94 protein-coding genes (1 of these 94 cut by a window edge) are annotated in these 113245 nt (G+C 73.6%); 37 read left to right on the forward strand and 57 right to left on the reverse strand.

The features are described 5' to 3' along the window. Positions 1 to 212: 212 nt before the first annotated feature. Together AB0D01_RS18050 and AB0D01_RS18055 are read left to right on the forward strand one after the other, a co-directional pair. Entirely contained in the window at positions 213 to 983 is a 771-nt protein-coding gene (locus AB0D01_RS18050; RefSeq protein WP_363056251.1) for an AfsR/SARP family transcriptional regulator, read from the forward strand. Between the two features lie 197 nt (positions 984 to 1180). Then, a complete protein-coding gene (locus tag AB0D01_RS18055; RefSeq protein WP_363056254.1) occupies positions 1181 to 1795 on the forward strand; it encodes a response regulator transcription factor in 615 nt (204 codons plus the stop codon). Here the strand turns inward: AB0D01_RS18055 and rfbA are convergent. After that, positions 1788 to 2690, reverse strand: a complete 903-nt coding sequence (rfbA, locus tag AB0D01_RS18060; RefSeq protein ID WP_363056256.1) for a glucose-1-phosphate thymidylyltransferase RfbA — start codon at positions 2688 to 2690, stop codon at positions 1788 to 1790. The two genes, AB0D01_RS18055 and rfbA, sit on opposite strands and share 8 nt — an antisense overlap. A gap of 193 nt (positions 2691 to 2883) precedes the next feature. On the opposite strand from rfbA, the gene AB0D01_RS18065 reads away from it, so the two are divergent. Beyond that, positions 2884 to 4020, forward strand: a complete 1137-nt coding sequence (locus AB0D01_RS18065; protein ID WP_363056258.1) for a nucleotide disphospho-sugar-binding domain-containing protein — start codon at positions 2884 to 2886, stop codon at positions 4018 to 4020. Positions 4021 to 4148: 128 nt separating this feature from the next. Here AB0D01_RS18065 and AB0D01_RS18070 read toward each other — a convergent pair whose 3' ends face one another. Further along, the gene (locus AB0D01_RS18070) at positions 4149 to 5741 is read right to left on the reverse strand and encodes an MFS transporter (protein ID WP_363056260.1); all 1593 of its coding nucleotides are present in this window, start codon (positions 5739 to 5741) and stop codon (positions 4149 to 4151) included. A gap of 202 nt (positions 5742 to 5943) precedes the next feature. Between AB0D01_RS18070 and AB0D01_RS18075 the strand changes: the two genes are divergently transcribed. The 3 genes from AB0D01_RS18075 to AB0D01_RS18085 all read left to right on the forward strand — a co-directional run bounded on the left by AB0D01_RS18075 (position 5944) and on the right by AB0D01_RS18085 (position 9204). Beyond that, complete coding sequence (locus AB0D01_RS18075) at positions 5944 to 6708, forward strand: PadR family transcriptional regulator (protein ID WP_363056262.1); 765 nt, start codon at positions 5944 to 5946, stop codon at positions 6706 to 6708. 147 nt (positions 6709 to 6855) lie between these two features. Then, the gene (locus AB0D01_RS18080) at positions 6856 to 8019 is read left to right on the forward strand and encodes a nucleotide disphospho-sugar-binding domain-containing protein (protein WP_363056264.1); all 1164 of its coding nucleotides are present in this window, start codon (positions 6856 to 6858) and stop codon (positions 8017 to 8019) included. Positions 8020 to 8022: 3 nt separating this feature from the next. Further along, positions 8023 to 9204, forward strand: coding sequence for a nucleotide disphospho-sugar-binding domain-containing protein (locus AB0D01_RS18085; RefSeq protein WP_363056267.1), 1182 nt, complete (start codon positions 8023 to 8025; stop codon positions 9202 to 9204). Positions 9205 to 9258: 54 nt separating this feature from the next. Here the strand turns inward: AB0D01_RS18085 and AB0D01_RS18090 are convergent, their stop codons facing one another. Next, positions 9259 to 12516, reverse strand: a complete 3258-nt coding sequence (locus AB0D01_RS18090; RefSeq protein WP_363056269.1) for a BTAD domain-containing putative transcriptional regulator — start codon at positions 12514 to 12516, stop codon at positions 9259 to 9261. A gap of 23 nt (positions 12517 to 12539) precedes the next feature. Then, complete coding sequence (gene rfbC / locus AB0D01_RS18095) at positions 12540 to 13145, reverse strand: dTDP-4-dehydrorhamnose 3,5-epimerase (RefSeq protein ID WP_363056271.1); 606 nt, start codon at positions 13143 to 13145, stop codon at positions 12540 to 12542. A 210-nt stretch (positions 13146 to 13355) separates the two neighbouring features. Here rfbC and AB0D01_RS18100 point away from each other — a divergent pair, with 210 nt between their 5' ends. Together AB0D01_RS18100 and AB0D01_RS18105 are read left to right on the forward strand one after the other, a co-directional pair. Next, on the forward strand, positions 13356 to 14336 hold the full coding sequence (locus AB0D01_RS18100; RefSeq protein ID WP_363056273.1) for an NAD(P)-dependent oxidoreductase: 981 nt from the start codon (positions 13356 to 13358) through the stop codon (positions 14334 to 14336). Between the two features lie 170 nt (positions 14337 to 14506). Beyond that, positions 14507 to 15724, forward strand: a complete 1218-nt coding sequence (locus AB0D01_RS18105; RefSeq protein WP_363056275.1) for a nucleotide disphospho-sugar-binding domain-containing protein — start codon at positions 14507 to 14509, stop codon at positions 15722 to 15724. A 60-nt stretch (positions 15725 to 15784) separates the two neighbouring features. Here AB0D01_RS18105 and AB0D01_RS18110 read toward each other — a convergent pair whose 3' ends face one another. The 3 genes from AB0D01_RS18110 to AB0D01_RS18120 are packed head-to-tail and all read right to left on the reverse strand — an operon-like array spanning position 15785 to position 19282. After that, positions 15785 to 16861 carry a methyltransferase gene (locus AB0D01_RS18110; protein ID WP_363056277.1) on the reverse strand — a complete coding sequence of 359 codons (1077 nt, stop codon included), beginning with the start codon at positions 16859 to 16861 and terminating at the stop codon, positions 15785 to 15787. Beyond that, the gene (locus AB0D01_RS18115) at positions 16854 to 18011 is read right to left on the reverse strand and encodes an acyl-CoA dehydrogenase family protein (RefSeq protein ID WP_363056279.1); all 1158 of its coding nucleotides are present in this window, start codon (positions 18009 to 18011) and stop codon (positions 16854 to 16856) included. The genes AB0D01_RS18110 and AB0D01_RS18115 overlap by 8 nt, the downstream gene beginning before the upstream one ends. Continuing rightward, positions 18008 to 19282 (reverse strand): nucleotide disphospho-sugar-binding domain-containing protein, encoded by a 1275-nt coding sequence (locus tag AB0D01_RS18120; protein ID WP_363056281.1) that lies wholly within the window; start codon positions 19280 to 19282, stop codon positions 18008 to 18010. Before AB0D01_RS18120 ends, AB0D01_RS18115 begins: the two co-directional genes overlap by 4 nt. A gap of 204 nt (positions 19283 to 19486) precedes the next feature. On the opposite strand from AB0D01_RS18120, the gene AB0D01_RS18125 reads away from it, so the two are divergent. Next, complete coding sequence (locus AB0D01_RS18125; RefSeq protein ID WP_363056283.1) at positions 19487 to 20248, forward strand: SDR family oxidoreductase; 762 nt, start codon at positions 19487 to 19489, stop codon at positions 20246 to 20248. Between the two features lie 35 nt (positions 20249 to 20283). Here the strand turns inward: AB0D01_RS18125 and AB0D01_RS18130 are convergent, their stop codons facing one another. Continuing rightward, positions 20284 to 21318 (reverse strand): ketoacyl-ACP synthase III family protein, encoded by a 1035-nt coding sequence (locus AB0D01_RS18130; RefSeq protein WP_363056285.1) that lies wholly within the window; start codon positions 21316 to 21318, stop codon positions 20284 to 20286. A 171-nt stretch (positions 21319 to 21489) separates the two neighbouring features. On the opposite strand from AB0D01_RS18130, the gene rfbH reads away from it, so the two are divergent. Beyond that, positions 21490 to 22797, forward strand: a complete 1308-nt coding sequence (gene rfbH, locus AB0D01_RS18135; protein WP_363056287.1) for a lipopolysaccharide biosynthesis protein RfbH — start codon at positions 21490 to 21492, stop codon at positions 22795 to 22797. A gap of 114 nt (positions 22798 to 22911) precedes the next feature. On the opposite strand, the gene asnB is transcribed toward rfbH, so the two are convergent. The 4 genes from asnB to AB0D01_RS18155 all read right to left on the reverse strand — a co-directional run bounded on the left by asnB (position 22912) and on the right by AB0D01_RS18155 (position 27679). Next, positions 22912 to 24771, reverse strand: a complete 1860-nt coding sequence (asnB, locus tag AB0D01_RS18140; protein ID WP_363056289.1) for an asparagine synthase (glutamine-hydrolyzing) — start codon at positions 24769 to 24771, stop codon at positions 22912 to 22914. 48 nt (positions 24772 to 24819) lie between these two features. Then, entirely contained in the window at positions 24820 to 25077 is a 258-nt protein-coding gene (locus AB0D01_RS18145; RefSeq protein WP_363056291.1) for an acyl carrier protein, read from the reverse strand. Positions 25078 to 25178: 101 nt separating this feature from the next. Beyond that, complete coding sequence (locus AB0D01_RS18150) at positions 25179 to 26402, reverse strand: ketosynthase chain-length factor (RefSeq protein ID WP_363056293.1); 1224 nt, start codon at positions 26400 to 26402, stop codon at positions 25179 to 25181. Continuing rightward, on the reverse strand, positions 26399 to 27679 hold the full coding sequence (locus tag AB0D01_RS18155) for a beta-ketoacyl-[acyl-carrier-protein] synthase family protein (protein WP_363056295.1): 1281 nt from the start codon (positions 27677 to 27679) through the stop codon (positions 26399 to 26401). Before AB0D01_RS18155 ends, AB0D01_RS18150 begins: the two co-directional genes overlap by 4 nt. A gap of 405 nt (positions 27680 to 28084) precedes the next feature. Here AB0D01_RS18155 and AB0D01_RS18160 point away from each other — a divergent pair, with 405 nt between their 5' ends. Continuing rightward, positions 28085 to 28795, forward strand: coding sequence for a hypothetical protein (locus AB0D01_RS18160; protein ID WP_363056297.1), 711 nt, complete (start codon positions 28085 to 28087; stop codon positions 28793 to 28795). 90 nt (positions 28796 to 28885) lie between these two features. Here the strand turns inward: AB0D01_RS18160 and AB0D01_RS18165 are convergent, their stop codons facing one another. The 4 genes from AB0D01_RS18165 to AB0D01_RS18180 all read right to left on the reverse strand — a co-directional run bounded on the left by AB0D01_RS18165 (position 28886) and on the right by AB0D01_RS18180 (position 30701). Continuing rightward, complete coding sequence (locus AB0D01_RS18165) at positions 28886 to 29419, reverse strand: stress protein (RefSeq protein WP_363056299.1); 534 nt, start codon at positions 29417 to 29419, stop codon at positions 28886 to 28888. An 84-nt stretch (positions 29420 to 29503) separates the two neighbouring features. Continuing rightward, entirely contained in the window at positions 29504 to 30028 is a 525-nt protein-coding gene (locus AB0D01_RS18170; RefSeq protein WP_363056301.1) for a stress protein, read from the reverse strand. 251 nt (positions 30029 to 30279) lie between these two features. Next, complete coding sequence (locus AB0D01_RS18175) at positions 30280 to 30474, reverse strand: hypothetical protein (RefSeq protein WP_363056303.1); 195 nt, start codon at positions 30472 to 30474, stop codon at positions 30280 to 30282. Between the two features lie 41 nt (positions 30475 to 30515). Then, entirely contained in the window at positions 30516 to 30701 is a 186-nt protein-coding gene (locus AB0D01_RS18180; protein ID WP_363056305.1) for a hypothetical protein, read from the reverse strand. 208 nt (positions 30702 to 30909) lie between these two features. On the opposite strand from AB0D01_RS18180, the gene AB0D01_RS18185 reads away from it, so the two are divergent. Further along, positions 30910 to 31911: a LuxR C-terminal-related transcriptional regulator gene (locus AB0D01_RS18185; RefSeq protein ID WP_363056307.1), complete on the forward strand. Its 1002-nt coding sequence runs from the start codon at positions 30910 to 30912 to the stop codon at positions 31909 to 31911. A gap of 25 nt (positions 31912 to 31936) precedes the next feature. On the opposite strand, the gene AB0D01_RS18190 is transcribed toward AB0D01_RS18185, so the two are convergent. Continuing rightward, positions 31937 to 35425: a BTAD domain-containing putative transcriptional regulator gene (locus AB0D01_RS18190; protein ID WP_363056309.1), complete on the reverse strand. Its 3489-nt coding sequence runs from the start codon at positions 35423 to 35425 to the stop codon at positions 31937 to 31939. A gap of 154 nt (positions 35426 to 35579) precedes the next feature. Here AB0D01_RS18190 and AB0D01_RS18195 point away from each other — a divergent pair, with 154 nt between their 5' ends. The 3 genes from AB0D01_RS18195 (at position 35580) to AB0D01_RS18205 (ending at position 38269) form a co-directional block, all read left to right on the forward strand. Continuing rightward, complete coding sequence (locus AB0D01_RS18195; RefSeq protein ID WP_363056311.1) at positions 35580 to 36329, forward strand: SDR family oxidoreductase; 750 nt, start codon at positions 35580 to 35582, stop codon at positions 36327 to 36329. Positions 36330 to 36519: 190 nt separating this feature from the next. After that, the gene (locus tag AB0D01_RS18200; protein ID WP_363056313.1) at positions 36520 to 37173 is read left to right on the forward strand and encodes an NAD(P)H oxidoreductase; all 654 of its coding nucleotides are present in this window, start codon (positions 36520 to 36522) and stop codon (positions 37171 to 37173) included. A 757-nt stretch (positions 37174 to 37930) separates the two neighbouring features. Continuing rightward, positions 37931 to 38269, forward strand: coding sequence for a DoxX family protein (locus tag AB0D01_RS18205; RefSeq protein ID WP_363056315.1), 339 nt, complete (start codon positions 37931 to 37933; stop codon positions 38267 to 38269). A gap of 111 nt (positions 38270 to 38380) precedes the next feature. Here AB0D01_RS18205 and AB0D01_RS18210 read toward each other — a convergent pair whose 3' ends face one another. The 3 genes from AB0D01_RS18210 to AB0D01_RS18220 all read right to left on the reverse strand — a co-directional run bounded on the left by AB0D01_RS18210 (position 38381) and on the right by AB0D01_RS18220 (position 42728). Then, the gene (locus AB0D01_RS18210) at positions 38381 to 39925 is read right to left on the reverse strand and encodes an MFS transporter (protein WP_363056317.1); all 1545 of its coding nucleotides are present in this window, start codon (positions 39923 to 39925) and stop codon (positions 38381 to 38383) included. 171 nt (positions 39926 to 40096) lie between these two features. Then, entirely contained in the window at positions 40097 to 41077 is a 981-nt protein-coding gene (locus tag AB0D01_RS18215) for a hypothetical protein (protein ID WP_363056319.1), read from the reverse strand. Between the two features lie 313 nt (positions 41078 to 41390). Beyond that, positions 41391 to 42728 carry an MFS transporter gene (locus AB0D01_RS18220; protein ID WP_363056321.1) on the reverse strand — a complete coding sequence of 446 codons (1338 nt, stop codon included), beginning with the start codon at positions 42726 to 42728 and terminating at the stop codon, positions 41391 to 41393. A 234-nt stretch (positions 42729 to 42962) separates the two neighbouring features. Here AB0D01_RS18220 and AB0D01_RS18225 point away from each other — a divergent pair, with 234 nt between their 5' ends. After that, a complete protein-coding gene (locus AB0D01_RS18225) occupies positions 42963 to 44375 on the forward strand; it encodes a cation:proton antiporter (protein ID WP_363056323.1) in 1413 nt (470 codons plus the stop codon). A 110-nt stretch (positions 44376 to 44485) separates the two neighbouring features. Here the strand turns inward: AB0D01_RS18225 and desII are convergent, their stop codons facing one another. From desII to AB0D01_RS18240, 3 genes are read right to left on the reverse strand one after another with little or no spacing between them, the layout of a single operon-like run. Further along, a complete protein-coding gene (gene desII, locus AB0D01_RS18230) occupies positions 44486 to 45994 on the reverse strand; it encodes a dTDP-4-amino-4,6-dideoxy-D-glucose ammonia-lyase (RefSeq protein ID WP_363056325.1) in 1509 nt (502 codons plus the stop codon). Then, positions 45991 to 47265, reverse strand: coding sequence for an aminotransferase class I/II-fold pyridoxal phosphate-dependent enzyme (locus AB0D01_RS18235; protein WP_363056327.1), 1275 nt, complete (start codon positions 47263 to 47265; stop codon positions 45991 to 45993). Before AB0D01_RS18235 ends, desII begins: the two co-directional genes overlap by 4 nt. After that, complete coding sequence (locus AB0D01_RS18240) at positions 47262 to 47978, reverse strand: class I SAM-dependent methyltransferase (protein ID WP_363056329.1); 717 nt, start codon at positions 47976 to 47978, stop codon at positions 47262 to 47264. The genes AB0D01_RS18235 and AB0D01_RS18240 overlap by 4 nt, the downstream gene beginning before the upstream one ends. 179 nt (positions 47979 to 48157) lie before the next feature. On the opposite strand from AB0D01_RS18240, the gene AB0D01_RS18245 reads away from it, so the two are divergent. The 3 genes from AB0D01_RS18245 to AB0D01_RS18255 all read left to right on the forward strand — a co-directional run bounded on the left by AB0D01_RS18245 (position 48158) and on the right by AB0D01_RS18255 (position 52105). Further along, on the forward strand, positions 48158 to 48709 hold the full coding sequence (locus AB0D01_RS18245; RefSeq protein ID WP_363056331.1) for a nuclear transport factor 2 family protein: 552 nt from the start codon (positions 48158 to 48160) through the stop codon (positions 48707 to 48709). A gap of 167 nt (positions 48710 to 48876) precedes the next feature. Beyond that, positions 48877 to 51252: a 5-histidylcysteine sulfoxide synthase gene (gene ovoA, locus AB0D01_RS18250; protein ID WP_363056333.1), complete on the forward strand. Its 2376-nt coding sequence runs from the start codon at positions 48877 to 48879 to the stop codon at positions 51250 to 51252. 121 nt (positions 51253 to 51373) lie between these two features. Continuing rightward, positions 51374 to 52105: a class I SAM-dependent methyltransferase gene (locus AB0D01_RS18255; protein ID WP_363056335.1), complete on the forward strand. Its 732-nt coding sequence runs from the start codon at positions 51374 to 51376 to the stop codon at positions 52103 to 52105. Positions 52106 to 52219: 114 nt separating this feature from the next. Here the strand turns inward: AB0D01_RS18255 and AB0D01_RS18260 are convergent, their stop codons facing one another. Continuing rightward, on the reverse strand, positions 52220 to 53308 hold the full coding sequence (locus AB0D01_RS18260) for a carboxymuconolactone decarboxylase family protein (RefSeq protein WP_363056337.1): 1089 nt from the start codon (positions 53306 to 53308) through the stop codon (positions 52220 to 52222). Between the two features lie 4 nt (positions 53309 to 53312). Beyond that, the gene (locus AB0D01_RS18265; RefSeq protein ID WP_363056339.1) at positions 53313 to 53693 is read right to left on the reverse strand and encodes a hypothetical protein; all 381 of its coding nucleotides are present in this window, start codon (positions 53691 to 53693) and stop codon (positions 53313 to 53315) included. 651 nt (positions 53694 to 54344) lie between these two features. Here AB0D01_RS18265 and AB0D01_RS18270 point away from each other — a divergent pair. Next, positions 54345 to 55184, forward strand: a complete 840-nt coding sequence (locus AB0D01_RS18270) for a 4'-phosphopantetheinyl transferase superfamily protein (RefSeq protein WP_363056341.1) — start codon at positions 54345 to 54347, stop codon at positions 55182 to 55184. Here AB0D01_RS18270 and AB0D01_RS18275 read toward each other — a convergent pair. Then, the gene (locus AB0D01_RS18275) at positions 55126 to 56091 is read right to left on the reverse strand and encodes a proline dehydrogenase family protein (protein ID WP_363056343.1); all 966 of its coding nucleotides are present in this window, start codon (positions 56089 to 56091) and stop codon (positions 55126 to 55128) included. The genes AB0D01_RS18270 and AB0D01_RS18275 overlap by 59 nt on opposite strands. A gap of 206 nt (positions 56092 to 56297) precedes the next feature. Beyond that, positions 56298 to 57539, reverse strand: a complete 1242-nt coding sequence (locus AB0D01_RS18280; protein WP_363056345.1) for a helix-turn-helix domain-containing protein — start codon at positions 57537 to 57539, stop codon at positions 56298 to 56300. 332 nt (positions 57540 to 57871) lie between these two features. Between AB0D01_RS18280 and AB0D01_RS18285 the strand changes: the two genes are divergently transcribed. The 6 genes from AB0D01_RS18285 to AB0D01_RS18310 all read left to right on the forward strand — a co-directional run bounded on the left by AB0D01_RS18285 (position 57872) and on the right by AB0D01_RS18310 (position 65339). Then, positions 57872 to 58924: a beta-ketoacyl synthase N-terminal-like domain-containing protein gene (locus tag AB0D01_RS18285; protein ID WP_363056347.1), complete on the forward strand. Its 1053-nt coding sequence runs from the start codon at positions 57872 to 57874 to the stop codon at positions 58922 to 58924. A 710-nt stretch (positions 58925 to 59634) separates the two neighbouring features. After that, on the forward strand, positions 59635 to 60396 hold the full coding sequence (locus AB0D01_RS18290) for an alpha/beta fold hydrolase (RefSeq protein WP_363056349.1): 762 nt from the start codon (positions 59635 to 59637) through the stop codon (positions 60394 to 60396). 11 nt (positions 60397 to 60407) lie between these two features. Then, positions 60408 to 60950: an alkylhydroperoxidase gene (locus tag AB0D01_RS18295; RefSeq protein WP_363056351.1), complete on the forward strand. Its 543-nt coding sequence runs from the start codon at positions 60408 to 60410 to the stop codon at positions 60948 to 60950. Beyond that, complete coding sequence (locus AB0D01_RS18300) at positions 60940 to 62088, forward strand: DegT/DnrJ/EryC1/StrS family aminotransferase (RefSeq protein WP_363056352.1); 1149 nt, start codon at positions 60940 to 60942, stop codon at positions 62086 to 62088. The genes AB0D01_RS18295 and AB0D01_RS18300 overlap by 11 nt, the downstream gene beginning before the upstream one ends. A gap of 162 nt (positions 62089 to 62250) precedes the next feature. Continuing rightward, on the forward strand, positions 62251 to 64176 hold the full coding sequence (locus tag AB0D01_RS18305) for a KedN5 family methylcobalamin-dependent radical SAM C-methyltransferase (RefSeq protein WP_363056354.1): 1926 nt from the start codon (positions 62251 to 62253) through the stop codon (positions 64174 to 64176). After that, positions 64173 to 65339 (forward strand): aminotransferase class V-fold PLP-dependent enzyme, encoded by a 1167-nt coding sequence (locus AB0D01_RS18310; protein ID WP_363056356.1) that lies wholly within the window; start codon positions 64173 to 64175, stop codon positions 65337 to 65339. Before AB0D01_RS18305 ends, AB0D01_RS18310 begins: the two co-directional genes overlap by 4 nt. Before the next feature lie 96 nt (positions 65340 to 65435). On the opposite strand, the gene AB0D01_RS18315 is transcribed toward AB0D01_RS18310, so the two are convergent. Beyond that, a complete protein-coding gene (locus AB0D01_RS18315) occupies positions 65436 to 67019 on the reverse strand; it encodes a GMC family oxidoreductase N-terminal domain-containing protein (RefSeq protein ID WP_363056358.1) in 1584 nt (527 codons plus the stop codon). A 203-nt stretch (positions 67020 to 67222) separates the two neighbouring features. On the opposite strand from AB0D01_RS18315, the gene AB0D01_RS18320 reads away from it, so the two are divergent. Continuing rightward, a complete protein-coding gene (locus AB0D01_RS18320) occupies positions 67223 to 67705 on the forward strand; it encodes an SgcJ/EcaC family oxidoreductase (protein WP_363056360.1) in 483 nt (160 codons plus the stop codon). Positions 67706 to 67814: 109 nt separating this feature from the next. Here AB0D01_RS18320 and AB0D01_RS18325 read toward each other — a convergent pair whose 3' ends face one another. From AB0D01_RS18325 to AB0D01_RS18360, 8 genes are all read right to left on the reverse strand, one after another. Continuing rightward, positions 67815 to 69425, reverse strand: coding sequence for an MFS transporter (locus tag AB0D01_RS18325; RefSeq protein ID WP_363056362.1), 1611 nt, complete (start codon positions 69423 to 69425; stop codon positions 67815 to 67817). A gap of 86 nt (positions 69426 to 69511) precedes the next feature. After that, on the reverse strand, positions 69512 to 70810 hold the full coding sequence (locus AB0D01_RS18330; protein WP_363056364.1) for an activator-dependent family glycosyltransferase: 1299 nt from the start codon (positions 70808 to 70810) through the stop codon (positions 69512 to 69514). Between the two features lie 321 nt (positions 70811 to 71131). Further along, positions 71132 to 71794 carry an alpha/beta hydrolase gene (locus tag AB0D01_RS18335; protein ID WP_363056366.1) on the reverse strand — a complete coding sequence of 221 codons (663 nt, stop codon included), beginning with the start codon at positions 71792 to 71794 and terminating at the stop codon, positions 71132 to 71134. Between the two features lie 31 nt (positions 71795 to 71825). After that, complete coding sequence (locus tag AB0D01_RS18340; RefSeq protein WP_363056368.1) at positions 71826 to 72572, reverse strand: DUF2306 domain-containing protein; 747 nt, start codon at positions 72570 to 72572, stop codon at positions 71826 to 71828. Between the two features lie 107 nt (positions 72573 to 72679). Beyond that, positions 72680 to 73738: a glucose-1-phosphate thymidylyltransferase gene (locus tag AB0D01_RS18345; protein ID WP_363056370.1), complete on the reverse strand. Its 1059-nt coding sequence runs from the start codon at positions 73736 to 73738 to the stop codon at positions 72680 to 72682. 28 nt (positions 73739 to 73766) lie between these two features. Next, a complete protein-coding gene (locus AB0D01_RS18350) occupies positions 73767 to 74231 on the reverse strand; it encodes an SgcJ/EcaC family oxidoreductase (protein ID WP_363056372.1) in 465 nt (154 codons plus the stop codon). Between the two features lie 49 nt (positions 74232 to 74280). After that, the gene (locus AB0D01_RS18355) at positions 74281 to 74727 is read right to left on the reverse strand and encodes an SgcJ/EcaC family oxidoreductase (RefSeq protein ID WP_363056374.1); all 447 of its coding nucleotides are present in this window, start codon (positions 74725 to 74727) and stop codon (positions 74281 to 74283) included. Positions 74728 to 74759: 32 nt separating this feature from the next. Then, positions 74760 to 76043, reverse strand: a complete 1284-nt coding sequence (locus AB0D01_RS18360) for a cytochrome P450 (protein ID WP_363056376.1) — start codon at positions 76041 to 76043, stop codon at positions 74760 to 74762. Positions 76044 to 76247: 204 nt separating this feature from the next. Between AB0D01_RS18360 and AB0D01_RS18365 the strand changes: the two genes are divergently transcribed. The 3 genes from AB0D01_RS18365 (at position 76248) to AB0D01_RS18375 (ending at position 79882) form a co-directional block, all read left to right on the forward strand. After that, positions 76248 to 77429, forward strand: a complete 1182-nt coding sequence (locus tag AB0D01_RS18365; protein WP_363056378.1) for an acyl-CoA dehydrogenase family protein — start codon at positions 76248 to 76250, stop codon at positions 77427 to 77429. A 126-nt stretch (positions 77430 to 77555) separates the two neighbouring features. Next, positions 77556 to 78905: a nucleotide sugar dehydrogenase gene (locus AB0D01_RS18370; RefSeq protein ID WP_363056380.1), complete on the forward strand. Its 1350-nt coding sequence runs from the start codon at positions 77556 to 77558 to the stop codon at positions 78903 to 78905. Further along, on the forward strand, positions 78905 to 79882 hold the full coding sequence (locus AB0D01_RS18375; protein WP_363056382.1) for an NAD-dependent epimerase/dehydratase family protein: 978 nt from the start codon (positions 78905 to 78907) through the stop codon (positions 79880 to 79882). The genes AB0D01_RS18370 and AB0D01_RS18375 overlap by 1 nt, the downstream gene beginning before the upstream one ends. A 53-nt stretch (positions 79883 to 79935) precedes the next feature. On the opposite strand, the gene AB0D01_RS18380 is transcribed toward AB0D01_RS18375, so the two are convergent. From AB0D01_RS18380 to AB0D01_RS18410, 7 genes are all read right to left on the reverse strand, one after another. Then, positions 79936 to 81393 (reverse strand): pyridoxal-dependent decarboxylase, encoded by a 1458-nt coding sequence (locus AB0D01_RS18380; RefSeq protein ID WP_363056384.1) that lies wholly within the window; start codon positions 81391 to 81393, stop codon positions 79936 to 79938. Between the two features lie 5 nt (positions 81394 to 81398). Beyond that, positions 81399 to 83219 carry a hypothetical protein gene (locus AB0D01_RS18385; RefSeq protein WP_363056386.1) on the reverse strand — a complete coding sequence of 607 codons (1821 nt, stop codon included), beginning with the start codon at positions 83217 to 83219 and terminating at the stop codon, positions 81399 to 81401. After that, positions 83216 to 83797 (reverse strand): prephenate dehydrogenase/arogenate dehydrogenase family protein, encoded by a 582-nt coding sequence (locus tag AB0D01_RS18390; protein WP_363056388.1) that lies wholly within the window; start codon positions 83795 to 83797, stop codon positions 83216 to 83218. The genes AB0D01_RS18385 and AB0D01_RS18390 overlap by 4 nt, the downstream gene beginning before the upstream one ends. Positions 83798 to 83804: 7 nt before the next feature. Further along, positions 83805 to 84608, reverse strand: coding sequence for a TIGR03084 family metal-binding protein (locus AB0D01_RS18395; protein WP_363056390.1), 804 nt, complete (start codon positions 84606 to 84608; stop codon positions 83805 to 83807). Between the two features lie 189 nt (positions 84609 to 84797). Further along, complete coding sequence (locus AB0D01_RS18400; RefSeq protein WP_363056392.1) at positions 84798 to 85256, reverse strand: acyl-CoA thioesterase; 459 nt, start codon at positions 85254 to 85256, stop codon at positions 84798 to 84800. A gap of 101 nt (positions 85257 to 85357) precedes the next feature. Continuing rightward, the gene (locus AB0D01_RS18405; protein WP_363056393.1) at positions 85358 to 87016 is read right to left on the reverse strand and encodes a GMC family oxidoreductase; all 1659 of its coding nucleotides are present in this window, start codon (positions 87014 to 87016) and stop codon (positions 85358 to 85360) included. Then, entirely contained in the window at positions 87013 to 87597 is a 585-nt protein-coding gene (locus AB0D01_RS18410; RefSeq protein ID WP_363056395.1) for a DUF5987 family protein, read from the reverse strand. Before AB0D01_RS18410 ends, AB0D01_RS18405 begins: the two co-directional genes overlap by 4 nt. 410 nt (positions 87598 to 88007) lie before the next feature. Between AB0D01_RS18410 and AB0D01_RS18415 the strand changes: the two genes are divergently transcribed. Next, entirely contained in the window at positions 88008 to 88994 is a 987-nt protein-coding gene (locus AB0D01_RS18415; RefSeq protein ID WP_363056397.1) for a ParB N-terminal domain-containing protein, read from the forward strand. Between the two features lie 25 nt (positions 88995 to 89019). Further along, positions 89020 to 89802, forward strand: a complete 783-nt coding sequence (locus AB0D01_RS18420; RefSeq protein WP_363056399.1) for an AraC family transcriptional regulator — start codon at positions 89020 to 89022, stop codon at positions 89800 to 89802. A 70-nt stretch (positions 89803 to 89872) separates the two neighbouring features. Here AB0D01_RS18420 and AB0D01_RS18425 read toward each other — a convergent pair whose 3' ends face one another. The 9 genes from AB0D01_RS18425 to AB0D01_RS18465 form a co-directional block, all read right to left on the reverse strand. Then, the gene (locus AB0D01_RS18425; protein WP_363056401.1) at positions 89873 to 91219 is read right to left on the reverse strand and encodes a cytochrome P450; all 1347 of its coding nucleotides are present in this window, start codon (positions 91217 to 91219) and stop codon (positions 89873 to 89875) included. After that, the gene (locus tag AB0D01_RS18430) at positions 91216 to 91785 is read right to left on the reverse strand and encodes a flavin reductase family protein (RefSeq protein WP_363056403.1); all 570 of its coding nucleotides are present in this window, start codon (positions 91783 to 91785) and stop codon (positions 91216 to 91218) included. Before AB0D01_RS18430 ends, AB0D01_RS18425 begins: the two co-directional genes overlap by 4 nt. Then, complete coding sequence (locus AB0D01_RS18435; RefSeq protein WP_363056405.1) at positions 91782 to 92354, reverse strand: acyl-CoA thioesterase; 573 nt, start codon at positions 92352 to 92354, stop codon at positions 91782 to 91784. The genes AB0D01_RS18430 and AB0D01_RS18435 overlap by 4 nt, the downstream gene beginning before the upstream one ends. Continuing rightward, positions 92351 to 98290, reverse strand: coding sequence for a type I polyketide synthase (locus tag AB0D01_RS18440; RefSeq protein ID WP_363056407.1), 5940 nt, complete (start codon positions 98288 to 98290; stop codon positions 92351 to 92353). The genes AB0D01_RS18435 and AB0D01_RS18440 overlap by 4 nt, the downstream gene beginning before the upstream one ends. Beyond that, the gene (locus AB0D01_RS18445) at positions 98287 to 99441 is read right to left on the reverse strand and encodes an enediyne biosynthesis protein (protein WP_363056409.1); all 1155 of its coding nucleotides are present in this window, start codon (positions 99439 to 99441) and stop codon (positions 98287 to 98289) included. Before AB0D01_RS18445 ends, AB0D01_RS18440 begins: the two co-directional genes overlap by 4 nt. After that, entirely contained in the window at positions 99438 to 101360 is a 1923-nt protein-coding gene (locus AB0D01_RS18450) for a CRTAC1 family protein (RefSeq protein ID WP_363056411.1), read from the reverse strand. Before AB0D01_RS18450 ends, AB0D01_RS18445 begins: the two co-directional genes overlap by 4 nt. Continuing rightward, entirely contained in the window at positions 101357 to 102343 is a 987-nt protein-coding gene (locus AB0D01_RS18455; protein WP_363056413.1) for a DUF1702 family protein, read from the reverse strand. Before AB0D01_RS18455 ends, AB0D01_RS18450 begins: the two co-directional genes overlap by 4 nt. 91 nt (positions 102344 to 102434) lie before the next feature. Next, on the reverse strand, positions 102435 to 103418 hold the full coding sequence (locus AB0D01_RS18460; protein ID WP_363056415.1) for a DUF1702 family protein: 984 nt from the start codon (positions 103416 to 103418) through the stop codon (positions 102435 to 102437). A gap of 173 nt (positions 103419 to 103591) precedes the next feature. Beyond that, positions 103592 to 104035 (reverse strand): helix-turn-helix domain-containing protein, encoded by a 444-nt coding sequence (locus tag AB0D01_RS18465; RefSeq protein WP_363056417.1) that lies wholly within the window; start codon positions 104033 to 104035, stop codon positions 103592 to 103594. Positions 104036 to 104180: 145 nt separating this feature from the next. Between AB0D01_RS18465 and AB0D01_RS18470 the strand changes: the two genes are divergently transcribed. Next, positions 104181 to 104744, forward strand: a complete 564-nt coding sequence (locus AB0D01_RS18470) for a hypothetical protein (protein WP_363056419.1) — start codon at positions 104181 to 104183, stop codon at positions 104742 to 104744. Further along, positions 104741 to 105262, forward strand: coding sequence for a hypothetical protein (locus AB0D01_RS18475; protein WP_363056421.1), 522 nt, complete (start codon positions 104741 to 104743; stop codon positions 105260 to 105262). Before AB0D01_RS18470 ends, AB0D01_RS18475 begins: the two co-directional genes overlap by 4 nt. A gap of 350 nt (positions 105263 to 105612) precedes the next feature. Here AB0D01_RS18475 and AB0D01_RS18480 read toward each other — a convergent pair whose 3' ends face one another. Continuing rightward, on the reverse strand, positions 105613 to 106809 hold the full coding sequence (locus AB0D01_RS18480; protein WP_363056423.1) for a transposase: 1197 nt from the start codon (positions 106807 to 106809) through the stop codon (positions 105613 to 105615). 307 nt (positions 106810 to 107116) lie between these two features. Between AB0D01_RS18480 and AB0D01_RS18485 the strand changes: the two genes are divergently transcribed. Next, a complete protein-coding gene (locus AB0D01_RS18485; protein WP_363056425.1) occupies positions 107117 to 107773 on the forward strand; it encodes a TetR/AcrR family transcriptional regulator in 657 nt (218 codons plus the stop codon). A gap of 69 nt (positions 107774 to 107842) precedes the next feature. On the opposite strand, the gene AB0D01_RS18490 is transcribed toward AB0D01_RS18485, so the two are convergent. Both AB0D01_RS18490 and AB0D01_RS18495 read right to left on the reverse strand, forming a co-directional pair. Then, on the reverse strand, positions 107843 to 108598 hold the full coding sequence (locus AB0D01_RS18490; protein WP_363056490.1) for a glucose 1-dehydrogenase: 756 nt from the start codon (positions 108596 to 108598) through the stop codon (positions 107843 to 107845). A 245-nt stretch (positions 108599 to 108843) separates the two neighbouring features. Continuing rightward, a complete protein-coding gene (locus AB0D01_RS18495) occupies positions 108844 to 109479 on the reverse strand; it encodes a ScbR family autoregulator-binding transcription factor (RefSeq protein WP_363056427.1) in 636 nt (211 codons plus the stop codon). A 110-nt stretch (positions 109480 to 109589) separates the two neighbouring features. On the opposite strand from AB0D01_RS18495, the gene AB0D01_RS18500 reads away from it, so the two are divergent. Beyond that, the gene (locus AB0D01_RS18500; RefSeq protein ID WP_363056429.1) at positions 109590 to 110528 is read left to right on the forward strand and encodes a ScbA/BarX family gamma-butyrolactone biosynthesis protein; all 939 of its coding nucleotides are present in this window, start codon (positions 109590 to 109592) and stop codon (positions 110526 to 110528) included. 47 nt (positions 110529 to 110575) lie between these two features. On the opposite strand, the gene AB0D01_RS18505 is transcribed toward AB0D01_RS18500, so the two are convergent. Together AB0D01_RS18505 and AB0D01_RS18510 are read right to left on the reverse strand one after the other, a co-directional pair. Further along, positions 110576 to 111655, reverse strand: coding sequence for a saccharopine dehydrogenase (locus tag AB0D01_RS18505; RefSeq protein ID WP_363056431.1), 1080 nt, complete (start codon positions 111653 to 111655; stop codon positions 110576 to 110578). Positions 111656 to 112023: 368 nt separating this feature from the next. Further along, on the reverse strand, positions 112024 to 112542 hold the full coding sequence (locus AB0D01_RS18510; protein WP_363056433.1) for a hypothetical protein: 519 nt from the start codon (positions 112540 to 112542) through the stop codon (positions 112024 to 112026). A 122-nt stretch (positions 112543 to 112664) separates the two neighbouring features. Here AB0D01_RS18510 and AB0D01_RS18515 point away from each other — a divergent pair, with 122 nt between their 5' ends. Further along, positions 112665 to 113245: the 5' portion of a TetR/AcrR family transcriptional regulator C-terminal domain-containing protein gene (locus AB0D01_RS18515; protein ID WP_363056435.1), read on the forward strand. 106 nt of this gene lie beyond the right edge of the window; 581 of the gene's 687 nt are visible here — the first part of the coding sequence; the start codon lies at positions 112665 to 112667; the stop codon falls past the right edge of the window.

Consider the following 113245-nt stretch of genomic DNA (forward strand, 5'->3'; position numbering starts at 1 on the left):
CCCGGGCCTGAACAGCACGAGCGAAACCTCCGACGACGAAGCTACATGCCTGAACCGAGTCCCGCTCACAGAGCTCGTTTACGGGACAGCCCTTAGGGTTTTGGCATTGCACGACGGAGTGGATCGGCTCGGGGGTCCGGCAAGAGGCCGGAAAATGCGCCGTCCCTCCCGGAAAGGACATCAGGAAAATGCGGTTCAATATCCTTGGCCCGATGGAAGTCCTGCACGAAGACGGACACCACACACCGACCGCACCCAAGGCTCGAAACACCCTGGCTTTGCTTCTTTCGCGAGCCAATCAAGTGGTGGAAATTCCGGCATTGATCGACGAATTGTGGATCGATCACCCGCCGCGGAGTGCGGTCACCACCGCACAGACTTACATCTACCAATTGCGGAAGATGTTCCAGACGGCGGTCGGAAGCGAAGCCGCCGGGAAAATGCTCGTCACCAAGGCTCCCGGATACAGCCTGCGCGTCGACGCCCTGGAGATCGACGTCCAGCTTTTCGAACAGCGGGCGGCCGAAGGCAAGAGGCTGCTGGCCGCGGGGCGCGCGGAGGAGGCCTCGCGGCGGCTGAGGGAGGCTCTGGCGCTGTGGCGCGGACCCGCTCTGGCAGACGTCAACGCAGGTAGGATCCTTGAAGCGCATGTCGTACAGCTGGAGGAGAGCCGGCTGGGGGCGCTTCAGCTGCGCGTCGAGGCGGACCTGCGGCTGCGCCGGTACCGGGAGCTCGTGCCCGAGCTGCGCTCGCTCGTCGCGACGCACCCGCTCAACGAATGGCTGCACGCCCAACTCATTACGTGCCTGAGATATTCCGGGCGCCGCGGAGAAGCACTCCAGGCCTACCAGGCACTTCGGCGCGTGCTCGACGACGAGCTGGGGCTGCGACCTTCGCTCCCCCTCCAGCGACTGGAGCAATACCTGTTGACGGATCCCGTACGGGAGGACGTGGCCCCGGTCACGCTGCCCGTTTCGGCCTGAAAACCAAACGAAGGGAAACCCTTTAGTAGCCCTTTGCCAGGGCCCCGTACCCCCCGGTTGCCTGCCGTCGATCTTGATGCTAGCGTCGAAGGCTGATTCAGCCTACATCTACACGGGGGAGACGGTAGATGAAATCGAGAGGCGATCTCGATCGACCAATGGTCGGAATAAAGCCGATCAGTGTATTCATCGCCGATGTGAACACGATTTTCCGTGAGGGCCTGCGCACGATCGTCGACCGCGACGAGGGGCTTTCGGTGGTCGGCCACAGCCCGAGCGGGACGGACGATCTCCTGGAGAGGGTCATCGCGGCGCGGCCGGATGTCGTCCTGTTGGGGCTCGACCACGTCACCGCGGACCACGTGGACCACGTCGCCGGCATCGTCCGGGCCGCACCGCACGCGGACACCATCGTCCTCGCCTGGTCGGTGGACGGCGGATTACTCCAGCGGCTGATGGCCTTGGGGGTGCGGGCGTACCTCCCCAAGGACGCACCGCACCGCTACCTTCTCTCGGCCATCTACATGAGCCGCTTCGACGTCAGCGGGCACGGGGAAAGTCGCATGGCCTTCCTCCAACCCCGGGGGGACAAGGCACACAGACCACCGACCAATGTGCTGTCCACCCGGGAGCGGGAAGTCGTCGAACTGGTCGGCAAGGCGATGACCAACGCCCAGATCGGCCGTCAGCTCAGCATCTCTGAAGGAACGGTGAAACGGCACCTGCACAACGTCTTCGTGAAACTGCAGGCGGTGTCCCGGCTGGACGCGGTCAACAAGGCCGTCGCCCTCTGCCTGATCATGATCAACTGACCGCCCCGGCGACGACGGGGGCCGGAGCCCAGGCGCGGGCCACCTCCATCACGTAGCGCCCGTAGTCCGAATTGGCCAGGCGCGCCCCGAGTCGGTGGCACGCGTCCGCGTCGATGAAGCCCATGCGCAGGGCGATCTCCTCCAGGCAGGCGATCCTGACGCGCTGTCGGCTCTCCATGATCCCGACGAACTGGCTCGCGGCCAGCAGCGCCTGCGGCGTGCCGGTGTCCAGCCAGGTGTAGCCGCGGCGCAGGTCGACGAGGCGGGCGCGGCCCTCGGCCAGGTAGGCGAGGTTCACATCGGTGATCTCCAGCTCGCCCCGCGGCGACGGGCGGACGTTCGCGGCGACGTCGACCACGTCGTTGCTGTAGAAGTACAGGCCGGTGACGGCCCGGTTCGACCGGGGCGTCACCGGCTTCTCCTCTATGGAGAGCAGCCGGCCGCTGCCGTCGACCTCGCCGACTCCGTAGCGCTCGGGGTCGCTGACCTGATAGCCGAACAGGACGCAGCCGTCGACGTCACGGGCGTTCTTCTGCAGCAGCGGCGAGAGGCCGGGGCCGTGGAAGACGTTGTCGCCGAGGACGAGGGCCACCGAGTCGTCGCCGATGTGGTCGGCACCGATGAGGAAGGCCTCGGCGAGACCCTTGGGCTCCGGCTGTTCGGCGTAGGTGAAGCGCACGCCCAACTCGGCTCCGTCGCCGAGCAGTCTGCGGAACTGCGGCAGGTCGGCGGGCGAGGAGATGATGAGGATGTCGGTGATGCCGGAGAGCATGAGCACCGAGATCGGGTAGTACACCGTCGGTTTGTCGTAGATCGGCATGAGCTGCTTGGACACCGCGAGCGTCGTGGGGTGGAGGCGGGTGCCGCTGCCTCCCGCGAGCACGATCCCTTTCACGTCCTGTGTTCTCCGTCCGTGGCCTGGGGCCCGTTCCCGGAAGGTGGGCGGCCCGGATCCGAGCACACCACCGGGGTTTCGCGGCGTTGTGGTGCCCCGATCCAGCCCGCGGCGGCCGGTTCGAGCCGTCGTCGAAGGTCCGTTGCGAGGGTGTGCCCCTTCCCCCCTTCGACGCGCGGCGACAGGAGAACCCATGCGCGTACTCGTCATGACCAGCCCCGTTCCGACCCATCTGACGCCCGTCGTGCCGCTCGCCTGGGCGCTGCTCGCGGCGGGCCACGAGGTGCTCGTGGCCGGCGGGCCCGAGGTGGAGGCGACCGCCCGGCGGGCCGGCCTGTCCGTCGCGGTCGTGGTGGCGACGCGGGAGGCCCCGGCGGATCCGCCGGGGCCCGGGCCGCTGCCGACGGCCGGTGACGACGGCCCGCCCTGGGCGAGGCTGGGGGCCGGGTGGCGCCGTAGGACGGCGCGGGTGCTGGGGCCCGCCGCGGCCGTGGCGAAGCGGTGGCGTCCGGACCTGATCGTGGCGGATCCGCTGGAGTTCGCGGCGCCGTTCGTCGCCGCCGAGTCGCAGGTCCCCTACGTCCACCATCGTTGGGGGGTGGACCGGTTCGGCGACGAGCGGTGGCGGCAGGCGGCGCACGCGCTGTCGTACCAGGCGGCGGAGCGGGGGCTCGGGCGGCTTCCGGGGCCGGCCCTGGTCCTCGACCCGTGTCCGCCCCGCCTCCAGGAGCCGGGGCTGAGCGCCGGCGGTGGGATCCGTTTCGGCGCGTACAACGGGAGCGGCGGGCTGCCCCGGCGGGGGCCGGATCGCGGCGCGCCCGTCTGCGTCACCTTCGGCACCCGGACGGTGGCCCTCGACGGGGCCGATCCGCTCCGGCGGGCGCTGTGGGCGCTCGACGGCGCCGGGCCGGTCGTGGTGGCCGCGGCAGGCGGGACGCGGGCGTTGCTCGGGGAGTTGCCGGCGGACGTGGAGCTGCTGGAGGAGGTGCCGTTGAACCTGATCCTCGGGCGCTGCCGGATGGTGGTGCACCACGGCGGTGGCGGCACGGCGCTCACGGCGGCCTCGTTCGGGCTGCCCCAGTTGGTGTTGCCGCAGGCTCCGTACCTGGTGGAGCACGGCGAACGACTGGCTGCCCGCGGGGCGGGCACGGTGCTGACGGGCGCGGACCAGGACGTGGCGGGGATCCGGGAGGCGGCCCGGCGGCTCTCGGCTTCGGCGTCGGCCGCGCGGGCGGCGCGGGAACTGGCGGCGGAGATGGCCACGATGACCGCGCCGGCCGGCTGGGTGGCGCCCCTGGAGGAACTGGCGGGGCACGGCCGGGGCCGATGAACGCGGACGGCCGGGCGGAGCGGCCCGTGCTCTCGCACGGGGCGCGCTCCGCCCGGCCTGGGATGCGGGACGACACCGTTCGGGGGTTGCCGGTGCCGGACCGCGGTCTGTGGGGCCCGGTGGGGCCGCTATTCCCGCCCCGGGGTGCCCTCCGAGGGCGGCGCCCCGGCGGGGGCGGTCTCGACCCAGCCGGGCTGGGCGCTGTCCATGTTCTCCTTGACGAGGAAGGACAGCGCGACCGCGACCAGCGAGACGGCCGCGGCGGTGAGGTAGAGGACGTGGTTGGCGGAGACGAAGGCGTCGACGACGCTCTCGCGCACCGCGGCCGGCAGGTGTTCGACGGAGCCGAGGTTGGCCACGTTGCCGTCGATCTGCGCCCGGACCTCCGGCGGCAGCCCGGACTCGAAGGACGCGTTGAGCAGGACGCCGAGCAGGGCGGTGCCCAGGGCCTGGCCCATGCGGCCGAGGAAGCGGACGGAGGTCGTGGCCACGCCCAGTTGGTGGGGGGCGACGGCGTTCTGCACGGCCAGGACCGAGACCTGCATCAGGCCGCCGAGCCCCGAGCCCAGGACGAAGAGGTCTACGGCGATCACCCACGGGGGTGTGTCCGCGCCGAGCAGTCCCAGCAGGACCAGGGCGGCGGTGCACAGCAGGTTGCCGAGGATCAGGACCATCCGGAAGCGGCCGGAGCGCGAGATCCACAGGCCCCCGGAGGTGGAGAACAGCACCAGTCCGGCGGCGAGGGGGACGGTGAACAGGGCGGAGCTGGTGGGGGTCTGGGACCGCGCGATCTGCATGTACGTGGCCAGGTAGACGGGCGCCGACATGACCGCGAGGCCGGTGACGATCTGGAGCGGGGTGACCGTGCGGTACACCGGGTTGCGGAACAGCGTCAGGGGCAGGATGGGGGCGGTCACCCGCAGCTCCCACCGGATGAAGAAGGCGATGACGAGGACCGCGCTCGCGCCCATCGCGAGGATCACCGGGGAGGTCCACTCGTAGCGCGTGCCGCCCCAGTCGGTGACCAGCAGGACCAGGCTCGCGCCGGCGGCGATCAGGACCGCGCCGAGGATGTCGACGGGTTCGCGGCGGCGGGTTCCGACGGGCAGGCGCAGCGCGTACAGCATGATCGCGAGGGCGGCGATGCCGAGGGGGACGTTGATGAAGAACAGCCAGCGCCAGCCGAGGTGTTCGCTGACGACGCCGCCGAGGAGCGGGCCGGCGACGCTGCCGCCTCCGATGATGGCACCGCCGAGCCCGGAGCGCCGGGCCCGGTCCTTGGGCGGTGAGATCATCGCGACGATCACCAGGGTGACGCCGACGAGGCCGCCGGCACCGAGGCCCTGGAGGGTGCGGTAGGCGATGAGCTCGGGCATGCTGCCGGCCGTGCCGCAGAGCATCGAGCCGACCAGGAACAGGCTGATGGCGGCGAGGAAGACCTTCTTGGGGCCGAAGATGTCGCTGAGCTTGCCGTACAGCGGCTGGGTGGCGGTGGACGCCAGCAGGTAGACCGTGAAGAGCCAGGGCAGCAGGCCGAGTCCGTCGCGGGGGGCGAGGTCCCTGGCGATGGTCCACGCGGCGCTGCCGACGATGGTCTGGTCGAGGCTGGCGAGCAGCAGGGTGCCCAGGGCGCTCACCGAGATCCACTTGATCATGTTCGGCGACATGGGTTTCGGCCCCTCGGGCGCGGGCTTCGCCGCGGTGGCGGTCGCTTCGCTCATTTCCGTGTGACTCCTGTCCGGTGGTCGCGGCACCGGTGGGGCCGCTCGTACGGAGTCACGTTGAGCGGTGGTGCTGAGCGCGACCTGTCAGCGACCTGAGCCCGCAGAACGTCGCCTTGTTCTCCGGAAGTTCTGGTTATAGCGTGATCATCACGAGCTTTGTTCTATAGAAGTTCTACAGAACTCAAGGGATGGAGACCCCATGTCCGAAGCAGAGATCCCGCCCACCGTCGAGCCGTTCTCCGTACGCGCCGTCCCGCCGGTTATCCCCCGGGCGGAAGCGGCACTGGCCCCCGCGACCGCGCCGGGCGAAGCGGCCCTCACCCCCTTCGCCGCCCAGGGCGAACCGGCCCGGGCCCCCTTCACCGCGCCGGGCGAAGCCGCTCTGGCCCCCTTCACCGCACCGGGTGAGCCGGGGTTCGCGCCCGCCGCCGCACGGCCGGGGGCGTCCACGGCCCTCCCCGCCTCCCGGCCCCCCGCGGAGGTGACGGCGCAGGGCCACCGGCCCGGTCGCGGGGACATCCGGACGGCGGCCCTGTCCCTGCTGTCCGAGACGGACCGACTGGGCGGATACCGGATCGTCCAGCTCATCGCCGAACGCAGCTCCGGCGTGTGGCAGCCCAGCGCCGGCGCCGTCTACCCCGCCCTGCGGGCGCTGGAGGCGGAGGCACTGGTCGAACAGGTCGAGGACGGCGCCCGCAAGGGCTACCGGCTCACCGACGCCGGCCGGGCGCACGCGGCCGAACACCGGACGGAGGCCGAGGCCCTGTGGCAGGGCGTGGCATCGGCCGTCGACCCGCGCGCGCAGGAGATCGACGTCCTGTGCGAGCAGGTGGTGGCCGCCGTACGGCTCGCCCTGCACGACGCCGACGACGAGCGCTACGCCGGCACCCGCCGGGTGCTGTCGGACGCGCGCCGCTCCCTGTACCGGATGCTCGCCGAGGAGCCGGACCACAGCCGCGGGTGACGACGCCGTGGCGGAGCCGGCACTGACGTGATCGGGGGCGGACCGCGCGGGCGGTCCGCCTCCAACGCGTTCCGAAGCGCTCTGGACGGGCCCCGCCCACCATGGGCGCCGCCAACGCCCCACGTCAGTCGGTCAGGGAGAGCCTCGATGCGCGTGCTGTTCATGAGTACCCCGGTGTCCACCCACTTCGCCCCTTCCATACCCTTGGGATGGGCGCTGCGGGCGGCGGGACACGAGGTGCTGGTCGCCGGGCAGCCGGACATCATCGGCACGGCCCACGGCGCGGGCCTCAACACAGCCGTGGTGGGCGAGTACTTCGACGCCCTGGAACCCCTGACCTCCGGGCTGCCCGACGGCAAGCGACCCATCGAGGTGGGCCACACCCGGGTCAAGGACGGCCACTGGGAGGCCGTCAACAAGATCTGGCTCATCCACTGCCGCTACATGGTCTCCCAGTACCTCGCCCTCGCCCGCGAGTGGAAGCCCGACCTGATCGTCGCCGACCCCCTGGAGTTCAGCTCCCTGATCGTCGGCGGCATGCTCGGCATCCCGACGGTCAACCGCCGGTGGGGCGTGGACCCCGCGGGCTTCCCCGGCCAGGAGATGGCCCGCCGCACCATGGGCACCATGCTCGGCCGGCTCGGCCTCGACGGACTGCCCGAGCCGGCGCTCGTCCTGGACCCCTGCCCGCCGAGCCTCCAGGTGCCGGAGGCGCCGCCGAGCCGGAGCATGCGCTACGTGCCGTTCAACGGCTCCGGATCGTTGCCGGACTGGGTCGACGACAAGCCCCGGGGCAGGCGCCGGGTGTGCGTGACCTTCGGCCGGCTCACCGCCGCGCTCAACGGGCTCCCGCTCATCCGCACGGTCGCCGAGGCCGCGGGCGCGCTGGAGGACGTGGAAACGGTCCTGACCCTGGAGCCCGAGTTCCACGCCGAGCTGGGCCCCGTGGCGGCAAACGTCCGGGTCGTCGAGCCGGCCCCGCTCAACCTGTTCCTCGACACCTGCGACGCCGTCGTCCACCACGGCGGTGCCGGATCCACCCTCACCACCGCCGCTTTCGGGCTGCCGCAGCTCGTCCTGCCCGGCATCACCGACACCTTCGTCGTCGCCGACCGCGTCGAGGCCGTCGGCGCGGGCCGCAAGCTGGACGAGGCCGACACGCAGAACGACCCGGCGCGGGTCCGCGACGCGCTGCGCGCCGTCCTCGACGACCCGGCCCTCGCCGAGGGGGCGGCCCGGCTGCGCGCGGAGATGGCCGGCACGCCGACGCCCGCGCAGCTGGTCCCCGTACTCGAAGAGCTGGTGGGCTGAGCCGTGCGGGTCCTGTTCACCTCCATCTCCGTGCCCAGCCACCTGCTGCCGATGGTCCCGCTCGCGGGCGCCCTGCGCGCGGCCGGTCACGAGGTGCTGCTGGCCGGGGCACCGGACCTGGTGCCGCACGCCGAGGCGGCCGGATTGGTCACCGCCCGCGTCGGCACCGAGGCCTTCGAGGCCGACCGGCGCCGCCGGATGGCGCAGGTGGCGCGGCAGCAGGCGGCGGCGCCCGGCGGGACCTGGCGCCCGACGTGGGAGCAACTCGCCGCCCGGTGGCGCGAGCGGGTCGACGCCGTCATCGACGACCTGATCGCGCTGGGGCGGTGGTGGCGGCCCGATCTGATCGTGGCCGACCCCCTGGAGTTCGGGGCCCGGGTGTTGGGCGGTGTCCTCGACGTCCCCGTCGTCGTGCACCGCTTCGGCCCCGAGACCCTTTCGACGGAGTCCGCCGCGCACGTACGCGAGGCCCTCGCCGGGGTGTGCGCCCGCGTCGACGCGCCGTCGGGGCTGCCCGAGCCGGCGCTGGTCCTCGATCCGTGCCCCCCGGGCCTGCAGTTCCCCTCCGCCTCGCCGGCGCTGCCCGTACGGCACGTCCCCTTCAACGGATCGGGCTCGGTGCCGGCGTGGGCCCGCGAGGGCTCCGGGGGGCGGCGGCGGGTGTGCGTCTCGCTCGGAAGCGTGCCGGGTGACCTCGGCGGCGAGGGCCTGCTGCGTTCGCTCGTGGCGGCGCTCTCGGACCGCGACGGCGTCGAACTCCTCGTCCCCCTCGACGCGAAGCTGCGCGGGACGATCGACGCACCGCCCGACTTCGTACGGGTGGTCGAGCCCGCGCCGTTGGGCCTGTTCCTCGACACCTGCGCCGCCGTCGTGCACCACGGGGGTTCGGGGACGGCGCTGACCGCGATCGGCCACGGGCTGCCGCAGCTGGTGCTCCCCCAGTTCAACCCGGCGCTGTCGATGTGCGCCGAGCGGGTGGCGGCCGTCGGGGCCGGGGTGCAGGTCCCCGCTGCCGAACAGGGCGACGCGGGGGCGATCGCCGAGGGTCTGCGGACCGTGCTGCAAGACCCGCGCCCGTGCGAGCGCGCCGAAGCCCTGCGTGCCGCGATGGCGAGCCAACCCACCCCGGCGGACCTGGTCCCCCGGCTGGAGTCGCTCGCCCTCACCGGGGCGCGGGCCGCGTAGCGCCGGCGCCGACCGGCGGACCGCCCGCTCCCGACGCCCCGCGCCCCGTGCCCGTCAGGGTGCGGGGCGCCCGGTCGTCTCGGCCCGCAGCAGCGCGACGGCGGCGCGGTGACCCGTACCGGTTCCCCTGCGGTACGCGGCGAGGCGCTCCTCACGCGGCAGCGCGGCCCGGACGGCCGCTGCGACGCGGGCCGAGTCCGGACCGGATGCCGCGTCGTGCGGGGTGCCGCGCAGGGCGTCCGCCGCGCCCAGGAAACGGGCCGCACGCAGCGGGCGCCCCCCGGCGGCCTCCATGTCGGCGAGGAGTTCGAGAAGTCGGGCGACGATGCCGGGCTCGGGGGTGGGCGGCAGTTGCCCGACCGCCTCGACGAACCGTTCGCGGGCCGTGTCGGGGTGTCCGTCGGCGAGCTCGACCGAGCCGAGGGAGGCCAGCAGCAGGGCGTGCACCTGGTCGATGCCCTGCCCCGTGGCCTCGAATTCGCCGCGTGCCCGCTCCAGCCACCCGCGGGCCCGGTCGGTGGCTCCGGCCCAGCGCGCGACGTCGCCCATGGCCTGGAGAGCCGGCACGCGCTGATCGCGCGCACCCAGTTCGTCGGCGAGTTCGAGGGCGGCGCGCAGCTCGTCCTGGGCCCGCGCCAGGTCCCCGTCGTAGGCCCGCTCGGTGGCCAGCCGCACCCTGAGCAGGGGCTGGTCCTCCCGGTCGCCGAGTTCGTCGATGAGCCGCAGGGCCTCTTCGAGCGCCCCGATGGCCGCTCGTCGTTCCCCGCGCGAACTCTGCGCCTCCGCGCCGGCGACGAGCACCTGCGCGGTGCCCCAGCGTTCGCCGATGCCCCGGAAGAGCTCCGCCGCGAGGTCGTAGTCCGCCGCTCCCCTGCGCGTCTCGCCGAGGGTCGTCTCGATCTGGCCCCGGTGCAGGTGGGCGAGGCCGCGCACCCAGGGGTCGGCGTCGCGGGAGCGGCGGCGGATCGACTCCAGCAGGAAGCCGTCGCCGCTGAGCATGTTCGCGATGGGTTCGAACAGGCCGAGCGCCGGGTGGGAGAACGGTTCACCGTCGCGCTCCATCCCGTCGAGCAGCGCCCTGACCTCGGCGATCCGCGCCCGGTAGCCCTCGGGGTCCGATCCCTCGCCGACGAGTCGGGGCAGGGCCGTGACCAGGGCGAGGGCCCGCGCGGCGGGCGGTACGGGCTTCTGGTCGAGGGACAGGGCGCGTTCGGCCCACTGGGCGGCCTCCTGGCGGAAGCCCCGCAGGAACCAGTACCAGCCCAGGGCGGCGACCAGCCGGGCCGCGATCGCGCTCTCGCCGTGTTCGGTGGCCCAGGCGAGCGCGGCCGTGAACTCGTCGTGCTCCAGGGTCAGTCGCCTCAGCCAGGTGAGCTGGTCGTGGCGGCGCAGCCGGGGTTCGGCGCGTTCGGCGAGGTCCAGGAAGTACCGGGCGTGCCGGCGCCGCGGGTGTTCGCCCCCGCCGCCCGCGTCCAGTTTGGCCAGCGCGAAGGCGCGTACCGTCTGGAGCATGTGGTAGCGGGACTCCCCGTCGCTTTCCGTGACGGTGAGGAAGGACTTGTCGACGAGTCCCGAGAGCAGCCCGAGGACCTCCTCGCGGCGCAACGGCCCGTCCTCGGATCCGGTGGCGCCGGCGGTGACGCGCTCGACCGCGTCGAGGAAGGCGCCGCTGCGGAACACGCAGAATCGGACGGCGAGTTCGCGTTCGTCGGCGCTGAGGAGCTCCCAGCTCCAGTCGACGACGGCGTGCAGGGTCTGTTGGCGCGGCAGCGCGGTGCGGCTGCCGGCGGTGAGCAGGGCGAAGCGGTCGTCGAGCCGCGCGCGGACCTGTTCGGGGGACATGGAGCGCAGCCGGGTCGCGGCGAGTTCGATGGCCAGGGGCAGGCCGTCGAGGGCGCGGCAGATGTCCAGGACGACGGCCACGTTCCCGGGGGTGACGCGGAAGGAGGGCCGGGCGGCCGTGGCCCTTTCGCTGAAGAGGCGTACGACGGGACTGCGGAGGGCGAGTTCGGCGGGGGTCACCGCCTCCGGTACGGGCAGCGGATCGACGTGGATCAGCCGCTCGCCGGTGATGCCGAGGGGTTCCCGGCTGGTCGCGAGGACCCGCAGCTGTGGGCAGTGGGCGAGCAGGTGGTCGACGAGCGCGGCGGCCGCGTCGACGACCTGCTCGCAGTTGTCGATGACGAGCAGGAGCCGCTTGTCGCGCAGGGCCCGGGTCAGTCGTTCCCGGGGGCCGGGGGTGTTGGCGGCCTGCGCGATCAGGCCGTCGGCGCGCAGGCCCAGCACGGAGACCAGGGCCCGGGGTACGTCGGCGGGGTCGGTGACGGAGGCGAGCTCGACCATCCACACGCCGTCGGGCAGGGCGTCGACCAGGCGGGCGCCGCACTCCGAGGCGAGCCGGGTCTTGCCGGCGCCCCCCGGGCCGACGAGGGTCACAAGGCGTGCCTCCTCCAGCAGCCGTTCGACCTCGGCCACCTCCCGCTCGCGTCCGACGAAGTGGGTGAGCTGGGCCCGCACGTTGGTCCGTGGGCGGGGCGCGGTACCGGCCGGCCCGCGGGCCGGTCGTGGTGCGGCCTCTCCGCGCAGGACGGCCATCTGGGCACGGGCCAGTTCGGGCCCGGGGTCGACGCCGAGCTCGTGTGCGAGGCGGCGGCGGGCGTCCTCGTAGGCGGCGAGGGCGTCGGCCCGGCGGCCGGCGGCGGACAGGGCGCGCACCAGTTGGGCTCGCGGTCGTTCGCGCAGCGGGTGCGCGGCGACGAGCGCCTCCAGCTCGGGGACGAGGTCGGCCCCGCCGCCCAGGGCGAGGTCGGCCCCGACGCGGTCCTCCACGGCGGCGAGCCGCAGTTCTTCCAGGCGGTCGCGTTGCGCGCGCACGAACCCGGCGTCATCGAGGTCCGCGAGGGCGGGCCCGCGCCACAGGGCGAGGGCGGCACGCAGAGCGTCGGCGGCGGCGGCGTCGTCGGTGCCGGCCAGGGCGCGGCCGCGGGTCACGAGCCCCTCGAAGCGGACGGCGTCCACGGATTCCGGTTCCAGGGCGAGGCGGTAGGCGCGCGGCCTTGATTCGACGAGGCCCGGGGGCAGGGTGCGGCGCAGGCGGGAGACGAGCACCTGGAGGGCGTTGACGGCCCCGGCGGGGCGTTCGTCCTCGTCCCACAGCTCCTCGACGATCCGCTCGCTGGGAACGGGCCGGCCTCCGGCCAGCGCGAGGAGGGCGACGAGCGCGCGCAGCCGGCTCCCGGGTACGGCGACGGGGGTGTCGTCCTCGGTGCGGACTTCGAGCTCACCCAGTATGTCGACGCGTACGGCACTCACCACCCGTCCATTGTGCCGGGCGTTCACCCGGCGGCGCGCAGTCGCTCCTCCATGGCCAGGCATTCCTCGTACGAGGGGAGCAGCCCGGCCGCGGCGGCCTCGGCGAGGGTCATGGCGGCGGCGTCCTTCTCGGACATCAGGGGCGTGCCGGTGAGTCCCCAGTCGATGCCGAGGGCCGGGTCGAGGGCGTTGATGTCGACCTGGCTGCCGGGGACGAACTCGGAGGTGCACAGGTAGCAGACGGTCGCGTCGTCGGTCAGGGCGAGGAAGCCGTGTCCGAGGCCTTCGGAGAGGTAGACGGCGGTGCCCGACTCGGCGTCCAGGCGCGTCGTGTCGTACCGGCCGAAGGTCGGGGACCCGAGGCGCGTGTCGACGACCACGTCGAGCACGGCGCCGCGCACGCAGGTGACCACCTTCGCCTGGCCCGGCGGGGTGAGGGTGCCGTGGATGCCGCGCAGGGTCCCGCGCCGCGAGCTGGAGAAGTTCACCTGCGCCACCTGGAAGGGGCGGCCGGTCGCCTCGATCACCTGGCTGTGCCGGTGCAGCTCGAAGAAGGTCCCACGGGGGTCGGAGTGCTGGTCCGGGGTGAGCCGCCAGGCGCGCGGCACCGCAAGTTCTGAGACGTCCATAGTGCGCGCACCGTAGGGCGCACGCTTCGATTCTCGTTCCAGGGGGCGTGGGGCGCGCGGCCGTGCGCGGCGCGGGCAGGGCGGTGCGAGGGCCTACCACCGAGCGTGGACGGAGGCTTGAAGCGGGGGCTGAACCATGTCGGCCGTGCCGCCGCCGGCCGCCGCTCGGCGGGCGGGCGGCGGCGTACTGACAGCGGGTGCGGAGGTCCCATGTTCGGCAGCGCCGAAGAGAAGTACGTCATCCCCGACGGCGGATCCACCAGGGTGGTCGTACTGGGCGGGACCGGGTTCGTCGGACGGCACGTGTGTGCCGCGTTCGTCGCGGAGGGCCGCGAGGTGGTCTCCGTGTCGCGGCGGGCCGAGCCCGCCGGTCCGGGGGTGCGCCCCCTCGCGCTCGACCTGTGCGCGGCGCAACCCGCCGCGTTGGCCCGGACCCTGACGGACGGCCGTCCGACGCTGGTGGTCAACGCCGCCGGGGCGGTGTGGGCCGCCTCCGAGCAGGCGATGGAAACGGCCAACACCGAGCTGGTGCGGCGGCTGGTCGACGGTCTGCGCCGGGCACGGCCGCGCGTGCGGCTGATCCACCTGGGTTCGGTCAACGAGTACGCGCCCACCCCGCGCGGCCTGCCGGTCGACGAGTCGGCTCCGACGCTCCCCACGACGGTGTACGGGCGCACCAAACTGCGCGGCACCGAACTGGTCCTGGACGCGGCTCGGCGCGGCGACCTGAACGCGCTCGTGCTGCGCATGGCGAACGTCGCGGGGCCGGGGTCGCCGCCCGCGAGCCTGTTGGGGCGGGTGGCGCACGAACTGCGCCTGGCGCGGGGCCGGGGCGGGACGGCGGAGATCAGGCTGGCGCCACTGCGCGCGGAGCGGGACTTCGTGGACGCCGCGGACGCGGTGGACGCGGTGACCGCGGCGGCCCGGTCCTCGGTCGGCGGGCGGGTGCTGAACATCGGCAGCGGGGAGGCGGTGTCCGTACGGGCCCTGGTCGACCTGCTGATCCGGGTCAGCGGGGTGCCCGCGCGGATCGTCGAGTCGCCGGCGCCCGCGGGTCCGTCCGCGGCGCGGCCCGAGTGGCTGGAGGTGGACATCCGCTCGGCCCGGGAGCTGTTGGGGTGGGCGCCGCGACGCCGACTGGCGGACGCGGTGGCCGACCTGTGGCGGGAGCCGGCGGACCCCGTCGCATGAGCCCGCACGGGCCGGCCCGTACCGGTGGGTTCCCCGTCGGCGGGCGCCGCCCGCACCGCACCGGGTTCACACCGATCGACGTTCCGCACCGACCGACGTTCCGCACCGAGTTCCGCACCGAGTTCCGCACCGACCGGTGCCCCGCACCGGACCGACACGAAAGAGGGCACATGCGCGTACTGTTCGCGACCTGGACGGGATCCTCCCACCTGTTCCCGATGGTTCCGCTCGCCTGGGCCGCCCGGGCGGCCGGGCACGAGGTCCGGGTGGCGGTGCCGCCGTCACACGCCGGGGCCGTGACCGGCGCCGGTCTCGCGGTGGTGCCGGTGGGCCGGGACGTGTCGCGCGAGGAGATGGCCCGGCGCACCGAGGGCCTCGGGGCCTGGCTCGGCGAGGGCACTCCCTGGCCCCGGGACTGGGCGCGTTCGCCGGAGACCCTGGGCGGCGACGTGCGGGGGGTGTACCGGATGCTGGCGGAGAAGCAGTTCGTGGTGGCGGACGCGATGGTCGACGACCTGCTCGCCTTCGCCCGGGTCTGGCGTCCCGACGTGATCGTCCACGACACCGTCTGTTACGCGGCGACGGTGGTCGGGGCCGTTCTGGGTGTCCCGGCCTTCAGCCACATGTTCGGCTCGCCGATGATCACCCGCAACGAGCTGGAGGACATGACGGGTGACCCGCTGCCGGGCTACAGCGCCCTGTTCGAGCGGTTCGGGGCCAGGCCCCCGCGAGGGCCGGCCGGGTGGATCGACCCGTGCCCGCCGGAGCTGCGCTGGCCGGCCCGGGTGGAGCGCACGGACGTGCGCTTCGTGCCGTACAACGGCGCCGGCGGGGTGGAACCCGACTGGCTGCACGCCCCCCGAGAGCGGCCCAGGGTCTGTCTGACCTGGGGGGTGACGGCGGCCGAGGTGCGGCCGGAGCGGATGCCGGAGGCCTTCGAGCGGTCGCTGAAGGTGTTGACGGCGCTGGACGTGGACGTGGTGCTGGCGGTGACGGCGGCCCACCGCGGACTGCTGGGCGATCTGCCGCCCCGGGTGCGGGTGGTGGAATCGGTGCCGTTCACCCAGCTGTTGCCGGCCTGCGACGCCCTGGTCCACCACGGCGGTACGGGGACGGGCCTGACCGCCGTGTCGGCCGGTGTGCCGCAGCTGATGTTCCCGCTGGCCCCGGTGCTCGCCGCGTTCGCGGAGCGGGTGGACGCGGCGGGCGCGGGCGTGATGCTCGACCCGAGGGAGAGCAGCGACGTGCCGCGCATCGAGGCGGCCCTGCACACCCTGCTCGACCGGCCGGGGCGGGCCCGCACCTCGGCGGTGCGCACCGCGATGAACGCGCTCCCGGCGCCCTCCGAGGTGCTGACGCTGCTGCGGGCGGCGGCCGACGCCCGCTGAACCGCGCGCGGCCCGGCCGTGTCCCGGTGGTGTCCGGGGCGGCCGGGCCGCGCCGCGTCGTCACACCGGGCGGCATTCCAGTACGGTCCACTCCCCCGCCGGCGGTTCGCCGACGAGGCGGAAGCCCGACGCCTCCAGCAGGGCGTGCCACTCGGCCAGGTTGCGTTCGCGGCCGCCCATCACGACCATCATGTCGAGGTCGAGGAGCTTCGCGGGGTCCCAGGCGTTCAGGGGTGCCACGACCTGTTCGAGGATCAGGACGCGCGCCGCGGTGTCGTCGCCGATGGCGGTGCGGATCCGGCGCAGGATGGTCCTCGCCTGCTCGTCGGGCCAGTCGTGCAGGACGGTCTTGAGGACGTACGTGTCACATCCGGTGGGGAGTTCGTCGGTGAGGAAGTCGCCGCCGACGGTCTCGGCCCGGTCGGCGACGCCCCGCTCCGCCAACAGCCTCCGCGCCTCGGCCGCGACGGGGGGCCGGTCGAAGAGGACGCCGGTGGCCTCGGGGTGGCGTTCGAGGAGCGAGGCGAGGAACCAGCCGCGTCCGCCGCCGATGTCGGCGATGCGCGCCGGACTCCCGAAGTCGTGGCGCTCCAGGTAGAGGGTGCCCAGTCGGCGGCTGATGCCGGTCATGGCCGCGTCGAAGGTGTCCCCGGCCTCCTTGTCGCGGGTCAGGTGGTCCCAGAACGACAGCCCGTGGACGTGGTCGAAGCCCGGCTGCCCGGTGCGGACGCTGTGGGCGAGACCTGTGAAGGCCCGGTTGAAGCGCTCCGAGCCGTCGAGGAGCACGGCGTCGCGCACGTTGTCGGGGAGGTCGGCTCGCAGTCCCTCGGCCAGTTCGGTCAGCGCGAAGACCTCCGGCTCCACCTCGGTGAACAGCCCGATCAGGGCCGCGAAGCGCAGCACCCGGTAGAGCCGGCCGGCGTCGCACCCCGCCCGCTCGGCGATCACGTCCACCGGGAGCGGTCCTTCGGCGAGCAGGCCGGCGACGTCGAGTTCGGCCAGGGTGTGGACGACGGCGGTGAAGCGCTGTCCGTTGGCCAGGAGCATCAGCTTCAGCCGTGGGGACAGGGGGCCGTCCGGGGTGACGAGGTCCAGCGGGGCCTGCACGGCGCCGGCCGCGGGAATCGGTTCAGGCATGGTGGTGCGCTCCGTCCATGAGGTGGGTGCTGTAGGTCGCGACGGTCGATCCGAACTGCAGGACGGCGTGTCCGGCGGCGCAGTGGACGTCCCGCCAGGCCCGCTGGACCGGGTCGGCCACGTGCTGGCCCCGGGCGCCGCCGGTGCGGAAGAGCAGGTCGACGGCGTCGGCGAGGAGTTCGGCCGCGTAGGCGAAGTCCCGGGGCGCCCTGGCGCGGGCCGTCGCGTCCGGCGTGCCCGCGTCGGCGACGGCCGCCGCCCGCTCCAGGAGGAGCTGCGCGGCGTCGATCCGCGCGCCGGCGCGGGTCAGGGCGTCCTGCACGACGGGGTTGGCGCGGGCCGCTCCTCCGGTGACCTCGGTCCTGTTCGCGGCGCGCTCCGCGCAGGCGCGCAGCGCGGAGCGGGCCGCGCCGAGTACGGGGGCGACGAAGGTGAGGCCGTTGACGGTCTTGAACGGGACCCGGTCCGGGCCCGCCCCGACGGCTCCGCGCATCAGGTCCGCCTGGGCACAGGTGCGGTGGTCGGGGACGGCCACGTCGTCGAGGGTGACGGAGTGGCTGCCGGTGCCGGCGAGACCGACGTTGTCCCAGGTGTCCCCGATCCGGTAGTGGTCTCGGGGGACCAGGAAGAAGCGGTACTCGCGTTCCGGGGTCAGGGCCCCGAGCAGGGTCCAGGCCGCGTGGTCCACTCCGCTGGCGAAGGGCCAGGTTCCGGAGAGCCGGTATCCGTCCCGGGTGCGACTGACCTGCCCGGAGGGGGCTATGGACGCGGCGAGCAGTTCGTCCGCGCCGGCCGCGCCGCCCCAGAGTTCCGCGAGCCCCCGCTCGGGCAGGTGGGAGACCATGCGGCCGACGATGGCGTACACGGCGGCGTTCCACGCGGTGGAGGCGCAGCTCTCGCCGATCTCGGCGACCGCGTGCAGGAGCGCGGTGTGGGAGCCGTCGGTGCCACCCCAGCGGGTGGGCACCAGGTGACGGGCGAAGCCGGCGTCCCGCAGGGCGTCGACGACGGGGTCGGGCAGCCGGCGGGCGGCTTCGGTGCGTCCGGCGTGTTCGGCCGCGACCGCGCCCAGGACAGTGGTGCGGGGCGCGTCGACGGGCCGGGTGTGCGGTGCGGTGCCGGACGTGGTGCCGGGTGCTTCGGTGTTCAACTCGCCACCTTCGCAAGCGGGCGCGGGCCCTGGGGCGGACGGGGGGTGCCGGAGGCGGCGAGGGCCTCCAGGTGGGGCAGGAGCGCGACCGGGTCGGGCAGGTCGAGCACGTCGGCGCGCAGCAGCGCCGCGGCCCGGGCGTGGGACTCGTCGTCGAGGAGGTCGCGCAGGGCCGCGCGCAGGCGCCCGGTCGCCCCCTCGGGATCGGCGGCCAGTTCTCCGCGTACGAGGTGGCGGGCCGCGCCGAGGCCCTCCAGGCGGTCGCCGGTCATCATCTGTTCGGGTCGCGGCGAGACGATCAGCTGCGGGGTGCCGGCGTGGAGGGCGGTCATCGTCGTTCCGCCGCCGCCCTGGTGGACGACGGCGGCGCAGGACGGCAGCAAGAGGTGCAGCGGGAGGGACTCGGCGACGCGGATCCGCTCGGGCAGGGCGCCGAGGGCCGCGCGTCCCTCCGTCGAGACGGCGAGGACGACCTCGACGTCGAGTCCGTCCACGGCTTCGAGGACCCGGTCGAGGACGTCGGGTGTGCCCGCCTTCCCGATGCGGCCGGAGGTGATCCCCCAGGTGACGCAGACCCGCGGCAGATCGGTGGGTTCGCGCAGCCAGTCCGGGGCGCCGCCGGGACCGTTGTAGGGGATGTAGCGGTGGGAGACGCGGGGTTCGGGCGAGGGCAGGCCCATCCGCGGCGGGCAGGGGTCCAGCCACAGGTCGGGCCCGGGTTTGGGGGGGACGCCGAAGCGCGCGAAGAGGTCCGTGAAGTCGGGCGCGAGTTCGCCGGTGAGCAGGTCCCGCTGGTGTCGCGGGAGCGCGATGGCGCCCCAGAGGGTGGCGACGGTCGGTACGCCGAGCACCGCTCCGGCCACCAGACCGGCGAAGGTGACGGCGTCGTGCACGACCAGGTCGGGACGCCAATCCCGGGCGAAGTCCACCACGCCGTCGACCATCGAGGCGGCCATGGCGGTCTGTTTGTGCCCGAGCGCGGCGTACATCCGGCGTTGGTCGACACTGAGCCGTTCGGGCCGGCCGTACCAGTCGGCGGGCCACCGTTCCTGACGGTGCCAGGACTTGAGCGCGGGCGCCGTGGACAGGCCCACGAGGTCGACGTCGTCCCTGACGACCACCGGGGTCAGTCCGGTGGCGGTCACGGCGTCGGCCAGGGAGGGGCCGACGGCGACGCGCACCTCGTGGCCGGCGGCCTGGAGGGCCCAGCCCAGCGGGACCATCGGGTACAGGTGCGACGGCCATGCCCACGTGGTGAGCAGTACTCGCAAGATCATCACCTCGAGAGGGGTCGGACGGTGTCGTCGGCGATGTTCCGGCCGCGGCTTCGACGCGGGGCCGAGGAGCCGTCGAAGCCCGCCCCCGGCCGACGGTCGGCGGGGCCCCGTCTTCGAAACGTCCTCGATCCCCGGTGGCGATGCTGCGCGCACACGCGCCGCGCCGCGGGGCGGGACGACACGGGAGGAACGGGCGCCATGGACATGGGACTGCGCGATCGGACAGTGCTGGTGACCGGCGGGAGCAGGGGGATCGGGCTCGCGGTGGCGAGGGCTTTCTCCGCCGAGGGGGCCCGGGTGGCGCTCACCTACCGCTCGGACGCGGCCGCGGCCGAGCGGGCCGCCGCGGAACTGGGCGCCGTCGAGGACCGGGCCTGCCACGTGCGCTACGCCCTGGACGAGCCCGGCTCGCCGGAGGCGGCGCTGGCACGGGTTCGGGAGCGGTGGGGCGGGATCGACGTGCTGGTGGCCAACGCCCTGGTGCGACCGCGCCGCCGGGGACCGGACGAGCGGTTCGAGGACCTGCCGCCCGAGGAGTGGGAGCCGCTGCTCCACGGCAACGTCGGCGGTACGGTGCGCACGGCCCAGTTGGCGCTGGCCGACATGCGCGAACGGGGTTGGGGCCGGGTGGTGTTCGTCTCCTCGCACGTGGCGGTGGACGGCAAGCCGCGTCAGGAGATCTACGGTGCCGCGAAGATGGCGCTGCACGGGCTGACCCGCAGCCTGGCCTGGGACGCGGGCTCCGACGGGGTCCTGGTGAACGTCGTCAGTCCCGGCCTGACGCTGACCGACGGGGTGCGAACGATGCTGCCCGAACGGGTCCGCACGGAGGAGCTCGCCCTGACGCCGACGGGCCGGCTCAGCCTGCCCGAGGAGGTGGCGAACGCGGTGCTCTTCCTGGGTTCGGCCGCCAACGGCAACGTCTCCGGCCAGGTCCTCACGGTGGCGGGCGGCCGGTAGGCCGGCGGGCGGCGGGCGGGCCGCCGCCCGTGAGGTCAAAGGGCGGGCGGCTCCAGGATCTCCACGACCGCCGCGGTGCAGGTGTACCCCGCGCCGCCGCCGAAGAGCAGCACCCGGTCGCCGGGGCGGGCCCGCTCGGTGCGGGTGAGGTGGGCCAGGCCGGCGAACTGGTCGCCCGCGCCGAGGTGGCCGGTGGTGCGCCCGTACGCCCAGGAGGTCCGCTCGTCGGGGACGCCCAGCAGGTCGTGGAGTTCGTGGCCGCTGCCGCGCCGCGAGACGGGTATGACGGCCCAGGCCAGGTCGTCGACGGAGGTGTCGGAGTCGTCCAGTACCCGGGTCTTGGCCGCGACGAGCAGGTCGATGTAGCGGTGGGCGAGGTCGGGGAAGCCGGCGGCCGTCGCACCGCGCACGGTGCGCTCCCCGAGGTCGGCCGTGGTCGAGGGCTCGACGGGGTGCGCCGTGAAGGGCTCGTCGCCGCGGGCGAGCACCTCCAGCGAGTTGTCGGCCGCCGTGGCGGTCGCCAGGACGCGGGCGAAGCCGCCCCGGGTGGACAGTACGAGGGCGGTGGCACCGTCGCCGTACATGGTGACGTCGACGCTGTTCCAGCGGTCGATGCGGGGCTCGGCGAAGCGGTCGGCGGTCGTCAGGAGGGCCGCGTGGCCGGCGCCGGCGCCGGCCGTCAGGTAGGAGGCGGCGAGTTCGACGGAGCCCATGCCGCCGTTGCAGCGCTGGGCGAGCCCGAAGGCGGGCACGTCGCGCCCGACGGCCTCGTGGGCGATGTGGCTGGCGGCGGGCCACAGGTCGATGCCCTGGAACCACAGCGAACTGTGCAGCACCAGCGCCACGTCGGCGGGGTCGGTGGCGCCCCGGGCCAGGGCCTCCCGGGCGGCGCGGACCGCCATCCGCGGGGGCGCGTCCTCCTCGTGCGGGGAGGCGACCGTGACGGATTCGATGCCGCGCAGCCGCCCCCGTTCGGCGGTCACGACGCCCGATGAGACGACGTCCTCGGTCGCGACCACGGGCGGCAGCCATGTGGCCACACCGGACACGAAGAGTTGTTCCCAGCGCATGGCGGATCTTCTCCCTTTCGGGGCAGGGGGTCGGGGACTGGTCCGCACCCTGCCGGCCGTGTTTGGAGCGTGCTTCGAGCACGGGACCCGGGGTGCCCTCTGATGCGGCTTGAAGCCGCATCGAAGCGCGTCGGTGAGGGTGGCACCCATCCTGACCTGGAGGTTGTGACCATGGCCGGCGAATCCAAGCGGCTCATTCTCGAATCCGTTGCGAAGTATCACCAGGAGGTCGCCGGGGAACGGGAGTTCGTCCCCGGGATCACTCCCGTCCTGCCGTCCGGGGCGGTGCTCACCGCGGAGGACCGGGTGGCCCTGGTCGAGGCGTCCCTGGACATGCGGATCGCGGCGGGACACAGCTCCCGCACGTTCGAGCGGAGGTTCGCCAAGACACTGGGCCTGCGCAAGGCCCACCTGACGAACTCGGGTTCGTCGGCGAACCTGCTGGCGCTGTCCTCGCTGACCTCCCCCCAGCTGGGCGACCGCCGCCTGAGGCCGGGCGACGAGGTCATCACCGTCGCCGCCGGCTTCCCCACCACCGTCAACCCGATCTACCAGAACGGCATGACACCGGTCTACGTCGACGTGGAGCTGGGCACCTACAACGCCTCCGCGGAGCGGGTGGCGGCGGCGATCGGGCCGAAGACCAAGGCCATCATGCTGGCCCACGCGCTCGGCAACCCGTACGAGGTCGCCGAGCTGGCCGCCCTCGCGGAGGAGCACGGGCTGTTCCTGATCGAGGACAACTGCGACGCGGTGGGCTCCCTCTACCGGGGCAAGCCGACGGGCACCTTCGGCGATCTCGCCACCACGAGCTTCTACCCGGCGCACCACATCACCACGGGTGAGGGCGGCTGCGTGCTGACCGACAACCTGATCCTCGCCCGGATCGTCGAGTCGATGCGGGACTGGGGCCGCGACTGCTGGTGCGAGCCGGGCGAGGACGACACCTGCCACAAGCGGTTCCTCTACCGGCTGGGCGACCTGCCGGAGAGCTACGACCACAAGTACACGTTCTCCCACGTCGGCTACAACCTGAAGGCCACCGACATCCAGGCGGCGCTGGGCCTGAGCCAGCTGGAGCGGCTGGAGGAGTTCGGCGCGGCGCGGCGCCGCAACTGGCAGCGGCTGCGCGACGGCCTGGAGGGCCTGCCGCAGTACCTCCTGCCCCGGGCCACCGCGGACAGCGACCCCAGCTGGTTCGGCTTCGCGATCACGCTGACCGACGGGGCGGGCTTCGACCGCTACGAACTGCTGCGCTTCCTCGGCGACCGCAACATCGGCACCCGGCTGCTGTTCGCCGGGAACCTGACCCGTCACCCCGGATACCTGGACCGCGACTACCGGGTGGTGGGCGACCTCGCCAACAGCGACGTCATCCTGGAGCGCACCTTCTGGGTGGGCGTGTACCCGGGCCTGACCACGGAGATGATCGACTACGTGGCGGCCTCCCTGAGGGAGTTCGCGGAGAAGCCCCGCTGATCGGGCCGGCCGGCGACCCCGCCGGGCGGCGTACGACTCCGGCCTCCGGGACCTTCATGGTCCCGGAGGCCGGAGTCGTCGGGGGTGGGACGGAGGGGGATCCGCCCCACCGGTTCAGATGTCGACGGTGACGTCGTAGGAGCGCAGCCAGGCGTCGAGCCACAGGGCCATCTCGATGCCGCCCCGGGAGTAGGAGCGGCTGACGTCGCCGGGCCGGCGGCCGAGGGTCCCGCGTACCCGTTCGAGGTCGAGGAAGGGTCGTACGGGCGCGTTCGGATCGGAGAGCAGGGTGTCGAGGCGCCCGCGCAGGGCCAGTTCGTAGCCGGGGTCCTGCGTCGCCGGATAGGGGGTCTTGACGCGCCGGACCACCGAGGCGGGCAGCAGGTCCGCGGTGGCGGCGCGCAGCAGGCTCTTCTCCCGCCCGTCGAAGGTCTTCATGGCCCAAGGGACGTTGAAGACGTACTCGACGAGCCGGTGGTCGCAGAACGGCACCCGGACCTCCAGGCCGACGGCCATGCTCATGCGGTCCTTGCGGTCCAGGAGGGTCTGGACGAAGCGGGTGAGGTTGAGGTGGGTGATCTCGCGCATGCGGCGTTCGCCGGCCTCCTCCCCCGCGAGGACCGGGACCTCGGCGAGGGCCTCGCGGTAGCGGCCGGCGCGGTAGCCGGGGATGTCCAGCTTGTCGAGCAGACCGCGGTCCAGCAGGCCGAGCCCGCCGAAGTAGCGGGCGGAGCCGGAGGTGAGCCAGGGGAAGGTGTCGGCGGCGATGGCGTTGGGGTTGCGGAACCACATGTAGCCGCCGAACAGCTCGTCGGCCGACTCGCCCGACAGCGCGACCGTCGAGCTCTGCCGGACGGCCCGGAACAGCAGGTACAGGGAGGGCCACATGTCCCCCCAGAAGGCCGGCGGCAGGTCCGTGGCCCGTAGTACGGCCTCCCGTACGCGCGGGTCGACGAGTTCGGCGCTGTCCAGCAGCACCTCCGTGTGCTCGGCACCGACGTGCCTGGCCACCTCGCGGGCGAAGGGGGTGTCCGCGGCCTCCCGTACGGCGTCGGGAGAGAAGCCCGCCGCCGGGTTGGCGAAGTCCACGGAGAAGGACCGCACCGGCCCCTCGCCGCGCTCGGCCATGGTCCGCGCGGCCAGGGCCGTCACCGCCGAGGAGTCCAGTCCGCCCGACAGCAGGGAGCACAGGGGGACGTCGGCGACCATCTGGCGCGAGACGATGTCCTCCAGCAGGCCGCGTACGGTGGCGATGGTGGTGGGCAGGTCGTCGGTGTGCTCGCGGGCCTCCAGCCGCCAGTAGCGGCGGCGGGTGACGCCCTGGCGGCGCACGCGCAGGAGCTGGCCGGGGCGGACCTCGCGCAGGCCCGTGAAGACCGCGTGCTCCGGGGTCTTCACCATGTCCAGTGCCTCGCACAGCCCTTCGGCGTCCACCCGGCGCGGGACGCCCGGGTGAGCGAAGAGGGCCTTGGGTTCCGAGCCGAAGACGACGCCGTGCGGGGTCTCGAACCAGTACAGGGGCTTGACGCCCATGCGGTCGCGCACCAGGAGGAGTTCCTCGGTGCGGGCGTCCCAGACGGCGAAGGCGTACATGCCGTTGAGGCGGTCGACGAGGCCCTCGCCCCACTCCAGGTAGGCGTGCAGGACGACTTCCGTGTCGCTGCGGGTGCGGAAGGCGTGGCCGCGCGAGATCAGCTCCGCGCGCAGTTCCCGGTGGTTGTAGACCTCGCCGCAGAAGGTCAGCGTGGCGACGGCGGATCCCCCCTCCGCGTACCGCATGGGCTGGACGCCGCCCTCCAGGTCGATGATGGACAGCCTTCGGTGTCCGAGCACGGCCCGGCGGGCGGCGAGGACACCCTCGGCGTCGGGCCCCCGGCAGGCGAGGGTGTCCGTCATCGCCCGGGCGACGGAGAGAGCGGAGGGGTCGGTGTCGAGGTCGCGCTCGTAGTCGACCCACCCGACGATTCCACACATCTGCTGTGAACCTTGCCTTCCCTGTCGCTGTTCGAATCGCCGTGACGGTCAGGCGGCCTGGGCGACGGCCTTGCCGACCTCGTCGAGGAGGCCCCGCGGGGTGGCGGTGACGCTGATCGCGTCGTCGGGCAGTTCGATGCCCAGTTCGCGTTCGATGGTGCGGACGGTGTTGAAGAGGGCGAGCGAGTCGTATCCGAGCGACTCGAAGTCGACGTCGAGGATGTCGCCCTCCAGGTTGATCTCCTCGTCCTCGCCGGCGCTCTCGCGCAGCGCGTCCACCAGTTCCTTGACGCCGAAGGCGCTCATGTCCACTCCTGTTTGTTCGTTGGTTGTCGTGTGCGTACGCCGTGCGTACGCCGTGTGTGCGTACGTGTGGGGGACGGTCGCGCGGGGGCGCGCTCGTCGGGTCAGCGCGCGTCCGCGCGGCTGACGACCATCGCGGAGTTGAAGCCCCCGTACCCCCGGGCCAGGACGAGCGCGTGGTCGAGCGGGGTCTCGCGGGCTTCGTCGAGGACCAGGTCGATGAGGTCCGCGTGGGCCGGGCGGGTGACGCCCACCGTGGGGGGGAGCACCCGGTCGCGCAGGGACAGCAGCGCCGTCGCCAGGTCGAGGGAGGCGCCTCCGGCGAGCAGCCGGCCCGTCATGCTCTTCGGGGCGGTGACGGGGACCCCGCGCGGGCCGAACACCTCCGCCAGGACCCGCGCCTCCACGCGGTCGAGTTCCGGTACTCCGCAGGCGTCGGCGAAGACCACGCCGACCTGGTCGGGGGTGACGTGCGCCTGGTCCAGCGCCGCCTCGACGGCGCGGCGCAGGCCGGGCGGTCGCCCGGATCCGGGCCTGGGGTCGAACGTGGAGGCGTGACCGGTGATCCGGCCGTAGCGCTTTTGCGCGCCGCGCCGGTCGGCGACCTCGGGGTCCTCGACGACGAGGAGGGCGCCGCCCTCGCCCGGTACGTATCCGGAGGCCTCGGTGTCGAAGGGCAGGTAGGCGCGCGTCGGGTCGTCGACGGTGGAGACGCGGCCCGAGCGGGACATGCACAGCCAGCCCCAGGGGCACAGGGCGCTGTCGACGCCGCCCGCCAACATCTGGGGGGTGCCCTGGTGGATGTGACGGCGGGCCTTGGCGACGGCGTCGAGGCCACCGGCCTGTTCGGTGACGAGGGCGGAGGCGGCGCCGCGCATGCCGTGCCGGATGGAGATCTGGCCGGTGTTGACGGGATAGAACCAGGCGAAGGCCTGGTAGGAGCTGACGTAGGCGCCGCCCTTGCTCCACAGCGCCTGCATCTCCCGCTGCCCGAACTCCATGCCGCCGCCCGAGGCGGCGGTGACCACGCCGACCGAGAAGTCCGGCATGGCGCGCGGGTCGAGGTCGGCGTCGGCCAACGCGTGTTCGGCTGCGACGAGCGCGAGGCGGGTCATGTGGTCGGTCTGGGGCAGGAGCCGACTCGGCAGGTGCTGCGCCGCGTCGAAGTCCTTGACCTCGCCGCCCACTCCCGAGCGATGGCCGTCGGTCTCGAAGCGGGTGATCGCGGCGATGCCGCTCTCGCCGCGCAGCGTCGCCTCCCAGTAGGGCTCGGTTCCCAGGCCGTTGGGCGCGACGATGCCCAGACCGGTCACGACGGGGGCGTTCATGCCGCCACCCGGTGGGGAGCGGTGAGCACGATCGCGCTCTGGAAGCCGCCGAAGCCGCTGGCCACGCTGAGGACGGCGTCGGACTTCCGCTCCCGGGCCGTCAGCGGTACGTAGTCCAGGTCGCATTCGGGGTCGGGCTCGTTCAGGTTGGCCGTCGGGGGGATGAGCCGGTGCTCGATCGCGAGGATGGAGGCGGCGACCTCCAGCGAGCAGATCGCCCCGAGGGAGTGCCCGATCATCGACTTGATGGAGCTGATGGGGGTCGTGTAGGCGTGGCGGCCGAGGCTGTGCTTGTAGGCCATGGTCTCGTGCAGGTCGTTCTGCTTCGTCGACGAGCCATGGGCGTTGACGTAGTCGATGTCCTGCGGGTTCAGGCGGGCGCGGTCGAGGGCGTTGGTGATGGCCTCGGACAGTTCCCGTCCGTCGGGGCGCAGCCCGGTCATGCTGAAGGCGTTGGCACGGGTGGCGTGTCCGGCGATCTCCGCGTAGACGTGGGCGCCGCGCCGCACGGCGTGCTCGTACTCCTCCAGGACGAGGATGGCCGAGCCCTCGCCGAGGGCGAAGCCGTTGCGGGTGCGGTCGAAGGGCCGCGAGGCGGTCGCCGGATCGTCGTTGCGCGGCGTCGTCGCCCGGATGGCGTCGAAGCAGGCGACGGTGATGGGCGAGATGGCCGCGTCGGAGGCGCCGCTGATCATGACGTCGGCGGAGCCCTCCGCGATCAGGTCGGCGGCGTGGCCCAGGACGTCGATCCCCGAGGTGCAGCCGGTCGACAGGACCCCGACGGGGCCTTCGGCCTCGGCGATCCAGGCGAGTTCGGCGGCCATGGAGGAGGGCGTGAAGTAGTCGTAGAGGTAGGGCGATCCGTGGGCCTCGTCGACCTGCCAGCCACGGCCCTCGTCGCTGACGACGGAGTACTCGTGGTCCAGGCTCTGGGTCATGCCGCAGGCGGTGCCGACCATGACGCCGGTGCGGTGCGGCTGCGCCGTGTCGAGGACCCCGCTGTCGGCGAGGGCCTCGCGCGCGGCGACCACCGCGAACTGCGTGGTGCGGTCCCAGGCCCGTATCTGACGCCGGCTGAGCCCCGAGGCGACGGGGTCGAAATCGCATTCCGCCGCGACGCGGGAGCGGAAGGCGCTCGCGTCGAACTGGGTGATCGTGCGCGTGGCGGTCCGGCCCTCGCTGAGCAGTTCCCAGAACTGCTTCGTCCCGATACCTCCGGGAGCGATCACACCGATCCCGGTCACCACGACGCGCCGGGCACCGTGTGGTCCTGGCATCGTTTCCCCTCTCCGCACCCGCTGTGCGACCCGCTTCGAATCCAGGGCGACAGTGTCGACCGGTGTCTTCAAGCCGGTTTGGAGGTGGGGCCGAGGCGGTCGTGCCCGGGACGGACTCGTGCCGCGTCCCGGGTCGGGGCATGCGAAAGGCCCCGATCTCCCTGAGGAGGCCGGGGCCTTCGATCGAGCGCTGGGCAGGCCTTGCACCTGCATCCCCCCACAGGAAGTGGGGTGCCTTTCCTTGGACCACCAACGCGTGGCCCGCTTCGTCGCTTGCGCGGGGCGGCGGGCTCAAGATCGACTATAGCACGGCTCGAACGTGGTCCCCAAGCCCGGCGGTGGGCTGCGCGGGGGCGCGTGTGACCATGGCCCCTTCGTGTTTCCGCACTTCACGGGGGATCCACCATGCGCGCCCGCACCACCTCCGCCGCGACCGCAGCGTGTTCCGCGCTCGTGGCGCTGCTCGTCCTGACCGGCTGCACCGGCGCGCCGGACGAGGGGCGGCCCGCCGCGTCCGCCGCGGCTCCCGCCGCCCCGGGCCCCGGGTCGGCCGGGGGCTTCGAGGGGCCGCGGCCGCAGGACCAGAACCTGTTGGCGTGGACGGGCGACCCGAACGACGCCGGGCACGTGACGGCCCAGTCGGCCGCGGGGGTGGGCGGACGGGTGACCCTGGTGCGGATCGTCCTGCGCGAGCGGATCACCTGGTCGAACATCTGGCTGGGCCTGGCCGGGATCGACCCGGCCGCGCAGCTGTCGAACTGCTACCTCGGGGTGTACGACGAGCGCGGGGTGCTGGTGGCCTCCACCGCGGACGTCTCGCCGATGCTGATGACGGACCCGATCGCGAAGCCGTTCCCGCTGGCGAAGCCCTTCACCGCCGAGCCCGGCACGTACTTCATCGCCCTGCTGCTGAACGGGAACTGGGCGACCAACGCCCTGACCCTGAAGTCCACCGGCGCCGGGATCTCCGTCAACGCCGGTCTGACGCCGCCGAAGCTGCGCTACAGCACCCTGCTGACGGGGCAGACCTCGCTGCCGGCCTCGGTGAACCTGGCGGAGCAGTCCACGTCGACCATCAACACCGGCTGGGCCAGCCAGTGGTACGCCGTCTCGTAGGCAACGCGCGGGGCCACGCACGGGGCCACGCGCGGCGGGCCCGCCTCGGGGAAGAGTCCGAAGCGGGCCCGGCCGGGATGCGCGCGGGGGTTACCAGGAGCGGTGGAACTTGACGTCGCCGCCGTTGCGGTCGAACCAGCCCATCATCCCCCAGTTGATCCAGCCGCCGTCGCCGCCGTTGTTGAAGGTGCCGGACTCGAAGATCCACAGGCCGTAGTGGACGTTGCCCCACTTGACGTTGGCGTAGACGCGGGTGCCCTGGAAGCGGTCGTCGTAGTTCTGGGACAGGTTGAACAGCATCACGTTGTGCCGGCCGCCGGCGGCGTTGAAGGCGGCCTCGACGGCCTGTTCGACGAACTTGCCGCGGTCGGAGGTCTTCACGCCGCGGACCGCGTCGGCGACCTTGCCGGCAACCCCGAGCTGGTCCATGGAGACGCTGACGACGGGGGTCTTCTCGTCGGCGGTGGCCCCGAGGTCACCGGCCCCGGCGGTGGTCGAGGCCGGCGTGGTGACGGCGTGGGCGGGGCGCTCCGCGGCCTGGGCGGGGGCGACGGCCCCCACGGTGACGGCGGCGGCGAGGGCGAGGCCCGCGAGTGCGGTGGTGCGGATCGACTTGGTGTTCATGACGGTGCTCCCGGTGCTCCGAAGAAGGGGAAGGGGAAGGGGAAGGGAAGGGGTGAAGGGGAGGGGATGGGGTCGCGGCGGGGGTCAGGAGAACTTGCGGAAGGTGACGTGGCCGCCGTCGCGGTCGAAGACCCCGCGGAAGGCCCAGTTGATCCAGCCGCCGTCGCCCTTGTTCCAGAACTGGCCGGAGTCGAAGACCAGGACGCGGTAGCGGCCGTGGATGCCGCTGACCTTGGCGTCGTAGACGATGTTGTGGAGCTCGCCGTAGTACTCGATCTGGTCGTTGATGACCATGACGTTGTAGCGCTGGCCGGACTCGTAGAAGGAGCCCTCCATCAGGCTCTTGACGTAGCCCGAGCGGTTCTGGCCGCGCTCGATGGCGTCGTTGACGATGTTGATGATCTTGTTCGTGATGTCGAGGGCCGCGGAGGCCACGTCGACCTTGGCGCCCATCGCGCCGACCTCGCCGGCCGGCTGGTGCGCCGCGGAGGAGGAGACGGGGACCGGCTGCGAGGGCGCGGCCTGGGCGGCGGACGCGGGGAGGGCGACCGCCGCGAGGGCGGCGGTGGTGGCGATCAGCAGGGCGGCGCGGTTGCGGAAGACGCTCATGGTCGTTTCTCCTTTTCGGGTGCACGGAAATTCGATCCCGGGGGTTTTCGGGCGCACGGGTCCCCGGAGTCGTTGTTTCGAGGAAGTTCACGGTGGAATGCGCGAGGATGCTCGCGCCGATGTCCGCAGATGTCTCCCCGGCGATTTCCGGGGTGTTCGCGGAGGATTACGGGGTAATTCCCCGGGGATTCACACGGGTAGTACGGGGCCGGCGGGCCGCGCGGACGGCGCCTCGGGCCGGCGCCCCGCCCTCACCAGGAGGTGACCAGGTGGTCGGCCAGGGCCTCCTCCGCGCGGGGGGCGACCGGCGCGGCGGCCGGCGCGGCCCCGCGCGGTCGGGCGGCGCGGGGGCGGCCGGTCGACAGCCGCCGTACGGCGAGGAACAGCAGGATCAGCAGGGCGGGCAGTGCCAGGGCCGCCGTGCGGCGGCGCCTCTGACTCCTCACGTCTCACCTCTCGTGTCGGGCGTCTCGCCCCGCCCGGTGGTTCAGCGGGGCGGTTCGCAGTCGGGGGTCTCGCAACCCCATTCGGTGTCACGGGTCCCGTCGACGGTGGTCGAGTGGGCCGGCGGGGCGGACCGGTCGGGGCCGGGAGCGGCGGAGGCCACATTGACCCCCAGGCCGAAGGTCGCGGCGGTGAAGACCACGGCGGTGATGACCTTGGACAGTTTCATCGAATTCTCCCGGCGCTCGTTTTCCCCTGGTTTCGCTTCGCTTTCGCGAGGCCTTCCGGGCGGTTTCTCTTCCTCCCCCCGGCTCTCCTCAAGCATCAGGCGGAACCTCGACCCCGGTCCAGCGGTCTTTCCTGCCAGTAAGGTGCATGTCCCCTTGATGAGGCGGGATGTTATGACCATATACGGGCAAAGAGACGCGGCCGGCCCCTTGGCGGACCTCGATATCCAGGCGTACCGCCATGTCCTGGAGCACGGCTCCACCTCGCCCGAAGCGCTCGCCCTCGCGCTCGGCGTCTCGACGGGCGAGGCCGAGACCGCCGTCGCCAACCTGCTGCGCGACCGGCTCCTCGCCCCGGTCCCGGGCAGCGACGGGCTCCTCACGGCCGTCAGCCCGCGCACCGCCGCCGCCGAGCTGGTGGGCGAGGAGGAGGACGCGCTGCGCCGCAGGTTGGCGGAACTCGACCGTACGCGGGCCCGGTTGACGGCCCTGAACCCGCTGTACGAGGCGGCCGGGCAGCGGCGCGGCGAGGTCGGCGGGATCGACGTCGTCGACTCCCGGGAGCGGGTGATGACCCTCATCTCCGACGCCGCCGGCCGCTGCGCCCACGAGTGCCTGACCGTCCAGCCGGGTGGAGGGCGTCCCGCCGGGCACCTGGAGCGGGCCCTGCCCCGCGACCTCGCCCTGATCTCCCGGGGGGTGCGGATGCGCACCCTCTACCAGCACACCGCCCGCTACAGCCCGCCCACGCAGGAGTACGCGGCGAAGGTGACGGCCGCCGGCGGGGAGATCCGTACGCTGGGCGAACTGTTCGGCAAGATGGTCATCTTCGACCGCGAGACGGCCTTCCTCCCCGTGTGGGACAACCCGCACGCCGGGGTGGTGCTGCGCGAGCCCTCGGCGGTCGCCTTCCTGTGCAGCGTCTTCAACACGGCGTGGAGCCTGGCCGAACCCTTCGCCACCTCCTACAGCAGCCTCACGGCCAACGCGCTGCGCACGACGATCGCCAAGATGCTGGCGGACGGCAGCAAGGACGAGGTCATCGCCCGCAAGCTCGGCATGTCCCTGCGGACGTGCCGCCGCCACATCTCCGAGATGATGGAGGAACTCGGCGCCACCAGCCGCTTCCAGGCCGGTTACCTGCTCTCCGCCTGCTCCCCCGCCGCGGCGCCGGTCGAACCGCCGCCGGCCCGGGCGGCGACGGGACCGTAGGGCGGCGGCGTACGGGTGGTGTCCGTCAGGCCGGGGTGACCAGGTCCGGGTAGGCGCTGTGGGCGGGGACGGCGGCGCCCCGGGCGAAGGCCCGCGCGAAGGCGTCCGGGCCGAGGGCGGCGCGGGCGCCGGCGGTGATCCGGTCGACGTCGGCGCGTTCCGCCGGGGGCAGGGGTGCTCCCGCGGAACGCCGGGCGGCGTCGGCGGCGCCGAGCAGGGCCGCCGCGCCGGCGGGGTCGCCGGCCAGGGCGCGGGCGCCGGAGAGTCCTTCGAGGGCCAGGGCCAGGGCGCGCGGGTCGCCGGTGGTACGGGCCATGGCGAGCCCCTCCTCCTGGAGGGCGAGGGCGGCTTCGGCGTCGCCGCGCAGTTCGGCGGCGTAGCCGAGTTCGGCCAGGACCAGGGCGTTGGCCCCGTCGAGGCCGACGGAGCGGTGCCAGTCGAGGACCCGCCGCATGTGGGCCTCGGCCTCGTCGAGGTCGCCGGCGCGACGGGCGCCCAGGCCCAGGCCCAGGACGGCGTTGATCTCCCCGGCCTGGAAGCCCTGTTCGGCGGCGAGCCTGCGGGAGCGTTCGTGCAGGTCGCGGGCGTCTTCGAGGTCGCCGGTGAGGAGGGCGCCGCGGCCCAGGCCCGACAGCAGGTCGGCGGCCTGGGTGGTCAGGCCGAGGCCCTCGGCGGTGTCGAGGCCCTCGCGGCGCAGCCGGGTGGCCCCGGGGTAGTCGCCGTGGATCTCGGCGAGCATCGCCAGGGGGTACACGGACCACAGGCGGGCGGCGCCGTCGCCGAGTTCCGCGAAGAGGGCGGCGCTGCGCTCGCCGTCGCGGGCGGCGCCGTCGAGGTCGCCGCCGAGGAGGCGCTGGGCGGAGCGGTCGGCGAGGGCGGCGGCCGTGCCCCAGTCGTCGTGGGCGGCGGCGAAGCCCTCCAGGGCGCGTTCGGTGAGTTCGCGGCCGGAGGAGAGGTCGCCGGTGCCGCACAGGGCGTGGCCCAGGAACCAGCGGGCGTGGGCGAGGTCGTGGGCGGTGCCGATGCCCTGGTCCTCGTAGGGGCGCAGGGAGCGGTGGATGCGTTCGGCGCGGTCGGCGCCCTCGCCGGCCATGATGGCGAAGCCGGTGCGCAGGACCTCGACGTGGGCGCGCAGGGCGGGTGTGGCGCCGCCCGGGGCGGCGAGGGCGGCCTCCAGGGAACGGCGTCCCTCGCCGAGCCGGCCGCGCAGGACCCAGTACCAGGACAGGGCGCGGACCAGGCGCAGGGCGGCGTCCGCGGGCGGCTCGGCGGGGGCTTCCTCGAACCCGGCGACGTCGACGGCGTCAACGGCGTTAACGCCGTTAACGCCGCCGGGGGTTGTCGGGGCGCCCGCGAGGGTGAGGGCGTGGGCGAGGGCGGCGCGCAGGTTGGCGGCCTCGGTGTCGAGGTGTTCCAGCCGGTCGCGCTGGCCGGCGGCGAGCAGGGCGGGTGCGGCGCGCTCGGCGAGGGCCAGGTGGTGGGCGAGGTGGCGGGAGCGGACGGTGCGTTCCTCGCCGGTCTCGGTGAGGCGTTCGGCGCAGTAGGCGGCCACCGATTCCAGCAGCCGGTAGCGGGGGCCGGCCGGGGTGGGCGTGAGGGCCAGCAGGGAGCGGTCCACGAGGCGGGCCAGCAGGTCGAGCACGTCCGCGGGGTCGAGGTCCTCGCCCGCGCACACCTCCTCGGCGGCCTCCAGGGTGCAGCCCTCGGCGTGTACGGCGAGGCGGCGCAGCACGGCCCGTTCGGGGGCGCCGAGCAGTTCCCAGCTCCAGTCGATGACGGCGCGCAGGGTCTGCTGGCGGGCGGGGGCGCCCCGGCGGCCGGAGTTCAGCAGGCGGAAGCGGTCGTCGAGGCGGTCCAGGACGCCGCGTACGCCGAGGGCGCGGACGCGGGTCGCGGCGAGTTCGAGGGCCAGGGGGATGCCGTCGAGGCGGGCGCAGATCGCCTCGACGCTCTCGCGGTTGTCGGCCTGGAGCGCGAAGCCGGGGGAGGTGGCGGCGGCGCGGGCGGTGAAGAGCTCGACGGCCGCCTGGAGTTCGAGGGTGGGGACCGTCCACAGGGTTTCGCCGGCGAGGGCGAGCGCTTCCTGGCTGGTGGTCAGCAGGCGCAGGCCGGGGGCGGTGCGCAGGAGGAGTTCGGCCAGTTCGGCGACCTCGTCGACGAGGTGCTCGCAGTTGTCGAGTACGAGGAGCAGTTCGCGGTCGCGCAGGGTGGCGGCCAGGCGTTGCCCGGCGGTGAGGCGGCGCTGTTCGGCGGGGAGCAGGCCCCACACGGCGTCGTCGCGGATGCCGAGGGCGCCGGCGACGGCCTCGGCGACCTCGGTGGTGCGGGAGCCGGGGGCGGCGGGGGCCGCCGCCGCGGGGCCGGCGGCGGGACGGTCGGTACCGGGACGGTCGGTGCCGTCGGGGTGGGGGCGGCGGGCGGGGCCGGCGCCGACGCCGGCGAGTTCGACGAGCCAGATGCCGTCGCGGAAGGCGTCGGGGTCGAGGCCGGCGGCCGTCTCGATGGCGAGGCGGGTCTTGCCGACGCCGCCGGGGCCGGTCAGGGTCACCAGGCGGCGGCCGGCGACGAGTTCGCGTACGGCCGCGACCGCCTGGTCGCGGCCCAGCAGCGGGGAGACGGCGGCGGGCAGGTTGGTGCGGGGCGCGGCGCCGGCGGGGTCCTCGGTCGGGGTCACGGGACCGGTGGCGGGGCCGGTGGCCGACGGGGAGGGCAGGGCGGGGGGCGCGGTGGGGGCCGGGGAGGCGGGCGGGGCGGGGTGCGGGGCGGAGAGCTCCGGGTCCTGGGTGAGGATGGCCCGCTGGAGTGCGGTCAGGGCGGGGCTGGGGTCGAGTCCGAGGTCCTCGGCGAGGCGGGCGCGCAGGTCCTCGTAGCCGGCGAGGGCCTCGCTCTGGCGGCCCGCGCGGTACAGGGCGCGCAGTTGGGCGGCGCGCAGGCGTTCGCGCAGGGGGTGGCGGGCGACGAGTTCGGCGAGTTCCCCGACGAGCTGGGCGTGTTCGCCCAGCTCGAGGCGGGCCTCGGCGTGTTCCTCGCGGACGACGAGCCGTTCCTCCTCCAGGCGGTTGGCGGCCGCGCGGGTGAAGGGGTCCTCCTCGAAGTCGGCGAAGGCCGGGCCGCGCCAGACGGCGAGGGCGTCGGCGAACAGGGAGGCGCGTACGGCCGGCCGCCCGGCGGCGCGGGCGCGGCCGGCGAGGGCGGCGAAGGCGGCGCTGTCGAGGGTGCCGTCGGGGGTGCGCAGGACGTAGCCGGGGGCCTGGGACTCGACGAGGTCGCGGGCGCCGGGCTCGGCTTCGTCGAGGGCGCGGCGCAGTTGGGAGACCTTCGCCTGGAGGGCGCGGGTGGGGTTGCCGGGAGGCTCCTCGCCCCACAGGTCGTCGATGAGGCGGTGGGTGGCGACGGGGCGTCCGGCGTCGACGAGGAGGGAGGCGAGGAGGGTCCGCACCTTCAGTTCGGGAACCCTGACGGGGGTTCCCTCGCTCGTCCACACCGCCAGCTGGCCCAGCACCCCGAATCGCATGCGGTCACCGTAACCCGGGCCCGAACAGGGCCGTAACAGAACCCGAACCGGATCCGAGCCGCCCGACCGCACTCTGAATCACGTCGGGGCCACAAGGGAGGCGACCGGCGAGGACGAAGCGACGAAGAGCACGAGAGCAAGAGGGAGCCCCGCCATGGGAAAGCTTGACGGCAAGACTGCGCTGGTGACCGGTTCGAGCCGCGGCATCGGCCGCGCGATCGCCCTGGCGCTGGCCGCCGAGGGCGCCCGGGTCGCCGTGCACTACGCCGGGAACGAGGCGGCGGCGAAGGAAACGGTGAACACGATCGAGGCGGCGGGCGGGCAGGCCTTCGCCATCCGCGCCGAACTGGGCGTGCCGGGTGACGCGGACGCCCTGTGGGCGGCGTTCGACGAGCACGCCGAAGGCCTGGACATCCTGGTCAACAACGCCGGCATCGCGGGCCCGGGCCTGATCCACGAAGTGTCGGAGGCCGACTACGACAAGGTCTTCGCGATCAACGCCAAGGCCCCCTTCTTCATCATCCAGAAGGGCCTGGACCGGCTGCGCGACGGCGGTCGCATCGTGAACGTCTCCTCGGGCGTCACCAAGGTGGCCTTCCCGGGGATGACCTCCTACGCGGCGAGCAAGGGCGCGGTCGAGGTGCTGACCCTGACGCTGGCGCAGACGCTGGGTTCGCGTCAGATCACGGTGAACGCGGTGTCCCCCGGCACGATCGAGACGGACATCCACCCGTGGATGGCCGACCCGGCCGCCAAGGCGCACGCCGCCGGGTTCTCGGTCTTCAACCGGGTCGGGCAGCCGGACGACGTGGCCGACGTGGTGGCCTTCCTGGCCTCGGACGACGCCCGCTGGGTCACCGGCCAGAACATCGACGTCTCCGGCGGCTCCGGGATGGGCGTCTGACGGCCCCCTGATCCGGTCGGGCCCGGGTACCGGCCGGGCCCGGCCGGGGTGTCCGGTCACCGCGAACCCCCGCGCCGGTGACCGGACACCCCTCCCGAACCACCGAACGAACCGAGCACAGACCCGAACACCGACCCGAACACAGACCCGAAGCCCGCACCCGCGTTCGCGCCCGATCGGAGGCCGTCCCGTGTCCAGGACCCTGCTCGTAGTGGCCCATCCCCGAGGCGACTCCCTGACCGCGCAGGTCGCGGAGCGCGCCCGCCGCCGGGCGGAGGCGGCGGGGAACTCCGTAGACCTGCTGGACCTGTACGCCGAGGGCTTCGACCCCCGGCTGACGCCGCCGGACGAACCCGACTGGCAGGACCGCGAGAAGCGCTACTCCCCCGAGGTGCACGCGCACATGCGGCGCATCGAGGAGGCCGACGACCTGGTGGTGGTCTTCCCGGTGTGGTGGTTCGCGCCGCCGGCGGTGGTCAAGGGCTGGATCGAACGGGTGTGGAACTACGGCTTCGCCTACGGGCGCAGCAAGCCGCGCCTGGCCGGGAAGCGGATGCTCTGGCTGGGCCTGGCGGGGCACGCGGAGGAGTTCTACGAGACCACCGGGCTCGGCAAGGCGTTGGAACTGCAACTGAGAGTGGGCGTCTCCGAGTTCTGCGGGGTCGGGGAGTCGGCGGTTCGGCTCCTGTACGGCACGGAGTTCTCGGGGATACCGGAGGCCTTGAGGCAGGCGCGGGCGCGGGAGGTGTTCGCTGCGGCCGACGGGATCCTGGCGGCGTTCGACGGTGTGGAGGCACCGGCGGAGCGGGCCGCGCGAGCGGCCCCGGCGGTGGTGCCGGCCTGAGAGACCCGCCCGAGGGGCGACGACGGAGGGAGAGCGTAGGGGCAGGAGAGCGAACGGCGCGAGGAGCGAGTGGGAGAGCGAGAGAAACGCAGTGATCCGAGACGGGTCCGGTGGCACGCCTGGAGGGGGGCGCGCCACCGGACCTTCGCCGTTTTCCGGTCGCGCGGTCCCGGTCGCGCGCGGGAGGTGTCGGAGGATCCCGCGCCGTACCGGGAGCTGTTCGCGCGGGTGCGTACGACCCTGCGGGAGGAGGGGGTGGGCCCGGCGATGGCCCGCTTCGCCGAGGGCCTGGGCGGCGGGGACGGGGACACGGGCTCGGGCGCGGGCGACGACGCCGCGGCGGGGCACGGGGCGAGCGCGCCGCCGCCCGAGGTGGCGGAGATGGCCCCGCGCATGTACGCGAACCTGCCGGTGTTCCTGGAACACGTGCTGGTCCCCTTCACCGCGAGCCGGCCGGACGTCGCCGCGCTGCGCGGGGCGCGCGGGCGGCTGGTGCTCGCCGCCGGGCGGGATTCGCGCGGGGTGGCTGCCCTGTACGGGCCGGCCGTCCGGCCGGCGGAGCTGACCGGGGCCGCGTTCGCGGAGTTCCCGGGCGGGCACGTGGCGTGCGCCGAGCGGCCCCGGGAGTTCACGGACCGGCTGCCGGCGGTGCCCGCCGGACAGTGGTTCCGGCGGGCCGTCACATCCGTGGGGTCCGGCGGGTCATGGGGGTGTCGAACGCGGTACGCCGCCCCGTCCACCCGCCGAGGAGCCCCCGATGTCCACCACCGCCACGATCGTCACCCTCGTCGCCGCCCTGATGGCCGCCTTCTCCGGGGTCTCGGTCCTGCGGCGGGCCGCGTTCGTCGTGGGTCCGCTGGCCGAGTACGGGGTGCCGAGGTCCTGGTGGAACCCGCTGGGCGCCGCCAAGATCGCCGGGGGCGTCGGGCTGCTCGCCGGATTCGCGGTGCCGGCCGTGGGCGTGGCCGCCGCGATCGGGCTGGTCGCCTACTTCGCCGGCGCCGTCGTCACCGTCCTGCGGGCACGCGCGTACGCCCACGTCGCCTTCCCGATGGTCTACGCCGCCCCGGCCGTCGCCGTCCTCGCGCTGCTCTGAGCGGACGCGCACGGCGCACGGCGCACGGCGCACGGCGCACGGCGCACGCGCCGAGGGGCCGCTCCTTCAGGAGCGGCCCCTCGGCGCGTCGGCCCGCGGGCGGTCGCCCGCCTACTCGCCGCCGCCGATCGGCGGGATGCGGCGCAGGAGCGTCGCCACCGCCACCGCCGTCAGGAGGGCGAGGCCCGCGCTGACCAGGGAGGCCGTGTGGAATCCGGAGGAGAAGGCGTCCCGGGCGGCGGTGAGCAGGTCGGCGCCGAGGGTGTCGGACAGCCGGCCGGCCGCGTCGGTGGCGCCGCCGATGGTGTCGCGGGCCGAGGCGAGGGCCTCGGCGGGGATGCCGGCCGGGGCGGTCGCGGCGACCTCGTCGCGGTAGACGGCCACCGCGACGCTGCCGGTGCCGGCGATGCCGAGGGCCAGGCCGAGGTCGTACGCCGTCTGGCCGGTGGCCGCGGCGGAGCCGGCCTTCTCCGCCGGGGCGGAGCCCACCGCGAGGGCGGTGCCGAGGACGCTGATCGGGGCGATGCCGAACATGACGAGCGTGAGGCCCAGGGAGACGGCCACGACCCCGTCGACGGTGGAGAGCCAGAAGCCGATCAGGGTGAAGGCCAGGCCGGCGAGGATCACGTACGCCGGACGGATCCGACGGGCGAGGACCGGGGTCAGCTGCGAGCCGAGGACCAGGCCGGCGGCTCCGGGCAGCAGCCACAGTCCGGCGGCGAGCGGGGTGAGGCCCTCGATGGCGAGCAGGTACTGCGGGACCAGGTACTCGATGCCGTTGAGGGCCATCATGCCGAGCAGCAGGGCCAGCAGGGCGCCGGTGAAGGCGCGGTGGGAGAACAGCCGCAGGTCGAGCAGCGGGGTGGCGAGCCGGTTCTGGCGGCGTACGAAGAGCAGGGCGAAGGCGGCGCCGACGGCGATGGCCGTCAGGTAGGAGCCTTCGAGGCCGTACTCGGCGAGCTTCTTGACCCCGTAGACGACGGGCAGGATCGCGAGGAGGAACAGTCCGGCGCTGGGCAGGTCGATCCGGCCGGCGGACGGGTCGCGGTACTCGGGGAGCAGCAGCGGCGCCAGGAGGACGACCGGGATCATGATCGGGACGCCGAGCAGGAAGACGGATCCCCACCAGAAGCTGTTGAGCAGGACGCCGCCGATGACGGGGCCGATGGCGATGCCGACGGAGAGGGCGGTGACCCACATGGCGATGGCGGTGGCCCGCTGGCGGGCGTCGGCGAACATGTGGGTGATCAGCGCGAGCGTCGACGGGAGGACCGCGGCGCCGGCGACGCCGAGCAGGGCCCGGGCGACGATGAGCGTGGTCGGGTTCGGGGCGTACGCGGCGAGCAGCGAGGCGGCGATGACTCCGACGGACCCGGCGAGCAGCAGTTTGCGGCGTCCGATCCGGTCCCCGAGCGTGCCCATGATGACGAGGAAGCCGGCCGTCATGAAGCCGTACATGTCGGTGGTCCAGAGCAGTTCGCTGCTGGAGGGGCGCAGGTCGGCGGTCAGGTACGGGGTGGCCAGCCAGAGCACGCCGAGGTCGGCGGTCATCAGGGTGACGGGCAGGAGCAGGACGGCGAGGCCCAGCCACTGGCGCGGGCCGGCGCGGGTGGGAAGTGCTGCGGAGGTGTCGGGGGCGGTGGTCGTCGAAGTCATGGGAACACGGTGCGGGGCGGCGTCTCGGATCCGGCTCGGATGCGGTTGCGGTGCTGTTCCGGTGCGGCTCCGGTGCGGCTCCGGTGGCGGATCGGCGCAGGTGGTGGGGGGTGCGGGCGTGCCGGGGCCGGTGTGCGGGCCCCGGCACGCGGATCGGGCGGCTCGGGCGACTCAGCCGGCCCAGGGGGCCAGCGGGTACCAGATGAGGTCGCGGCGGGCGAGCATCCGCACGTCCCAGTAAAGGATCATGAAGACGCCCGCGGCGACGAAGGCGGCGGCCATGAGCGCGGAGACCCGGCTGGGCCGGGCGGTGAGCAGGCGGTGGAGGCGGTCGCCGAAGAGGGCGGTGACCAGCAGGAAGAGCAACCCTACGAGGACGATGTTGCCGAGGGACTGGAAGGCGAAGGCGGCGGCCCCGTAGAGCACGTTGTGGCTCTCGGCGGCGTCGCGGAAGAGCTGTCGGAACAGGCCGAAGGGGCGGCCGAGGAGGAGGGCTCCGGTCATCGCGCCCATGAGGTACATGGGGGCGCCGGGGAAGCGCGCGGTGAGGCGGGCGAGGGGGTCGCGGACGAGTCCGGCGGCGGCGAGGCCGAGCCAGGTCATGGCCAGGCCCATGATCCCGTAGACCACCATGGCCTGGATGATCCGCGGGGAGAAGCCTCCGGCCGGGGAGGCCGTCTGGAACTGCGGCATGCCGGTGCCGACGACGGCGACGACCGCTCCGTAGAGGGCGGAGACCACGAGCGCGCCGACGGCGAGCCGGCCGAGGGGGCGCAGGGCTGCGACGGCGCGGCCCCGGCGGCCGGAGACCTGGCCGGCGAGCGGGGCGATGGCGCTGAAGACGGCGATGTTGCAGGCGGTGAAGGTGCCGGCCACCCCGGTGGCGAGGGCGAAGGCGATGCCGGCGAGGGCGCCGGTGAGCGGGGCGTCCTTGGCGGGGTGGCCGAGGAGGGCCTCGGAGACGTTGGCGCCGATGGTCTGGTCGACGAACTCGGCCGACCAGATGACGGTCAGGGCGAAGCCGACGAGCGCGCCGAGCCCGAGGACGAGGGCCCGGCGGCGCGGGGCGTGGCCGTTGAAGAAGAAGGAGGGGGCGCGGGTCGGGCGGTGCGAGCGGGGCGTTGCGGCGGAACGGGACGCGACCTCGGTCATGTGCTTCCTTCTCGGGAGGCGGTACGGGGACGTGCCTGCGGGAGGGCGTGCGGTGCCGTGCGAGGGGCCGGCCGTGACGGGCGCGTGAGCGGTGCGCGCGGTGTCACGGCCGGCGGGGCGCGGGGCCGGGCCGGCCCTCGGGGGTGGTGGCGGGTGCGCGGGCCGGCCCCCTCGGGGGCCGGTGGCGGACGCGGACGCCGGGGTGCTCGGGGAGCCCGTGCCCCGCGTGGACGCCGGTGTCCTCGCGGGGCGGGTGGCGTGCGCCGACGCCGGGCTGTTCGGGGGCCGGTGCCGTGCGCCGGGGCCGGTGCGCTCAGGGGCCGTTGGCGTGCGCGAGCGTGGACTTCCGGTCCGGGGCCGGTCCGGGGCGGTCGGCGTCGGCGGCGTCGGCATCGGCGCCGAAGCGGGCGGCGGAGGCGAGGGCGGCGGCCGGGAGCGCGAGGAGGACGGCGGCCATGGCGCCCGCGACGAACCAGCCCGAGGCGCCGCGTTCGGCGAGGTAGGTCGCGAGGGCCGGGGAGACGCCGCCGAGCACGGCGTTGGTGACGGCGTGCGGGAGGCCGATGCCGAGGACCCGGACCTCGGGCGGGAAGATGCCGGAGAGGATCGCGGGCAGGGTGGTGGTGGCGCAGACGAGGAAGAGGGCGCCGCTGCCGTAGGCCAGCAGCAGGCTCGGGAAGTCGCCGCTCATGGTGAGGTAGCCGTAGGAGCCGACGGCGGCGAAGAGCACGCTCGCGGCGGCCAGGAACCTGCGGGGGCCGACCTTGTCGGCCAGCAGTCCGATGGGCACGTTGGCCGCGATGACGAGGGCGGTGCCGCCGACCACCACCCAGAACATGGTGGAGGGCGAGGACAGGCGCGCGCCCATCGCCGGGACGACGCCGGTCCAGGTGCCGCCGATGGTGGCGATGCCCGCGACGAACAGGACCGAGACCAGGACCTGGCGGCGGTGGGCGCCGAGGACGCGGCGCAGCGAGCCGCGGGTGGGCAGGGTGCGGACCTCGCGGCGGAAGACGTCGGTCTCCGTCATCCGGGCGCGCATCACCATGAGGACGAGGCCGAAGACGGCGCCGAGGACGAACGGGACGCGCCAGCCCCAGGAGGCCATCGCCTCCGGGCCGAGGCCGCCGGTCAGTCCCGCGCCGAGGAGGGAGGCGAGGAGGACCCCGGAGGCGGTGGTGAGGGAGAAGAGGCTGCCGTAGAGGCAGGCGCGGCCGCGGGGGGCCTGTTCCATCAGGTAGGCGGCGGCGGTGGGCCATTCGCCGCCGGCCGATATGCCCTGCGCGATGCGGGCGAGGAGCAGCAGGAGCGGTGCGGCGAGGCCGATGGTGCCGTGGTCGGGGGTGACGGCGATGAGGAGGGAGCCGCCGGTCATGAGGCCGATGGCCAGCATCAGTGCGGGTCTTCGGCCGCGCCGGTCCGCGTACCGGGCCAGGAGCACGCCTCCGACGGGCCGGGCGAGGACGCCGATGCCGAGGACGGCGAAGGCGCCGAGGAGGGAGGTGAGCGGGTGGGAGGAGGGGAAGAAGCGGGGGGCGAAGAGGGGGGCGAAGAGGGCGTACGCGAGCCAGTCGAAGGACTCGACGAAATTGCCGACGACCGTGGCGGCGACCGCCCGACGGTGGGTGGGTGCGGGCGGACTCGAACTCATGGACTCTCCCGATCGGTTCCGGCCTCGGTGGCGAGGGGGGATCATCGTGGCGGGGCGGCCGGAGGGCGGCCAACTCCCAGCGTGCCCCTCCGCGCGGTGATCGACGCCGGCCTTTTCCGGCCGCACGGATCCGGCGACGGACCGCATTCCAGGAGAAGTCCCGGCGGCGGGCGGCGCCGACAATGGCGCCGGGGGGCTGGCTGGACCGGGAGGCCGATCGAATTGACGGTGATCATGTCCGCGGCGCCGATCGCGCCACTGTCCTCGCAGGCGTTGCTGTTGTTCCTGCTCCAGGCCGGGGCGTTGCTGGCGCTCGCGTCGGCCCTGGGCGCCCTGGCCGTGCGGTGGCGGATGCCGGCGCTGGTGGGCGAGCTGACGGCCGGCGTGCTGCTCGGTCCCTCCCTCCTGGGCTGGGTCGCGCCCGCGCTGTCGGACCGGCTCTTCCCCCGGGACGCCGCGCAGATGCACCTGCTCGACGCCGTGGGACTGTTGGGTGTGCTGTTCCTGGTCGCCCTCGCGGGAACGCACGTGGACCTGGGGCTGGTGAGACGTCAAGGGGGCACGGCCCTTCGCGTGAGCCTCGGCGGGCTGGTCGTGCCCCTGGCGGGCGGGATCGCCGTCGGGCTGCTGTTGCCGACGGGCCTCGCCGGTCCGGGCACCGATCCGATGGTCTTCGCCCTCTTCATGGGCGTCGCGATGTGCGTGAGCGCCATTCCGGTGATCGCCAAGACCCTCACGGACATGAACCTGATGCACCGCAAGGTGGGTCAGCTGACGATGGCCGCCGCGGTCTTCGACGACGTCTGCGGGTGGGTGATGCTCTCCCTGCTGTCCGCCATGGCCGTCTCGGGGATCCACGCGGGTGACGTGGCGCGGTCGGTGGCCGCGGTCGCCGTGGCGGGCGCGGCCGCGGTGTGGGTCGTGCGGCCGGCGGCGCGACAGGTCCTGCGCCGGGCCGGCGGCTCGGGGGCGGTGTTGTCCTGTCTGGTGGTGCTGATCCTCCTCTCGGCCGCCGGCAGTCAGGCGCTGGGGTTGGAGGCGATCGTCGGCGCGTTCGCCTGCGGGCTCGCGATCCGTTCGGTCGCCTCGGAGGCGGGCGAGGGCCTGGCGGCCCTCGACCCGCTGCGCCGCGTGCTGACGGGCGTGTTGGCGCCGTTGTTCTTCGCGACGGCGGGCCTGCGGATCGACCTGACGGCCCTGGCGGACGTGCGGCTGGCGCCCCTGGCCCTGCTGGTGCTGGTGATCGCCGTCGTCGGGAAGTTCGCGGGGGTGCTGCTGGGCGCGATGGCCGGCGGGGTCGGGCGTTGGGAGGGGCTGGCGCTCGGCGCCGCGCTCAACGCGCGCGGGGTCATCGAGGTGGTGATCGCCACCGCCGGACTGCGGATGGGGGTGCTCACCACGGCCTCCTACACGATGGTGGTGCTGGTGGCCGTGGTGACCTCGCTGATGGCGCCGCCGATGCTGCGCTGGACGATGCGCCGGGTGAGGACGACCGAGGAGGAGACCTCGCGGCTGGCGGCGTACCAGAGGCTGTGGGAGCCCCGGGGGGCGCCGTGCCCGGAGGAGTCCGGGGCGCGGCCGGAGCGGGTCGAGCACGGCGAGCACGGCAAGTACGTCGAGCGCGTCGAGCGCGTCGAGCGGACATGAACGCGGCGCCCCCGCCCCGGTGACGGGGTGGGGGCGCCGGCGGTTCGGATCGGGCGCGCGGGCCGACGGCGGTCGGCGGTCGGCGGTCGGCGGTCGGCGGTCGGCTGGGGTCAGCGCAGGAAGCCGCGGGCCTCGCCCCAGCCGGCGGCGAGGTCGGCCTCGGTCTGGTTGAGGCGGGCGGTGACCACCTGGTCGAAGCCGTCCAGGAAGTACTGGTCGCCGGGGGCCGGTTCGACGCGGGCGCCGCCGTTGACGAAGGTCTCGACGACCTGGGCGAGGGAGGTGTCCGGGCCCACCCGGCCCAGGACGTAGCGGGGGGCGCCGGCCAGGCCCGGGAAGCCCGATTCCCGGTACGGGTACACGTCGCCCAGCAGGTCGACCTGGACGGAGGCCTGCGGGTGCAGGGTGGGGCGCATGTCCTCGGGCATGACGCGGATGAGTTCGGCGTCGGCCCCGGCGCGCAGGCTGTGCAGCGCGTAGCCGTAGTCCACGTCGAGGGTGGGCACGCGGGCGGCGACGCGTTCCTCGAAGGCGCGCAGGGCGTCCTGGAGTTCGGTGCGCTCGGCGAGGGTGAGCTTGCCGTCGGGCCGGCCGCTGTAGTCCTCGCGGAGCTTCAGGAAGTCGACGGGGCGGCCGGGGGCGGCGGCGTCGAGTTCGGCGATGAAGTCGACGAGGTCGAGCAGCCGGTGGGCGCGGCCGGGCAGCACGATGTAGCTGAAGCCGAGGCGCATCGGGCTGTCGAGGGCGGCCCGCAGTTGCTGGAAGCGGGCCAGGTTGGCCCGTACGCGGGAGAAGGCGCCGCTCTTGCCGGTGGTGGCCCGGTACTCCTCGTCGTCCAGACCGTACAGGGAGGTGCGGATGGCGTGCAGGTCCCACAGGCCGGGCTGGCGCTGCCAGGTGCGGTCGGTGAGGGCGAACGCGTTGGTGTACAGGGTCAGGCGCAGGCCGCGGGCGGCGGCGCGGGCGACGAGGGTGCCGAGCCCCGGGTTGGTGAGGGGCTCCAGGCCGCCGGAGACGTACATGCGGTACGGGTCGTCGGTGGGCACCTCGTCGATGACGGAGGCGAACATCTCGTTGCCGGCGGCGATGCGGTCGCCCTCGTAGCGGGCGCCGGTGACGCGGACGCAGAAGTGGCAGCGGAACATGCAGGTCGGACCGGGGTAGAGGGCGACGATGTCGGGGACGGTGGGGCGGCCCGCGAGAACGGCGTCGAACACGCCCTTGGCCTCCAGGGGCAGGACGGTGTTGGACCAGTACTTGCCCGCGGGTCCGTCGGTGACGGCGCTGCGCAGGGCCGGTACGCGGGCGAACTCCGCGAGGAGGGCGGTGAAGGCCTCCCGGTCCACGCCCAGGCGCCGCCGGGCGGTCTCCAGGGGGGTGAAGGGGTGGTTCCCGTAGAGGCGGGCCAGCTCGACGAGGCGGCGGGGGGTGTCCGGGTGGGGCGGGGAGCCGGCCGGGCCGGTGGGGTCGGTGTACGGGTCGGGCGTGGACAGCAGGCGCCCGACGGCCTCGCGGGCGGCGCGGACGTCGGCGCCGGGGGCCGCGCAGCGCGCGACGGTGCGGGCCGCGGCGGCGTAGGCGGCGAGGGGGGCCGCGTCCCGGGCGGTGGTGGTGTTCATGCGGGACCCTTCCTGTCGGTGCGCCGGTGGCGGGCGGTCAGCTCGGCGCCGTGCGCCACGGCGAAGCGGATGGTCTCGCACAGCCGGCGGACGCTCTCCGGTCCCACTCCGGGGCCGGTGGGCAGGGAGATGGTCCTGGCGGCGAGGGCCTCGGTGTGCGGGAGGGCGTACGACTGGCGTGAGCGGTAGGGCTCCAGGAGGTGGCAGGGGGGCGAGCCGATGGGGGGCAGGACGAGGACGTTCTCGGCGCGCAGCAGTTCCATGAGCAGGTCGCGGTCGAGGCCGGTGGTCCGTTCGTCGACCTCCAGGACGGTGTACTGGTGGTTGTGGCGCTCGGCCGGGTCGGGGAGGGGCAGGGTGAGGCCGGGGACGGCGGCGAGTCCCTCCCGGTAGCCCTCCAGGCAGGCCCGGTTGGCCTCGACGTAGGAGGGGAGGGCGTCGAGGGAGGTCAGGCCCATCGCGGCGGCGGCCTCGCTCATCTTGGCGTTGGTGCCGCCGGCCGGGGAGACCTCGTCGAGGCCCTTGCCGAAGTTGGCCAGGGCGCGGACGCGGGCGGCCAGCGCGTCGTCGTCGGTGACGACCGCGCCGCCCTCGAAGGCGCCGACGACCTTGGTGGCGTGGAAGCTGAAGACCTCGGCGGATCCGGCTCCGCCGACGGGGCGGCCCTCACGGGTGCAGCCCAGGGCGTGGGCGGCGTCGAGGAACAGGTGCAGGCCGTGGTCGGCGGCGAGCTTCTCCAGGGCCGTGGTGTCGCAGGGCCGGCCCCACAGGTGGACGCCGACGACGGCGCTGGTGCGGGGGGTGACGGCGGCCCGGGCGCGGTCGGGGTCGATGAGTCCGGTGCGGGGGTCGACGTCGCAGAAGACGGGGGTCAGGCCGAGCCACTGGACGGCGTGCGCGGTGGCCGCGAAGGTCAGCGACGGCATGATCACCTCGCCGGTCAGGCCGGCGGCGCGGACCAGGAGTTGCAGGGCGCTGGTGGCGTTGCAGGTGGAGACGGCGTGTCGGGTGCCGGCGAGGTCGGCGACCCTGGCCTCGAACTCCAGGGAGAGGGGGCCGCCGTTGGACAACCACTGGTTGTCCAGGGCCCAGTCGAGGCGTTCGTGGAGGCGGCGGCGGTCGACGGGGTTGGGCCGGCCGACGGAGAGCGGCCGCAGGAAGGCGGCGCGGCCGCCGAACAGGGCGAGGTCGTCCACGGTGCGCTTGAGCCCCCCGCGCGGGGCGGGTCGGGCGGGCCCCGCGGTGGGCCCTGCGGTGTGCGCGGCGCTCACGCGCGGCGGCCGACGAACAGGCCGCGGCCGAGCGCGCCGCTTTCCGCGAGGTATTCCACGGTGCAGCCGGCGGAGCGGAACGCGGCCTCGTATTCGGCGCGGTCGAAAAGGCGGAGGGGGTAGTCGTCGGTGAAATGGTGGATTCCGGTGTCCGGGTCGGCGACGGCGAAATGGACGGTCACCCGGGTTTCCCGGCCGTTTCGGGTGGTGCGGGACAGGCGGGCGACGGCGCGGCCGGAATCGGTGATCGTGGCGCCGGCGACGTGGCCGTCGAGGAAGGTCTCGGGGAACCACCACGGCTCGATCACGATCACCCCGCCGGGTTCCAGGTGGGCCGCGAACCGCTCCAGGGTCGCCTCCAGCCCGGCCACCGAGTCGACGTGCCCGATGGAGCTGAACATGCAGGTCACGACGTCGAAGGTGCGGCCCAGGTCGAAGTCGCGCATGTCGCCCTGGTGGACGGGGACCTCGGGCAGCTTCTCGCGGGCCACCTCGACCATGCCGTCGGCCAGCTCGACGCCCTCCACGTGGGCGAAGAGGTCGCGGAAGGCGCGTAGGTGGGGTCCGGTGCCGCAGGCGACGTCGAGCAGGGAGGCGGCGTCGGGAAAGCGTTCGGTGACCAGTCGGCGGACTTCTTTCGCCTCGGCCGCGTAATCCTTGCCGGTGCCTTCGTAGAACGAGACGTAGATGTCAGCGAATTCTTTGCCGTACATGTATTCCCCAATGGCGTCGTTGTCCGTCTACTCTCGGGCCCCGGGGAAAAGCGGCGCAGCGCCCTGTCCCGTCCTCCCCGCATCCGACCGTCCCATCAGGCATCGCGGTGGGCATCTCCTGGATTGCCGAATCACCGGCACGGGGCGCGGACGATCGAACACCAACGGAGGGGAACGCCATGGGGAAGTACGCGACGGCGGCGAGGGTCAGGTCGATGGCGCTGGTCGCGGCGCTGTTGTGGGGGGTCTCGGCCCCGGCGCAGGCGAGCGGTCCGGCGGGCGGCGCGGCGGGTGCCTCCGGTGGGGCGGCCGCCGACGCGGCGGGGCGTCAGCGGGCGGGCTGCCGGGCGGCGTTCGAACGGGACTGGAGGAGCTACAACCGGGCCTTCGACGGCCGGGACGTGGGCCGGTTGATGGGCCACTACCTGCCGGACGCCTCGAAGGTCGACCCCGACGGCAGCTACCACCAGGGCCGTCCGGCGGTCGAGGGTCTCTTCCGCGAGCTGTTCGCGATGGAGTTCACCAGCGACTTCCGGGAGCTGCGCCGCACGGTCGTGGAGTGCAGGACGGCGCTGATGGTGGTGGACTCGACGCTGGTGTTCCCGCAGTGGGGGCACACCGAGCGGTTCACGTCGGTGCTGTCCTTCACCTACGAGCGCGGCCAGTGGAAGGTGATCGCCAACGTCAGCTCGCCGGCGGCGACACCGGCCGCGGCGCCCACGGCGGGCTGAGGCCGGGGCGGGGGGCGAGAGTCGGGGCGGGGGCCGGGGCGCAATCCTGAAGATGCCGGGCGGGTCCGCCAGGTGGCACGGTCTGGCGAGGGGGCCGGACAGGGCAAGGGCGTTCGGTGTTCCGCCGTCTTCGCATTGTTTCCGACCTGCGAGAAAGGCCAGCGCTCATGACGACCGTCGTTGCAGAGCAGTGGGAGATCAACGTCTCCAAGCATGGGGACGAGCGGCTGAGCGGGCCCCGCGGCCCGTGGTGGTTCACCGGCAGGCAGCCGGTGGCCCACGAGTGTCCGGGAGTCGAGGCCGACGGGCGCATCACCTCGCTGCCGCTGCCCGACCTCTCCTCCTGTGACCGCGCCTCGGTGCTGGACTACTTCGACAACTCGTGGGCGCTGACGGAATCGCTGTTCGCGGGGCTCCAGACGGCGGAGGCCTTCTACCGGCCCCCGGCCCACAACCTGCGCCACCCGATGATCTTCTACTACGGGCACCCGGCCACCCTCTACGTCAACAAGTTGCGCGTCGGAGGTCTCCTGGGCGAGGCCGTCGACGGGTACCTGGAGCAGGTCCTGGAGACCGGCGTCGACGAGATGTCGTGGGACGACCTGTCGAAGAACGAGATGCTGTGGCCCTCCGTCGCCGAGGTGCACGCCTACCGGGCGACGGTCTACCGGTTGGTCCGCGCGGTCATCGAGGCCACCGACTTCGCCCCCGACCTCGGTCGCCCGGTCACGATGCGGGACCCGGCCTGGGCCCTGTTCCTCGCCTTCGAGCACGAGCGGATCCACCTGGAGACCAGCTCCGTGCTCATCCGGGAGCTGCCGCTGCGGCTGGTGGCGGCGCACCCGTCCTGGCCGGCGCCCGCCCCCATGCGGCGTACGGGCGTCGCCGGCAAGCCCACCGCGCGGGCGGTGCCGGAGAACGCCATGGTGGCGATACCCGGTGGTCGGGCGCACCTGGGCAAGCCGGAGTCCTTCCCGTCGTTCGGCTGGGACAACGAGTACGGCGGCCGTGACGTCGACGTCGAGGCGTTCGAGACCTCGCGGTACATGATCAGCAACGGCGAGTACCACCGGTTCGTCACCGACGGCGGCTACCGCCGGCCCGAGCTGTGGTCGCGGGAGGGCTGGGACTGGCGGGCCTTCCGCAACGCCAAGTGGCCGCAGTTCTGGGTGCCGGACGGTCCCAGCGGGCTGCACGCCTACCGCCTGCGCACCACCTTCGACGAGATCGACATGCCGTGGGACTGGCCGGTGTGCGTCAACTACCACGAGGCGAAGGCGTTCTGCGCCTGGCGCGGCGCCCAGGACGGGCGCGACTACCGGCTGCCGACCGAGGCGGAGCACCGTCTGGTGTGCGACCTGCCGGCGGAGCCCGGCCCGGCCGACGACCCGGTGATGCGCGAGGACGGCGTCGCGCTGCGCGAGCGCGGGGTCAACCTGAACCTCGCGTGGGGCTCGGAGTCGCCCGTCGACCACTCCCCCGCCACCTCCCACGGGGTGCACGACGCGGCGGGCAACCTGTGGACGCTGGTCGAGGACACCCTGAACCCGTTGGAGGGCTTCGAGGTCCACCCGTACTACGAGGACTTCAGCACCCCCTGCTTCGACGGCCGGCACCACATGATCCTCGGCGGTGCCTTCATCAGCACCGGTGACGAGGCGAGCGTCTGGGCCCGCTTCCACTTCCGGCCGCACTTCCTCCAGCAGTGCGGCATCCGCCTGGTCGCCTCCGCGACGCCCGGGCGCGAGGAGGAGCCGGCGGCGACCGCGGCCGCCGAGGCGTCCTACGAGGGGCGGGACATGCTCGACCGCTACCTGCTGATGCACCTCGGCGACGCCGAGGAGACCCTGGGCCGGGCGGACCACCCGCTGGCGTCCGCGCACGGCTTCCCGCAGCGCCTGGCGGCCCTGGTGCTGCGCGAGGCCAAGCGTTCGGGCACGCCGCTGCGCCGGGTGCTGGACGTGGGCTGCGCGGTGGGCGGCACCTCCTTCGCCCTCGCCCAGGGCGGGGTGGCGGACGTGGTCGGCATCGACCTGAGCCGCAGTTTCGTCGAGGTCGCCACGGAGCTGGCGTCCGGTGCGGCCGTCTCGTACGAGCGGGTCGACCAGGGCGAGAACCGTACGCGCCTGCGGGCGCGGGCGCCCCGCCCGGCGGCCGGTTGCGCCGCTTCCTTCGAGGTCGCGGACGGGTGCGCGCTGCCCGCTTCGCTCGGCCGTTTCGACGCGGTGGTGGTGGCCAACGTCCTGGACCGGGTCCCGGACCCGGAGGCGCTGCTGCGGCAGTTCACCGAGTCCGACGCCTTCCTGGCCGCCGGCGGGCTGCTGCTCGTCGCCAGCCCGTGGACCTGGTCGGGCGACCACGCGGACCGGGAGCGCTGGCTGGGCGCCCGGCGCGGGGCGCCGACCAGCGAGGTGGAGGTGCGCCGGCTGCTCGGCTACGCCTTCGACCAGGTCGCGGAGTCGGACGAGCCGGCGGTCCTGCGCGACCACTCCCGCCACTTCGAGGTGCTCAACGCCGACGTCTCGGTGTGGCGCAAGCGCTGACGGCACACGGCACACGGCGCGCGGCGCACGGCCCGGGTGCCGCGCGCCGCGCGCCGCTCCCCCGGCGGGGCTCCCCCGCCGGGCGGGCGTCCCTCCCCTTCGATCCCCCTGGAGCGAGCACATGTACGAGCAGCCGGTCGCCGAGGTCTACGACGAGGTCTACCGGGGACGCGGCCGCGACTACGCGGGCGAGGCGAAGGAGGTGCGCGACCTGGTCCTGGAGCGGCACCCCACGGCCTCGTCGCTGTTGGACGTGGCCTGTGGGACGGGAGCGCACCTGACGGCGTTCCGGGACCTGTTCGGCGAGGTCGAGGGCGTGGAGCTGTCCGCCGGGATGCTGGAGGTGGCGCGCGGGCAGCTGCCCGGTGTCGCGGTGCACCAGGGGGACATGCGCACGTTCGCGCTGGGGCGCACCTTCTCCGTGGTGACCTGCATGTTCAGCTCCATCGGGCACGTGACCTCGGTGGCCGAGCTGGAGGCGACGCTCGGCCGCTTCGCGGCCCATCTGGAGCCCGGCGGGGTGATCGTGGTCGAGCCGTGGTGGTTCCCCGGCACCTTCCTGGACGGGTACGTGACGGGCGCGGTGGTGCGCGAGAGCGAGCGCACCGTGGCCCGGCTGTCGCACTCCGCCCGGGTGGGCGGGCGCTCGCGGGTGACGGTGCACTTCGTGGTGGCCGATCCGGTGGCGGGGCTCAGCCACTCCACGGAGGAGTACCTGGTGTCGCTGTTCGAACAGGCCGAGTACGAGGCGGCGTTCCGCGCGGCCGGCTGCCGGGTGGAGTACGTCGAGGGCGGACCGCACGGTCGGGGCTGGTTCGTGGGCGTCCGGGAGGGGGCCCCGGCCGGCGGCTGAGGCAGCGCCCGGTGGGGCACCCGTACGAGCGCCGGTGGGCCGGAGGACCGAAGTCCTCCGGCCCACCGGTGCGTTCGGCGGCGGGACGCGGGCCCGGGTCCGGGCCGCGCGGGGTCAGGCCGGGGCGGGCACGGCGAGCCGGCTGCCCTGGTGCACGGCGGTGGTCAGGGCCGCCCAGGAGGTCAGCTCGACCAGGGCCCGGTCGGTGGGGTGGTGGCGGCGGAACGCGGCGACGTCCGCCTCGGTGACCCGGTACGGGGCGAAGGCGGTCAGCAGCGCGAGGCGGGAGGCGGCCGCGGCGGCCGGATCGGGTGTGCCCGGGGTGCCGGTTCCGTCCCCGGGGGTCCCCTCGCCGGGGAGGGGGTCGAGCCAGGCGCGGTCCGGGCCGGGCGGGCTGCCGTCCCAGCCGGCGAGGCGGGCGCGCAGCCCGTCGCGTACGGGCGCGGGGACCCAGCGGGCCCCGTGCTCGGTCGCGGCCACCGCACGGGCGAGGGCCTGCGCCACCTCGGGGCGGCCGGCGGCCCAGTCCAGGCCCGGCACGGGCGGGGCGGGCGGCAGCAGGTCCAGGGACAGGCCCGGGGGCAGGGGGCCGGGGTCGTCGGCGTGCATGCCCCGGGCGACCGTGCGCATCAGGGGTTCGCGCAGGAAGCCGGGGGCCGCGTCGGGGACGGGCGAGTCGGCGAGGAAGACGCTGACCATGCGGTTGAGGTAGTGGAAGGTGACGGCCACCCCGGCCAGTTCGGGGGTCCGGGCGGCGGGGAAGGGCGGTGCCTGAGCGGCCGGACCGTCCCCGTCGTCGGCCCGGCCCGGCCCGGCCGACCGCGGGTCGGCGCCCGCCCAGGCGGACAGGGCGGCGCTCTCCCCGGGCGGCTGCCGGCGCAGCACGGAGGCCTTGGCCCGGTGCACCTCGACGCAGTAGGGGCAGGAGTTGGCCCGGGACACGGCGGTGGCCACGGTCTCCTTCTCGGCGCGGTCGGCCTCCACGTCGACGAGGAGCGTCTCGCGCAGCAGGAGCCAGCTCGCGGCGAGCGCGTCGGGGGCCGGCGAGTGCAGGGCGAGGGGCGGGGCGAGGACGCCGAAGTCCCGCCGGGCCTGGGCGTAGACGCGGGCCACGAGGCCGTTCGCCCGGCCGGGCGGGACGGCCTTGACGTGGCGGATGTCGCGCAGCGCGCCGCGCAGGACCGCCCGTACGAGGGGTCTCATCGATTCATCGGCCCTTTCGCCGTTCGGGGGTGGGTGGGGTGGCGCGCGCGGGTCGGGAGGGGCGGGCCGCCACGCGGCCGATGATCTCGTTCACCATCAGGCTGCTGGTGTGGAGCTGACGCGGGATCGGCTCGCTCTCGGCGGCACGGCGCAGGGCCCAGCGGTCGCGCTGGGCGGCGTACTGGTCCATGAGCAGGCGGACCAGCGCGGTGGCGGCGCCCTGGGCGGCCTCCGCGCTGTAGACGGGGGAGAAGGCGGATCCGAAGACGTCGACGGCCGGGGCGGTGCCGGCCGCGGGCGGTGGGGCGGGCGGTCCGGCCCCCTCGTGGTCGGGGCCCTGGGGATCCTCGTCTGTTCCCGGGGGTGGCTGCTGCGTGTCGCGCATGCTCTGACTCCCTCCGTGCGCCGGGCGTCGCTGTGAGTCCATGGTTGGGGCGCGCCGCCGCGGCCGGCGTCTTTCTGCGTGCGCAGCTGCGGCGGTCCTCGCGACGGGGGCACGCGGCGGGGGGCGCCGCCGTACGGGGCCCGGCGGTCGGCGTGGGGTCGGGTGCGCGGCGTCTTCCGGAGTGCTCGATCGGTCGGGTGGTCGGGCCACTTGGCCACGTCTCCTTGCGGCCCGCGGGGAGGGTCACTTTGATGCCCTCATGACTGGGAGACCGTTCACCGCGGAGTCCGTGTCCGAAGGCCGCCCCGACGCGTGCGCCGACCGGGCCGGGGCCCCGCGCCGCGCGGTGGCGCGGAACGCCTGACCGGGGCGCCCGGCCCAGGTCGCGCCCGCGTCGCGCCCCGTCCGGCCCGGGCCGGCCCGGACGGGGTCACCCTTCCAGGAGGAACCCGATGCCGATCAGTTCCGCACGTCGCGCGGACCGTCCCGCTCCCTCGCGTCCTTCCCCCTCGCGTCCTTCTCCCTCCCGCCCGACGGGCATCCGTCCCGCTCCCTGTCGGCCGGCGGCACCGCGTCCGGCGGGCCGGGGCCATGTCCCGCGCTGAGCGGGGGGCTCGACGGGGAGCGGCGTCGGGGCGTCCGCGCCGGCCGGTGCCCCTCGCACCGGGCCAGGCCGTCGGTCCGTTGGAGCGGCCGACGGGCGGCGCGCACGTGTGGTTGGCCGACGCCTCGCGCCCGCCGCGCGCGGACCACTCGCCGGCGCGGGTGCTGGACGCGCGGGAGCGCCGGCGGGCGGCCTCGCTGCACCGGTACGCCGACCGGCGGTGCTACATCGCCGCGCACGTGGCGCTGCGCGTGCTGCTCGGCGCGTACCTGGGGCTGGCGCCGGAGCGGGTGCGCCTGGTGCGCGAGCCGTGCCCGTGCTGCGGGGAACCGCACGGCCGGCCCGCGGTGGCGGGCGCCGGGCTGCACTTCTCCCTGTCGCACAGCGGAGACCTGGCGCTGTTGGCGTTCGCCGCCTCGCCGGTCGGGGTGGACGTGCAGGCCACGGGCAGTGGCGCGGAGGTCGCCGAGGAGGTGCGGGGGGTCCTGCACCCGCGCGAGGAGGCGGAGCTCGCGCGCTGTGACGCGGCCTCGCGGATGGACGCGTTCGCCCGGGCCTGGGTGCGCAAGGAGGCCTACCTCAAGGGGCTGGGCACCGGTCTGGCCCGTTCGACCGCGTTGGACTACCTCGGTACGGGTCCCGTTCCGGCGGCCGGGCCGACGGGTTGGCGGGTCGAGGACGTGATCGTCCCGGCGGGGTACGCGGCGGCGCTCGCGGTGCGGGAGCCGGCCGGCCCGGGGGCGGGCGGCCCCGGGGAGCGCGGCCCCGGGGCGGTGGCGGGCGGCCCCGGGGAGCGCGGCCCCGGGGCGGTGGCGGGGCGGACGGGGGTCAGTAGCCCGTCCCGGCGGGCTGCGCGCGCCGGGAGCCCAGGTCGGACAGGGCGGTGAGCACCATCGGCGGGTGTTCGGCGAGGCGGCGCAGCAGGTGGGGCAGCCAGTCGGTGCCGTAGGCGGCGTGGATGCGGCAGGGGCGGCCCGCCTCGCGGTGGTGGCGCAGCAGTTCCGGCCGGACGCCGTGCAGCATCTCGATCTCGGTGTCCCGTCCGACGAGGCCGGCGCGGACCGCCTCGGCGAGCAGGTCGGGGTCCTGCGTGGCCAGGCTGAGGCGCACGCCCCGGTCGACGAGGCGGCGGGCGAGGTCGAGGTAGCGGTCGTCCAGGGCGGGGCCCCGTCCGAGCGCCACCTCGGGGGGCTCGCGGAACTCTCCCTTGACCAGGCGGATCATCCGGCCGGGTCGGGCCACGCGTCGGATGTCCTCCTCGGTGCGGTGCAGGTGGGCCTGGAGGGTGAGGCCCAGGTTGGCGTACCGGTCGGCGAGTTGGCGGTGGACGCCGAGGACGGCGTCGACGGTGGGTGAGCGGTCCATGCCGAGGACGACCTCGCCGCCCCGTTCCTCGGCGGCGGCGAGGATGCGGGCGGCGCGGCGTACGGCGCCGGCGCGGGAGGTGGCCAGGCCGAGTCGGAAGAGGTCGACGCCGAGGCGTTCGGGAGCGGGTTGCCGGCCGAGGAGGGCGAGGTACTCCTCGGCGGTCCTCTCGCCGTGCGCGGCGCCGGCGCCGGCCTCCCCGACGAACTCGGCGGTGACGGCGTAGCCCTTGGCGCGCAGTACGGACAGGGCCTGGAGGAACTCCTCGCGGCCGGGGGCCAGTACGTAGCGCAGGGCGGCGGGGGCGAGGATCTCGCGCAGGGCCGAGCCCGGGTTGCCGGCCGCGGCGAGGCAGCGGGGGTCGGCGGCGAGCACGCGCAGGCCCTCGGCCGCCGCCTCGTACAGTGCGCGCTGGGAGAGCTCCTGCATCACGGCGGCACCTCGGCCTTCTCGTGTGTGACCCCGGGCGGACACGGTTCCGACCCTCAAGGCAATTCGTTGCCATAGCCTGGCAACATCTTGCCTCATACGTCATCGCGTTGGCAATGTCGACAACGTGAAACCGCCGCCCGCGGGGGCCTGTTCGGCTCCCCCGCGAACGGCGGTGGTGGACGGCGCTGCGGTGTCCGGGCCGCTCAGGCCCCCCGGGCCCCCGCCGGTCCGGTGGCGGCGCGCGCCCGGACCAGGGATTCGGCGGTGAGGCGCCAGATGTCGGCCGCGAGGTCGACGCTGCCGGCCTCCTGCGCCCGCGCGGCGAGGTCCTGAAGTCCCGTCAGGCCCTCCTCCTCGGCCCCCTCCAGCATGAGCAGCCGGCAGCCGAGGACCTCCACGCGCACCCGGTCCCGGTAGGTCATGCGCGACTCGGCGCGGCCCAGTCGGTCCAGCAGGGCCCTGGCGTCCAGGACCCGGCCCTCCAGGAAGGCCAGTTCGGCGCCGAGGGCCATGAGCTCCTGTTCGAGGGCGGGCGTGCCGGCGAAGGGCAGCCCGCTCTGGGCGGCCTCGACGTACTGCTGGGCCACGTCCGGCTCCGGCGGGAACTTCTGCAGGTGCAACCGGGCGGCGGCGACGCGCAGCCGCAACCACAGGGTCAGGTTCTCCCGGCCGCTGTAGCCCTGGAGGGCGCTTTCCAGGAGGTCCTGCGCGGCGGCGAACTCCCCCTGGCGGACCCGGACCGCGGCGGCGGTCCACATCGCCTCGGCCCACTGGGCGTCGGACTGGCCCTCGACCAGGGCGGTCAGCTCGTCGGCGTGGGCGCGGGCCTCGGGCAGCCGGCCCGCCTCGGCCTCGACCGACACGAGGACCAGCAGGGCCGTCGCCATGTCCTGGCGCGACAGCCCGCCGTCCCGGGCGAGCCGGTGGGCGGTGGCGGAGGCCTCGATGGCCGCGGTGATCTCGCCCGAGGCGCGCATGCACCGGGCGAGCTGGGTCAGGCCGCGCGCGCGCAGCTCGGTGAGCCCGGTCTCGTCGCCGAGGCCGACGAGTTCGTCGAGGTAGGCGCGCTCCCGGTCCAGTTCGCCGCGGCGGCGCTTCCACTGGGCCAGCAGCCACAGGCTCTGCCAGCGCAGCAGGGGATCCTGTTCCTGCGCGGACTTGAGGGCCTCGGCGAGCAGTTCGCCGGTCTCGTCGGAGTCGAGGGAGGCGGCGATGGTCAGGCTCTGGACCAGCGATCCCGCCCTGGACTCCTCGAATTCGGCCGGGCTGACGCCGAGCCGCTCGGCCAGGTAGGCCACGGCGCGCTCCGTCGGCTGCCGGGCCCCCGATTCCAGGCGGGACAGGTAGCCCGCCGACATGCCCTCCCCGGCCACGGCGGACTGCGCGAGGCCGCGCTCGGTCCGCAGTTGCCTGAGACGGCGCCCGAAGGCTGGCTGCTCCAACACGTGTTTGCCCTCAACGGTCTCGACGAACGGCTGGGATCGGCGTACCGGGGTGTTCAGAGTCTCACCATCTTGCCGCATCTGTGCCACAGGCTTCCACCCACATGTGCCAAAGGGTAGCGAAGCCCGTTGGATTCTGGCAAGGAATTCCCTCCGCCACTCCGCCTTCGAGCTGGCACGATCGGTCAGAACGGGCGTGCCTGGGTGGCGAGTTGACAGGCAGCATCCTTGGCAACTCATTGCCATGTCGGCTGCGGTTGTCCTACTTTTGCTTGACAGACCAGAGCCGGCGCCGCGGGACCGCCCGTCGCCGATGCCAACAGGAGGCGGCGTACATGACCCGCGACCGTTCCCAGGACATCGCCGTCACCGGCATGGCCGCCCGGTTGCCCGGCAGCGGCGACTTCCCCGTCCGCTGGCGGGCCCCGCACACGGCCGGCCCGCGCCACCGCCTGATGCTGGAGGCCGTGCGCCGGGCGCTGGGCGACACCGGCCCCGAACCGTACGCGGAGGCCGCCTCCACGGGGGTGTACGCGGCGGGGGCCGTCGGCCCCGGGCACGCGGCCCGACGGATCGCCCACCGGCTCGGACTGACCGGCCCCGTGCGGGACTTCCCCGCCGCCCACGGTTCGGCGCTGGTCACCGTACGGGCCGCGGTCGAGGCGCTGCGGGCCGGGGAGTGCGACCTGTGCGTGGTCGTCGCGGGGCACGGATCCGGCGGACGGGACGCCGGGCGGGGCGCGGCGGAGTCGGGGGCCGCCTGCCTGGTGCTGCGCCGGCTGGACGAGCTGCCGGCCCGCTCCCCGCGCCCGTACGGGCTGATCCTCGACGCGGCCGTGGCCCCGGGGGCGGACCGCGCCGGCGGGCCGGGCGCGGACACCGTCGGGCTGGCCCCGCTGGTCGACGCCCTGTTGCTGATGCGCGGGCCGGGGGCCGGGCGACCGGCGCCCGCGCGGGTGGGGGACGCCCGCGCCCACGTCGTCCTGGCCCCCGCGCCCCGGCCCTCGCACCACCGGGTCGACGGCGCGCCCTGGACGGCGGCCCGGCCGGTGGACCTCGCTCCGCTGCGCGCGGCGGCCCGCACCCGGGCCGAGGCCCGCGTACGGGAGCTGCCGCCGCAGGAGCCGGACGGGTGCGGGGTGCGCGCGTTCGTGGTCGGCGCCTGGTGCGAACTGCTGCGCCTGCAGGGCGGGCTCACCGACCACTCCGACTTCTTCGCGCGCGGCGGGGACTCCCTGCTCGTGACGCGGCTGGCCCGCCGGATCTCCCGCGAGTTCGGGGTGGAGGTGACGGCGCCCGAGCTGTCCCGCCGCAACCTCGGCGACCAGGTCGCGCTCGTACGGGCCCTGCGCGCCCGCCGTCCGGGACGGGTGGAGGGCGCCGCCTGACCCGGCCGCCGCCCCGCCGCCGGCCGTGACGCGCCCCTGACACCGGCTCACCTTGCCGGGGCCGCCCGCCTGGGGGCGCCTGCCCGGGGTCGCCCGCCCGGCCGCCCCCGACACCCGGCACGCCCCACCCGGCTCCCCCCGCTCCACCCGCCCGGTCGCGCCCCGCCGCGTCCGGGCTTCGCCATGCCCGCCGCGCCCACCGCGCCGCCGCACGACGGCCCGCACGGCCCGCCCGCCCGGTCGCGCCCGCCGCGTCCGGGCTTCGCCCGTGCCCCGCCGCGCCCACCGCGCCTGCCGTGGCCCCGCACGAACCGCACGGCGGCCCGCCGACCGCCCCCGACCGGCCGCGACCGGCGCCGCGGACCGCCCGACGGACCGCCCGACGCACCGCCCGACGGTCCGCCCGGCGGTCCGCCCGGCGGGCCGCCCGAGGGCCCGTCCGCACCTCCCGTACGCCCCTTCACGCGCCCGCGCGCAAGGCCGCTCCACCGCCGGTGCACCAAGTTGCCAAAGTCTGGCAATTCATTGCCAACCTCTGCCGGCTCCACTAGGTTCCTGGCCGTCGCGAACTCCGCGACTCCCGCCGAGTCCGACTCACCGAGGAGACGCCATGCGTACCGTCCTTCGCGTTGCCCGCCTCACCGCCGCCGCCGTCGCCCACGGGCCCGACGACATCGGCTGGCCCTGATCGGTCGGCGCCCACGCCCCCCATGAGATGGCTGGAGCGCACGACCCCCCGCCCCGGCGCGGGATGGCGGCTGGTCTGTTTCCCCCACGAAGGGGGTTCGGCCCGCCTCTTCGACACGTGGGGCGAGGGCCTCACCGGCACCGAGGTGTACGCGGTGCGCTATCCGGGGCGCGGACCCCGGTCGAACGAACCCTGCCCGACCGACGTGCACCGGCTGGCGGCCGAGATCGCCCGCGCCGTCGCGCCGCTGACGGACCGTCCGGTCGCCCTGTTCGGACACAGCCTCGGCGCCTGGGTGGCCTTCGAGACCGCCCGGCGGCTCCAGCGGGCCGGCACACCGGCGGGCCACCTGTTCGCCTCCGGGGCGCACGCCCCGCAGACCCGTACGGGACTCGGCGCGAGCCGTACCCAGCACGGACACGACGCCGTCGCCGCCGCCCTGGTGGAGATCGGCGGGCGTGACGGGGGCGGGCTCCTCGACCCGGCGCTGCGCCGGATGGTCATGCCGTACGTCACCGCGGACCACCGGATGCTGGACGGCTACGTGTACCGGCAGGGGCCGCCGCTCGACTGCCCGGTGACCACGGTGGTCGGGGTGGGCGATCCGCACGTCACCGCGCGGGACACCGCCTCCTGGGCCCTGTTGACCCGTCGCGGACACCGGGGGTATACCGTGCCGGGCGGCCGCCTCTACCTCAACGCGCACCCTCCGCTGCGGCTGTTCGCGACCCAGTCCGCGCCGACGCCCGTGCCCGCCGGCGCCGGCGCGCCGCACCGCTCCTGAAGGGAACCACCATGCCCCACATCTCCCTGGACAACGACCTGCCCGGCATCAGCGGCCTGCTCACCCAGCGACCGGACACCGCCGGGCCGCTCGGCGCCCTGGCCAACGCGCTGCTGCGGGTGTCGACGCCGTCGCTCGGCTGCGGCGACCGGGAGCTGATCGCCGCGTACGTCTCCGAGCTCAACGGCACCCGCTTCTGCTCCGACTCGCACCGCGCCTTCGCCGCCGCCCAACTGCCCGGCGGTCAGGAGCTCGTCAAGGCCGTGCTCGCCGACCCCGACACGGCCCCCATAGGCGCCAGGATCCGCGCGCTGCTGCGCATCGCCGCCGAGGTGCGGGGACAGGTGGGCCCGGTGAGCGACGCGGCGGTGGAGGCGGCCCGCGCCGAGGGGGCGAACGACGCCGACATCCACGACACCGTGTTGATCGCGGCCGCGTTCTGCATGTTCAACCGGTACGTCGACGGCCTGGCGACCAAGCTCCCCGACAGCGAGGGCTACTACTGCGAGTCGGCCCGCAGGATCGTCAGTCGGGGCTATCTCGGTGATCGCTGAGCCGGAACGGACCGCCGCGGGGGAGCCGCCGGTCCCCTTCCTGGACCTGCGGGCGCCCTACGCGGAACTGCGTGACGGCCTCGACGCGGCCTGGGCCCGGGTGTTGGGCTCGGGCCGCTTCGTCCTGGGGCCCGAGGTGGAGGCGTTCGAGGAGGAGTTCGCGGCCTGGTGCGGCGGCGCGCACTGCGTCTCGGTGGCCGACGGCGGCTCCGCGCTGGAGCTGGTCCTGCGCGGTCTGGGGATCGGGGCGGGCGACGAGGTCATCGTGCCGGCCCACACCTTCGTGGCGACCTGGCTCGCGGTTTCCGCCACCGGGGCCCGGCCGGTACCGGTCGAGGTCGACGCGCACACCTTCACCCTGGACGCCGACCGGGTCGCGGACGCCGTCACGTCCCGGACCCGGGCGGTCCTGCCGGTGCACCTCTACGGGCATCCGGCCGACCTGCGGGCCCTGCGCGCCCTCGCCCGGCGGTACGGGCTGGCCGTGGTGGAGGACGCGGCGCAGGCGCCCGGCGCCCTGGCGTACGGGAGCCGCGTGGGCTCGGGTGACTCGACGGCGGCCTTCAGCCTCTACCCGGGCAAGAACCTGGGGGCGGTCGGGGACGCGGGGGCGGTGGTCACCTCGGACGGGGACCTGGCCCGCCGGATCCGGCTGCTGCGCAACTACGGCAGCGAGGTGAAGTACCGGCACGAGGTCCGGGGCACCAACTCCCGCCTGGACGAGCTCCAGGCGGCCGTCCTGCGCGTGAAGCTGACCGTCCTCGACGAGTGGAACGCGCGCCGGGCGGCGGTGGCGCGGCGGTACCTGGACGCCTTCGAGGGGTTGTCCGGGGTGGAACCGCCCCGACCCGCCTCCTGGGCGGATCCGGTGTGGCACCTGTTCGTCGTGCGCTGCGCGCGGCGGGAGGAGGTGCGGCGGCTGCTGGCCGAGGCCGGGGTCGAGACGCTGATCCACTATCCGGTGCCGGTGCACCGTTCGGGCGCGTACGCCGACGCCGGCCTGCCGGTCGGCTCCTTCCCGCTGTCCGAGCGGCTGGCCGACGAGGTGCTGAGCCTGCCGATCGGGCCGCACCTGTCCGCGGGACAGGTCGACCACGTCGTCACCGCGCTTGAGAAAGCCTTTACCCGGACGGGCTGACGGGGAGGCGTTTGCGCATCCTCGAAGATGTTCCGCTCACCACGCCACGGCCACCCTTGAGCAATCGAACCGCTGCCGGAGAGCAGAATCAAGGGAGTCCTGACGATGCCGCGTGAGAAAGCCCTGGTTTACCTGGTTCAGCAGAGCGTCTGGGATTCTCCCATGGAATCCATGCCGCTCGCCATGGGGTACATGAAATCCACGGCCCTGGCCGATGAGCGGATAGCCAGGGAAGCCGAGATAAAGATCCTGAACTACCGGGGCGGAAAGACCCTCTCCAGCATGGCGAACGAAATGTTCCGGGACGGTGTTCCGGACGTGCTGGCGTTCTCCGTGCTCGGCTGGAACTTCCGGACCTTCGGCTCCCTGGCGGAGACGTTCAAGCAGCTCAACCCCGACGGCTGGGTGGTGATGGGCGGCACGCACGTGGCGCACCAGGGCAGCCGGGTGTTCCGGATGTTCCCGGAAGTCGACGTCGTGGTGAACGGCGAGGGCGAGTTCGTATTCCGGGACATCCTGTCCGCCCGGCTCGACGGGACCTCTCCGCGCGAACTCGGTTCGATCACCGGTCTGACCTATCAGAGTCCCGAGGGTCTTCCGGTGAAGAACGAGGATCGGGCGCGGATCGAGAACCTGGACGACATTCCGTCGCCCTTCCTGACCGGAGCCCTGGAGCTCACGGACGAGAAGGGCGATTTCCGCTATGACGTCGCCATCATGGAGACGAATCGCGGATGCCCCTACAAATGCGCCTTCTGCTACTGGGGCGGGGCGATCGGGCAGAAGGTCCGGGCGTTCTCCCGGGACCGGCTCCGCGAGGAACTGGAGCTGTTCGCCAAGCACCAGGTCCACACGATCGTCCTGTGCGACGCGAACTTCGGGCTGCTGCGCAGCGACGTCGACTTCATGGACGACCTGATCGAGCTGCGCGAGCAGTACGGCTTCCCGCGCGCGCTGGAGACCTCCTGGGCGAAGAACAAGTCCAAGTCGTTCTTCGAGATCGTCAGCAAGATGAAGAAGGCCGGCATGCGCAGCTCGTTCACGCTGGCGTTGCAGACCCTCGACGACAACACGCTGAACCTCATGAACCGCAAGAACATGAAGGTCAACGCGTGGGAGGACCTCGCCGAGTGGCTGGGCAAGGAGGGGCTCGACCTGTACGCGGAGCTGATCTGGGGAGCCCCGGGCGAGACGGTGGAGTCCTTCATGGAGGGCTACGACAAGCTCTCGCGCCGGGTGTCGCGCATCGCCTGCTACCCGATGCTGATGCTGCCCAACACCGACTACACGGAGCAGAAGTCCCGGTACGGGATCATCTCGGTGCGCGGTGACAACGACGACTTCGAGTACATGCTGGCGAACAACACCGTCACCTTCGCCCAGAACCAGCAGATGCAGCGGTTCCTGTATTGGGCGCGCGTGGTCGCCGAGATGTGCGTGCTGCGCTCGACGTGGGTGGGGCTGCGCGAGTTGGGCGGCATCACCCAGTCGGAGGCGCTGCGCAGCATCGGCTCCTACATCGAGGAGTCGGGCGACCCGGCGGCCGAGCCGCTGCGGGCCGCGATGGCGAGCGCGATCGGCGGTACGGGGGACATCGCCCAGGGCGTGACCCTCTTCTACACCGACGCGGACTCGCGCGAACTGCTGCTGCGCTGGTGGGCCTCGGAGATCCGGCCGAAGCTGCCCGCGGAGGTGGCCCCGGTGGTGGACGAGATCTTCCGCTTCGACCTGCTGACGCACCCCGTGTACCACGACCCGGACCTGCCGGTGCCGCCGGAGGACGCGCTGCCGGTGGTGTCCCTGCGGGGCGAGGGGTACCACGTGCGCGAGGACGTGAAGCTGGAGTACGACGTGCCGGCGATCGTCGCGGCGCTGCGCGCGGACCGGGAGGCCGACCTGCGTCCGTCGCCGACGTCCCTGGACCTGTACTACCGGACGGGTTCGCACAACGCGGTGACCTCGACCAACCACGAGGTGATCATCCACTACATGGGGATGTCGAAGGAGGAGGCGCTCGCCAACGCCGCGGCCCTGGACACCCCCGCCGCCACGTCGGAGCTGGTGAGCGACCACGGCGGGTGCTCGTGAGCGCGCCCGACGCGGGGCCGGGGTCGCTGGACCCGGCGGCGTTCCGGGAGCGCTTCCCGGTGCTGCGCCGGCTCACGCACCTGTCGTCGTGCAGTCTGGGGGCGCCCTCGACGGACGTCGAGGAGTCGCTGCGCGCCGTGTTCGGGGCGATGTACCGCACCGCGTCCCCGTGGCCGGAGTGGGAGGTGGAGATCGACGACGCGCGCGCTCGCCTCGCGGGTCTCCTCGGGGCGAAGCCGGCCGACGTGGCGGTGGTGCCCCACGCGACGCAGGGCGCGTACCTGGCGGTGTGCACGGCGGACCTGGTCCGCCGGCCGCGGCTGGTGGTGTCGGCGGAGGACTTCCCGACGATCGCGCACGTGGCCCTGGCGCAGCGCCGGTTGGGCGCCGAGGTGGTGTTCGTGCCGGCGGGCGAGCCGGAGGAGGTGGTGCGGGGGTACGCGGAGGCGATCGACGAGCGGACCTCGCTGGTGTTCCTGCCCTCGACCACGTTCCTGCGGGGGGTGCGGCTGCCGGTGGCGCGGATCGCGGCGCTGGCGCACGCGTCCGGCGCGCGGGTCTTCGTCGACGCCTACCAGTCGGTGGGGGTGGAGCCGGTGGACGTGGCCGCGTGGGACGTGGACTACCTGGTGACGGGCTCCCAGAAGTACATGCTGGGGGTGCCCGGGTTGGCGTTCCTGTACGTGCGCCCGGGGCTGGCCGACGAGCGGGAGCCGTTGCTGACCGGGTGGTTCGGGCGGGTGGACCCGGACGCCTTCGACCCGTACACCCTCGACTTCGCGGACGGGGCGCGGCGGCTGGAGACCGGCAACCACGCGGTGCCCGCCGCGTACGCGGCGGCGGCGGCGCTGCGGCTGCTGGAGCGGGCGGATCCGGCCCGTGTACGGCGGCACGTGGCGGGGTTGACGGCGCGGGCCGCCGCCCTGCTGACGGAGGCGGGCGAGACGCTGGCCGGTCCCTCGGACCCGCGGGACCGGGGCGCGCACCTGGCGTTGTGCGATCCGGATCCGCAGGCGTTGTCGGCGTGGCTGGTGTCGCGGGACGTGCGGATCGCCCCGCGCGGGGCCTTCGCGCGGATCTCGTTCCACCACTTCAACAACGAGGACGACGTGGACCTGGTGTGCGCGCAGATCCGCGCGTACCGCGAGCGCGGCGGACGCTGAGCGCGGCGGGCTTCGGCCGCGGGGCACGAGGAGGGCGGAACGCGAAGGGGGCGGGCCGGCGGTCGAACCGCCGGCCCGCCCCCTTCGTGTGTGGCCTCAGGCCGCGGCGGCGTCGGTCCGCGCGGTGTCGGCCGGGGCGCGCCGGCCCCGGATGAGGTCGGCGGCCTTCTCGGCGATGGCGATGGTGGGCGCGTTGGTGTTGCCGCGGACCACGTTCGGCATGACGGAGGCGTCGACCACGCGCAGTCCCTCGATGCCGAGGACCTTCAGCTCGGCGTCGACGACGGAGCCGATGGCGCAGGTGGAGGTGGGGTGGAAGATGGAGTGCGTGACCCGCAGGGCGTAGGCGCGCAGGTCGGCGTCGGAGGCCGAGGCGGGCGGCAGGTACGGGGTGGCGGTGTAGGGCCGCAGGGCCTTCTGGTCGGCGATGTCGAGGGCGATGCGCAGGGCGGCCACGGCCGTGTCGAGGTCGGCCTCGTCGGCGAAGTAGTTGTGCTGGATCCGCGGCTTGGCGGTGGGGTCCTCGGAGGCGAGGCCGACCGATCCGCGGCTGCGCGGGGTCAGCAGGGAGGGCCCGAAGGTGAAGGCGTGGGCGGTGGGCACGCCGAGGCCGCCGTCGGTGAACATGACGGGGGCGGCGAGGTATTCGACGTCGGGGGCGTCGAGGGAGGCGTCGGTGCGGACGAAGCCGCCGACCTCGGGGCCGTTGGAGGTGAGCGGTCCGCGGCCTTCGGAGAGGAAGCGCTGGAAGTTCTCGGGGGTGCCGGCGGCGAGCATGCTGATCGGGTGCTCGTGCGGGTAGACCAGCGGGATCAGGACGTGGTCCTGGAGGTTCTGGCCGACCAGCGGCTGGTCGAGGACGACCGGGATGCCGAGGGCGCCGAGCAGGGCGGCGGGGCCGATGCCGGAGAGCTGGAGGAGCTGCGGGGAGTTGTAGGTGCCCGCGGAGAGGACGACCTCGCGTTCGGCGCGCAGGGTGATCAGTTCGTCGAGGCGGTGGCCGACGACGCCGGTGGCGCGGCCGTCCTCGATGACGACCCGGTGCACCTGGAGGTTGGTCTCGACGGTGAGGTTGGGTCGGTCGAGGACCGGGTGGAGGAAGGCGGTCGCGGTGCTGGCGCGGCGGCCGTCGCGCTGGTTGAGCTGGAAGGCGCCGAAGCCCTCCTGGGAGGCCCCGTTGAAGTCGTCGTTGGCCGTGTACCCGGCCTCGACGGCCGCCTCGACGAAGGCGGTGGACATGGGGTTCTCGGCGCGGCCGTCGGAGACGGCGAGGGGTCCGCCGGTGGCGTGGTAGGCGTCGGCGCCGCGCTCGTTGTCCTCGGAGCGCTTGAAGTAGGGGAGCAGTTCCGCGTAGCTCCAGCCGGGCTGGTCCCAGGCGTCGTAGTCGGCGCGGTTGCCCCGGATGTAGATCTGGGTGTTGATGGAGCTGGTGCCGCCGAGCACGCGGCCGCGCGGGAGGTAGAGGCGGCGGCGGTTCAGGTGCGGTTCGTCATGCGTGTCGTAGTCCCAGTCGAGCCGGGTGCGGAACAGCTTCGCGAAGGCCGCGGGCACGTGGATCTGTTCGGCCGAGTCCACCGGGCCGGCTTCCACGAGGCACACCTTGACCTGCGGGTCCTCGCTGAGCCGGGCCGCGAGCACCGCGCCTGCCGAGCCGCCGCCGACGATGACGTAGTCGTACATGAACCCCTCCTCGGACGTTTGGCTCAAGAATCGCGCAGCGGGCTCGGGGCGGCTTCTCCTGGAGTGCCCAAACGGGTTGGTGTGAAAGGGAGTTGGCGGGTGCGGCAGAGCGCAATCGCGAAGACGTGCGGTGCCCCGGCGGGTGTGACGATGTGGCGTGGGGTTCGCCCGGAACCGACCCGCATACGACAAGGAGATCCAGCATGAGCGAGACCGCCACGTCCTGGGGCAACGCAGCCGAGCTTCTCGCCGCCGCCGGTGTGGAGGAGGACGTCGACTACTACCGCTCGTTCACGTCCCCCGACGAGAAGGCGGTGCTGTCGGTGGCCCAGCGGGTGCAGGCCGCCTGGGCGGCGAACGACGGCGACGTCTTCGCGGACTGCTTCTCCGAGAACGGCAGTCTGCTGATGCAGGACGACCAGCTGACGAGCCGCGAGGAGATCCGCTCCTACATGACGCAGGGGTTCCGGGGCATCTACAAGGGCGCCCACGTGACCGGCTACCCGCTGTCGCTGAAGTTCCTGTCCGACGGCGTGGCGCTGGCCGTCACCGAGGGCGGGATCGTCCTGGACGGGGAGACCGAGGTCGCCCCGCAGCGCCGGATCCGGGCCACCTGGGTCATCGTCCGTGAGGGCGAGGGCGACCTGCGGCTGTTCTCGCACCAGAGCAGCCCGATCAACGGCTGAGCACGACCGCGCCCGCGACCGGGGTCCGGCGACGCGAAGGGCCCCGTACGGTCGGTCCGGTGGACCGGGCGACCGTACGGGGCCCTTCGCGCGGCGTGCCGCCGGCCTGCTACGCGCCCGGCGCGGCCGGGGCCGGGGCGCCCTCGACCGGGGCGTCCGCGCCCTGCGGGGCGGCTTCGGCCGGGGTGTCCGCGGCGCGGGAGCGCAGCAGGCCCCAGGCGAGGGCGATCAGCACCACCATCGAGGCGGCGCTGGCGCCGGCGACGCTGTTGAGGCCGCTCGTGAAGGCCTCGCGGGCCGGGCCCAGGAGGGTGGCGGCGACCGACTCGGACAGGTCGACGGCTGCCGCCGAAGCCCCGGCGAGGGACTCGCGCGCCGCGTCGGCGGCCCCGGCGGGCAGCCCGGCCGGCAGGGTGTCGGCGGCCTCGGCGCGGTAGACGGCCGTGCCGACGCTGCCCAGCAGGGCGACCCCGAGGGCGACGCCCAGCTCGCTGCTGGTCTCCGAGGTCGAGGCGGCCGATCCCGCCTTCTCGGGCGGGGCCGCGCCGACGACCAGGTCGGTGCTGAGCGCCGCCATCGGACCGAGCCCGAAGAAGATCAGCGTGAAGCAGGCGATCACCGGCAGGGCGCCGGATCCGCTGCCCACCTGGGTCAGGAGCAGGCCGCCGACGGCCGAGAGGGCCGCGCCGGCCGCGATGACCTGGCCGGTGCCGATCCGCTGTGCCACCGCGGGCGCCAGCATCGCGCCGACGACGGTGCCCAGGGCCGAGGGCAGCATCCACGGGCCGGCGGCCAGGGGGGAGAGGCCGTCGACCATCTGGAGGTACTGGGTGACGAACAGGCCGACGCCGCCCAGGGTGGCGGTGCCGATCAGCATGACGGCCAGGGCCCCGCTGAAGGAGCGGCTGCGGAAGAGGCCGACGTCGAGCAGGGGCGTGGTGAGCCGGCGCTGCCGGGCCACGAACACGACCGCGCTCGCGATGCCGACGGCTCCCGCGGCGAGGGCGGTGGCCGAGACGCCGTGCGCGGCCACCTCCTTGAGGGCGTAGATGACGGGCAGGATGGCCGCCAGGGACAGCGCGACGCTGGCGAGGTCGAGCCGGCCGGGCTCCGGGTCGCGGTACTCGGGCAGCAGCCGGGGGCCCGCCACGAGCAGGATCACCATGACCGGTACGCCCAGCAGGAACACCGAGCCCCACCAGAAGTACTCCAGGAGCGCCCCGCCGATGACGGGGCCGACGGCGGTTCCGGCCATGAAGCAGCTCATCCAGATCGCGATGGCCATGCCGCGCTGCTTCTCGTCCTGGAACATGTTGCTGATCAGGGCCAGCGTCGAGGGGCCGAGGGTGGCGCCCGCGATGCCCAGCAGGGCGCGGGTGACGATGAGCATCTCGGCGCTGGTGGAGTACGCCGCCAGCACGGAGGCCACGCCGAAGGCGGCGGCGCCGATCAGCAGGAGGCGGCGGCGGCCGATGCGGTCGCCGAGGGTGCCCATGGTGATGAGGAACCCCGCGATCATGAACGCGTAGATGTCCATGATCCACAGCTGTTGGGTGCTGCTGGGGTCGAGGTCGGCGCTCAGGTGCGGCAGCGCCAGGTACAGCACGCCCAGGTCGAGGGCGAGCAGGGTGGTGGGCAGGGCGAGGACCGCCAGCCCGATCCACTCCCTCCGGGTGGCCCTGGGGGCCGGGGGGCCTCCGGTCTCGGGGGCTGTTTCCATGGTTTTCCTTCCCGGTGTACGTCACTTCGTCGCTTCGGACAGGGGCTTGGTCCGTGGGGGGCGTCCGGCCTCGGGGGCTCGCGACCTCAGGGGCGGGCGGCGCGGTGGCGCGCGGTCAGGCGCTCCAGCAGGGGGACGATCTCGTTCGGGCTCGGGGTGCCCAGGCGCTGGGTGCGCAGCCGGGCGGCGTTGGCGGCGAAGGAGGGGTCGTCGAGGACGCGCAGCAGTTGGGCGCGCAGGAGTTCGGCGGTGATCTGGTCGGAGTCCGCGACGTACAGGCCGGCGCCCTCGTCCTGGAGGCCGTTGGCGTGGGCCACGGGCGCCCACCACTTCTCGCTCCAGTACGTGCCGGGGACGATCAGCTGGGGGACGCCGTGCTCGACGGCGGTGATGAAGGTGCCGGGTCCGCCGTGGTGGACGATCGCCGAGCAGGTGGGCAGCAGGGTGGTGAGCGGGACGAAGTCCACCAGCCGGACGTTGTCGGGGATGGTGGTGCCCGCGTCGAGCTGGCGGCCCGAGAAGGTGGCGACGACCTCGGCGTCGATGTCGGCCACCGCTTCCAGGAGTTCGGCCGCCGAGGCCTCTATGCCGTGGGACTCGCGGTGGGAGAAGCCGAGGGTCAGGCACACGCGGCGTCGCTCGGGCGGGTCGTAGACCCAGTCGGGAGACTGCACGGGGCCGTTGAAGGCGACGGGGCGCACCGGGACGTGGTGGATGCCCTTGGGGTGGTGGATCCAGTCCGGGGAGGGGTCGATGGTCCACTGGCCGAGGACCATCTCTTCGTCGAACTCGTGGCCGTGGCGCTTGAGGATCGGCTCCAGCCAGGCCCGCATGGGGTCGTGGCGGTGGGCCAGTTCGGGGGCGGCGGCGGTGTGCAGCTGTCCGAGGGTGTCGACGCCCCACAGGAACCGGGCGTGCGCGGCGCCGCAGGCGCGGGCGGCGACGGGGCCGGCGAAGGACAGGGTGTTCCAGACGACCAGGTCGGGCCGCCAGCGGCGGGAGAAGGCGACGAGGTCGTCGAAGGTGGACTCGGGGGACAGCAGCGGGAAGAACTCGGTGGCCAGGGAGACGTACTCGGCGTACGGGTCGTCCCAGCCGTACTCGCTCTGCCGGGAGGTGGGGCGCAGAGTGCCCGGGGCGGCGCCCGCGGGCGCGCTCTCGACGGTGGGCCCGTCCTCGGGTTCGGCGTCGGCGAGGTCCTGTCCGAGGTGGCCGGCGGGTTCACCGACGGGCACGGGCATGAGGCCGAGGCCGGCGATGTCACCGGCGAGGTCGGGATGGCTCGCGACGCGCACCTCGTGCCCCGCGGTCTGCATCGACCAGGCCAGTGGGGCCAGGAGGTACAGCTGCGATTTGTTCAGGCAGGAGACGAACAGGACACGCATGGGAGTCCCTTCCGGTAGCGGGAACGACCTCGACCGGCCCGGACGGCCCGGCCCCCGGGGTGCCGGGGCGTGCCGACAGGAGCGCCGGCGTCGAGCGTCGCACCGGGGCGGCGGGTCGGGCATCTTCTGGATTGCCCGGTTTCCGCGGGCGGGCGACGGGCGCGGGCCGCGGCGGCGGGCGGTGGTGGCGGGCGGTGGTGGGCGGGGCTGCGGCGGCGGGCAGGGGCGGGCGGGCGGGAGCGGGGGCGGGAACGACGGTGGGGCCGTGCGCGTGTGCGCACGGCCCCACGGCCCGGGAGGCTCCCGGGGTGTCACATCCGGCTACACCTCGGCGGCGTAGGCCTCCAGCACGTCCGCGACCTCCTGCGGGCGGCTGAGCGGCAGGCAGTGGCCGCCGTCGATGGCGTCCGCCTCGATGCCGAGGCGGTCCTTGGCGACCTGGCGGCTCCACTCCTCGGGCATGAAGCGGTCGTCACGGCCGATCAGGACCCGGGAGGGGATGGACGGCCACGTCTCCAGCGGCCAGACCCGGTCCATCGGGGTCTGCTGCTGGATCCGCGCCCGGCGCAGGGCCTCGGCGGCCAGCTCCGGCGGGACGTCGTGGTAGAACTGCGCGTTCTCGTCCTCGCCTTCGGCGGGTTCGTAGACGAGGTCGTTGTGGCCGGTGTTCTGCCACCACTCGTTCGGGGTCTCGCCGGGTCGCGGGATCATCCCGGACACGAAGACGATGAGGTCGGCGCCCGTGCGCTCGGCCACGATGGGGGCGGTGAAGCCGCCCAGGGAGTGGCCCGCCACGACGAGGTCGGTGCGGTCGCCGACGGCCTCGACGACGGCGTCGGCGTACTCGCTGTAGGTCGCGCTCTCGTCCTCGCTGGGCAGGTCTACGGCGACCACGTCGTGGCCGCGCTCGCGCAGCGCGGCTTCCACCAGGTGCCAGCTCCAGGCGCCGTCTTCGGCTCCGTGGATCAACACGAAGGTCGTCATGTGAATTGGTCCTTCCGGTTGGTGCGTGTGCTCAGGCCCCGGCCGCCACCGCGACCGCCGCCCGGCGGGCGGAGGTACGGCGCAGCCACCAGTGTGCGGCCAGGAGGGTGACGATCCAGTTCGCCCAGAACCCGGCCAACTGGGCCAGTATGGGCAGGAGTTCGTAGTTGAAGTCGGGTATCAGCGCGGTTCCGTACCAGACCGCGTTGAAGAAGATCCGGCCCGTCACCACGCCCATGCACAGCGCGAAGCTGTAGATCATCAGTACCCGGTGGGTCTCGTAGCGGCGGGCGCGCGCCGCGCGGAACCCGCCGATGGTGACCACCAGCGACAGGGCCGCCCAGAGCGTGGTGCCCACCGCTCCGAGGCCGGTCAGCGTGCCGAAGGGCATGATCACCAGGGAGAGCGTCGCGGACGGCACCATGCCGCCGATGACGTACGCGCGCCCGCTCGCGCGGTGCACGGCCGGGTGCTCGCGGCGCAGCCACGGCCACATCTGGAGGCCCGCCGTCACGATGGCGACGGTCCCGAACACGATGTGCGCCACCAGGAAGGCGTAATGGCCGGCGAACCCCGGGTTGACGGGGATCAGCGACTCGGCCGGATCCAGGCCCAGGTAGCGCGGCCAGGTGTAGACGAGGAAGGCCGCGATCACCAGGGCCAGCGGCAGCGTCCAGGGCCGGCGCAGCCAGGAAACGGAGGACGCCGGGCCGGCGGTGGCGCCCACGGGGTCCGGCGCCTGTCTGTCGGTCACGTGGGCCGGATCGGTCTGAGTCATGGGCGCACACTCCTGCGCGGGCTGGGGAAGCGGAGGCTGAGTGCCGTATCTGCGACACGGTAGTGAGCGCGGCGGTCGCGCTCTTCTTCCAGATTGCTCAAGTCGGTTCAGGCGGCGATCTCGACGCGGGTGTGGTCGCCGACCACCAGGCGGTGGTGGGCTCCCGCGGGCCCGACGGTCGCCGAGCGGCCGATGATCGAGTCGTGCAGGCGGGGCACGTCGGCGACGGTCGCGCCGTCGAGGACGATGGAGTCGCCGACGTACGCCCCGCTGAGCACGCAGTCGCGGCCGACGGAGGTGTAGGGGCCGATCCGGCTGTGCTCGACGAGGGTCCCCGCGCCGATGACGGCCGGGCCGGTGATCCGGGAGGCGACGACCCGGGCTCCGGGACCCAGCACCACGGGGCCGTCGAGCACGCTGAGGCCGTCGACCGCGCCGTCGACGGCCGGCTCCAGGGCGCCCAGCAGACGACGGTTGCAGTCGAGGAGCGCGTCGGCGCTGCCGGTGTCCTGCCAGTAGCCGTCGTGCTCGCCGGCCGAGACCGGGGCGCCCTGGGCGACCATCCACTGGAGGGCGTCGGTGATCTCCAGTTCGCCGCGGGCGCCCGGCCCGATCGCCGCGACCGCCGCGTGCACGGCCGAGGTGAAGAAGTACACGCCCATCAGGGCGAGGTCGCTGCGCGGCCGGCGGGGTTTTTCGACCAGGGCCCGGACCCGCCCGACCTCGTCGAGTTCGACGACGCCGAAGGCGCGCGGGTCCGCCACCTTGCGGACCATGACGTGGGCCGCGGGACGTTCCCGCGCGAACCGCGCGGCCGCCTCGGTGATGCCGTCGGGTACGACGATGTCACCGAGGTACAGCACGAAGTCGTCGTCGCCGAGGAAGGGACCGGCGAGTCGGACGCAGTGGGCCAGGCCGAGCGGGCGGTCCTGGCGGATGTAGGTGAGGCGCGCCCCGAACCGGGAGCCGTCGCCGAGCACCCGCTCGAACTCCTCCGCCCACCGGCCGACGATCAGGCCGATGTCCTCGACGCCCGCCGCCCGGATGTTCTCCAGGACGTACTCCAGGACGGGCTTGTTGGCGACGGGCACGAGCTGTTTGGGCATGGAGTGGCTGAGCGGGCGAAGGCGCGTACCCGATCCGCCCGCGAGGACGAGTGCTTTCACAGCGTGCCTCCCGGCGGGGCGTGGTGGGTCAGCCCTTGACGGGGCTGGTCTGGTAGGAGAAGAGCTTCCAGTCGCCTTCGTCCTTGACGACCACCCACACCGCGCGGACCTGGTCCTCGGGCGTCGGCCCGTCCTGCTCCGCGCGGACGAGCCCGCCCTCGGTGACGGCCACGGCCACGCCGTCGGTGATGAACCGGACGGAGACCGGATCGTGCACGACGCGGGTGCCCCGGTAGGGGCCCGCGAACTCCTCGGTCAGCCGGGTGCGGATCTGCTCGCGGCCCTGGAGCTGGTCGTCGCCCAGCAGCAGGCTGCCGTTGTCGGCGAAGACGTCGGCCAGGGCGTCGGCGTCGCCGCGGTCCCAGGTCCCGCGGAAGCGCAGCGGCACGCTGAGGACGGCTCCTTCCTCGCCGTTGGGGAAGCTGCCGTAGTGGCCGGCCCACTCCTTCGCCTGTTCGACGAGGAGGGCGGCCTTGGCGGCCCGTTCGGTCATCGGGGTCTCCTGCCTCTCGGGGGGATGGGCTGTGGCCGGGGGCCGACGGTCACCAGCGCAGGGTCGCGCCCGCGCCGCGCGGGCTGTTCTGGTACGCGGTGAGCTGCCACTCGCCGTCGCGCTTGACGATGGTCCAGGTGGAGCGGACGGCGAGGGCCGGGTCGATCTCGGTCTCGCCGGGGGGCAGGATCCCGCCGTGGGTGCGGATCAGCGCCACGTCGTCGGTGACGAAGCGCAGGTCGACGGGCTGGCCGGTGACGCCGCTGCCCTTGAACGGGCCGGCGTACGCGGCCGCCATGAAGGCGCGTATCTCCTCGCGGCTGGTCTTGTACACGTCGCCCGGCAGGATGAGCACCCCGTCCTCGGTGAAGACGTCGGCGACGCCGTCGGCGTCGTTCCTCGCCCAGGCGGCCACCAGCTTGAGCGGCACGCCGAGGGCTTCCTTCTCCTTCTCGCTGGTGAACGTCCCGTAGTAGGCGTCCAGTGCTGTGGTCACCATTCCTCCTTCGCCTGCCTGCTCGGACGCGTTCATCGTTGCCCCGCGCCTTCCGCCCGCGCATCTCCTGACGTGCTGGGGGCCGGGTCGGTGAACGTCACCGGCAGTGCGGCGAGGCCGCGGGTGATGCTCGGGCCGCCGATGCGCCAGCGCAGGCGCTCGGGCCGCTCGTCGAGGGTGAGGACGGGGAAGCGGCGCAGCAGGGAGCCGAAGGCGATCTCGCCCTCGACGCGGGCCAGCGCCGCGCCCAGGCAGTAGTGGATGCCGTGGCCGAAGGCCAGGTTCTCCTGTTCGGCGCGGGCGACGTCGAGCCGGTCGGGCTCCGCGAAGCGCGCCGGGTCCCGGTCGGCGGCGGCCAGGACCACGGCGACGACGGACCCGGCGGGGATGACGGTGCCGGCGACCTCGGTGTCGGCGGTGGTGAAGCGCCAGGTCGCGCGCTCCACGGGGCCGTCGTAGCGCAGCAGCTCCTCGACGGCCCCGGGCAGCAGCTCGGGGCGTTCGCGCAGCAGCGCGAGCTGGTCGGGGGCGCGCAGCAGCGCGAGCACGCCGTTGCCGACCATGTTGGCCGTGTTGTTGTGCCCGGCGACGATCAGGAGCTTGGCCATGCCGATGAGCTCCCGCTCCGAGAGCCCCTCGCGGCCTTCGGACGCCGCGATGAGCACGCTCAGCAGGTCGGGTTGGGCGTCCACGGGCAGGCGGGTGTCGAGGCGCGCGCGCAGGGTGGCGAGCAGCCCGGTCAGGTAGGACTCCATCGCGGTGTTGCCCTGTTTTCGACGCAGTACGGCCGCCTCGTCGACGGGTGGGGACAGGGCCATGTCCGTCCAGGTCCCGAAGGCGCCGCGGTCCGCCTCGGGCACCCCGAGCAGCTCGCAGATCACGGTGATGGCCAGGGGGAAGGCGAGGTGGGCGACGATGTCGGGCCGTTCGGCGGCGGCGAGGGACTCCAGCAGCCCGTCGGTGACCTCCTGGATCCGCGGGCGCATGGCCTCGATGCGGCGCGGGGTGAACGCCCGGCCGACCAGGCGGCGCTGGCGGGTGTGGTCGGGCGGGTCGCTGTTGAGCATGTTGGCGCCCAGCGGGCCCTCCTCGCCGCCGGCCCCCATGCTGCGCAGCCAGTCGGGGGCGAGGGTGGGGTCCTTGGAGAAGCGTGTATCGGCCAACACCTCGCGGGCCACGTCGTAGCGGGTGATGAGCCACGACTCCAGGCCCATGGGGCCGGCCGTGCGGTGCACGGCGCCGTCCTGCCGCAGGAGGGCGTACGCCGGGTAGGGGTGGGCCTGGAAGGCCTCGCTCAGCAGGTCGATCGTGGTCATGGGTCCCCTCGGCTGTCTCCGGGCGCGAGAGCGCGCGTGGGGCCCAGCATTGGCTCGTTCTCGACGTCCGGGCACCTTCTGGATTGCGCTGTCGTGTCCGAAAGGAGTCGTCGGCGGTGCGGTGCGCAATCGGGAAGATGCGGGCCCGCGGGGCCGGTGAAACGGTCGGGCCATACATCCACGGGCACGTCGGGGAGGAAACTGATGGCGACCGCGCAGACACCGTCACGGCAGGAGTTGGTCCAGCGGGCCCGCGACCTGGCCCCCGTGCTGGGCAAGCACGCGCTGTGGTCCGAGGAGAACCGCAGGCTCCACGACGACGTCGTGGCGGCGATCTCCGACGCGGGCCTGACCCGGATGCGGGTGCCCACCCGGTACGGCGGTTACGAGAGCGACACCCGCACGGTGGTGGAGGTCCTCGCGGAGCTGGGCCGGGCGGACGGGTCCGCCGCGTGGAACGCGGCGATCTGGCAGATCAGCGGCTGGATCGCGGGCCTGTTCCCGGACGCGGCGCAGGACCTCTTCCACTCCACGCCGCAGGTGCGGGTGTGCGGGATCCTCAGCCCGTCCGCCATCGCCGAACCCGTCGAGGGCGGGGTGCGCGTCAGCGGTACGTGGGCCTTCAACAGCGCGGCGCTGCACAGCGACTGGGACATGAACGCGGCGCTGCTGCGGCACCCGGACGGCTCCATGGAGCCGATCATGACGGCGATCCCGCTGTCGGAGCTGGAGGTCGTCGACGACTGGTACACCTCGGGTCTGCGCGGGTCGGGCAGCGTCTCGACGACCGCGCGGGAGGTCTTCGTGCCCCAGGAGCGGGTGCTGTTCATGCGCAACGTGCTGCACGAGGTGTACGCCTCCGAGCGGAACGCCGCGAGCCCCCTGTTCCGGGGACCGCTGCTGCCGACGGCGTGCGCGACGATCAGCGGCGTGGCGCTGGGTCTGGGCTGGGCGGCGCGGGACGCGTTCTTCGAGCGGCTGCCGGGCCGGGGCATCACGTACACCGACCATTCCAGCCGCAAGGACGCCCAGCTGACGCACCTCCAGGTGGCGGAGGCCGAGATGCGGATCGAGGAGGCGGAGTTCCACACCTTCCGCGCCGCCGACCTGGTCGACGCCAAGAACGCGTCCGGGGAGGCGTGGACCACGCAGGAGCGGGCGCGGGTGCGGGCCGACATGGGGCGGACCTGTCAGCTGGTGAAGGAGGCCGTGGACGTGTACGCGACGGCCTCCGGCGGCACGTCGATCTACCAGACCGTGCCGATCCAGCGGATCGAGCGGGACGTCCGCGTGGTCAACCTGCACGCCATCATGCAGCCGGCCACCAACCTGGAGCTCTACGGGCGCCTGCTGTGCGGCCTGGAGCCCAACACGCACTACATCTGAGCCGCTCCCCGCCCTCCCCGGCTCCCTCCCGCCCTCCCCCGCGCTCTCCGGGCTCTCCCGGGCTCTCCCGGGCCCCTCCCCCGCCCGTTCCCCGTCTCCCGTTCCCCGTCTCCCCCAGGAGTGCACATGCCTGTTCTTCCTGACGACCGCCCGCCCACCGTGGCGGTCGTGGGCTTCGGATACGTCGGCTCCTGCCTCTCGGCGGCCCTGGCCGACCGCGGCCTCGACGTCGTCGGCGTGGACACCGACGCCTCCCTGGTCGCGGAACTGGAGCGCGGGTACTGCCGCTTCCAAGAGAGCGGCCTGTCCGAGATGGTGCTGCGCACCATGGCCGACGGGCGGCTGCGGGTCACCACCGACCACGCGGCCCTCGACGACGCCGACGTGGTGGTGATCGCCGTCGGCACGCCCGTGCGCGCCGACGGCTCGCTCGCCGACGAGGCCCTGCGCGAGGTCTGCGCGGAGCTGGGGCGGCGGCTGCGCCCCGGCCGGCTGGTGGTCCTCAAGAGCACGGTCTCGCCGGGCACCACCCGCAATCTGGTGCTGCCGCTGTTGGAGAAGGGGGGCCTGACGGCCGGGCGGGACTTCGCCCTGGCCTTCACCCCGGAGCGGCTGGCCGAGGGGGCGGCGCTGCGGGAGCTGAGCACCTTCCCGATCGTGGTGGGCGGCCTCGACGAGGAGTCCGTCCGTACGGCGTCCGGGTTCTGGCGGCGGGCGCTCGGCGTGAGGACGATCGAGCTGGGTTCGCTGGAGGCCGCCGAGATCGTCAAGCTGGCCGACAACTGGTGGATCGACCTCAACATCGCGCTGGCCAACGAACTGGCGGTTTTCTGCGACCTGTTCGAGGTGGACGTGATGGACGTCATCTCGGCGGCCAACACCATCGCCAAGGGCAACGGCAGCGTCAACATCCTCACCCCGGGCGTCGGGGTGGGCGGCTCCTGCCTGACGAAGGACCCGTGGATGGTGTGGCGCGCGGCCCGGGAGCGGGGCGTGGAGATCCGTACGGCGCCCGTCGCCCGGGAGGTCAACGCGGCGATGCCGGCCCACACGGCCGCCCTGGTCCTGCGGGAGCTGGAGGCGCTGGGCAAGGATCCGGCGGGGGCCCGGGTGGCGGTCCTCGGGCTGTCGTTCAAGTCTGGGTCGGGGGACCTGCGGGCCACCCCGGTGCTGGACGCGGTCCGGGCGCTGACGGCGGCCGGGGTCGAGGTCCGCCTGCACGATCCGCTCGTCGACCGGGAGGCGGCCGCCTCGCTGTTCGGCCTGGAGCCGGAGCGGAGCGTGGCGGACGCGGTGCGCGGCGCGGACTGCGTGGCGGTCCTGGCCCGCCACCCGCAGCTGGAGGGGCTGGACTACGGGGCCCTGCCGCTGGCCGCCCGGGCGGTCGTGCTCGACGGGCGCGACTGCTTCTCCGGAGCGGAGATCGAGGCGGTGCGCCGGGCCGGGCACGTCTACCGCGGCATCGGGCGGCGGTGATGGCGCGCGTCCTGGTCACCGGGGGCAACGGGTTCATCGGCGGCCACCTGGTGCGGCGGCTGCTGGAGCGGGGCGACGAGGTGACCGTCTACGACGGCGCCGCGCCGCCCGGGGGCGGCGCCGCCCCGGGCGCCCGCTTCGTGGAGGGCGACGTCCGTGACGCGGACCGGCTGGGGACCGCCCTGAAGGGGGCGGAGCTGGTGTACCACCTGGCCGCGGTGGTCGGCGTGGACCGGTACCTCTCGCGACCCCTCGACGTGATCGACATCAACTTCTCGGGCACCCGCACCGTGCTGGACCTGGCCTGCCGGGCGGACGCCAGGGTGGTCGTGGCCAGCACCAGCGAGGTCTTCGGGAAGAACCCGGCCGTGCCCTGGGCCGAGGACGGGGACCGGGTGCTGGGGCCCACCAGTGCCGACCGCTGGACGTACTCCTCCAGCAAGGCCCTGGCCGAGCACCTGACCTTCGCCTTCGCCCGCCAGCACGGTCTGGAGGCGACGGTGGTGCGCTACTTCAACGTCTACGGTCCCCACCAGCGGCCGGCGTACATCGTGAGCCGCTCCGTGCACCGGGCGCTGAACGGGCTGCCGCCGGTGGTCTACGACCGCGGGGGCCAGACCCGCTGCTTCACGTACGTCGACGACGCGGTGGCCGGGACGGTGCTGGCCGCGACCGTGCCCGGGGCGGCCGGCGAGGCCTTCAACCTGGGCAGCGAGACCGAGTCGACGGTCGGCGAGGTGGTGGACCTGGTCGTGGAGCTGACCGGGGCGGGCTGCGGTACCGCGGCCGCCGACACCGCCGCCGCGTACGGCCGGGCGTACGAGGACCTGGCCCGACGGGTGCCGCTGACCACGAAGGCCCGTACGGTGCTGGGCTGGAAGTGCGCGACCCCCCTGCGCGAGGGGCTGGAGCGGACCGTCGCCTGGGCGCGGGCCACGCCATGGTGGCTGGAGCTGCCGGACAGCGGGGCCGGCTGAGGGGCGGTCCGGGCGGCCGGCCGTGGGGCCGGCCGTCGCCGCGCGGCGCGGGCTCACAGGGCCACCAGCGCGCGGGGGGCGGTCGCGGTGACGGTGGCGACGGCGTCCTTGACGATGGAGACGACCTGGTCGACGTGGCGCCGGTGGGTGCGGTGGTTGAGCACGCACAGGCGGAGCGTGTAGCGGCCGTGGATGCGGGTGCTGGTGAGGTGGACGCGCCGGTCGGCGTGGATGGCCTCCAGCAGCCGCCGGTTGGCGTCGTCGTCGCCGTCGCGGAGCCGGAAGTTGAGGACGGTCAGGTCCGGGGTGAGGATCTCCAGCTCGGGGACCGTCAGCAGCTCGGCGTGGACGTGCCGGGCGAGGTCGAGCTTCTCGTCGAGGGCGGCGCGGAAGGCGGCGACGCCGTGCAGGTGCAGCGGCAGCCACAGGCGCAGGCCCCGGTAGCCGCGGCTCATCTCGGTGCCGAGGTCCTGGTAGTCGGGCAGGGGCGTCTCGCGGTCCATGTCCTGGAGGTAGGCGGCGTCGGCGCTGTGCGCGGCGTGCAGGAGGCGTTCGTCGCGCACGAGGAGCACGCCCGAGCTGTAGGGGAAGAACATCGACTTGTGCGGGTCGAGGGCGATGGAGTCGGCGCGTTCGATGCCGGCCAGGGCGGCCCGGCCGCGTTCGGTGAGCTGGAAGCCGCCCCCGTAGGCCGCGTCGACGTGCAGCCACAGTCCCCGGTCGCGGGCGAGGTCGGCGAGGACGTCGATCCGGTCGACGGCCCCGGTGTTGGTGGTGCCCGCGGTCGCGACGAGGAGGAAGGGGATCCTGCCGGCCGCCCGGTCTTCGACGATCATCCGTTCGGCGACCTCGGGGTCCATCCGCAGGCCCTCGTCGACGGGGACCAGGCGGACCTGGTCGGGTGACATGCCCGCGATGCGGGCGGCCTTGGCGACCGAGAGGTGGGTGTGCTCGGTGGTGTAGACGGTCGCGCGGTGGTGGTAGGGCGGGTCGCCGAGGATCTCCTGTCGGGCGGCGAGCAGGGCGGAGAGGGCTCCGGTGGAGGCCCCGGTGGTGACGAGGCCGCCGGCGGCGGCCGGCAGGCCGAACTGTCGGGCGAACCAGCGGATCACCCCGTGTTCCATGGCGACGAGGCCGGGTGCCATGGAGCTGGCGGCGGTGAAGCGGTTGACGGTGCAGGCGAGGAGTTCGGCCACGGCGGAGGTGAAGAGGCCGCCGCCGGGGAAGTAGGCGAAGGTGTTCGGGCCGGCGGTGTCGGCGGCCTGTTCGGCGGCGCCGCGGAAGGTGTCGAGCAGCCGGCCGAACTCCCCGGGCTGTTCGGCGGGCGGGGCCAGCAGGGCGGCGGTGTCGGCGTCGATGCCGTGGTCCGTGGCGGATCCGGCGCTGCTCAGGCCGTTGAGGGGCGCGGTGTCGAGCGAGCCGATGAAGTCGGTGACGAAGGAGGTCGCGGAGGCCATCATGGCGGCGATCTCGTCCTGGCGGGGCTCCAGCCCCGGGCGCAGCTCCGACACGGTCCTCACGCTCCCGTCACGGTCGTCGTGGCCGCGGCGCGGGCGGCGGGGTGGGTGTCCTCCAGGGGCGGCAGGGGGTAGGCGTAGACGCTGCCCGGGTACATGACGGGCCGTCGCCAGTCGGAGGGGTCGAGCGGGGCGAGGGTGTGGCGGTGGCGGCGGGAGGCGTCGATGGCGGCGGCGCGGGCGTCGGAGGAGCGGCCGCTGGACTCGGCGATCTGCTGGATGCGTTCGCTGCCGAAGTTGATGGGGGCGGCCTGGCTGAACTCCTGGGCGCTGACCTGGAGCCAGCCGTCGGTGTCCTCCTTGATGCCGTCGGCGAGGCGGCGTACGGCCTCGTCGTGGTCGGCGCCGGCGTCGCGGGCCTTCCAGTAGTCCAGGACCCGCCGGCCGTGTCCGATCATGCCGGTCATGGCGCCGCCGCTGGTCATGAAGTGGCCGTTGCCGAAGGAGTCGCCGGCGATGACGCCGTTGGCGGCGACCAGGGCGTCGGCCCCGGTGCGTTCGACCAGGCTGAACATCTTGGGCCCGTAGGTCATCTGAACCTTGCGCAGTTCGCTCTTGGGTATCTCCAGGATGTGCGAGGACTGCTCCAGGTAGAACTCGCGCAGCAGGTACTGGTAGCCGGCGTAGTACTCGGGCGACTCGTGGTCGGTGCCCTCGGGGATCAGGCCGGCCGCGATCGGGTCGAACTTCTTGAAGTCGGGGACCTGGACGAGGACCCAGCCGACGGCGGGGTCGCCCTCGTGGCCCACCGCGATCTGACGGGTCCAGTACTCGACGCCGTCCTCGTCGAACTCGGAGGCGACGCGGCGGCGCAGGCGGCCGTCGACGAGGACGTCCATCAGCCCGGCGAGGTAGTCGGCCTGGGCCACGACGGGGCCGCGGCCGTCGCCGTGGTCGACGAGGACGTCCTCCTGCTTGAAGCCGAGCTGGTCGGCGTCGTCGCTGCGGAAGCCCTGGGCGACCATGAACACCTTCGGGACGCCGAGGTCGATGACGTCGGTGCCCGGGGCGCGCACCCGGCGGAACTTGCCCTTGAAGTCGAGCTCGCGGACCGCCTCGATGCGTACGTTGCGCAGTCCGTCGCCGGCGTCCTGGAAGCCGGTGCCGTCGGTGAGGACGCGGTGCTGGCTGAAGAGGCGGACGCGGGGCCGGGCGACACCGGCCTGGAGGTCCTGGCGTTCGACGGCCTCCAGGTAGCGGCGCAGCAGGATCAGCACGTCGGCGGCGCGGGACTGGAAGGCGGAGGGGCCGTCGAGGACCTGGGTCATGGACTCGCCGAGGCGGTTCTCGTCGGGGCGGGTGGGCAGGGTGACCGGGTCGAGGACGGTGACGATGCGGTGGGGCCGGCCCTCCTTCCAGCGGTCGTCGATGAACTCCGCGTGCTGGACGGTGCCGGCGATGCGGGCCTCGGCGCCGACGTACGAGCCGAGGAAGCCGGTGACGACCTCGTCGGCGGCGACGGGTCCGGCGGGCAGGCCCGGCTGGTAGAGGCTGTCGGCGAGCCAGAGGATCTTGCCGTCCCCGCGTCGGGGCAGGCGGTCCTCGCCGTAGCGCTCCAGCATCATCCTGTCGATCAGTCCGAGGTGGTGGTAGAGCTCCTCGCGGATGTTCCAGTGGACTCCGAGGGAGGGGCCGCCGCGCAGTTCGACGCCGACGGCCCGCCGTCCCATGGCCACCGTCCAGAGCATGGCCATCATGTTGGTGCCGCCGAGGCCGAGGGCGAGGAAGTCGGGGTCGCGGACCCCGGTGAGGTCGTCGGCCAGCGCGTCGCGGTCGAAGCCGACGGCGGGGGCGTTCGGGGTCGTCTCGGTGCGGCTCATGTCGTGCTCCTCTTCGGGGTCGCGAGGGTGGTGTGGGCGGGCGGGACGCTCGTGGTGGTGTCGGGTGCCAGGGAGCGGGGGTCGGCCCCGCAGAGTCGGGCGAGGTGGGCGACGGCGGTGACGTCCCGCGGATCGGTGTCCGGGTGGGGGCACAGGATCCAGGGGCGGCCGGCGAACAGCGCGGGGTGCGGGGTGCGGGCGGTGGGACCGCGGCGTCCCGCCAGCGGATGTCCCGGTACGTGGCCCAGCAGGTCGCAGCCGCGCAGTGCGGCCTCGGACCGCACCGCCGGGGTGGTGCCGGCGGTGTCGGTGTAGACGTGGCCCAGGCCCCGGGCCTGGGCGGTGACCAGCGCGTCGACCGTGTCGTGCGGGTCGGTGGCGACGACGACCAGGTCGGCGGGCGGGTGGCGGTCGGTGAGCGGGGTGCCGGCCCCGAGCCGCACGGCGGCGGCCAGGGCGTCGGCGTCCGGGTCGTCGAGGGTGACCTCGACCCCGGCGCCGGCCAGGGCGAGCGCGATGGAGGTCCCGGTCACTGTGCAGCCGATGACGGTGACCCTCCTCGGGCCCGCTCCGGTCACGGCCGCCTCACTCCGCGGAGTCGGCGAACTGGCCGGGGCGGCGGCCCTCGCCGGCGGGTCCGCGGTAGGCCTGGGCGATGTCGAGCCAGGCCTCGGCGTCCTCGCCGGTGGCGGTGAGCGCGAGGTCGGCGCGGTGGCGGCGGCGGGTGACCAGGAGGGCGAAGTCGTGGGCGGGTCCGACGATCTTCTGGGCGGCGTCCTCGGGGCCGATGTTCCAGGGCTCGCCGGAGGGGCTGGTCAGTTCGAAGCGGAAGGGTTCGGCGGGGGCGGTCAGACCGCGGGCCTGGTAGCCGAAGTCGCGGGTGAGGAAGGCGAAGAAGGCGAGGTTGTACAGGCGGTCGGTGGGTTCGCGGCGGACGCCGAGGGCGTCGGCGACGTCCTGGCCGTGGGCGAAGAGTTCCATGATCCCGGCGCTGGCGAGGACGGCCGGCGGCAGCGGGTTGACCAGCCAGGGCACGACCTGTCCCTCGGGGACCGCGGCGAGGGCGGCGACGGAGGCCTCGCCCTCGGCCCGGAAGCGGGCGAGGAGTTCGGCCGGCGGGAGGGTGTTGAACCGCGCGAGGGCGGCGTTGACGGCCCCGTTGAAGTCGCCGGCGGCGGAGGCGGCGATGGCCTTGAAGGTCTCGGGCTCGGCGGCGGCGGTCCGGGCGAGGGTGAAGATGAAGGTCAGGTGGGCGATCTGGTCCGCGACGCTCCAGCCGGGGGCGGGGGTCGGGGTCCGCCAGGCGGCCTCGTCGATGCCGGCGACGAGGGAGGCGACCTCGTCGATGTCGGCGGACAGGTCCTTGAGTACGTCGTTCAGGGCGCTCATGTCGGGTCTCCTCGATGCGGTCGTGCGGGCGGTGGTGTGGTGGGTCGCGTGGTGGGTTGCGTGAAAGGACTTACCGGGCGCGGGCGGCGGGTGGTCGGTCCCGTGAAGCAACCCACCGGGCGGGGGGGCGGGTCCCGTGAAGCAACCCACCGGGCGTGCGGGGCGGCGGGGGTCGGGGCGCGGGCGCGCTCACGCCGCCCGGCCGGCCAGTGACCGGGTGCCGTCCTGGTAGGGCTCCAGGGCCCGGGCCAGGGCGGCCGGGATCAGGGAGGGGACGGTGTCGGTGTTGGGGCCGCGCATGCAGGCGATCCGCTGCCGGCCGCGGGCGATGAGGGTCTCGACCCCGTCCTCGCCCAGCTTCACGTAGTCGAAGGTGAACTCCAGCTGGGTCTGGCCCTGCTCGGCCAGTCGCATCCGGATGGACAACTCGTCGAAGGCGGTGATCTCGGCGAAGAACTCGCAGTCGACCTTCAGGGTGAACAGCTTGAGGTCGTCCTGGACCTCGGCGAGGACGGCCGGGGCCTTCTGCTTGAGGAACAACTCCCGGCAACGGCCCTGCCAGCGCAGGTAGTTGACGTAGTAGACGTTGCCCACGAGGTTGGTCTCCTCGAAGCCGACCGTGTGCCGGTACTCGAAGTATCCGCTCATGTCTCTCCCTCCGTCGGATGCGTGCGGCATCACGGTTCGTTGAAGCAACCCACTCGGGGTGCGGACCGTCCGCGGCCGAGGGGGCCGCGGACGGGTGTCCGTCAGGAACGTGCGAGGGTGGGCAGCAGGGGCAGGACGTTCCTGCGACCGCTGCGGGATCCACCGGGGGCCGGCGCCCCGTAGGTGACCGACACGCCCCGCGCCTGGGCGGCGCGGACGATGCCGGGCACGGCGCGCTCGGCGAGCGCGGCGATGGTCATGGCCGGGTTGACGGTCAGCGCGCCGGGAACGGCGGAACCGTCGGTGACGAAGATGCCCGGGTGGCCGCGCAGCTCGTTGGTGTCGTCGAGCGCGGACGTCTCGGGGTCGTCGCCCATGCGGACCGAGGACAGCGGGTGGACGGTGTAGGCGCCCACCAGGTCGTTGGTCCACGGCATCACCTTGGCGAGGCCGTCCTTCTCCAGGATCTCCTTGACCTCGGCGTCGGACTTGTCCCAGGCGCCCAGGGTGTTCGCGGTGGGGTCGTAGCGCAGGTTGCCGCGGCCCAGCATCTGCTGGGATATGCGGTGCGCGTTGCCGGTGGCGGGAGGGGGTCCGAAGACGCCCTCGTTGTCGTCCTCGATCATCGTGAAGATGGTCAGCCAGGACGTCCAGCGCTTGAGGATCTCCTTCTTCTCGGGGCCGAACCAGGTGGGTCCGACGGCGTCGGGCACCTGGGCGAGGATGGTGCCCAGGCCGGGCGGGAAGTACAGCTGTTCCAGCGAGTAGCGCGAGTACTCGGGCAGGGAGGCGTCGAGCCGGTCCCAGCTGGCCACGGTCGGGCCCTTGCCGATCTGGTTGGCGGCGTAGGCCAGGCCGTCGCCGCGGTCGAGCCCCAGCAGTTCGGCGGCCTTCGCCTCGTCGATGATCGCGGTGTTGAGCCGTTCGCCGTTGCCGGAGAAGTAGCGGCCGACCGCTCTCGGCATGGTGCCGAGGTGGTCCTCGCTGCGCTGGAGGATGACGGGGGTGGCGCCGGCGCCCGCCGCGACGACCACGATCTTCGCCTCGATGGCGCCGGAGCCGACGTGGACGCGGTAGTCCTCGTCGTCCACGACCTCGTAGTGGACGCGGTAGTCGCCGTCGGAGGTGCGGGCGATGTACTGGACCTCGTGCAGGGGGCGGATCTCGGCGCCGTGGGCGAGGGCCGCGGGCAGGTAGTTCACCAGCAGCGACTGCTTCGCCTCGAAGCGGCAACCGGCCATCATCCAGTTGCAGTTGACGCACTTGGTGTTGTCGATGGCGACGGCGAGCGGGTTGGCGGTGCGGCCGGCGCGGTCGCAGGCCGCGGCCCACAGGCCGCCGGCGTAGCTGACGTCCTCCCAGGTCTGCCGGGTGACGGACAACGACTCCTCGACGCGGTCGTACCAGGGGTCGAGGGTGGCGCGGCTGACGGAGCCCGGCCACATGCGGCGGCCGATGGAGCCGTGGCGGTCGAAGACGAAGCGGGGGGCGCGGGGCATCGCCGCGAAGTAGACGACGCTGCCGCCGCCCACGCAGTTGCCGCCCAGGACGCTCATCCCGTCGCCGACCGTGAAGTCGAAGGCCCGGGTGTAGGAGGAACCGAGCTTGTAGTCGTGTTCGAAGTCGTCGCTCTTGAGCCAGGGCCCGCGCTCCAGGACGGTGACCTTCGCGCCGCCGGCCGCCAAGTGGTAGGCGGCGATGGCGCCGCCGAAACCGCTCCCGATGACCAGCACGTCGGTACGTTCGGCCGTCGAGCTCATGCGGGACTCCCGGTGGACGTGGTGTCGGGGTGCAGGCGGGCGAGCGGGCGGCCGTAGCCGAACTCCTTGAAGCGCCACAGGCCGTCGGCGTCGGGGTGGCTCAGGCCCATGGCGGCGAGGCCGGGGTGGCCCGCCGCCAGTGCCTCGGCGGTGTGCAGGTGCGCGGCGGAGTCGAAGGCCATGTTGCAGAAGAGCGAGAGCAGGACCCAGAACTCCTTCTCCGGGTGGCCCGGCCGCGTCAGTCGCAGGACCAGTTCGGCCCGGTCGGGGTAGGCGAGGGCCACGAAGGGGGGTACGTCCCGGTCGAGGGTCAGGCCGCGCTCGGCGGCGTACTCCTCGGCGTGGGCGTTGGCGAGCCGGGCCAGGTCGTCGAGACCGTCGTGGATCCCGGTCGCGTCCCAGCTCAGCAGTTCCAGGGCCCCGGCCTGGACGGCGCCGCCGCCGGTGGCGACGCCGGCGATGGCCCGGTCTCCGGCCCACCGCTTCTGTCCGGGGACGATCGTGTCCGCATAAGCCTCCAGGGTGATCGTCGTCGTGTGCTTCTCGCCGCCAGGCGCCACACGTCCCTCGTCCTGTCCCATCTCAGCCTCCCGTCGTTTCTTCCGGAGCGGGGCGCCTTGCGGCATGGCAGAAAGCTAGGCGCGGTATCCGCGTTCAGGCAACGGAAGTCCGTTCGGGCGGGCCGCCGACCTTCCCAAGTCGTCGCGAGAAGTGGGTGGACTGCCCAGAGTCGCGGCGTCGGGAACGGCCGGGTCCGCGCCCGCTCTTTTCGGCCCTTAGGCTGCTGGCCGGGATGCATTCCTCGCCGCCTGCGACGGCCCTTCCACGAAGGGAACGGGCATGCGAAAGGGCTTCGGGTCTCCTCCCTGGGGGAATTGTGGGTAGCTCCGACCGCTCCGCGACGACACCGACGGATTCCGGCCGCCTCGTGCGGATCGATTCACTCGTGGCCGCCGATTCACCCCGGGTGAACGGCACGGACGAGATTCACGTGAGGCGGCTCGCGGAGATCGTCGCGCAATTGCCCCCGGTGCTCGTGCACCGGCCGACGATGCGGGTCGTCGACGGCACGCACCGCATAGAGGCGGCGCGGATGATGGGCCTCGACTCCGTGGAGGTCCGCTTCTTCGACGGCCCCGAGGAGGAGGTGTTCCTGCGCTCGGTCGCGGCGAACATCGCCCACGGGCTTCCGCTGTCGCTGGCCGACCGCAAGGCCGCCGCGCTGCGCGTCCTGGCCTCGCGGCCGCACCTGTCGGACCGGACCGTCGCCGGCCACACCGGCCTCGACGCGAAGACGGTGGCCTCCGTGCGGCGGTGTTCAGCCGTGGGTCTTCCCGCACTGAACGCCCGTACCGGCGCCGACGGCCGCGTGCACCCGCTGGACCGCACGGCCGAACGACTGCACGCCGCCGAGCTGATGACGAAGGACCCCGACCTGCCGTTACGGGCCGTGGTGCGGGAGACCGGCCTCTCGCTGGGCACCGCCCACGACGTGCGCCGGCGGCTGCGGCTGGGCGAGGACCCGGTCCCCGCGGGCCGCCAGGGCGCCGGCCCCGGCAGGTCCCGTACGCCCCCCTCCGCCGGCTCCCCCGACCCCGCTCCCCCGACCGGCCCCACCCCCCTGCCGGCGCCCGCGGTCGCCGGGGCGCCGAGCCCGCGACGGCGGGAGGCCGACGAGCGCGACCGTCGGCGCCGGCCCCTGGACACCCTGCGCGGGCTCGCGGGCGACCCCTCCCTGCGGCAGTCGGAGTCGGGCCGGGACTTCATCCGCTGGATGCACACCCACTTCGTCCTGGACGAGGCGTGGCGCAAGCGCGTGGACGCGATACCGCCCCACTGCAACGAGGCGGTCGCGGAAATGGCCCGGCACTGCTCGGAATCCTGGCTGCGTTTCGCCGAGGACCTGACGGCCCGGCGGATTTCCCACCACACCGTCCACTTCCTCGATCTGAGTGCGACTCAGGCAACTCGGCATTGACACCCATCGACGACGGGGAGACACGGTGACCACGACCACCATCGAGCACGCTGTCCGCCGAGTGATCCACTACATGCACGTCAATCTCAGTCAGGACCTGACGATCGACGACATGGCCCGTACCGCGATGTTCAGCAAATTCCATTTCACGCGCTTCTTCAGAGAGGTCACCGGTACTTCTCCGGGACGTTTCCTTTCCGCGCTGCGCATTCAGGAGGCGAAAAGGCTCCTCATCCACACGGAATTCAGCGTGGCGGACATCGGGAGCCAGGTCGGATACAGCAGCATCGGCACCTTCAGCTCGCGCTTCAAGGCCTGTGTCGGCCTCTCCCCCAGCGCCTACCGCGAGCGCGGCGGGGTCCTGACGAAGATGCCGCAGCCGGCCGACCGGCAGGCCCCGATCGCCCAGCGCCTGACCCTGCGCGGCCGGGTCGTCGCCGAGCGGCCGGCCGCCGAGGGCCCCGTCTTCGTCGGGCTGTTCCCCAGCCGCGTCCCCCAGGGCCGGCCGGTGCGCTGGGCCGCGCTCAGCCGGCCGGGCGCCTTCGAGCTGCGTGACGTGCCCAACGGCACCTGGCACCTGCTGGTGCACACCCTCCAGTACCCGCACGAGGGCTCCCCGGTCGGGGCGACGGAGCCCGCCGTGCTGTCGGTGGGCCGCTACGGGCCCGTCACCGTCCACCCGGGGGCGCTGCTGCTGCCGGCCGAGGTGGTGCTGCGGCCGGTGGACGTCCTGGACCCGCCGGTGCTGCTGGCGCGGCTGGACGCGCACCTGATGGAGAGCCCGCGCGAGGAGCGGGTGGCGTACTGAGGAACGGCGAAAGGGGCCGGCCGCGGGAGTCTCCCCGCGGCCGGCCCCTTCCTCGTGCGCGCGCGCCCGGTCAGGGCGCCGGGTGCACCGTCATCGGCAGTCCACCGCGCATCCGCAGCGACAGCATGGCCTCGGGCGTCGCCGGGTGTCCGGGCAGGCTGCGCAGTTCCAGGTCCCGGGTGAGCAGGGCGGTGACGAACACCGCCTCCATCATCCCGAGGTTGCTGCCGACGCAGAACCGCGGTCCGGCGCCGAAGGGCAGGTAGGCGTAGCGCGGCCGGCCGGCGACCCGCGCCGGTTCGAAGCGGTCGGGGTCGAAGCGCTCGGGGTCCTCCCACAGCGCCGGGTTGCGGTGCAGGATGTACGGGCAGATCAGCACGTCGGCCTTGGCGGAGACGGTGTACCCGCCGACGTCGTCGCGCTTCTGGGCGACGCGCGGCAGCACCCACACCGGGGGGTAGAGGCGCATGGCCTCCTGGACGACGCGGGTGGTGTACGTCAGCCCGTGCAGGTCCTCGGCGCCCGGGGTCCGTTCGCCGAGCACGCGCCGGGCCTCCTCCCGGACCCGTTCGCGCACCTGCGGGTGGCGCTCCAGCAGGCGCAGGGTCCAGCCGAGGGTGGAGGCGGTCGTCTCGTGGCCGGCGAGGAGCAGGGTGACCAGTTCCTCCTGGAGCCGGCGGCGGGCGAGGGCCCGGTCCGGCATGCCGCGGGCGGCGACGATCATCCGGGCGAGGGCGTCGTCGGCGGGCGCTCCCGCGGCGAGCCGCGAGGCCCGGTCGGCGACCAGCAGGTCCACCACCCGGTGCAGTTCCCGCCGCCCCCTGCGGAAGCGCAACTGGCCGGGCAGGGGGAGCCACTTGGGCACCAGGCCCTGGGTGACCATCTCGAACATGGCCTGGTCCTGGACGTCCTCGAAGGCGTGGGCCACCGAGTCGTGGCCGTCGAGGCCGGTGTCGAGCAGGGTGCGTCCGAGGACGCCCAGGGTCAGGCCGGTGACCTCGTGCAGGACGTCGACGGGGCCGGCGCCCTCGCGGGTGCGCAGTTGCGCGACGAGTTTGGCGGCCTCCTCGGCGACGGCGTCCGCCTGGGCGGTGATGCGGGCCGGTTTGAAGGCGGGCTGCACGTTGCGGCGCTGGGTGCGCCAGATCGCGCCGTCGCTGGTCAGGAGGCCGTCGCCGAGGACCCGGCGGGCCTGCACCAGGCCGATGCCCTTGTGGTAGTTGTCGCTGTTGTCGGCGAGCACGTGCCGGGCGTAGTCGGGCCGGTTGAAGATGTAGAGCTTCTTGGGGCCCATCGACACCCGGACCGCGTCACCGAGGGCCGCCGCGTCCCGCATGAGGCCGAGCCGGTCCACCGCGAGCTTCTTGAGCAGGCCGGGCAGCGCCGTCAGGGGCGGTCCGGGCGGGTTGACGCTCATGCCACCCTGCCTCCTTCTCGTTCTTCGTCGCGGGTGTCGGCCGGGCAGCCGAAGCGGCCCTCGTGGAAGAGCAGCGCGCCGGTCCCGGCGGTGCGGGAGGCGGTCAGCAGCCGACCGAGGAAGATCGTGTGGTCCCCGGCGTCGTGGGCGCGCCACTTCTCGCACTCGAAGTGGGCGGTCGCCCCGGTGATCAGGGGGGCGTCGCAGGCACGGCCGGGCCGGCAGTCGACCGTGTCGAACTGGCCGGCGCCGACGGGCCGGGAGTGGTCGGCGAAGTGCCGGGCGACGGCCTCCTGGCCGTCGCCGAGGATCGAGACGCCGAAGGTCGCCGACCGCTCCAGGCTGCGGTGCATGTCGGCGTCCTTGTCGACGCAGACCAGCAGCAGGGGCGGGTCCAGGGAGACGGAGGTGAAGGAGTTGGCGGTCATCCCGCGGGGGACGTCGCCGCCGACGGTCACGATCGTGACCCCGGTGGCGAACGTCCCGAAGGCGCCGCGCAGTTGACGCCGGTCGTCGAGGTCGACGAGCCGGTCGGCCGCGGCGGTCGTCGCCGCGAGCGGGCTCACGGGGCGCTCCCGGCGAGCGGCGCGACCAGCCGTCGCGCGCCCGCCTCGGCGCACGGCTCCCCGTCCGGCTCCCCCGGCGGGGCCTCGGAGGCGGCCTCGGCGGGGTCCTGGGCCGGCCGGCGACAGTGCTCCAGGGCCCGTGCGAGCGAGGCGGGGATGAGGGTGGGCACGGCCTCGCCGGGGCGTCCGCTCATGCACGCGATCCGCTGCCTGCCGCGCGCCGTCAGCGTCGAGGTGCCGTCCTCGTCCGTCCTGATGTGGTCGAAGGCGAGTTCGAGGCCGGTGTGGCCGACCTCGGCCCAGGCGAGCCGGATCCGGATCTCGTCCCGGGCCGCGACGGGGGCGAGGAGCTCGCACTCCACCTGCTGGGTGAACAGGCGCGGCCCGTCGGGTTCCTCGCCGAGGACGTCGGGGGCGCGCTCGCGCAGGAACAGTTCCTGGCAGCGGGCCTGCCAGCGGGTGAAGGTGACGTGGTCGACCCGCCCGCACAGGTCGGTCTCCGCGAAGGCCACCGTGTGCCGGTACTCGAAGCGGGCGTCGTCCGGCGCGTCGTGCCCGGTGTCGGTCATGACCGGTCGCCTCCTGTCGTCGGGGCGCCGCCGGTCAGGACGGCGAACACGCCGGAGCTCAGGGCCCCCACCCGTACGCCGACGGCGGCGGGCGCGGTGTCCGTGCCGGACAGGGCCGCGGCGGGCGCGGGCGGGCCGGCGGTGCGCCGGACGGGCCGGCGGACCGTGGTGGTGAAGGTGGCGATGCGCGCGGCCCCGGAGGTGAACACGACCCAGTGGGGCTTGGTCGCGGGGGCCAGGGTGAGCGGGGCGTCCGAGGCCGCGCCCGCCTTGCGCAGGCACTCGACGGCGCTCCACACGCGGGTTGCGGCGGTGTCGGCGCTCTCGCCGGTCTCCTTGGCGACGAGTTCGGCGAGCGGGGCGTGGGCTCCGAGCAGGCCCTGCCATTCCTCGCGGGTGCGTCCGGTCACCGCCTCGACGTCGCAGGCCACGGAGGTGTCGGAGCCTTCGGCGGCGGCGACGCCGAGGGTGAGGCCGAGGCCGTGCGCGGCGGAGATCGACCGGCCGTCGGCGAGTTCGGGTCGGCCGTCGGGCCGGTGGAGGACGTCCACGGGCGCGGCGACGGCGCGGCGGATGGCGGCGGTGGTGCCCGCGCGGCGTTCGGCGGGCTGCCCGTCGGGGGTGGTCGCGTCGGGTTCGACGGCTACGGAGATCCGTGCGGAGAGCACTTCCTCTAGGGCCCTTTCCAGGTAGGAGCCGAGCAGGGGGGCCACCCACGGTCCCTGGCCGTCCGTCTTGCGCACGGCGTGGAGGGTGAGGCCTTCCCAGCGTTCGACGACGGTTCCGTCGGGGGTGCGTACGGCGATGTCGTAGACGTAGGTGTCGCCGTCGCGGGAGCGTTCGGTGGCGCAGTAGCGCAGTTCCGCGGGGACCTCGGTGCCGGCGCCCAGCAGGTGGAGCCGGTCGATGCCCGAGGGGAGCAGCGTGGCGTCGGGGACGCACACCTGGTTGCCGTGCATGAGGGCGTCGCGCATGCCCGGGTCGGCCAGCAGCAGCCGGCCGGGCAGGAACCCGGCGAACCAGTTGCCGCGGGGGTCGACGGCGACGTCGGCGTCGACGTGGCGGGCGGCGGCGCGGTGGAAGCGGCGCAGCCGCTGGAAGCGGGGGCCCTGGAAGAGGACTCCGCCGTACAGGTCGGCGGCGGGGTCGAGGGGGGCCTGCGGTACGCCCTCGGCGACCTGGTCGGGAGCGCCGTCGGGGGCGGTGGCGCCCGAGTAGAGGAGGCGGGCGCGGAAGTGTTCGGCGGTGAAGCCGGTCTCCTCCGCGTGGATGGCGACGTCGACGGTGTCGGCGGCGGTGACGGCGGCGGCGATGCGGATCCGGTTGGCGCCGTTGGGCGGGACGAGGATGGGCCGCAGGAAGCGGGCGTTCTCGATGACGGGGACGTCCTCGCGGCCGATGGCGGCGCCGGCCACCTGGACCATGGCCTCCATGCCGAGGACGGCGGGCAGGAGGAGGTTGCCGTCGAGGTGGTGGTCGGCGAGGTAGAGGTCGGTGCCGGAGTTGAGTTCGACCTCGGTGACGAGTTCCACGCCGTGGTAGCGCACCAGCGGGGTGCCGGTGAAGCGCAGCAGCGGCAGCGGCGGCAGTTCGCGGCGTACGGTCTCGATGCCCTCGGTGCGTCCGCTGATGACGCTGACGACGGGGGCGTCGGGGTCGGTGACCAGGCGCAGCAGGATCTCGATGCCCTGGTCGGGGGTGACGGGGGTGATGCCGTCGCGGGTCAGGGACTCGACGACGGCCAGCTTCTCGCCCATGCCGACGCCGGACCACACGGACCACTCCAGGCACAGGGTCCGGCAGTGGGGCAGGTCGCGGGCGATCTGTTCGGTGGCGGCGGCCAGCCATTCGTTGGCGGTGGCGTAGTGGGCCTCGCCGCGCAGGCCGGCCCGGCCGATGATGCTGCCGAGGGTGACGATCAGCTTGAGCGCGCCCTGGTCGACGGCGCCGAGCACGTGGTGCAGTCCGTCGACCTTCGGGGCGAAGGTGCGCCGGAAGTCCTCGGGGGTCAAGGCGGTGACGGGGGCGGGTTCGTTGCGTCCGGCGCCGTGCAGGACGGCGGTGACGGGGCCGAGTTCGCCGGTGAGCTCGGCCACGGCCGCGGCGACCCGCGCGGGGTCGGTGACGTCGGCGCGGGCGTAGGCGACGGTGATCCCGCCGTCGCGCATGCGGCGCAGGTTGGCGGCGACGTCCTGGTCCTCGGCGGGGTCGGAGCGGCCGAGCAGGGCCAGGCGGGCTCCGGTCTCCTTGGCGAGGGCGAGGGCGCACTCGGCGGTGATGCCCTTGGCGCCGCCGGTGACGAGGAGCACGTCGCCGGAGTCCAGGACCTGTTCGACGCGGGTGCCCGCGTGGGGCAGCACGCTCAGGGTCGGAACGCGGCGGGTGCCGTCGGCGTCGTAGTGGACCTCGGTGAAGGAGGCGGTGGCGGCGACCTCGGCGAGGACGCGGGCGACGCTCTCCTCGGCGGCGGGCGTGTGGACGACGGTGGTCCGCAGGTGCGGGGCCTCCAGGTGCAGGCTCTTGGCGAGGCCCGCGGCGCCGGCGCCGTCCTGGACGAGGACGAAGCGGCGCGAGCGGTCCCCGGCGAGCGCGGACTTGGCCGCGGTCAGGGCCTGTTCGAGGGCTTCGGGCGGGCAGGGGGACGGCAGCCAGACCAGTACGCCGGCCCCGGCCCCGGAGCCCTCCAGTTCCCGCCGGAGCGTCTGCGCGTACGGGTGTCCCTGCGGGGCGTACAGCTCCCAGGCGCCGTCGGTCCGGTCCGGCGGGGGCGTGTGCGCGGGCAGCGGTACGGGTTCCAGGGCGACGGCGAAGGGCCGGGCCCAGGGTGCGGCTCCGGTGACGAGGGCGGTGGGGCCGGCGGTCCCGGAGCCGGCGGTGTCGGCGAGGGTCTCCAGGGCCTCGGCGAGTTGGACGAGGGTGGCGGTGGCGAAGTTGGTGGGGACGTGGGCGGCGGCGATGCCGAGCCGGCCGGCGGCCTGGTTGACGAGCTGGCCGACGGTGATGGAGCTCATGTGGAGTTCGTCGATGAGGCTGATGTCGTCCCCGACGAGCTCGGGCGGCAGTTCGGCGCGTTCGGCGACCAGGGCGCGCAGCACTTCGAGGGCCGATCCGCCGCCGTCCGCCCCTTCCCCGCCGGTGGCGGCCCGGTCGGGGCTCGCGGTGTCCGCGTCGTCCTCGGTCGGGGCGCCCGCGCGGGCGCGGCCGGCGGGCAGGGTGATCTCGGGGGCCTGTTCGCAGGGGCTCGACAGGAAGTCGAACGTGGCGCCGATCTCCAGCGGCCGGGTGAGCCGGTCGTTGAAGAGGCGTTCGTGGATCAGCGGGACGCCGGCGACGTAGGCGGCGCCCACGACCTGGAGCAGCGGCTTCAGGGACTCGGCGTCGGTGTCGAGGGCGAGGGCGGGTACGTCCACGCCGGCGGCGGTGAGCGCGCTCAGCACCCGGCCGGGGCCGACCTCGACGAACAGGTCGACGTCGGCGGCGGCGGCCTTGACGGCCTGGGCGAACAGCACGGGGTCGGTGATCTGCCGGTGGAGCAGCTTGGGCAGGTCGCTGTCGGCGAGGAGGTCCTCTCCGGTGACGGTGGAGACGATCCGCCGGTCGACGGGGCCGAAGGGCACGCCGGTGAGCCACTCCCCGAAGGCGTCGGCCGCCGGGGCGACCAGCGGCGAGTGGAAGGCGTGCGAGACGGCGAGGCGGGTGCAGGTGACGCCGGCCGCCTCGGCGCGCCCGGCGACGGCCTCGATGGCGTCGACGGGACCGGCGAGGACGGTCTGGCCGGGGCTGTTGAAGCCGGCGACGACGACGGGCAGCCCCTCGGCGAGGGAGGTGGCGGTGTCGGGGGCGGCGGCGAGCGAGGCCATGGTGCCGGAGGCGCTGTGCTCGGCCATGGTGCGGCCGCGGACCCGGGCCACCTCCAGCAGGGTGGGGGCGTCGAGGGCGCCCGCCCAGTGCAGGGCGGAGAGTTCGCCGAGGCTGTGTCCGACGGCGACGTCGGCCTCGATGCCGAGGGAGTCGAGGACGCGCAGGCCGGCCGTGGAGCCGGTGACGATGCGCGGCTGGGCGACGCCGGTGGCGACCATGTCGCCGTCGGTCGGCAGCGCCGCCCGGTCGTAGACCTCGGCGGCCTCGGTGAAGCGGCGGCGCAGGGCGCCCCCGCCGGTGCCGCGGCCGGAGCCCTGTCCGGGGAAGAGGAACCCGACGCGGGGGGCTTCGGTGGTCTTCCCGAGGAAGGCGCGGCCGTCGCCCGCGGGCAGGCCGGTCGCCCCTTCGTCGAGGGCCTCGGCGATGCGGGCGAGGCGCAGTTCGGCGTCCTCGGGCGAGGTGACGACCACGGCCGCGCGGTGGGGCAGTTCGCGCAGTTCGCGCTGGAGGGTGGCGGCGAGGTCGGCGAGCTGGGCGTAGGACAGGCCCGCCGCGAACGCGCCGACCTCCGCGACGCGGGCGCGCAGCGCCTCGGGGGATTCGCCGTCCAGCAGGAGCAGTTCGGCGTCCTGGAGGGAGCTCGCGAGGACGGTGGAGCGGCGGCTGGGGGCGGTGCGCCGTCGGGGCGGGGTCTTGTCGAGGACGACGTGGGTGTTGATGCCGCCGAAGCCCATGGCGGTGACGGCGGCGCGCAGCGGCGCCCCTTCGGGCCAGGCCTCGGCCTTGCGCAGGACGCGCAGGGTGGCGCCGTCGCCGGTGAGGAGGTCGTGGGGGTCGACGCAGCCGATGGCGGGCGGCAGGACGCCGGCGTCGACGGCCAGGGTGGCCTTGATGAGGCCGGCGATGCCGGCGGCGGCCTTGGCGTGGCCGATCATGCCCTTGATGGAGCTGATGGCGGCGCGCGGGGCGGTGGGGTCGGCGTCGGCGCGGGCGCCGGTGATGGCCCGCAGTTCGGTGGCGTCGCCGACGGCGGTTCCGGTGCCGTGGCCCTCGAAGAGGGGGACGGTCTCGACGCCGAAGCCGGCGCGCTCGTAGGCCCGGCTCATGGCGAGCCGGTAGCCGCTGACCTCGGGGCGGGTGATGCCGCCCTGGCCGTCGGAGGCGATGCCCCAACCGGCGACGGTGGCGTAGATCCGGCGGCCCTGGGCGAGGGCGTCCTCCTCGCGCATCAGGACGACCATGCCGCAGCCCTCGCCCGGCCAGAAGCCGTTGGAGCCGCGGTCGTAGAGCCGCATCTCCTTGCGGGCCAGGGCGCCGGTCTTGGCGAACCCGATGATCTCGAAGGGGTCGATGGACAGGTCGACGCCGCCGGCGACGACGACGTCGAGGTCTCCGCCGACGAGGGATCCGGCGGCGGTGGTGACCGACAGGAGCGAGGAGGAGCAGGCGCCGTCGACGGTGTAGCCGCCGCCGTTGAGGTCGAAGTGGTTGCAGATGCGGCCGGCGATGGTGTTGGAGAGGCCGCCGGCGAGGGTGTCCTCGTCGATGGCGGGGAAGGGCCGCTTGTAGGCGTCCTCGACCCCGTCGAGGAAGTCGGCGAGGCGCTCGTCCTGCCAGTCCTGGTCCTTGAGGGCGGCGGCGAGGACGCGGCGTACGTAGGGCCAGCGCAGCCGCATCACGTTGGCGCGGGAGAACTCGCCGGTGAGGGTGTTGCCGACGACGACGCCGGTGCGCGGCCGGGGCAGCCCCTCGCCGGCCGGGAAGCCGGCGTCGGCGAGGGCGGAGGTGGCGGTGTCCAGGGCGAGCCAGTGCGTGAGGTCGGTGGAGCGGTAGGTGCTGCCGGCGATGCGGTGGGCGACGCGGTCGAAGGAGTAGCCGTCGATGACCGCGGCGTTGCGGGCGTAGAAGCGGTCGGGGACGGTGGGGTCGGGGTCGTAGTAGTCGTCGAGGTTCATGCGGACGGCGGGCAGCCGGCGGAAGGCCCGGCGTCCGGCGATCGCGTTCTCCCACAGTTCCCGGTGGTTGGTGGCATCGGGGTAGCGGGCCGCCATGCCGACGATGGCGATCCTGGTCATACGGTGACCTCCTTCTTCTCCCTGGCCGCCCGCATGGAGGCGCACTTGCCGTGCTGGCAGGTCCCCGCCGTGCAGGCGTCGACGGGGGCCGGGGCGGCCACGGCCACGGCGGCGGCGGGTGCGGGGGCCGCGGCGAGGGCCGGGGCGGGGTTCGGGGCGGAGCTGAGGGCGGACGCCGGGGCCGGGGCGGCGGTGGGCAGGACGGTCAGGCCGGCGGTGGGGGCCGTCGGGGCCTGCTTGGCCTGCGCGGCGCGCTGCTTGTCCAGGTAGTGCAGCAGCCACAGGTAGCCGCCGCGGATCAGGCAGACCAGGGCGGTGGCGAAGAAGATGCCGTAGGCGATGCCGAGGCCGGTCAGCAGCCCGTACATGGCGGCGACGCCGGCGCCGAAGGCGATCTGGGAGGAGCGCTTCGACGGGGAGGTGCCGGGGTCGGTGATCATGTAGTTGGTGAACAGCACGAAGGCGGTGCCGGTCATCATGCCGAGCGCCGACGGGATCGAGGTGTCCAGCAGCAGGCCGCGGACGACGGCCTGGACCGCGAAGCCGCCGACCCAGGCCATGATGAGCCACATGCGGTTGGTCAGCTTGGCGTTGAGCAGGGTGCCGAGGGTGATGATGATCGCGGGCAGGACCCAGTCGGCCGGGCCGTAGAGGTACTCGGTGAAGTGGTACGGCGGCGCGATGCTGGCCCAGGGGAACAGCAGCAGGATGATCGTGATGCCGAAGTTCGACGGGTTCATGTAGTGCCGCATGCGTCCCTTGAGGGGGGAGCGAAGGACCCACTTGGTGGCCACGGCGACGACGACCCCGAAGACCAGCACCCAGATGCGGTCGTTGACGTAGGTCAGCATGTTCACGGCGAGGGAGGTGATGTGGGCCGGGAGGAGGAACTCCACGAGGCCCTTCTTGCCGCCGCCCGCGTAGCGCGGGGCGCGGCCCTCGGCGCGGGCGCCGATCGCCTCCAGGACGATCTCGGTGGTGTAGCCGGTGGCGAGGGCGATGAACGGCCACAGCCAGGCCTGTTCGAAGCCGAGGACCGTGTAGCCGAGGATGTTGAGGACGGAGATGGATATGGCGAACCGGCGGAGCGCGGTGATCGTCTTCAGGTCGTGGCGCGGGGGCGTCTGTGGTTGCGTGGTGGACACGGTCATTTCTCCTTGGCCTCGGCGCCGAGCTGGATCGAGTGCCAGCCGGGGGTCAGCTGAAGATCCTGTTTGCGTACCTGACCGGTGCGGTCGCGCCAGGTGAGGTGGACCGTGTTCGGGCCGGTGGCGGAGCCGAGGCCGAGCTGCACCTCGTGGCTGCGCTTGCCGGAGTGGCCGCTGCCGCCGTCGACGCGTCCGATGAGGGTCTTGCCGCCCGGTCCCTTGGTGCTGACCTGGGCCCCGATGGCGGGCGAGCCGTTCTCGTCGGTGAGGCGCAGGCCGAGGAAGGCGTTGCCGGCGTCGCTCATGTTGCAGTAGAAGACGGGGGCGTCCCACTGGCGGGCGACGACGAGGTCGAGGCGGCCGTCGCCGTCGGCGTCGCCGGTGGCCATGCCGCGGGTCGGGACGGGGACGCCGAGGCCGAGCGGCTTGGACAGGTTGCTGTAGGAGCCGTCCTTGTTCTTGGCGAAGAAGCGCAGGAACTGGTCGCCGGCGAGGTCGTCGCCCTCTTCGACGTTGGGCCAGAAGTAGGGGTGCTTGACGAGCGCGTCGTTGGCGGTGGCCAGCTCCTGGAGCTGGGGCCAGCGGTTGCGCTTGCCCTTGACGAAGCCGGTGGCCTGGGTGATCTCCTGCGTGCCGTCGTTGTCGAAGTCGCCGGTCTTCACGTCCCAGCCCCAGCCGGACCAGGCGAGGTTCAGCGGTGCGCTGCGGTCCACGAAGGGGGCTTCGCCGGAGGTGAAGCGGGTCTTCAGGTCGGCCTTGTCCCGGGCGGTGTTGATGAAGGCGAAGTTGGATTCCTGGATGCCGAAGGAGGTGGTGATGTTGGAGACGAAGGCGTCGTAGAGGCCGTCGCCGTCGAGGTCGGCGAAGTCGACGCCCATGCCCTTGAAGGAGCTGCGGCCCAGTTCCTTGGACTTGGGGGTCATGGCGGTGTGGGTGGCCTTGACCTGCGCGAACTCGATCTTCCCGGGGCGGGACTTGTTGTAGAGCAGGGCGGAGGTGCCGAAGTCGTGCGCCAGGTACATCTCGGGCTTGAGGTCGCCGTCGAGGTCGGTGGCGGAGACGCCGAGGGTCCAGCCCTTGGAGATGCCCTCGGGCAGGACGCCGGGCTCCTCCTCGAAGCCGCCCGGGGTCCAGCGGAAGAAGTGGCCGCCGCCGCCGTTCTGGGCGTGCGACAGGGAGTCGTTCATGGTGACGCCGCCGTCGACGGTGTCGTCGAGGACCGGGCTGTCGGGGAAGTAGTTCCCGATGTAGATGTCCTGGTGGCCGTCGCCGTCGAAGTCCGCGACGGTCGCGGCGTTGGAGTTCCACAGCGGGCCGTTGTAGACGGATCCGCCGGTGCCGGGCACCAGCTCTACGGGGACGAAGCAGTCGGGGCCCAGCGGCGCCTTCTTCTCCCGGCCCTCCTTCTTGGCCTGGTAGATGACGGGCGTGCGGCCCCAGTAGTACACGAGGACGTCGAGCGCGCCGTCCTCGTTGAAGTCTCCGGGCACGCAGCCGATCGGCGCGGTGATGTCGTTCTTGGGCAGCGGCGCCGGGTCGAGCACGAACGGCTTGTACGTCTCGCTCTTGCGGCCGGGGACCGGCGCCGGGGTGATCACGACCTGGTCGATGCGGGGGTCGGTGATGCAGAGGTCGTTGGCCAGTCCGTCGGCGTCGATGTCGTTCATGGCGACACCGGCGCCGACGGAGGATATCCAGCCCTCGATGTGCTTGTAGGCCTTGTTCACCTTGCGGACCGTCTGCTGCTTGTATCCGGCGGGCATGGCGATCGACATCGGCACGAACTTGTAATTCTCGGCGAGTTTCGCGTCGTCGGCAATTGCCTGGGACGCGGGTTTCACCGCGTAGAACAGACTCACCATCAGGGTGAGTGCGACGATTCCCGGAGCCTGTCGGCGAATCCAGGAAATGGGGTGCGTCATGCGCTGGCCCCCTTCTGGAAGATGAGGGGCGAGGTGATCTTCTCGGCGATCTGCTGCCGCCAGGTCTCGAACGCGGGCACCTCACCGCCGTCGCAGTGCGTGGGGCGCAGCTCCAGGCAGACCCGGGCGGCCTCCTCGGGGGTGCGTCCGCCGCACAGCACGCGGGCCGCCATGACGGTGTGGTCGATGACGGTGCCGGCCTTGACGCGGGCCTCGGAGGCGAACGCGGAGCCCTGCGCCAGGTTCGGCAGGTGGGCGCCGGCGAGCTCGCCGAAGCGGCGCAGCTCGTCCTCGTCGGCGCTGCCCGCGTAGGTGCAGGCCAGGCCGGAGCCGGCGTACAGGTCGCCGTGGCGGTGCTCGGGGTAGGCGGCGATGAGGCCGGCGACCACCTCGGGGTCGGTGCCGCCGACGAACCACAGGGCGCGGCCGATGCCCTGGTCGAGGACGCGGGCGCTGTAGGCGTCGGAGCCGCCCTTCCAGCTGAAGGGGTGGTCGGCGAGCGGGTCGCGGACGTAGCCGTCGGTGTGGAAGTAGGCCTGGTGGAAGCCGTAGCCGTCCAGGATGAGCCAGCGCAGGACCGGGTCGTAGCGGTCCACGTCGGGCCACAGGAAGCGGGGCAGGCGGGCCATGGCCCAGCCGATCCCGACGTAGATCATGTAGTCGTGGCGGCTGCCCTCCCCGGCGAGGAGGCCGTCGAGCCGCTTGGTGCCGCCGGTGAGGGAGTCGAGCATGACGGCGCCCATGCCGGCGCCCTCGTAGGCGAACCCGCGGTAGGCGAGGGGGACGGTCTCCAACCACTCCTCGGCCTGGGCCGCGGACCGGGCCTCGACCGCGTACGCGTACCCCTGGAGGAAGGTCGCGCCGACGGTTTCCAGCTGGTGTTTGGCCGCAGCGTTCTTCACATGGAATCCGCGCGTTTCCAGCTGCGTTTCCCGGACATTGGGCGTGAGGACTCGGCGCCTCAGCGCACGCAAGGTGGACACGTTGTAACCGCCCCTCGTGATTTTCCTCTGGAATTCCTTACTCGTTACGAATCTGCCAAGTACCCGGCCGGGCGGTCCACTTCAGGAATGCTCATACAGAATTGACGAGGACCTTTTCGCGGACGGCGCGGCGCCAGTGCTCGTACGTGGGCACCTCGCCCGCGGCGCTCGGCGCGGGAGCGCTGTCGTCGGCGAGGGCGGCGGCGGCCTCGACGGTGAGGCCGGCGAGCGCGTGCACGGCGGTGCGGGTGTGCTCGGGGACGGTGCGCGAGAAGTGGCGGGCCTTGGCGGCGAAGACGGAGCCCTGGGCCACGTGGTCGCGCAGTTCGCCGGCGGCGGCGCTCAGGGCGGCGAGGTCCTCGGCGGTGGAGCAGCCGGCGAAGGTGGCGGCGAGGCCGACGCCGGCCCACAGGTCGGCCTGCCGGCCGCTCGCGAAGCGGCGTACGGCGGCGGCGACCTGCTCGACGCGGGCGCCGTTCACGAACCACAGGGCGCGGCCGATGCCCTGGTCGACGGCCCGCTGGAAGTAGTCGGGGTGGCCGTCCCACGGGTGGGGGGTGTCGAGGCGCTGCTCGTCGATCCACCGGCGGGTGTCGAAGTAGGCCTTGTCGAAGCCGTAGCCGTCGACGGCGAGCCAGGTCATGGGCGGGTAGAACTCCTCGCCCTCCAGCTCGGGCACGACCTTCTTCCACAGCGGTCGGGGCAGCTTGGACATGGCGAAGCCGATGCCGATGTAGTTGAGGAAGATGTGGGGCCTGCCACCGCCCTGGAGCAGGTCGGCGGTGCGCCGGCCGCGGCCCGGGCCCATCGTGTCGCGGATGACGCAGGCCATGGTGGCGCCCTCGTAGGCGAAGCCGCGCAGCTCGGCGTCGACCAGGGACAACCGGCGTTCGGTCTCCCACAGGTCTCGGGCCTCGATGCCCCACTCGAAGCCGTTGACGACGGCCTGCGGGATGGCCTCCAGCTGCCGCGTGGCCGCGGTCTCGGTGACGGGGAAGCCCCGGCCGGAGAAGCTGACGTCCCTCAGGGACGGGGCCATCAGCAGCTTGCGCAGTGATCCCATTGCCGTTGCCACGCGGCGCCTCCTTCGCGCAGCCACCCGGGGTGGTGGCGGAGGGCCCATGGTGGGCGCGCCCGCCGGCGACGGGCATCTTCCGGAGTGCGCAACGGCCCCTTGAACAGGGCGTGTTCAACCCGGCGCCGGCGCGGGCGGGTCAGCGGCACGGGCGGGTCGGCGGCACGCGCGGGTCAGCGCAGCCGGCGGACGGCGACCTCCTCGCCGTGCACCTCGCGCTCGCATCCGTCGCAGACGGGCCGGACCTGGACGTGGCCGTCGCAGCCGATGTGTTCGGCGCGGCGCGGGGGTCCCTGTTCGGTGGGCAGGTTTCGGTCGCCCCACTGCATCAGGGCGAGGACGGCCGTGGTGAGGTCGCGTCCCATGGGGGTGAGCGGGTACTCGTGGCGGACGGGCTTGTCCTGGTACGGGACTCGTTCCATGATCCCGAGGTCGACGAGCCGGCCCAGCCGGTTGGTGAGCACGTTGCGGGCGATGTGCAGGTTGCCGAGGAAACCGTCGAAGCGCTTCACGCCGAGCAGTGCCGAGCGCACGATCAGCAGGCTCCAGCGCTCGCCGATCACCTCCAGGGAGCGGGCGAGGTTGCAGTCCTGACCTTCGTATGTCCGTGGCAGCATGCGGCCCACCGTAGCGGGGAGGGTTGCGTGAAAGGACTCATCCGGGGGCCACGGACCGCAACAGCGCAATTCCGAAGAAGACTGCGCACCGCGCACGGTGGTGCGATGATGCGCGGGATTTCCTCGACCGATGGAGGTGGGGCGGGTGGCCGCAGGAGTGCACACCGGTACCGAACGGCAGGCGACGGGGCTGATCGACGCGCTCAACACCCGTTACCACAAGACGGCGTTACGGGTCTTCGCGGTCGTCGTCGTGGCGCACTGGGCCGAGCACCTCGCCCAGGCCGCGCAGATATACGTCCTCGGCTGGCCGCTGCCCGAGGCGCGCGGCGTCCTCGGTGTGCCGTTCCCGTGGCTGGTGAAGTCCGAGTGGATGCACTACGGGTACGCCCTGCTGATGCTGGCCGGCTTCCTGATGTTGCGGCGGGGGTTCACCGGCCGCTCCCGCACCTGGTGGAACGTCACCCTCGGCGTCCAGGTGTGGCACCACTTCGAGCACCTGCTGCTCCTGGTCCAGGCCCTGACCGGCGCCTTCCTGGCGGGCAAGGCCGTGCCGACGAGCATCGTCCAGCTGCTGGCGCCGCGCGTGGAGCTGCACCTCTTCTACAACGCGATCGTCACGATCCCCATGATCGTCGCCATGGTGCTGCACACGCGGGCGAACTCCGACAACGCCTCCGCGCGCTGCGACTGCGCCCTGACGGCATGAGTCTGACGGCCGCCGCCCCCGCTCCGGGGGCGTCCGCCCCCACGGCGCCGGCGGCCCGGCCGACCCGCCGGCCGTCGGGGTTCGTCTCGTTGCTGGTGCTGATGGGCGCCGCGCTGATGCTCTACCTGTCGCTGCCGAACCTGGGCAACGCGTTGCGCTCGGCGACGACGGACGGGGCGGCGGGGACGTTCACGGCGAGCCGGTTGACGTGCATCCAGCATCCGGGGCACGAGACCTGTGAGTGGTCGGGCGACTTCCGTCCGGCGGACGGGGCGGGCGCGGCGATCGAGAACGTCAAGCTGTACGGGACCGACCGGGACTCGCTCGGCATGGGGCAGACCGCGGCCGCCGTGGACGTGGGCAACCCGGGCCGGGTCTACCGGCCGGGGCGTTCGGCCGAGTTGGCGTTCACGGGCGCGATGCTGGTGATCGGGTACGCCCTGCTCGCCGCGGTGGTCCGGCGCCACCTGATGCCCCCGCGCACCACCGCTCCCCCCGGAGCCCGCACGACCGATTGACCCGCGCGGCACGACGGAAACCCCCGGCGGCACGACCCCGCCACCGGGGGTTTCCCCACGCCCGTCTCTTCGCAGCCCGCACGGAAGGGGGCGCGTCGGCGCCCGCCCTCCGCCCTCCCCGCAGCCCGCACGGGCGAGTGAGCCGAAGGGGGCGCGTCGGCGAAGGAGGGCGAACGCCCGGAGGAAACGCGAGGAACGAGCGTTTTCGAGGACGTACGCCCTCCTGGAGCCGACTGCCGCGCCCCCGGAGGCGAACCGAGCCCCAAAAGACAAACCCCGCCCCTCCGCCGCGGGGGTAGGGAGGCGGAGGGACGGGGGGCTACGGACCCGGGGAGGGGGGTCCGCGCGGGTCAGGCCGTGCGGCCCGCGGGCGCGTTCTCGCCGGGGAGGGCGAGACGGCTGTACGCGTAGGCCGCCGACACGAGGGTCATGTGGTGGTGCCAGCCGGGGTAGGAGCGGCCTTCGAAGTCGAGGAGGCCGAAGTCGTCTTCCAGGCGCTGTACGGTGGCGCCGGCCCGGCGGTGGAGCTGGGCGAGGGCGACGAGTTCGTCGGAGCGCCGGTAGAGCATGTTGGTGAGCCAGAGTTGGGGCGAGCGCCGGCCGGCGTGGTGGCGTACGGCGAACAGCCGGTAGGTGTGGTGGGGGTTCTGTCGGGTGGTGCGCAGTTCGGGGAGTCGGACGAGGCCGGTGACGACGGAGGTGCGGCCGGGCTGTCCCTCGTGGCTTCCGAGGGTGTCGAGGCGGAAGTGGCTTTCGGGCTTGAGCTCGAAGAACCGTCGGGCCTCCATCGCCGCAGGGAGTCCGCCGCCGCCGACGTAGGCGGCGCGGCCGTTGCCGTGGACGCCGGGTACCACCGGTATGCGGCCGGGTACCGCGACGACGAAGTCGCGGCCGCGTGCGCTCAGTGCCCTGACGAGGGGTGCGGCGCCGGGGCAGGTGGTGAGGTCGGCGACGATCGGCGGGGCGCCGAAGCGGGTGTTCACCGCCAGGGCGTCGGCGAGGTCCAGGGTGTGTTGTTCGACGGCGCGGTGGGTGACGCCTTCGGGGATCCGGGCGCGTGAGCGGCGTTCCTCGTCGCCGGCCCAGGCGCCCGGCAGCAGGAGGCCCCAGTCGACGGGGAAGGCGTCGGTGGGGGTCGCGAGGAAGGCGCCCACGCCGACCTGGCAGTTCACGGAGCGCCCGGTGGCGGGTACGAAGCGGCGGTGCACGCCGCAGGAGTGCTCGCCGCGCTTGCGCAGGACGGCCGTGTCGAGGACCCAGGCCTGGGGCTCCACCCTGCGCTCGACCCAGCGGGTGAGTTCGGCGCGGGCCAGGCCCCAGTCCCAGGGGCTGGCGTTGACGAACTGGTGCATCGACTGCGGGGCCGTCGGGGAGTCGGACACCGCCGCGGCGATCCGTCGTACCGACTTCTTGCCCTCGGTGGTGAGCAGCCCCTGGAGATAGGCCTGGGCCCAGTAGCGCTGGTCGGCCCGGGGCAGGTGCCCGAAGAGCTGTTCGGTCATCAGCGAGACGGGCGCTTGGGCAAGGCTCGAGTCGTTCGCCGCCATGGCGCGATCCTTCCTGCATCGGTCATCCAGCCGCTCCGCATCAGCATAGCGATCGTTCGTTTTTTTTCCAGTGGGTGAACGTACCTCCACCCCAACCGGCCACGATCCGGGCCCACTTCGGCAAGTGGACACCGCCCCGTCCGCCCGCACGGTGGTGTGACCACGTCCAGTCACCACTTCGGCAACTCTGCGTTGCGTTCGCCGCCTGATCATGCGGAAGCTGGGGGCATCGCAACCACGCACGCTTGAGGTGCCGGGACAGCGCACCGGTGGGCCGGGCACCTCCCGACCCACCTTCGGAGAACCCATGGCGAATCAGCAGAGGGCGGTCAGGAGCCGCGGCGCCCTCGTGCGGGCGGCCGCAGCCCACTTCGACCAGGACGGCTACGCCGGGACCTCGTTGTCACAGATCAGCAAGTCGGCCGGGATCTCGGTGGGCGGCCTGACCTTCCACTTCAAGTCCAAGGCCGAGCTGGCCGAGGCCGTCGAGGAGGTCGGCCGCGCCGACACCCGGGCGGCCCTGGAGCGCGTCCGGGCCCGGCCCGGCAGCGCGCTGCGCCGGCTCGTCGAGCTGACCCTGGAGTTGACCCGGCAGATCGGCAGGAACGCGGCCGTACGGGCCACCATCCGCCTGGAGCGCGAACGGCCCGGGGCGCAGCCGTGGTCCGCGACCTGGCTCCCCGACGCGCACGCGTTGTTGCGTCAGGCCCGCGAGGACGGCGGGTTGTTGCGCGGAACGGACCCGGAGGCGGTGGCGGCCCTGGTGGTGAGCCTGGTGTCCGCCACCGAGATGGCCTCGCGGCGCCCCACGGGCCCGGCCTGGTCCACCGAGGGCGCGGTCACGCTGCTGGAGGACACCTGGCGACTGGTCCTGACGGGGATCCTGGCCGACCGGGAGAACATCACCGAGGTCACCCGACACCACGCGGTCGTCTCGGGCCGCGAGGGCCGGGTGGTCGGCTAGCTCTCGACCCGAGGCGTCCGAGGCGTCCGGGGCATCCGGGGCGTCCGGCGCGTCCGGGCGGAGGAACCCCTAGGCGGCCGTCCAGCCACCGTCCACGGGCAGGGCCGTGCCGGTGACGAAGGAGGCGCGGTCGCTGCACAGCCATGCCGCGGCCTGGGCGACCTCGTCGGGGTCCGCCATGCGCTTTTGCAGGGAGCGCCGGGTGAAGGCCTCCTCCAGCGCGGGGGTGTGCCGCAGGATGTCGGTCATGAGTTCCGTCCTCGTGCTGCCCACGACGAGGGAGTTGACCCGGATGCCGTCGGCCGCGTACTCGTCGGCGGTCGCCTTGGTCAGGCCGATCACCGCGTGTTTGGCGGCGATGTAGGAGGCGGTGGCGCCGGTGGCGCGGACGCCCGCCACGCTCGCCGTGTTCACGATCGATCCGCCGGATCCGGTGGCGAGCATCGCGGGCAGTTGGTGGCGCAGGCAGTTCCACACGCCGCGCAGGTTGACGTCGAGGACCTGGTCGAAGACGGAGTCGTCGGTCTCGTGCACGCGGGTGCCGGCCGTGGCCCATCCCGCGTTGTTGAGGGCCCCGTCGAGCCGGCCGTACTCCGCGACCGCCCGGGCGACCACGCGGGCCACGTCGTCGGACTTCGCCACGTCGCCGGCCACCGCCGTCGCCTGTCCGCCGCGCCGTCTTATCTCCTCGGCCAGGGCGTCGAGGTGCTCCTCGCGGCGTGCCGTCACGACCACGACCGCGCCTTCGGCCGCGAACAGCCGGGCCGCGGCCGCGCCGATGCCACTGGAGGCACCGGTGATCATGACGACCTTGTTCTCCAGCATGCGTAAGTCGCTCACGGCGGTTCCTTCGGCAGAGCGGCGGAGGGGGGCTGGCAGGTCTGCGGTGCAACGGCGGCGTAAAGAACCGGTCATGCGTTCACCTGGGGATGAGGCGTTCTATCACACCGAATCGGTTGCCCGACAGGCGGAACGTACGCCGCCTACGTCGTCGGCTGTCGCCCGTCTACGTCGAACGGCGCCGTCCGTGGCGTAGCCGCTGAACCCCCGCAACCGCCCCTTCGTGTCGGCTACTTGATCAGGGCCGCCGCGCGTCGGACGCTGACCTTCACCGCCTTGCGACCGCTCGCGCTCGCGATGGACGGAATGAGGAGTTCCCACATGGCCACGGTGCGTCGCGGGAGGTCGGAACGGTTGGTCACCAGATCGGAGTACAGCTGCATTCCGGTGCACGCGCCGACGACGAATTCCGCGATCTTCGCGACATCGGCGTCCTCGTCGAGTTCCCCCCGGTCACGGGCCACCAGCAGGCATTCCTCCATGATCTTCTGCCATTCGTGGAACGAGCCCGCGTCGTGCACCCCGAATCCGGTCTGTTCGACGGCCAGCCGCACGCCCGCGCGCAGGATCTTGTCCACCTGGAGCTGGTGCGACCAGACGAGGGTGAGGTCGACCAGGCGCTGGAGCCCCTCCGAGGTCAGCCTGGGCATGATGGTGGCCGGCTGGGAGTTCATCACCGCCGTGGCCAGGGCTTCCTTGTTGGGGAAGTGGAAGTACACCGCCCCGAGCGTCACTCCCGCCCTCTTCATGATCTCGCGCATGCTGGCGCCGAGGTAGCCGCTCTCGTCGAAGACCTCGGCCGCCGCCGAGATGATCGCCTGCCGGGTCTTCACCGCGCGCTCCTGCTTCAACTGCGGCTCCACCACTTGTGCATCCTCTCTCGACAAACAAAGCGAACGCACTTTATTTTACAGTCCGCGCCAATGGCCGACCAGGCCAGTCACGGCCACACATACGCACGCCAGAGGGGAATGGCATGCTCATATCGACTGAACGTCCCGCACCTGCCCGCAGCGCCCTGACCACGACCGTTGCGAAGGAATACGTTCATCGCGCCGCCCTCTCCGACGTGTTCCTGACGGGATGCACGCCGAGCGGACCCGACGCGTTCACGATCGATGCCCAATGGCCCCGCTGTCACGGCTTCTACGTCTGTGACCGGGGCCTGTACGACCCCATGCTGCTGTGCGAGACCATCCGCCAGACGCTCCCGCTCCTGACCCACACCGCCTACGGGGTACCGTTCGGGCACCAGCTGAGCTGGTCGCGCCTGCGCTACGCGGTCAACCCCCACGCGATGCGCGTCGAGCGCACCCCGGCCGAGCTCCAGCTCCACGTGAACTGCACGAACATCACCTACCGGCGCGGGCTGCCCGTCGCCCTGTCCATGCACTACGAGATCACCCGCGGCGAGACCCTGCTGGCCGTGGCCAGCACCGTCTTCCACTGCCACAACCCGGCCGTGTACCAGCGGCTGCGGGCCGGGCGGGCGGGGACGCGGGAGTTCTGGGAGATGCCCGAGCCGATCCAGGGGTTACCCCCCGCCCTCTGTCGGCGGGACCGGCCGGACGACGTGGTGTTGTCCCCCACGCAGGACGCGGACCGCTGGCGGCTGCGCGTCGACCCGACGCACCCCGTGCTGTTCGACCACCCGGTCGACCACGTCCCCGGGATGCTGCTCATGGAGGCGACGCGGCAGGCCGCGCACGCCGTCGCCCCCGAGGGCGGCGCCTGGTGGCCCGCCTCGATGAACGTGACCTTCCGGCGGTACGTCGAGTTCGGCGAACCCTGCTGGATCACCGCCCGGCCGGTCCCCCCGCAGACCGAGGGCCGGGACAAGGGGCTGCGGGTGACCGCCGTCCAGGGCGAGGAGCCCGTCTTCGAGGCGACGGTGGCGGTCGCCCACATCCCCTGACGCCGCCCCTGGGGGCACCGCGCGCCCGCGTCGGGCGCGCGGGCGGGTCAGCGGACGAGGCCCTCCGCCGGCGGGGCCTCGACGGCCGTGCGGAAGGTGCGCAGGGCGCGCTCCCAGACCCCGCTCCCGTCTCCCGTGGCCAACCCCGCGAGTTGCGGGGCGAGTTCGGCGGAGAAGGCGGTGGCGGCCTCGACGGGCAGCAGGGAGGGCAGGTTGTCGATGGCGATCAGGTCCAGGGGGTGGTCCTCGCCACGCAGGGCCCGTACCGGCTCGGTCCAGGTGGTGGTCTCCTCGTAGACCGGCAGGACGTTGCAGTCGGAGGTGACGTCACAGGTGACGTCGGAGACCAGGGAGAGCCGGCGCCCGGGGTCGTCGAGGTCGGCCTTGGTCAGGAACGGGGTCACCGGCGTGGTGGTCAGCACGGTGTTGACCAGCAGGTCGTGTCCGAGGAGGGCGGCCCGGTCGAGGGCGCGGGTCTCGGCGAGGTCCCAGCGGGTGGGCTCGATCCCGGCCCGCACCAGGGCGTCGCAGGCACCCCGGCCGCTGCGGCCGAGCGCGCCGACGACGAGGGCGCGGACGGGCTCCGCGGCGCGGGCGCCTGCGGCGAGCAGGGCGTCCAGGGCCGGCCGGTCGGTGGGGGTCAGCGGGGTGGTGAGCGCGCCGCGGTGGTGCAGGACGGCCAGGGCGGCGCCGACGTACCCGGCCCAGTAGCCGAAGGCGGCCACGCGGCGGCCGGCCTCGTCGGTCAGGTACTCCATGTCGAGCAGGGCCCCGCCGCCGGCGGTGAAGCGGGAGAGCAGTTCGGCGGCGCCGGCCTGTCCCTTGTAGGCGTGGCCGAAGTAGATGTGGCGGTGGCGCAGGGCCGGTGCGTCGGGGCCGGCCGGGAGTTCCTTGAGGCCGAGGACGTACGCCTCGTCGGGGGCCTGTTCGTGCCAGGAGGCGGTGGGGGCGGTGGCGCAGCCGGCGGCGGCGTAGTCGGCGAGCGGGAAGACGCGCTGTCGCGACTCCTCGACGGTGATCCGGATGCCGCCGCGGACCAGGCGGGCCGCGTCCTCGGGGGTGAGGGGTGCGCGGCGTTCGGTGGGGCGGGCCTCGTGCCGCATCCAGAGGTGGGTGCTGTCCGACATCGTGCGGTTCGTCCTGTCTACGGGCATGGGGGGTGGCGGACCTTCCGCGGTACCCCGCTCGGGCGGACCGGGCGGTGGGGCGTGGTCGCCGGGGCGTGGTCGCCGTGGTGTTCCAGCCTGCCGTGCGCGGCCCGGTGGACGGGTGCGTCGGCGGGGCCGTCGACAGGCGCCTGACCTGGGCGGCGATGACGCGCCACGCCGGACTCGGGGACCGCCGGATTCACCCGCCCGGGGTGTCGGGTGCGTGGCCCGGGGTTGACGCGAGGACGTGGGGCGCGGCGGGGGTGTCGCCGGTCGTGCGCGCCTCGCGGTGGTGCCGGCCGACTCCAACGTACCTGTATCGGCGGGGAGTTGCCCGGGGAACGGGCTCAGAGCCCGGCGGTGAGGACGAGCGCGGCGACGGAGGCGCCGAAGACCACCACGTGGCGGACGTCCTGGAGGACCCACACCCAGCCGGGAAAGCCGCCCTCGGCGGCCCGCAGCAGCGCCGCGACGTCGATCCGGGCGAGGTCCTCGTCCCCCTTGCGGGCGAAGGCGGCGCTCACGGAGCCGACGGCGGTGAGGTTGCTGTACAGGATCAGGCAGTTGATCAGCAGGACGACCGTCTGGACGACCCAGGTCACGCCGGAGGCCCAGGAGCTGCCGAGGAGGTGGAGGCCGGCGGCGGTCGCCGTCGACGCGGCGATCGCGACGGGCGCCCAGGTCTCGTGGCCGCCGGCGTCGAAGCGCATGCCGTTCTCGGCGAGGACCCCGGGGCGCACGCCCTGGCGGCGCAGTTCGGTCTCGGCGGCGTCGGTGGCGGCGGCCCCGAACCGGTGGCGCACCAGCGGGATGCTGATGAAGGCGGTGGCGACGAGCAGCTGGAGTACGGCGACGGAGGCGTTCACGACCGGTGTCCTCTTCTCTGACTTGAACTAAGCACAAGAGGACTGTAGGTGGGGACTTGAACTAAGTGCAAGTGCTCTCCTGAACTTTGTGCAAGGCGGGGTGGTCCGCCTATCGTGAGGCCATGGCACGCGACACACTGACGCAGGAACACATCGTCTCGACCGCGATCGAGCTGCTCGACGAGGAAGGGCTCGAAGGCCTCAACATGCGGAGCCTGGGCAAGCGCCTGGACTCGGCGGCCACGGCGGTCTACTGGCACGTCAAGAACAAGGACAACCTGGTCCTGCTCGCGGCCGACCACGTCTGGCACGAGATCGAGCTGCCCGACGCGCGGGCCCTGGGCTGGCGCGAGGCGGCCGAGCGCCTGGCCACCGGACTGCACGAGATGCTGGGCCGCCACCCCTGGCTCGTACCGGCCTTCGGCACCCACCTCTTCTACGGACCCGGCAAGGCCCGCTACGACGACCTGTGCCTCGCGACCTACGAGAGCGCCGGCTTCACCGAGGCCGAGGCCGACCGGGCGGCGGCCACCGTCTTCACCTTCGTCCTCGGCAGCGCCCTGACCGTGGCCTCCGAGGCCTCGCTGACGCGCCGGCTCGGCCGCGACGGGGACGACGCGCGGGCGCGCCTCGACGAGACGATGGCGAAGGCCGCCGAGGTCGCCCGCCCCTTCCCTCGGCTACGGGCCCGCCTGGACGCGCC

The organism is Streptomyces sp. NPDC048606 (assembly GCF_040650855.1).
In the GTDB taxonomy this organism is placed as follows: domain Bacteria; phylum Actinomycetota; class Actinomycetes; order Streptomycetales; family Streptomycetaceae; genus Streptomyces.

Bases quoted from the DNA above. Each gene is read 5' to 3' on its own strand.
- AB0D01_RS18050 (WP_363056251.1), top strand. From the start codon at position 213: ATGGAAGTCCTGCACGAAGACGGACACCACACACCGACCGCACCCAAG.
- AB0D01_RS18065 (WP_363056258.1), top strand. From the start codon at position 2,884: ATGCGCGTACTCGTCATGACCAGCCCCGTTCCGACCCATCTGACGCCC.
- AB0D01_RS18070 (WP_363056260.1), bottom strand. From the start codon at position 5,741: ATGAGCGAAGCGACCGCCACCGCGGCGAAGCCCGCGCCCGAGGGGCCG.
- AB0D01_RS18075 (WP_363056262.1), top strand. From the start codon at position 5,944: ATGTCCGAAGCAGAGATCCCGCCCACCGTCGAGCCGTTCTCCGTACGC.
- AB0D01_RS18080 (WP_363056264.1), top strand. From the start codon at position 6,856: ATGCGCGTGCTGTTCATGAGTACCCCGGTGTCCACCCACTTCGCCCCT.
- rfbC (WP_363056271.1), bottom strand. From the start codon at position 13,145: ATGGACGTCTCAGAACTTGCGGTGCCGCGCGCCTGGCGGCTCACCCCG.
- AB0D01_RS18100 (WP_363056273.1), top strand. From the start codon at position 13,356: ATGTTCGGCAGCGCCGAAGAGAAGTACGTCATCCCCGACGGCGGATCC.
- AB0D01_RS18105 (WP_363056275.1), top strand. From the start codon at position 14,507: ATGCGCGTACTGTTCGCGACCTGGACGGGATCCTCCCACCTGTTCCCG.
- AB0D01_RS18110 (WP_363056277.1), bottom strand. From the start codon at position 16,861: ATGCCTGAACCGATTCCCGCGGCCGGCGCCGTGCAGGCCCCGCTGGAC.
- AB0D01_RS18125 (WP_363056283.1), top strand. From the start codon at position 19,487: ATGGACATGGGACTGCGCGATCGGACAGTGCTGGTGACCGGCGGGAGC.
- AB0D01_RS18130 (WP_363056285.1), bottom strand. From the start codon at position 21,318: ATGCGCTGGGAACAACTCTTCGTGTCCGGTGTGGCCACATGGCTGCCG.
- rfbH (WP_363056287.1), top strand. From the start codon at position 21,490: ATGGCCGGCGAATCCAAGCGGCTCATTCTCGAATCCGTTGCGAAGTAT.
- asnB (WP_363056289.1), bottom strand. From the start codon at position 24,771: ATGTGTGGAATCGTCGGGTGGGTCGACTACGAGCGCGACCTCGACACC.
- AB0D01_RS18145 (WP_363056291.1), bottom strand. From the start codon at position 25,077: ATGAGCGCCTTCGGCGTCAAGGAACTGGTGGACGCGCTGCGCGAGAGC.
- AB0D01_RS18150 (WP_363056293.1), bottom strand. From the start codon at position 26,402: ATGAACGCCCCCGTCGTGACCGGTCTGGGCATCGTCGCGCCCAACGGC.
- AB0D01_RS18155 (WP_363056295.1), bottom strand. From the start codon at position 27,679: ATGCCAGGACCACACGGTGCCCGGCGCGTCGTGGTGACCGGGATCGGT.
- AB0D01_RS18160 (WP_363056297.1), top strand. From the start codon at position 28,085: ATGCGCGCCCGCACCACCTCCGCCGCGACCGCAGCGTGTTCCGCGCTC.
- AB0D01_RS18165 (WP_363056299.1), bottom strand. From the start codon at position 29,419: ATGAACACCAAGTCGATCCGCACCACCGCACTCGCGGGCCTCGCCCTC.
- AB0D01_RS18170 (WP_363056301.1), bottom strand. From the start codon at position 30,028: ATGAGCGTCTTCCGCAACCGCGCCGCCCTGCTGATCGCCACCACCGCC.
- AB0D01_RS18180 (WP_363056305.1), bottom strand. From the start codon at position 30,701: ATGAAACTGTCCAAGGTCATCACCGCCGTGGTCTTCACCGCCGCGACC.
- AB0D01_RS18190 (WP_363056309.1), bottom strand. From the start codon at position 35,425: ATGCGATTCGGGGTGCTGGGCCAGCTGGCGGTGTGGACGAGCGAGGGA.
- AB0D01_RS18195 (WP_363056311.1), top strand. From the start codon at position 35,580: ATGGGAAAGCTTGACGGCAAGACTGCGCTGGTGACCGGTTCGAGCCGC.
- AB0D01_RS18205 (WP_363056315.1), top strand. From the start codon at position 37,931: ATGTCCACCACCGCCACGATCGTCACCCTCGTCGCCGCCCTGATGGCC.
- AB0D01_RS18210 (WP_363056317.1), bottom strand. From the start codon at position 39,925: ATGACTTCGACGACCACCGCCCCCGACACCTCCGCAGCACTTCCCACC.
- AB0D01_RS18215 (WP_363056319.1), bottom strand. From the start codon at position 41,077: ATGACCGAGGTCGCGTCCCGTTCCGCCGCAACGCCCCGCTCGCACCGC.
- AB0D01_RS18220 (WP_363056321.1), bottom strand. From the start codon at position 42,728: ATGAGTTCGAGTCCGCCCGCACCCACCCACCGTCGGGCGGTCGCCGCC.
- AB0D01_RS18225 (WP_363056323.1), top strand. From the start codon at position 42,963: ATGTCCGCGGCGCCGATCGCGCCACTGTCCTCGCAGGCGTTGCTGTTG.
- desII (WP_363056325.1), bottom strand. From the start codon at position 45,994: ATGAACACCACCACCGCCCGGGACGCGGCCCCCCTCGCCGCCTACGCC.
- AB0D01_RS18240 (WP_363056329.1), bottom strand. From the start codon at position 47,978: ATGTACGGCAAAGAATTCGCTGACATCTACGTCTCGTTCTACGAAGGC.
- AB0D01_RS18245 (WP_363056331.1), top strand. From the start codon at position 48,158: ATGGGGAAGTACGCGACGGCGGCGAGGGTCAGGTCGATGGCGCTGGTC.
- ovoA (WP_363056333.1), top strand. From the start codon at position 48,877: ATGACGACCGTCGTTGCAGAGCAGTGGGAGATCAACGTCTCCAAGCAT.
- AB0D01_RS18255 (WP_363056335.1), top strand. From the start codon at position 51,374: ATGTACGAGCAGCCGGTCGCCGAGGTCTACGACGAGGTCTACCGGGGA.
- AB0D01_RS18260 (WP_363056337.1), bottom strand. From the start codon at position 53,308: ATGAGACCCCTCGTACGGGCGGTCCTGCGCGGCGCGCTGCGCGACATC.
- AB0D01_RS18265 (WP_363056339.1), bottom strand. From the start codon at position 53,693: ATGCGCGACACGCAGCAGCCACCCCCGGGAACAGACGAGGATCCCCAG.
- AB0D01_RS18275 (WP_363056343.1), bottom strand. From the start codon at position 56,091: ATGCAGGAGCTCTCCCAGCGCGCACTGTACGAGGCGGCGGCCGAGGGC.
- AB0D01_RS18285 (WP_363056347.1), top strand. From the start codon at position 57,872: ATGACCCGCGACCGTTCCCAGGACATCGCCGTCACCGGCATGGCCGCC.
- AB0D01_RS18290 (WP_363056349.1), top strand. From the start codon at position 59,635: ATGAGATGGCTGGAGCGCACGACCCCCCGCCCCGGCGCGGGATGGCGG.
- AB0D01_RS18295 (WP_363056351.1), top strand. From the start codon at position 60,408: ATGCCCCACATCTCCCTGGACAACGACCTGCCCGGCATCAGCGGCCTG.
- AB0D01_RS18305 (WP_363056354.1), top strand. From the start codon at position 62,251: ATGGAATCCATGCCGCTCGCCATGGGGTACATGAAATCCACGGCCCTG.
- AB0D01_RS18315 (WP_363056358.1), bottom strand. From the start codon at position 67,019: ATGTACGACTACGTCATCGTCGGCGGCGGCTCGGCAGGCGCGGTGCTC.
- AB0D01_RS18320 (WP_363056360.1), top strand. From the start codon at position 67,223: ATGAGCGAGACCGCCACGTCCTGGGGCAACGCAGCCGAGCTTCTCGCC.
- AB0D01_RS18325 (WP_363056362.1), bottom strand. From the start codon at position 69,425: ATGGAAACAGCCCCCGAGACCGGAGGCCCCCCGGCCCCCAGGGCCACC.
- AB0D01_RS18330 (WP_363056364.1), bottom strand. From the start codon at position 70,810: ATGCGTGTCCTGTTCGTCTCCTGCCTGAACAAATCGCAGCTGTACCTC.
- AB0D01_RS18335 (WP_363056366.1), bottom strand. From the start codon at position 71,794: ATGACGACCTTCGTGTTGATCCACGGAGCCGAAGACGGCGCCTGGAGC.
- AB0D01_RS18340 (WP_363056368.1), bottom strand. From the start codon at position 72,572: ATGACTCAGACCGATCCGGCCCACGTGACCGACAGACAGGCGCCGGAC.
- AB0D01_RS18350 (WP_363056372.1), bottom strand. From the start codon at position 74,231: ATGACCGAACGGGCCGCCAAGGCCGCCCTCCTCGTCGAACAGGCGAAG.
- AB0D01_RS18360 (WP_363056376.1), bottom strand. From the start codon at position 76,043: ATGACCACGATCGACCTGCTGAGCGAGGCCTTCCAGGCCCACCCCTAC.
- AB0D01_RS18365 (WP_363056378.1), top strand. From the start codon at position 76,248: ATGGCGACCGCGCAGACACCGTCACGGCAGGAGTTGGTCCAGCGGGCC.
- AB0D01_RS18370 (WP_363056380.1), top strand. From the start codon at position 77,556: ATGCCTGTTCTTCCTGACGACCGCCCGCCCACCGTGGCGGTCGTGGGC.
- AB0D01_RS18375 (WP_363056382.1), top strand. From the start codon at position 78,905: ATGGCGCGCGTCCTGGTCACCGGGGGCAACGGGTTCATCGGCGGCCAC.
- AB0D01_RS18385 (WP_363056386.1), bottom strand. From the start codon at position 83,219: ATGAGCCGCACCGAGACGACCCCGAACGCCCCCGCCGTCGGCTTCGAC.
- AB0D01_RS18395 (WP_363056390.1), bottom strand. From the start codon at position 84,608: ATGAGCGCCCTGAACGACGTACTCAAGGACCTGTCCGCCGACATCGAC.
- AB0D01_RS18400 (WP_363056392.1), bottom strand. From the start codon at position 85,256: ATGAGCGGATACTTCGAGTACCGGCACACGGTCGGCTTCGAGGAGACC.
- AB0D01_RS18405 (WP_363056393.1), bottom strand. From the start codon at position 87,016: ATGAGCTCGACGGCCGAACGTACCGACGTGCTGGTCATCGGGAGCGGT.
- AB0D01_RS18410 (WP_363056395.1), bottom strand. From the start codon at position 87,597: ATGGGACAGGACGAGGGACGTGTGGCGCCTGGCGGCGAGAAGCACACG.
- AB0D01_RS18425 (WP_363056401.1), bottom strand. From the start codon at position 91,219: ATGAGCGTCAACCCGCCCGGACCGCCCCTGACGGCGCTGCCCGGCCTG.
- AB0D01_RS18435 (WP_363056405.1), bottom strand. From the start codon at position 92,354: ATGACCGACACCGGGCACGACGCGCCGGACGACGCCCGCTTCGAGTAC.
- AB0D01_RS18440 (WP_363056407.1), bottom strand. From the start codon at position 98,290: ATGACCAGGATCGCCATCGTCGGCATGGCGGCCCGCTACCCCGATGCC.
- AB0D01_RS18445 (WP_363056409.1), bottom strand. From the start codon at position 99,441: ATGACCGTGTCCACCACGCAACCACAGACGCCCCCGCGCCACGACCTG.
- AB0D01_RS18450 (WP_363056411.1), bottom strand. From the start codon at position 101,360: ATGACGCACCCCATTTCCTGGATTCGCCGACAGGCTCCGGGAATCGTC.
- AB0D01_RS18465 (WP_363056417.1), bottom strand. From the start codon at position 104,035: ATGCTGCCACGGACATACGAAGGTCAGGACTGCAACCTCGCCCGCTCC.
- AB0D01_RS18475 (WP_363056421.1), top strand. From the start codon at position 104,741: ATGAGTCTGACGGCCGCCGCCCCCGCTCCGGGGGCGTCCGCCCCCACG.
- AB0D01_RS18480 (WP_363056423.1), bottom strand. From the start codon at position 106,809: ATGGCGGCGAACGACTCGAGCCTTGCCCAAGCGCCCGTCTCGCTGATG.
- AB0D01_RS18485 (WP_363056425.1), top strand. From the start codon at position 107,117: ATGGCGAATCAGCAGAGGGCGGTCAGGAGCCGCGGCGCCCTCGTGCGG.
- AB0D01_RS18490 (WP_363056490.1), bottom strand. From the start codon at position 108,598: ATGCTGGAGAACAAGGTCGTCATGATCACCGGTGCCTCCAGTGGCATC.
- AB0D01_RS18500 (WP_363056429.1), top strand. From the start codon at position 109,590: ATGCTCATATCGACTGAACGTCCCGCACCTGCCCGCAGCGCCCTGACC.
- AB0D01_RS18505 (WP_363056431.1), bottom strand. From the start codon at position 111,655: ATGTCGGACAGCACCCACCTCTGGATGCGGCACGAGGCCCGCCCCACC.